Origin of the sequence: Pseudomonas sp. ME-P-057, from assembly GCF_030208975.1 — a bacterium.
Taxonomy (GTDB): Bacteria; Pseudomonadota; Gammaproteobacteria; order Pseudomonadales; family Pseudomonadaceae; genus Aquipseudomonas; species Aquipseudomonas lutea.
The window spans coordinates 56979-172321 of the sequence record NZ_JARVSX010000001.1; the positions used below are offsets into that span (position 1 = coordinate 56979).

General features: G+C 58.0%; 107 protein-coding genes (2 of these 107 cut by a window edge). 64 read left to right on the forward strand and 43 right to left on the reverse strand.

The window, feature by feature from the left end; translation table 11 throughout:
* From QRN48_RS00260 to QRN48_RS00270, 3 genes are all read right to left on the reverse strand, one after another.
* Window positions 1-78 carry the 5' portion of a SulP family inorganic anion transporter gene (locus QRN48_RS00260; protein ID WP_285348260.1) on the reverse strand. Its footprint begins 1452 nt before the window's first position, so the window shows 78 of its 1530 coding nt (coding positions 1-78); its start codon is at window positions 76-78; its stop codon lies off the left edge, out of view.
* Window positions 79-209: 131 nt separating this feature from the next.
* Complete coding sequence (locus QRN48_RS00265) at window positions 210-875, reverse strand: carbonic anhydrase (RefSeq protein ID WP_420806914.1); 666 nt, start codon at window positions 873-875, stop codon at window positions 210-212.
* Between the two features lie 303 nt (window positions 876-1178).
* Window positions 1179-2237, reverse strand: a complete 1059-nt coding sequence (locus QRN48_RS00270) for a PA0069 family radical SAM protein (protein ID WP_285348262.1) — start codon at window positions 2235-2237, stop codon at window positions 1179-1181.
* Between the two features lie 193 nt (window positions 2238-2430).
* Here QRN48_RS00270 and QRN48_RS00275 point away from each other — a divergent pair, with 193 nt between their 5' ends.
* The 3 genes from QRN48_RS00275 (at window position 2431) to QRN48_RS00285 (ending at window position 4914) form a co-directional block, all read left to right on the forward strand.
* Complete coding sequence (locus tag QRN48_RS00275) at window positions 2431-3084, forward strand: dual specificity protein phosphatase family protein (RefSeq protein WP_285348264.1); 654 nt, start codon at window positions 2431-2433, stop codon at window positions 3082-3084.
* Window positions 3085-3276: 192 nt separating this feature from the next.
* Complete coding sequence (locus QRN48_RS00280; RefSeq protein ID WP_285348266.1) at window positions 3277-4599, forward strand: phosphoinositide-specific phospholipase C-related protein; 1323 nt, start codon at window positions 3277-3279, stop codon at window positions 4597-4599.
* Window positions 4600-4638: 39 nt separating this feature from the next.
* Window positions 4639-4914: a hypothetical protein gene (locus tag QRN48_RS00285; RefSeq protein ID WP_285348268.1), complete on the forward strand. Its 276-nt coding sequence runs from the start codon at window positions 4639-4641 to the stop codon at window positions 4912-4914.
* 52 nt (window positions 4915-4966) lie between these two features.
* Here the strand turns inward: QRN48_RS00285 and QRN48_RS00290 are convergent, their stop codons facing one another.
* Together QRN48_RS00290 and prlC are read right to left on the reverse strand one after the other, a co-directional pair.
* On the reverse strand, window positions 4967-5254 hold the full coding sequence (locus QRN48_RS00290; RefSeq protein WP_037017037.1) for a YheV family putative zinc ribbon protein: 288 nt from the start codon (window positions 5252-5254) through the stop codon (window positions 4967-4969).
* A complete protein-coding gene (prlC, locus tag QRN48_RS00295) occupies window positions 5251-7302 on the reverse strand; it encodes an oligopeptidase A (RefSeq protein WP_037017032.1) in 2052 nt (683 codons plus the stop codon). The genes QRN48_RS00290 and prlC overlap by 4 nt, the downstream gene beginning before the upstream one ends.
* A gap of 90 nt (window positions 7303-7392) precedes the next feature.
* Between prlC and QRN48_RS00300 the strand changes: the two genes are divergently transcribed.
* The gene (locus QRN48_RS00300) at window positions 7393-7941 is read left to right on the forward strand and encodes a gamma carbonic anhydrase family protein (RefSeq protein WP_285348270.1); all 549 of its coding nucleotides are present in this window, start codon (window positions 7393-7395) and stop codon (window positions 7939-7941) included.
* 8 nt (window positions 7942-7949) lie between these two features.
* A complete protein-coding gene (locus QRN48_RS00305; RefSeq protein ID WP_285348271.1) occupies window positions 7950-8600 on the forward strand; it encodes an HAD family hydrolase in 651 nt (216 codons plus the stop codon).
* Between the two features lie 150 nt (window positions 8601-8750).
* Here QRN48_RS00305 and QRN48_RS00310 read toward each other — a convergent pair whose 3' ends face one another.
* The gene (locus QRN48_RS00310) at window positions 8751-9818 is read right to left on the reverse strand and encodes an aminopeptidase (RefSeq protein WP_285348273.1); all 1068 of its coding nucleotides are present in this window, start codon (window positions 9816-9818) and stop codon (window positions 8751-8753) included.
* A 105-nt stretch (window positions 9819-9923) separates the two neighbouring features.
* On the opposite strand from QRN48_RS00310, the gene QRN48_RS00315 reads away from it, so the two are divergent.
* The gene (locus tag QRN48_RS00315) at window positions 9924-10340 is read left to right on the forward strand and encodes a PA0061/PA0062 family lipoprotein (protein ID WP_052075343.1); all 417 of its coding nucleotides are present in this window, start codon (window positions 9924-9926) and stop codon (window positions 10338-10340) included.
* 63 nt (window positions 10341-10403) lie between these two features.
* Here the strand turns inward: QRN48_RS00315 and QRN48_RS00320 are convergent, their stop codons facing one another.
* Complete coding sequence (locus QRN48_RS00320; RefSeq protein WP_037017025.1) at window positions 10404-10637, reverse strand: DUF1161 domain-containing protein; 234 nt, start codon at window positions 10635-10637, stop codon at window positions 10404-10406.
* A 133-nt stretch (window positions 10638-10770) separates the two neighbouring features.
* Window positions 10771-11202 (reverse strand): OsmC family protein, encoded by a 432-nt coding sequence (locus tag QRN48_RS00325; RefSeq protein ID WP_285348275.1) that lies wholly within the window; start codon window positions 11200-11202, stop codon window positions 10771-10773.
* 284 nt (window positions 11203-11486) lie between these two features.
* Between QRN48_RS00325 and QRN48_RS00330 the strand changes: the two genes are divergently transcribed.
* Complete coding sequence (locus QRN48_RS00330) at window positions 11487-12488, forward strand: LLM class flavin-dependent oxidoreductase (protein ID WP_285348276.1); 1002 nt, start codon at window positions 11487-11489, stop codon at window positions 12486-12488.
* A gap of 80 nt (window positions 12489-12568) precedes the next feature.
* Here the strand turns inward: QRN48_RS00330 and QRN48_RS00335 are convergent, their stop codons facing one another.
* A complete protein-coding gene (locus QRN48_RS00335; RefSeq protein WP_037017012.1) occupies window positions 12569-12793 on the reverse strand; it encodes a DUF1161 domain-containing protein in 225 nt (74 codons plus the stop codon).
* Between the two features lie 158 nt (window positions 12794-12951).
* Window positions 12952-13167, reverse strand: a complete 216-nt coding sequence (locus tag QRN48_RS00340) for a dodecin (protein ID WP_037017010.1) — start codon at window positions 13165-13167, stop codon at window positions 12952-12954.
* Between the two features lie 179 nt (window positions 13168-13346).
* Between QRN48_RS00340 and QRN48_RS00345 the strand changes: the two genes are divergently transcribed.
* Window positions 13347-13670 carry an ElaB/YgaM/YqjD family protein gene (locus QRN48_RS00345; RefSeq protein WP_037017008.1) on the forward strand — a complete coding sequence of 108 codons (324 nt, stop codon included), beginning with the start codon at window positions 13347-13349 and terminating at the stop codon, window positions 13668-13670.
* Here QRN48_RS00345 and QRN48_RS00350 read toward each other — a convergent pair whose 3' ends face one another.
* Window positions 13671-14570: a LysR family transcriptional regulator gene (locus QRN48_RS00350; RefSeq protein WP_285348278.1), complete on the reverse strand. Its 900-nt coding sequence runs from the start codon at window positions 14568-14570 to the stop codon at window positions 13671-13673.
* A gap of 119 nt (window positions 14571-14689) precedes the next feature.
* Here QRN48_RS00350 and trpB point away from each other — a divergent pair, with 119 nt between their 5' ends.
* From trpB to QRN48_RS00370, 4 genes are all read left to right on the forward strand, one after another.
* On the forward strand, window positions 14690-15916 hold the full coding sequence (gene trpB / locus QRN48_RS00355) for a tryptophan synthase subunit beta (protein WP_037017006.1): 1227 nt from the start codon (window positions 14690-14692) through the stop codon (window positions 15914-15916).
* Window positions 15916-16776: a tryptophan synthase subunit alpha gene (gene trpA / locus QRN48_RS00360; protein ID WP_191944240.1), complete on the forward strand. Its 861-nt coding sequence runs from the start codon at window positions 15916-15918 to the stop codon at window positions 16774-16776. Before trpB ends, trpA begins: the two co-directional genes overlap by 1 nt.
* A gap of 76 nt (window positions 16777-16852) precedes the next feature.
* On the forward strand, window positions 16853-17368 hold the full coding sequence (locus QRN48_RS00365; protein WP_285348281.1) for an anti-virulence regulator CigR family protein: 516 nt from the start codon (window positions 16853-16855) through the stop codon (window positions 17366-17368).
* Window positions 17369-17669: 301 nt separating this feature from the next.
* On the forward strand, window positions 17670-19004 hold the full coding sequence (locus QRN48_RS00370; protein ID WP_285348283.1) for an IS110 family RNA-guided transposase: 1335 nt from the start codon (window positions 17670-17672) through the stop codon (window positions 19002-19004).
* 146 nt (window positions 19005-19150) lie between these two features.
* On the opposite strand, the gene QRN48_RS00375 is transcribed toward QRN48_RS00370, so the two are convergent.
* Window positions 19151-20101, reverse strand: a complete 951-nt coding sequence (locus QRN48_RS00375; RefSeq protein ID WP_285348285.1) for a choline sulfate utilization transcriptional regulator — start codon at window positions 20099-20101, stop codon at window positions 19151-19153.
* Between the two features lie 114 nt (window positions 20102-20215).
* On the opposite strand from QRN48_RS00375, the gene betC reads away from it, so the two are divergent.
* Both betC and choX read left to right on the forward strand, forming a co-directional pair.
* Window positions 20216-21721 (forward strand): choline-sulfatase, encoded by a 1506-nt coding sequence (gene betC, locus QRN48_RS00380; protein WP_285348286.1) that lies wholly within the window; start codon window positions 20216-20218, stop codon window positions 21719-21721.
* A 37-nt stretch (window positions 21722-21758) separates the two neighbouring features.
* Entirely contained in the window at window positions 21759-22685 is a 927-nt protein-coding gene (gene choX, locus QRN48_RS00385) for a choline ABC transporter substrate-binding protein (RefSeq protein WP_285348287.1), read from the forward strand.
* A 168-nt stretch (window positions 22686-22853) separates the two neighbouring features.
* Here choX and aroE read toward each other — a convergent pair whose 3' ends face one another.
* Complete coding sequence (aroE, locus tag QRN48_RS00390) at window positions 22854-23684, reverse strand: shikimate dehydrogenase (protein ID WP_285348289.1); 831 nt, start codon at window positions 23682-23684, stop codon at window positions 22854-22856.
* The gene (gene hemF, locus QRN48_RS00395; RefSeq protein WP_037016991.1) at window positions 23684-24604 is read right to left on the reverse strand and encodes an oxygen-dependent coproporphyrinogen oxidase; all 921 of its coding nucleotides are present in this window, start codon (window positions 24602-24604) and stop codon (window positions 23684-23686) included. The genes aroE and hemF overlap by 1 nt, the downstream gene beginning before the upstream one ends.
* Window positions 24605-24830: 226 nt before the next feature.
* Between hemF and QRN48_RS00400 the strand changes: the two genes are divergently transcribed.
* Window positions 24831-25808: an NADPH:quinone reductase gene (locus tag QRN48_RS00400; protein WP_285348292.1), complete on the forward strand. Its 978-nt coding sequence runs from the start codon at window positions 24831-24833 to the stop codon at window positions 25806-25808.
* Window positions 25809-25945: 137 nt separating this feature from the next.
* Here the strand turns inward: QRN48_RS00400 and tsaC are convergent, their stop codons facing one another.
* The 3 genes from tsaC to QRN48_RS00415 all read right to left on the reverse strand — a co-directional run bounded on the left by tsaC (window position 25946) and on the right by QRN48_RS00415 (window position 28805).
* Window positions 25946-26503: an L-threonylcarbamoyladenylate synthase type 1 TsaC gene (gene tsaC / locus QRN48_RS00405; RefSeq protein WP_037016986.1), complete on the reverse strand. Its 558-nt coding sequence runs from the start codon at window positions 26501-26503 to the stop codon at window positions 25946-25948.
* A gap of 39 nt (window positions 26504-26542) precedes the next feature.
* Window positions 26543-27655 carry a DNA-processing protein DprA gene (dprA, locus tag QRN48_RS00410; protein ID WP_037016983.1) on the reverse strand — a complete coding sequence of 371 codons (1113 nt, stop codon included), beginning with the start codon at window positions 27653-27655 and terminating at the stop codon, window positions 26543-26545.
* A gap of 124 nt (window positions 27656-27779) precedes the next feature.
* On the reverse strand, window positions 27780-28805 hold the full coding sequence (locus QRN48_RS00415) for a LysM peptidoglycan-binding domain-containing protein (protein ID WP_285348295.1): 1026 nt from the start codon (window positions 28803-28805) through the stop codon (window positions 27780-27782).
* 141 nt (window positions 28806-28946) lie between these two features.
* Here QRN48_RS00415 and def point away from each other — a divergent pair, with 141 nt between their 5' ends.
* From def to trkA, 4 genes are all read left to right on the forward strand, one after another.
* Entirely contained in the window at window positions 28947-29453 is a 507-nt protein-coding gene (gene def, locus QRN48_RS00420; RefSeq protein ID WP_285348296.1) for a peptide deformylase, read from the forward strand.
* A gap of 130 nt (window positions 29454-29583) precedes the next feature.
* On the forward strand, window positions 29584-30543 hold the full coding sequence (gene fmt / locus QRN48_RS00425; RefSeq protein WP_285348298.1) for a methionyl-tRNA formyltransferase: 960 nt from the start codon (window positions 29584-29586) through the stop codon (window positions 30541-30543).
* Entirely contained in the window at window positions 30540-31862 is a 1323-nt protein-coding gene (rsmB, locus tag QRN48_RS00430; RefSeq protein WP_191944229.1) for a 16S rRNA (cytosine(967)-C(5))-methyltransferase RsmB, read from the forward strand. The genes fmt and rsmB overlap by 4 nt, the downstream gene beginning before the upstream one ends.
* A gap of 23 nt (window positions 31863-31885) precedes the next feature.
* Window positions 31886-33259, forward strand: a complete 1374-nt coding sequence (gene trkA / locus QRN48_RS00435) for a Trk system potassium transporter TrkA (protein WP_037016970.1) — start codon at window positions 31886-31888, stop codon at window positions 33257-33259.
* Between the two features lie 159 nt (window positions 33260-33418).
* On the opposite strand, the gene QRN48_RS00440 is transcribed toward trkA, so the two are convergent.
* Together QRN48_RS00440 and QRN48_RS00445 are read right to left on the reverse strand one after the other, a co-directional pair.
* Window positions 33419-34306: a lysophospholipid acyltransferase gene (locus tag QRN48_RS00440; RefSeq protein ID WP_191944228.1), complete on the reverse strand. Its 888-nt coding sequence runs from the start codon at window positions 34304-34306 to the stop codon at window positions 33419-33421.
* 75 nt (window positions 34307-34381) lie between these two features.
* The gene (locus tag QRN48_RS00445; RefSeq protein WP_191944296.1) at window positions 34382-34936 is read right to left on the reverse strand and encodes a DNA-3-methyladenine glycosylase I; all 555 of its coding nucleotides are present in this window, start codon (window positions 34934-34936) and stop codon (window positions 34382-34384) included.
* Between the two features lie 82 nt (window positions 34937-35018).
* Between QRN48_RS00445 and glyQ the strand changes: the two genes are divergently transcribed.
* The 4 genes from glyQ to QRN48_RS00465 are packed head-to-tail and all read left to right on the forward strand — an operon-like array spanning window position 35019 to window position 39414.
* A complete protein-coding gene (glyQ, locus tag QRN48_RS00450) occupies window positions 35019-35966 on the forward strand; it encodes a glycine--tRNA ligase subunit alpha (protein WP_037016961.1) in 948 nt (315 codons plus the stop codon).
* A complete protein-coding gene (gene glyS, locus QRN48_RS00455; protein ID WP_037016959.1) occupies window positions 35963-38017 on the forward strand; it encodes a glycine--tRNA ligase subunit beta in 2055 nt (684 codons plus the stop codon). Before glyQ ends, glyS begins: the two co-directional genes overlap by 4 nt.
* An 11-nt stretch (window positions 38018-38028) precedes the next feature.
* Window positions 38029-38586: a D-glycero-beta-D-manno-heptose 1,7-bisphosphate 7-phosphatase gene (gmhB, locus tag QRN48_RS00460; RefSeq protein ID WP_152597704.1), complete on the forward strand. Its 558-nt coding sequence runs from the start codon at window positions 38029-38031 to the stop codon at window positions 38584-38586.
* Between the two features lie 57 nt (window positions 38587-38643).
* Window positions 38644-39414, forward strand: a complete 771-nt coding sequence (locus QRN48_RS00465; RefSeq protein ID WP_037016956.1) for a lysophospholipid acyltransferase family protein — start codon at window positions 38644-38646, stop codon at window positions 39412-39414.
* A 182-nt stretch (window positions 39415-39596) separates the two neighbouring features.
* Here the strand turns inward: QRN48_RS00465 and QRN48_RS00470 are convergent, their stop codons facing one another.
* Window positions 39597-40784, reverse strand: a complete 1188-nt coding sequence (locus QRN48_RS00470; RefSeq protein WP_285348306.1) for an MFS transporter — start codon at window positions 40782-40784, stop codon at window positions 39597-39599.
* Window positions 40785-41122: 338 nt separating this feature from the next.
* On the opposite strand from QRN48_RS00470, the gene QRN48_RS00475 reads away from it, so the two are divergent.
* Both QRN48_RS00475 and QRN48_RS00480 read left to right on the forward strand, forming a co-directional pair.
* A complete protein-coding gene (locus tag QRN48_RS00475) occupies window positions 41123-42238 on the forward strand; it encodes an acyltransferase family protein (RefSeq protein WP_285348308.1) in 1116 nt (371 codons plus the stop codon).
* A gap of 60 nt (window positions 42239-42298) precedes the next feature.
* Entirely contained in the window at window positions 42299-43447 is a 1149-nt protein-coding gene (locus QRN48_RS00480; RefSeq protein WP_285348310.1) for an acyltransferase family protein, read from the forward strand.
* Between the two features lie 65 nt (window positions 43448-43512).
* Here the strand turns inward: QRN48_RS00480 and gyrB are convergent, their stop codons facing one another.
* Genes gyrB through dnaA form a run of 4 tightly spaced genes read right to left on the reverse strand, consistent with a single transcriptional unit; the run spans window position 43513 to window position 49726 of the window.
* Window positions 43513-45930, reverse strand: coding sequence for a DNA topoisomerase (ATP-hydrolyzing) subunit B (gene gyrB / locus QRN48_RS00485; protein ID WP_037016953.1), 2418 nt, complete (start codon window positions 45928-45930; stop codon window positions 43513-43515).
* A 4-nt stretch (window positions 45931-45934) separates the two neighbouring features.
* A complete protein-coding gene (recF, locus tag QRN48_RS00490) occupies window positions 45935-47038 on the reverse strand; it encodes a DNA replication/repair protein RecF (protein ID WP_285348313.1) in 1104 nt (367 codons plus the stop codon).
* 13 nt (window positions 47039-47051) lie between these two features.
* Complete coding sequence (gene dnaN, locus QRN48_RS00495; RefSeq protein ID WP_037016947.1) at window positions 47052-48155, reverse strand: DNA polymerase III subunit beta; 1104 nt, start codon at window positions 48153-48155, stop codon at window positions 47052-47054.
* Between the two features lie 35 nt (window positions 48156-48190).
* Window positions 48191-49726, reverse strand: coding sequence for a chromosomal replication initiator protein DnaA (dnaA, locus tag QRN48_RS00500; protein ID WP_191944220.1), 1536 nt, complete (start codon window positions 49724-49726; stop codon window positions 48191-48193).
* A gap of 584 nt (window positions 49727-50310) precedes the next feature.
* On the opposite strand from dnaA, the gene rpmH reads away from it, so the two are divergent.
* The 21 genes from rpmH (at window position 50311) to glmS (ending at window position 70507) form a co-directional block, all read left to right on the forward strand.
* Entirely contained in the window at window positions 50311-50445 is a 135-nt protein-coding gene (gene rpmH, locus QRN48_RS00505; RefSeq protein WP_002551315.1) for a 50S ribosomal protein L34, read from the forward strand.
* 16 nt (window positions 50446-50461) lie between these two features.
* A complete protein-coding gene (gene rnpA / locus QRN48_RS00510; RefSeq protein WP_037017607.1) occupies window positions 50462-50863 on the forward strand; it encodes a ribonuclease P protein component in 402 nt (133 codons plus the stop codon).
* Entirely contained in the window at window positions 50856-51101 is a 246-nt protein-coding gene (gene yidD / locus QRN48_RS00515) for a membrane protein insertion efficiency factor YidD (protein WP_074886126.1), read from the forward strand. Before rnpA ends, yidD begins: the two co-directional genes overlap by 8 nt.
* Before the next feature lie 2 nt (window positions 51102-51103).
* Window positions 51104-52783: a membrane protein insertase YidC gene (yidC, locus tag QRN48_RS00520; RefSeq protein WP_285348322.1), complete on the forward strand. Its 1680-nt coding sequence runs from the start codon at window positions 51104-51106 to the stop codon at window positions 52781-52783.
* A 76-nt stretch (window positions 52784-52859) separates the two neighbouring features.
* On the forward strand, window positions 52860-54230 hold the full coding sequence (mnmE, locus tag QRN48_RS00525; protein ID WP_285348324.1) for a tRNA uridine-5-carboxymethylaminomethyl(34) synthesis GTPase MnmE: 1371 nt from the start codon (window positions 52860-52862) through the stop codon (window positions 54228-54230).
* Window positions 54231-54751: 521 nt separating this feature from the next.
* Window positions 54752-56650, forward strand: coding sequence for a tRNA uridine-5-carboxymethylaminomethyl(34) synthesis enzyme MnmG (gene mnmG / locus QRN48_RS00530; protein ID WP_285348326.1), 1899 nt, complete (start codon window positions 54752-54754; stop codon window positions 56648-56650).
* A gap of 5 nt (window positions 56651-56655) precedes the next feature.
* Complete coding sequence (gene rsmG / locus QRN48_RS00535) at window positions 56656-57291, forward strand: 16S rRNA (guanine(527)-N(7))-methyltransferase RsmG (protein ID WP_152597717.1); 636 nt, start codon at window positions 56656-56658, stop codon at window positions 57289-57291.
* 18 nt (window positions 57292-57309) lie between these two features.
* On the forward strand, window positions 57310-58104 hold the full coding sequence (locus QRN48_RS00540) for a ParA family protein (RefSeq protein ID WP_037016931.1): 795 nt from the start codon (window positions 57310-57312) through the stop codon (window positions 58102-58104).
* A gap of 9 nt (window positions 58105-58113) precedes the next feature.
* Window positions 58114-58986 carry a ParB/RepB/Spo0J family partition protein gene (locus QRN48_RS00545; protein ID WP_037016929.1) on the forward strand — a complete coding sequence of 291 codons (873 nt, stop codon included), beginning with the start codon at window positions 58114-58116 and terminating at the stop codon, window positions 58984-58986.
* A 143-nt stretch (window positions 58987-59129) separates the two neighbouring features.
* Window positions 59130-59540 (forward strand): F0F1 ATP synthase subunit I, encoded by a 411-nt coding sequence (locus tag QRN48_RS00550; protein WP_037016927.1) that lies wholly within the window; start codon window positions 59130-59132, stop codon window positions 59538-59540.
* Between the two features lie 16 nt (window positions 59541-59556).
* Window positions 59557-60426, forward strand: coding sequence for a F0F1 ATP synthase subunit A (gene atpB / locus QRN48_RS00555; RefSeq protein WP_037016925.1), 870 nt, complete (start codon window positions 59557-59559; stop codon window positions 60424-60426).
* 137 nt (window positions 60427-60563) lie between these two features.
* The gene (gene atpE, locus QRN48_RS00560; RefSeq protein ID WP_002555987.1) at window positions 60564-60821 is read left to right on the forward strand and encodes a F0F1 ATP synthase subunit C; all 258 of its coding nucleotides are present in this window, start codon (window positions 60564-60566) and stop codon (window positions 60819-60821) included.
* Window positions 60822-60878: 57 nt separating this feature from the next.
* Window positions 60879-61349: a F0F1 ATP synthase subunit B gene (locus QRN48_RS00565; RefSeq protein ID WP_037016923.1), complete on the forward strand. Its 471-nt coding sequence runs from the start codon at window positions 60879-60881 to the stop codon at window positions 61347-61349.
* Between the two features lie 12 nt (window positions 61350-61361).
* Window positions 61362-61898 (forward strand): F0F1 ATP synthase subunit delta, encoded by a 537-nt coding sequence (locus QRN48_RS00570; protein WP_037016920.1) that lies wholly within the window; start codon window positions 61362-61364, stop codon window positions 61896-61898.
* Between the two features lie 21 nt (window positions 61899-61919).
* The gene (gene atpA, locus QRN48_RS00575) at window positions 61920-63464 is read left to right on the forward strand and encodes a F0F1 ATP synthase subunit alpha (protein ID WP_037016918.1); all 1545 of its coding nucleotides are present in this window, start codon (window positions 61920-61922) and stop codon (window positions 63462-63464) included.
* A gap of 50 nt (window positions 63465-63514) precedes the next feature.
* Window positions 63515-64375, forward strand: a complete 861-nt coding sequence (gene atpG / locus QRN48_RS00580; RefSeq protein WP_037016916.1) for a F0F1 ATP synthase subunit gamma — start codon at window positions 63515-63517, stop codon at window positions 64373-64375.
* A 28-nt stretch (window positions 64376-64403) separates the two neighbouring features.
* A complete protein-coding gene (gene atpD, locus QRN48_RS00585; protein WP_285348336.1) occupies window positions 64404-65780 on the forward strand; it encodes a F0F1 ATP synthase subunit beta in 1377 nt (458 codons plus the stop codon).
* Window positions 65781-65824: 44 nt separating this feature from the next.
* Window positions 65825-66250 carry a F0F1 ATP synthase subunit epsilon gene (locus QRN48_RS00590; protein ID WP_037016911.1) on the forward strand — a complete coding sequence of 142 codons (426 nt, stop codon included), beginning with the start codon at window positions 65825-65827 and terminating at the stop codon, window positions 66248-66250.
* A 113-nt stretch (window positions 66251-66363) separates the two neighbouring features.
* Complete coding sequence (gene glmU / locus QRN48_RS00595) at window positions 66364-67731, forward strand: bifunctional UDP-N-acetylglucosamine diphosphorylase/glucosamine-1-phosphate N-acetyltransferase GlmU (protein WP_285348338.1); 1368 nt, start codon at window positions 66364-66366, stop codon at window positions 67729-67731.
* Window positions 67732-67894: 163 nt separating this feature from the next.
* Window positions 67895-68662 (forward strand): DeoR/GlpR family DNA-binding transcription regulator, encoded by a 768-nt coding sequence (locus QRN48_RS00600; protein ID WP_037016904.1) that lies wholly within the window; start codon window positions 67895-67897, stop codon window positions 68660-68662.
* Window positions 68663-68671: 9 nt separating this feature from the next.
* A complete protein-coding gene (glmS, locus tag QRN48_RS00605; RefSeq protein ID WP_285348339.1) occupies window positions 68672-70507 on the forward strand; it encodes a glutamine--fructose-6-phosphate transaminase (isomerizing) in 1836 nt (611 codons plus the stop codon).
* A 342-nt stretch (window positions 70508-70849) separates the two neighbouring features.
* Here glmS and QRN48_RS00610 read toward each other — a convergent pair whose 3' ends face one another.
* The 5 genes from QRN48_RS00610 to lpdA form a co-directional block, all read right to left on the reverse strand.
* On the reverse strand, window positions 70850-71587 hold the full coding sequence (locus tag QRN48_RS00610; RefSeq protein ID WP_285348341.1) for a substrate-binding periplasmic protein: 738 nt from the start codon (window positions 71585-71587) through the stop codon (window positions 70850-70852).
* Between the two features lie 166 nt (window positions 71588-71753).
* Window positions 71754-73037, reverse strand: a complete 1284-nt coding sequence (locus QRN48_RS00615) for a hypothetical protein (protein ID WP_285348343.1) — start codon at window positions 73035-73037, stop codon at window positions 71754-71756.
* A gap of 11 nt (window positions 73038-73048) precedes the next feature.
* A complete protein-coding gene (locus QRN48_RS00620; RefSeq protein ID WP_285348345.1) occupies window positions 73049-74353 on the reverse strand; it encodes an O-antigen ligase family protein in 1305 nt (434 codons plus the stop codon).
* A 535-nt stretch (window positions 74354-74888) separates the two neighbouring features.
* The gene (locus QRN48_RS00625; RefSeq protein ID WP_285348347.1) at window positions 74889-76508 is read right to left on the reverse strand and encodes a glucan biosynthesis protein D; all 1620 of its coding nucleotides are present in this window, start codon (window positions 76506-76508) and stop codon (window positions 74889-74891) included.
* Between the two features lie 305 nt (window positions 76509-76813).
* On the reverse strand, window positions 76814-78214 hold the full coding sequence (lpdA, locus tag QRN48_RS00630) for a dihydrolipoyl dehydrogenase (protein WP_285348349.1): 1401 nt from the start codon (window positions 78212-78214) through the stop codon (window positions 76814-76816).
* A gap of 378 nt (window positions 78215-78592) precedes the next feature.
* Between lpdA and hflK the strand changes: the two genes are divergently transcribed.
* From hflK to cfaB, 5 genes are all read left to right on the forward strand, one after another.
* A complete protein-coding gene (gene hflK, locus QRN48_RS00635) occupies window positions 78593-80560 on the forward strand; it encodes a protease modulator HflK (protein ID WP_285348351.1) in 1968 nt (655 codons plus the stop codon).
* Window positions 80561-80571: 11 nt separating this feature from the next.
* Entirely contained in the window at window positions 80572-81612 is a 1041-nt protein-coding gene (hflC, locus tag QRN48_RS00640; protein ID WP_285348353.1) for a protease modulator HflC, read from the forward strand.
* Complete coding sequence (locus QRN48_RS00645) at window positions 81609-82676, forward strand: SPFH domain-containing protein (RefSeq protein WP_037016879.1); 1068 nt, start codon at window positions 81609-81611, stop codon at window positions 82674-82676. The genes hflC and QRN48_RS00645 overlap by 4 nt, the downstream gene beginning before the upstream one ends.
* A complete protein-coding gene (locus QRN48_RS00650) occupies window positions 82673-84622 on the forward strand; it encodes a cation-translocating P-type ATPase (protein WP_285348354.1) in 1950 nt (649 codons plus the stop codon). Before QRN48_RS00645 ends, QRN48_RS00650 begins: the two co-directional genes overlap by 4 nt.
* Before the next feature lie 267 nt (window positions 84623-84889).
* Window positions 84890-86074: a C17 cyclopropane fatty acid synthase CfaB gene (gene cfaB, locus QRN48_RS00655; RefSeq protein ID WP_285348355.1), complete on the forward strand. Its 1185-nt coding sequence runs from the start codon at window positions 84890-84892 to the stop codon at window positions 86072-86074.
* A 116-nt stretch (window positions 86075-86190) separates the two neighbouring features.
* Here cfaB and cls read toward each other — a convergent pair whose 3' ends face one another.
* Window positions 86191-87630, reverse strand: a complete 1440-nt coding sequence (cls, locus tag QRN48_RS00660) for a cardiolipin synthase (RefSeq protein ID WP_285348356.1) — start codon at window positions 87628-87630, stop codon at window positions 86191-86193.
* A 175-nt stretch (window positions 87631-87805) separates the two neighbouring features.
* Between cls and QRN48_RS00665 the strand changes: the two genes are divergently transcribed.
* Entirely contained in the window at window positions 87806-88327 is a 522-nt protein-coding gene (locus tag QRN48_RS00665; RefSeq protein WP_285348357.1) for a DUF3617 domain-containing protein, read from the forward strand.
* A 242-nt stretch (window positions 88328-88569) separates the two neighbouring features.
* A complete protein-coding gene (locus QRN48_RS00670; RefSeq protein WP_285348360.1) occupies window positions 88570-89808 on the forward strand; it encodes an N-acetylmuramoyl-L-alanine amidase in 1239 nt (412 codons plus the stop codon).
* A 63-nt stretch (window positions 89809-89871) separates the two neighbouring features.
* Here QRN48_RS00670 and QRN48_RS00675 read toward each other — a convergent pair whose 3' ends face one another.
* The gene (locus QRN48_RS00675) at window positions 89872-90261 is read right to left on the reverse strand and encodes a glutamine synthetase (protein ID WP_497291834.1); all 390 of its coding nucleotides are present in this window, start codon (window positions 90259-90261) and stop codon (window positions 89872-89874) included.
* Window positions 90262-90348: 87 nt separating this feature from the next.
* On the opposite strand from QRN48_RS00675, the gene zigA reads away from it, so the two are divergent.
* Window positions 90349-91551 (forward strand): zinc metallochaperone GTPase ZigA, encoded by a 1203-nt coding sequence (gene zigA, locus QRN48_RS00680; protein WP_191944203.1) that lies wholly within the window; start codon window positions 90349-90351, stop codon window positions 91549-91551.
* A 19-nt stretch (window positions 91552-91570) separates the two neighbouring features.
* On the opposite strand, the gene QRN48_RS00685 is transcribed toward zigA, so the two are convergent.
* Window positions 91571-91942 (reverse strand): hypothetical protein, encoded by a 372-nt coding sequence (locus tag QRN48_RS00685; protein ID WP_037016857.1) that lies wholly within the window; start codon window positions 91940-91942, stop codon window positions 91571-91573.
* 51 nt (window positions 91943-91993) lie between these two features.
* Between QRN48_RS00685 and QRN48_RS00690 the strand changes: the two genes are divergently transcribed.
* On the forward strand, window positions 91994-92956 hold the full coding sequence (locus QRN48_RS00690) for a CobW family GTP-binding protein (RefSeq protein WP_191944294.1): 963 nt from the start codon (window positions 91994-91996) through the stop codon (window positions 92954-92956).
* A gap of 20 nt (window positions 92957-92976) precedes the next feature.
* Here QRN48_RS00690 and QRN48_RS00695 read toward each other — a convergent pair whose 3' ends face one another.
* A complete protein-coding gene (locus tag QRN48_RS00695) occupies window positions 92977-93369 on the reverse strand; it encodes a DUF3301 domain-containing protein (RefSeq protein ID WP_191944202.1) in 393 nt (130 codons plus the stop codon).
* A 134-nt stretch (window positions 93370-93503) separates the two neighbouring features.
* Between QRN48_RS00695 and pdxY the strand changes: the two genes are divergently transcribed.
* Window positions 93504-94370: a pyridoxal kinase PdxY gene (gene pdxY / locus QRN48_RS00700; RefSeq protein WP_285348362.1), complete on the forward strand. Its 867-nt coding sequence runs from the start codon at window positions 93504-93506 to the stop codon at window positions 94368-94370.
* Window positions 94371-94389: 19 nt separating this feature from the next.
* Here pdxY and QRN48_RS00705 read toward each other — a convergent pair whose 3' ends face one another.
* Window positions 94390-94875, reverse strand: a complete 486-nt coding sequence (locus tag QRN48_RS00705; RefSeq protein ID WP_037016851.1) for an acyl-CoA thioesterase — start codon at window positions 94873-94875, stop codon at window positions 94390-94392.
* 304 nt (window positions 94876-95179) lie between these two features.
* Here QRN48_RS00705 and QRN48_RS00710 point away from each other — a divergent pair, with 304 nt between their 5' ends.
* Window positions 95180-96934, forward strand: coding sequence for a cation:proton antiporter (locus QRN48_RS00710; RefSeq protein ID WP_285348365.1), 1755 nt, complete (start codon window positions 95180-95182; stop codon window positions 96932-96934).
* Window positions 96935-96977: 43 nt separating this feature from the next.
* Here the strand turns inward: QRN48_RS00710 and QRN48_RS00715 are convergent, their stop codons facing one another.
* From QRN48_RS00715 to uvrD, 3 genes are all read right to left on the reverse strand, one after another.
* On the reverse strand, window positions 96978-97385 hold the full coding sequence (locus tag QRN48_RS00715) for an SMI1/KNR4 family protein (protein ID WP_191944199.1): 408 nt from the start codon (window positions 97383-97385) through the stop codon (window positions 96978-96980).
* Window positions 97386-97512: 127 nt separating this feature from the next.
* Window positions 97513-98367 (reverse strand): Tim44 domain-containing protein, encoded by an 855-nt coding sequence (locus QRN48_RS00720; RefSeq protein ID WP_037016843.1) that lies wholly within the window; start codon window positions 98365-98367, stop codon window positions 97513-97515.
* A 272-nt stretch (window positions 98368-98639) separates the two neighbouring features.
* A complete protein-coding gene (gene uvrD, locus QRN48_RS00725) occupies window positions 98640-100823 on the reverse strand; it encodes a DNA helicase II (RefSeq protein WP_191944198.1) in 2184 nt (727 codons plus the stop codon).
* A gap of 169 nt (window positions 100824-100992) precedes the next feature.
* Between uvrD and QRN48_RS00730 the strand changes: the two genes are divergently transcribed.
* The 3 genes from QRN48_RS00730 (at window position 100993) to QRN48_RS00740 (ending at window position 104384) form a co-directional block, all read left to right on the forward strand.
* Complete coding sequence (locus tag QRN48_RS00730; RefSeq protein ID WP_285348368.1) at window positions 100993-103059, forward strand: putative bifunctional diguanylate cyclase/phosphodiesterase; 2067 nt, start codon at window positions 100993-100995, stop codon at window positions 103057-103059.
* Window positions 103060-103176: 117 nt separating this feature from the next.
* Complete coding sequence (hexR, locus tag QRN48_RS00735) at window positions 103177-104043, forward strand: transcriptional regulator HexR (RefSeq protein ID WP_037016839.1); 867 nt, start codon at window positions 103177-103179, stop codon at window positions 104041-104043.
* A gap of 110 nt (window positions 104044-104153) precedes the next feature.
* Entirely contained in the window at window positions 104154-104384 is a 231-nt protein-coding gene (locus tag QRN48_RS00740; protein WP_081955424.1) for a PA3496 family putative envelope integrity protein, read from the forward strand.
* Here the strand turns inward: QRN48_RS00740 and QRN48_RS00745 are convergent.
* On the reverse strand, window positions 104338-105288 hold the full coding sequence (locus tag QRN48_RS00745; RefSeq protein ID WP_285348371.1) for a LysR family transcriptional regulator: 951 nt from the start codon (window positions 105286-105288) through the stop codon (window positions 104338-104340). The genes QRN48_RS00740 and QRN48_RS00745 overlap by 47 nt on opposite strands.
* Window positions 105289-105483: 195 nt before the next feature.
* On the opposite strand from QRN48_RS00745, the gene QRN48_RS00750 reads away from it, so the two are divergent.
* Both QRN48_RS00750 and oadA read left to right on the forward strand, forming a co-directional pair.
* Window positions 105484-106899, forward strand: coding sequence for an acetyl-CoA carboxylase biotin carboxylase subunit (locus QRN48_RS00750; protein ID WP_037016831.1), 1416 nt, complete (start codon window positions 105484-105486; stop codon window positions 106897-106899).
* A 102-nt stretch (window positions 106900-107001) separates the two neighbouring features.
* The gene (gene oadA, locus QRN48_RS00755; protein ID WP_191944194.1) at window positions 107002-108810 is read left to right on the forward strand and encodes a sodium-extruding oxaloacetate decarboxylase subunit alpha; all 1809 of its coding nucleotides are present in this window, start codon (window positions 107002-107004) and stop codon (window positions 108808-108810) included.
* Window positions 108811-108933: 123 nt separating this feature from the next.
* On the opposite strand, the gene QRN48_RS00760 is transcribed toward oadA, so the two are convergent.
* The 4 genes from QRN48_RS00760 to QRN48_RS00775 form a co-directional block, all read right to left on the reverse strand.
* Window positions 108934-109521: a hypothetical protein gene (locus tag QRN48_RS00760; RefSeq protein ID WP_191944193.1), complete on the reverse strand. Its 588-nt coding sequence runs from the start codon at window positions 109519-109521 to the stop codon at window positions 108934-108936.
* 105 nt (window positions 109522-109626) lie between these two features.
* Window positions 109627-110310 (reverse strand): GNAT family N-acetyltransferase, encoded by a 684-nt coding sequence (locus QRN48_RS00765; protein WP_285348374.1) that lies wholly within the window; start codon window positions 110308-110310, stop codon window positions 109627-109629.
* Window positions 110311-110327: 17 nt separating this feature from the next.
* A complete protein-coding gene (locus tag QRN48_RS00770) occupies window positions 110328-110774 on the reverse strand; it encodes a GNAT family N-acetyltransferase (RefSeq protein ID WP_191944191.1) in 447 nt (148 codons plus the stop codon).
* Window positions 110767-111408 carry an FMN-binding negative transcriptional regulator gene (locus tag QRN48_RS00775; RefSeq protein ID WP_285348376.1) on the reverse strand — a complete coding sequence of 214 codons (642 nt, stop codon included), beginning with the start codon at window positions 111406-111408 and terminating at the stop codon, window positions 110767-110769. The genes QRN48_RS00770 and QRN48_RS00775 overlap by 8 nt, the downstream gene beginning before the upstream one ends.
* A gap of 88 nt (window positions 111409-111496) precedes the next feature.
* Between QRN48_RS00775 and pdxR the strand changes: the two genes are divergently transcribed.
* Entirely contained in the window at window positions 111497-113053 is a 1557-nt protein-coding gene (pdxR, locus tag QRN48_RS00780; protein WP_285348378.1) for a MocR-like pyridoxine biosynthesis transcription factor PdxR, read from the forward strand.
* Between the two features lie 83 nt (window positions 113054-113136).
* On the forward strand, window positions 113137-114348 hold the full coding sequence (locus QRN48_RS00785) for a YeeE/YedE family protein (protein ID WP_285348379.1): 1212 nt from the start codon (window positions 113137-113139) through the stop codon (window positions 114346-114348).
* A gap of 106 nt (window positions 114349-114454) precedes the next feature.
* On the opposite strand, the gene tkt is transcribed toward QRN48_RS00785, so the two are convergent.
* Window positions 114455-115343: the 3' end of a transketolase gene (gene tkt, locus QRN48_RS00790; protein ID WP_191944187.1), read on the reverse strand. 1223 nt of this gene lie beyond the right edge of the window; 889 of the gene's 2112 nt are visible here — the last part of the coding sequence; its start codon lies beyond the right edge, outside the window; its stop codon occupies window positions 114455-114457.

Genomic DNA, 115343 nt, shown 5'->3' on the forward strand with positions numbered 1-115343 from the left:
CGGCAGGGCCACGAGAAAAACCACCACGGAAGCCAGCAGCTCCCGTGGTAACAACGCTTTCAGATCAGTAGTAGCCATGACGACTCTCCGGAATTCAGACGTGACAACGCCCGGCGGCACGCGCAATACGCGGCCGCTACGAGCTTGTATGAGGGTGGAACCGTCAGGGCCGACGCCGCTGCGCTCAGGCGCAGCGGGTCAGCCAGCGATCAATATCGCCCGCGGGGGATCGACGCCATGGGCACCGGATGGTCGCCATCCAGCGGCAGGAAGCAGTCCTGCTCGGCATCGTATGCGCGGATTTCGCTGGTTTCGATGTCGTAGACCCAGCCATGGATGAACAGCTGACCGCTGGCCAGTTTGGACGCCACGGAAGGGTGTGTGCGCAGATGCTGCAACTGCGCGATGACGTTTTCTTCGGTCAGGACGTGCATGGTTTCATGCTCGCCGGTGCAATTGCAGTTGTCTTGCACCACCGTCTTGGCCACCTCGGCGTGGCGCAGCCAAGCCTTGACCGTCGGCATTTTTTCCAGCGTATCGGGGTTGAGAACAGCGCGCATGGCACCGCAATCGGAGTGGCCACAAACGATGATGTGCTGCACACCCAAGGCGAGGACAGCGTATTCAATAGCCGTCGATACGCCGCCATTCATTGGGCCATAAGGCGGGACGACGTTGCCCACGTTACGGGTGACGAACAGGTCGCCCGGCGAGCTTTGGGTGATGAGTTCCGGGACGATGCGCGAGTCGGCGCAGGTGATGAACATGGCCCGGGGATGTTGGGCGGTGGCGAGTTTCTTGAACAGCTCTTCCTGCTGAGGGAAGACGTCATGGCGGAAATGCTTGAAGCCATCGACGATGTGCTGCAGCGCCATTTCGGCGGTTTCCACCTGAGGCGTTACGCCTGCGGTTGCAGACTTTGGCTGCTTATCCTGGTCACTCATGTTTCATCCTCTCTGACGGATTGAAGTGGACTGTCCGGCGAATCCTGTGGATGACCCACTTTACGGCCTTCGTGCGAAACTTTTCCTACGAGACCAATCGGTCACTTCCGACACACCTTAACGACGCAAACTTAATTGAAACTGAATGCGTGGCTCTAGCTCGCGGGTCTCGCGCGGGATGTTCCGACGGGACCCTTTCAGCGTCGGCTCGATGGCGATGAGACGCCTCGCGAGTCACAGCAGCGACATCTGACCGCCGGGCGGGCAAAAGGCGCTGCAGTCCAGCTGAAAGCTCTCTCTACGGTTCAGACCATACTTCTTGATCGCCAGGCTGTATCGCTGCGCCAGCAACTCCGCAAAGACCCCTTCGCCGCGCATCCGTGAGCCAAAGCGGCTGTCATAGACTTCGCCGCCACGGCTCTGCCGGACAAGGCTCATCACGTGTTCGGCCCTTTGCGGATAATGCGCCTGTAGCCACTCATCGAACAACGGGGCAACTTCCAGAGGTAACCGCAGCATCACGTAGCTTGCACTCAACGCACCCGCGGCCTTGGCCTCGGCCATCAGTTTTTCCAGCTCCATGTCGTTGATCATCGGAATCATCGGTGCAAGCAGGACACCCACAGGCACGCCCGCTCCGCGCAAGACGCTGATCGCCCGCAGTCTGGCCTTTGGCGCGGCAGCGCGAGGTTCGAGGATGCGCTTGAGTTCATCGTCCAGGGTCGTGAGACTGATGAACACCGACACCAGCCTCGACTTAGCGAGCTCCGCCAGCAGGTCAAGATCACGAAGAATCAGCGAGCCTTTGGTGATGATCGTCACTGGATGGCGGTAACGCAGCAACACCTCGAGCGTCGCTCGGCTGAGCGCGTACTCGCGCTCTATGGGCTGATACGGATCGGTATTCGCACCCAGCGTGATGGGCGCCACGCTATACCCGGGCTTGGATAACTGTTGCTCCAACAAGGCTGCCGCATTGGTTTTCGCGATCAGCTTTGTCTCGAAGTCCAACCCTGGCGACATGTCCCAATACGCATGGCTTGGCCGGGCGTAACAATAGATACAGCCATGCTCGCAGCCTCGGTAGGGATTGATCGAGCGATCAAAGGGGATGTCGGGCGAGGAATTGCGCGCGATGATGCTTCTGGCGGTCTCCAGCGTAACGGTCGTGCCTTGAGTCAACGGCGCTTCCTGATACCAGCCGTCGTCTTCAGCCACTGACCGATTGGGTGCGAACCGGTTATGCGGATTGGTCGCGGAGCCACGTCCGCGTGGAGGCAAATGAATAGACATGCTGGCTTCCCGATAACTGTTCATACATACAGTATCGCGAAACGCCGGGTGCCTTCACGCGCAGGCCCGGAAAAACATCCTGGTCCCGATCAACGGCTTTCACCAACTTTTGACGTACGTCTCACAGCGCATTGACTGTGAGGAGACAAAACTCGGCGTGCCGATATTGGCTGGTTTCGACGGTAGTCTCCCCATGCGTCTCCGCCCGTTTGCTGCTCAGTTGTTGGTTCTGCTTACTACGTTGGTGACACCCCTTGCACACGCTGAAGAAGCTGCCCCTGTGCTATCGACGCGTCCTGACCAATGGGCCCAACTGGTCGATCGTCACTACAACCTCTACAGAATCACCCCAACGCTGTACCGAAGCCGTCAGCCCGACGCCGCTGCCCAGCCGCTTTTGCAACAACTGGGCGTGCACACCGTGATCAATTTTCTCAAGGACAGTGACAGCAAATGGCTGTCCGACCCTTCCATCGCCAAGGTGCAGATCCCGTTGCAAGTCGTACACATCGATGACGCAGACGTGATTGAAAGCCTGCGTGCTATCCAGAGCGCGCAAGAAAACGGTCCAGTGTTGATCCATTGCAAGCACGGTTTGGACCGCACCGGGCTGGTGGCGGCGATGTATCGCATCGTCGCTCAAGGCTGGAGCAAACAGGCCGCGCTGGATGAAATGGAGCATGGAGGTTACGGCGACGAAGACAGCCTCAAGCGCGGGATCGACTACATCAACAGAGTTGATGTAGCAGCCTTGAAGTTGGCGATGGACACTGGCGCGTGCAGTACAAGCGTATTTGCCCTTTGTTCTATCAAAGACTGGTCGCACAAGGTTGGGGTTATCTATTAAAAGCATCGGCTTCCAAGTTTCCGATGCCAATCAAATTAACCGCAGAGTTCCAACCACCGCTCGCATCTTGCAACACACCCATTCGGAGAACAGGTGGCGCTGACACAAAACACAACTACTACTAAGCAGGTGCCGAGCTAGGCATGAATGAGCTAACCCCGTACCTGAAACATATCGAAAAGGATTTCGACAATGACTCTGAAATATCCAATGTGCTTGCTGGCGACGCTTTTAAGCGCCACCACACTAAAAGCAAATGCGACAGTGCTCGATTCGCGAGACAAACCATTTAATGAGTACAGTTGGGTCACCACTCACAACTCTTATGAAAAGATCAATCAAAATCTGAAGGAAATGCCAGCGCAACTCAACGATGGCGTGCGCGGGTTTATGCTGGATCTTTACGTCGAGCATGCAAACCCTCGCCCCGAAGCACGTATCAAAGTCTGCCATAAGCAAATTGCCTGCTATGGACCGTTTGCTGCCCAATTGAAAAACGAGTTTTTGCCGTTCTTGCAACGGAATCCAGGCGAAGTGATCACCTTGTTCCTCGAAACCTACGTCGGGCGCGACGATCTTCAGAAAGTTTTCAACACCTTGCCGGAACTGGGGAATGTGTCGTTTGACCCCGCTCATTTCGCGGCTGATCAATGGCCGACGATCAATCAAATGGCGGCCCGTAATAATCGCCTGATCATGTTAGCGGACAAACGCGAGGTTGCCGGCGACTACTGGGTTCGGGGCAAAAAAATCACGGTGCTGTTTGACCAGGACTGGATTGTGCAGAACCACTGGGCGACCTTGGGCAATGCTGCCAGCAGCATAGAGAGCGCGCATAACTGGTCATGCCCCACTCGATGGGGCAATTTACCGCTCAGTACAAAAGCGGTTGCCACATCCACGGGCAAGCAATGGAAACGGCTCTTCCTCATGAACCAGTTTCATCCCGCCACCTCCACCACCCTCGATTCGGCAGCTTACGACAATAATCTCACCTACCTTAAGCGCCGCGAAGACAACTGCGGTGTGAAGCCTAACTACGTGGGTATCAATAACTACAAAAGCGGTGAAACCGAGCGCTACACCAACGCACTGAACAATGGCGGCATCTATTTGCATGAAGGCCCGAATGCGACAAGGGCACAAGATCTCGTTTGCGTAATCCCGGTGCGCCCGGGCGTGGTCAATCTGAGCGCGAATGGCTGTGAAAATGATGAAGCGCGATCAATGTCCCTGTCTGGCGTGGCAAAAGGCACACGCATCCAGTTATATGACAACGCCTCGGGCAACACTCAGGACGACCACATGACCGTCGATATCATGCGAGATATAGGCATCCACGAGCGGGTCGTGCTCCCAAGCTTTGAAGCAGACGTCAGCAACTCTCATTACAGAGCGGTTTACAACCGAAACAATGGACTAAACGGCAAGGTCTCACGAGTTGTCATCGGAAAAACGCCCACGGACTTCTCCGACGCAACTGTGGCGTTCTATGAAGGAAACAACGCCTCCTAGAACCTCGATTGCGTCATTCCCTTCAATTTCCAATACACCATGAAACTGAGCAGCAGATACGGCTGCTCCAACGACGAAATCAAATCTGCAAAAATCATCAAGGCCAAAGCGGGTACGTCCTTCACGCTAACGGGCAGTCCTGAAGGGGGCTACAGTCAAGGCCGAGTGAGCGTGCAGATCATGCGCGATATTACGTCGCCTATCGTTATCCCGACCTTTAACAGCAGCTATTCAAACGCCGATGTTAAGGTCAGGAATTACAAGGAGCCGGTCAGCGGCAAGGTGTCGTTCGCCTATATAAACGGCGCCCCGTAACCACCAAAAAGGGATGCTCGAAGAGCATCCCTTTCTTTCTGCGTCATTCACTTCAGCTCGGATCAATCGGCTTCTTCAACTTGGGATTCGGGAAGAACTGCACGCCCTGCACCTTTGGATCGGCCGGCTTCACAGCAGGTTTGTTTACCCGCGTGCCAAGCTCCTTCGGAATTGACTGCCCCTGTGCATTGAGCGTGTCGGAATAACCGCAGTGCACGCATTCACGGTGCGGCACGTCGTCTTCGTTCCACATCATCAATTTGTCAGGCTCGCTGCACGCCGGGCATACCGCCCCGGCGATGAAGCGTTTTTTGGTAATCAGCTGCGGTGTTTCGGTCATGCTGCGGCATCCTCACTCAAGCCGGAATGGCGCAAGAGTGCGTCAATCGAAGGCTCGCGTCCGCGGAAGTCGACGAACAGCACCATCGGCGCCTGCGAACCACCGCGCGCCAGAATGGCCTCACGGAATGCACGACCCGTCTGCTCGTTGAACACGCCCTCTTCCTCGAACTTCGAGAACGCATCGGCAGACAACACTTCGGCCCACTTGTAGCTGTAATAGCCGGCCGCATAGCCGCCTGCGAAGATGTGCGCGAAGCTGTTCGGGAAGCGGTTGTACGCAGGCGGACGCATCACCGACACCTCGTCACGCACGCCTTCGAGTACTTGCAGCGTGGTGCGGCCGTCGCCATGGGTGGCATGCAGCTCGAAGTCGAACAGCGAAAACTCCAACTGACGAACCATCATCAGGCCGGACTGGAAGTTTTTCGCTGCCAGCATCTTTTCAAGCAAGTCCTGAGGCAGCGGCTCGCCGGTCTCGTAATGGCCGGAAATGAGCGCCAGGCCTTCCGGCTCCCAGCACCAGTTTTCCATGAACTGGCTCGGCAGTTCGACTGCATCCCAGGCCACGCCATTGATGCCCGACGCACCTGCGTGCTCGACGCGGGTGAGCAGGTGATGCAGGCCATGGCCAAATTCGTGGAACAAGGTGGTGACTTCATCGTGGGTCAGCAGCGCAGGCTTGCCGCTGTCCGCAGGTGTGAAGTTACAGACCAGATTGGCCACTGGGCTTTGCAGGGTGCCTTCGGCGGTGCGACGACGATCACGGGCACCGTCCATCCAGGCGCCACCGCGCTTGTTGGCACGTGCATAGAGATCGAAAAAGAAGCGTCCGACGTGCTGGCCGTTTTCCTTGATTTCGAACAAGCGGACGTCCGGGTGCCACGTATCGAAGCCCTTCTGCTCGGCTATTTCGATGCCGTACAGTTTTTGCACGATCGCGAACAGGCCGGTCAGCACTTTGTCGACCGGGAAGTACGCACGCAGCGCCTCTTGGGAAACGCTATAGCGCTGTTCGCGCAGCTTCTCGCCGTAGAAACCGCTGTCCCAGCTTTGCAGGTCCGGGCAGCCTTGTTCGGCGGCATAGGCTTTCAGCTGCTGCAGATCCTGAACAGCAAACGGCTTGCTGCGTTTGGCCAGATCACGCAGGAAGCTGAGAACCTGATCGCTGGACTCGGCCATTTTGGTAGCCAGGCTCAGCTCGGAGAAGCTGGCAAAACCCAGCAGCTTGGCCAGTTCCTGACGTAGATCGAGAATCTGCTCCATGATCGGGCCGTTGTCGTTTTTGCCAGCGTTCGGGCCCTGGTCAGACGCGCGGGTGCAGTACGCGGCATAAACCTCTTCACGCAGCGCGCGGTCTTGCGCATAGGTCATGACGGCGTAGTAGCTCGGGAATTCGAGCGTGATGAGGTAGCCTTCGAGGTCTTTCGCTTGAGCTGCGGCGGCCATTTGCGCCTTGGCCGAATCGGTCAGACCTGCGAGGGCAGCTTCATCAGTGATGTGCTTGCTCCACGCTTGGGTGGCGTCCAACAGCTGGTTGGAGAACTGGCTCCCCAGTTCGGACAATTTGCTCTGTACCTCGGCGTAGCGTTTCTGTTGCTCCGGCGGCAGATCAATGCCTGACAAGCGGAAGTCGCGCAGAGACTGTTCCAGAATGGTCTTCTGGGCAACGTCGAAATGTGCTGCCTCCGGGCTGCTGGCCAAGGCTTCGAAGGCCTGGAACAGCTCACGGTTCTGGCCCATCTCGGTCGAGTACGCGCTTAATGCCGGAAGGCATGATTCATAAGCCTCGCGCAGTTCCGGACTGTTGCACACGGCGTTCAGATGACTCACCGGGCTCCAGGCGGCGCCGAGGCGATCATTGAGTTCGTCCATCGCCAGCACCAGGCCAGCCCATGTAGGCTGCGAACCTTGTTTAGCAAGAATGTCTGCGATCGCAGCGCGGTTGTCGGCGAGAATCTGTTCGATGGCAGGTTTTACATGCTCGGCGCGAATCGCCGAGAAAGGTGGCAGGTCGTAGGATTGCAACAGAGGGTTGTTCGCGCTCACGGTTTGGCACCTTGGCTAAAAGAAACACCCACGCATCTTAATTACAATCGTCGCCGACCGCAGCTATCGGCGCCAGAGAAGGAGGCTATCGTGGCCATTCGAACGTTCCAGAATCACACCCCGGCCCTTGGCGAACGGGTGTTCGTTGACCATTCGGCGGTTGTGATCGGAGATGTGGAAATCGGTGCCGACAGCTCGGTCTGGCCGTTGACAGTTATCCGCGGCGACATGCACCGCATCCGTATCGGCGCGCGCACCAGCGTGCAGGACGGCAGCGTGTTGCACATCACCCACGCCGGGCCGTTCAACCCCGACGGGTTCCCGCTGTTGATCGGCAATGAAGTGACCATCGGTCACAAGGTCATGCTGCACGGCTGCGCGGTCGGCAATCGCATTCTGATCGGCATGGGCACCACGATCATGGACGGCGCAGTGGTGGAGGATGAAGTGATCATTGGCGCAGGAAGCCTGGTACCGCCGGGCAAACGTCTCGAGAGCGGGTTTCTCTATGTCGGACGTCCGGTGAAGCAGGTGCGTCCGCTCACCGAAAAAGAAATAGCGTTTTTCCCCTACAGCGCCACCAATTACGTGAAGTTGAAAGACCAACACCTGGCTGAAGGCTTCGACAAACCCTGCTGAGAGTACCCATGCATTACCAGAATATTTTGCTCGACCTGGACGGTACGCTCACCGATCCACGCGAAGGCATCACCCGTTCCATTCAGTTTGCACTGACCAGGCTGGGCATCGATGAGCCTGATATCGCCCAGCTTGAGCACTTCATCGGGCCGCCGTTGTTGCAACAGTTCATGCGGACTTACGCCTTCGACGAAGCCAAGGCCTGGGAAGCTGTGGGCTTTTACCGCGAGCGCTTCAAGGTGACGGGTCTCTACGAGAATCTGGTGTTCGACGGCATTTTCGAATTGCTGGACACACTCTCGGATCAGGGCCGTACGCTGTTCATCGCCACATCCAAGCCCTGGGTGTTCGCCCATGAGATCGCCCGGCACTTTGATTTCGCGCGCCATTTCAAACTGATCTACGGCAGCGAGCTGGACGGTACCCGCACCGACAAGGTCGAGCTGATCCGGCATTTGTTGGACGAGGAGCAGCTCGATCCTAAGCAAACGCTGATGATCGGCGACCGCAAACATGACTTGATCGGCGGCAAGCGTAACGGTCTGGACGTGGCGGCGGTGGGGTATGGGTTTGGCAGTCGTGACGAGCTTGAGGCCGAGGCGCCGACATATCATTTTGATTCGGTGAGCGCCCTGCATCGGGCATTTCTCGAAAGCTGAGCGCATTCAATCGGGTGAGAAATGATCACATCAGAAGCTATGCATTTCTCCTTGTAGGAGTGCGCTTGCCCGCGAATGCGTTTTTCCATTGACCAACCTCGTAGCCGACATGACGCGTTCGCGGGCAAGCGCGCTCCTACAGCCCCGGGATCACGGAAACTTATTGGCCAGCCGTTGCAACGCTGCTTTGCGCTCTGTCAGGGACAGTCCGCCTAGCTTTTCCACTGCCGAATAGAACGCAGGCCAATTCCCGTTCACCTGCCGGAACAACGCTTCGAACGCCGGAACCCACTGGTCGTACAAACCGATGGGCAGGAGGCGTGCGTTGTTCATCGGCGCGTACACCCAGTTGTCAAAACGCTTGTCACCGCCCCACTGGCTGTCACGCAATTGTCGATAATCGCTACGCAAGCGCTCGAACTCGGCGGCTTTGCGTTGGCGCATGACTTGTGGGCTCAATGGCTGAGCGTACAGCGCCTTCAAACGGCCGCGGGTGTCGAGGGCCAGTTGCATTAATTGGTCACGCCTCTGGGCCTCCGCCGCTCCATCCTGCGCAGGCAGGCCGCGCGCGGCACGCCATTGGCGCGTGCCTTCCTGCTCCACGAAAGAGGCGTAGGACTCATTGAATTCGGTGTCGTCTTTCACGTAAAACCGCTGATGGGCCAATTCGTGAAAGATCAACGTGGCCAGGCGCTCGTCGCCCCAGTTCATCATCGAGCTGATGATCGGGTCATCGAACCAGCCTAACGTCGAGTATGCCTCCACGCCGCTGACATAGACGTCCATGCCCTCGCGTTTCTGCAGGGCCGCGTCCCCTCGTGCGGCGCCCTGGCTGTAATAGCCGCGATAAGCCACGCATCCGGCGATGGGGAAACAATGAGTGACGGGATCAAGAGAGAATTCGCCCGTTGCGAAGACATTCCAGACGACATAGGGCCGGTGGATGTCTGCATACAGGCGGTAACTGCGGTTGTCTGGCAGGTACAAGTGCTCGCTCGCAAACAGCCGTGCCTGCTGTGACCTGAGCAGATGTTCGCGCAGTTGGGGACTGCGCTGGGGGTCGGCAAGGACCTTGGCGACCGGCTCACGAGCCCGCAGCAGGGACAGTTGGCCGCTGGCCAGTTGCGAGTAATAGGACAGACTGGAACAGCCGCCGAGCAGGAGTATCGTCAGCAACGGCAGGCCAAGCGAAAGCCAGTGCTTTTTTAATCGAATCATGCAGCGGCCTTAGCGTCGATATTGAACATCAGCAACGATCAGCGTTATGCCGGACAACCCGCCTCTGACGCAACCACCATCGTTAATCACCCCAAGGAGTTCGTCATGCGCTTGCCACTGTCCCTCGTCGCCCTGGGTTTTCTGGCTGGTTGCGCAGGGCCATTGCCCGCCGTCGATCCCCAGCAAGCCTGGGTCGATCTGCATACATTCACTGGTAAAACGCTGATGGCCGACAAGCTCGATGGGGTGCGTACCTACGACGGTCGCTTTTTTCAGGTAACCCCAGGCAAACACAAGCTCGAAGTGCGTTACGACTATGAGTACGCGCCCGGCGCATTGGGCCTGTCGATGGATATCTACAACGAGCGTACCTGTTACGTGACGATTAATTACGACCATTTTGAGGCGGGTCGCCGTTATCGCCTGGATGTTCGACACATCACCAACAGTATCGACGCGCAGCTGAGAGACGAGCAGCGCAACGTCCTGGCGGAGGAGGGGGAGATCTTCTGCATCCCATGATGCTGACGAAACCTGGGCGCTCGGGTCCCGTCTCATCGGATCACGTTCAGAACGTGCCGCCTGCTACCGATCGTTGTTTTGGTAAATGATTTTCTTCGTGCCGTTTTCGCAGGTGCCTACAACCATATTCTGGTCATGAACGTCCTCGTTGGTCACGACTTCCAACGTGTAAGAGCTGACGTTCTGTGCCTGGATCTTGGCTTCGATTTCGTCCTTGAGCTCCTCGCATGGCTTGGGCGCTGCGAACGCGCTGGAGGTCAACCCGGTGAGAATGAGCAATGCGGCGATACGTTTCATGTTCGACTCCTTCGACACCGTGCGATGCGCATCGGGCCTTTCATGTGACACTCAGGCGGCACTCAGGTTCTGAGCGGGCAAAACGACGATGGCCCGCAATTGCGGGCCATCGAGTGGAACAGCTTTCAAAAAATCAGCTGACCAGCGTGGCATCCAGCGTGATTTTGGCGTTCAGCACTTTCGAAACCGGGCAGCCTTCTTTGGCATCGGTGGTCAGTTTTTCAAACTGTTCCTGAGTGGCCCCGGGAATCTTGGCTTTCAACGTCAGGTGAACTGCAGTGATCGCGAATCCGCCATCGACCTGATCCAGTGTGACGTCAGCGGTAGTGTCAATGCTGTCGGCTTTCAGGTTTGCGTTGCCGAGGATCATCGACAGGGCCATCGAGAAGCAGCCGGCATGTGCCGCGCCGATCAGTTCTTCAGGGTTGGTACCTTTGCCGCCTTCAAAGCGGGCTCTGAAGCCGTAAGGCGCTTCACGCAGCACGCCGGTTTCAGTAGAGATGCTGCCGATACCCGACTTCAGGTCACCTTCCCAGTGGGCGGATGCTTTCTTGACGATGCTCATGGTGTCTCCTCATGAAAAGTGCGATTTCGCTCGCACGCGGACCAAAGTTCTGAGGAGTGTAGGCAAGAGTTAGTTCAACGCCTGTGTCACATGTGCTTTTTTGCCGGGAGGCCCATCGCTAAATCCGACCAAATTAGTAGGAAATTTTACATTGCCCATTGCAACTCAAAAATCCGGCCTTATCCTATGGCTTAACGCAAATATTTAGTCTTAATGCCGGTTTGTCCAGGCGATGCTCCTTCCGGGAATGCGCCGATCAAGCCCAAGAGGATCAACAACGGCCTATGAAACGACTAGCTGATGTGAAGATTTCGACGCTCGATCTGGTGCCCGTCCGCGAAGACCAAGGCCCGGCCCGATCGCTGCGTAACGCTCTGGACCTTGCCCAACATGTCGAGAAATGGGGCTACAACCGTTTCTGGGTCGCTGAGCACCACAATATGGATGGCATCGCCAGTTCGGCAACCTCTGTGCTGCTGGCATACCTGGCAGGCGGGACATCGACCATTCGCGTGGGATCAGGCGGCATCATGCTGCCCAATCATGCGCCACTGGTGATCGCCGAACAGTTTGGCACCCTGGCGAGCTTGTACCCTGGCCGTATCGATCTGGGCCTTGGCCGCGCGCCGGGTTCTGACCAGATGACCGCACGTGCACTGCGTCGCGAGCGATCAGGCAGCGCAGATGACTTCCCGGATGACGTCACCGAACTGGTCAACTACCTGGGGCCACGTCAGCCTCACCAGCGTGTGATCGCCGTGCCAGGCACCAACACCAACGTGCCGATCTGGCTACTGGGTTCGAGTCTGTTCAGTGCGCAACTGGCCGGTGAGCGCGGCCTGCCGTATGCGTTCGCGTCGCACTTTGCGCCTCGCTTTATGCACGAAGCCATTCGCGTATACCGCAATCACTTCCAGCCTTCTGAGGTACTCGACAAGCCCTACGTGATGCTGGGTGTACCGTTGGCCGCTGCCGACACCGACGAGCAGGCGGAATATCTGGTGACCTCGGTTTACCAGCGCATTCTGAGCCTGATGCGTGGGCAGAGTCTCATGCAGAAACCTCCCGTCGACAGCATGAACGGCCTGTGGTTGCCGCACGAGCGCGACGCAGTCATGGATTTCCTGGGGCTGGCTGTAGTTGGCGGCCCCGAGAAAATCCGCGCGAAACTGGACGTGCTGCTGGAACAGACCGATGCAGACGAGCTGATTTTCACGTGCGACATGTACGAGCACGCTGATCGTCTGCGCTCTTACGAAGTTCTGGCGCAAGCTGCCAGGGGCTAACCCACCCGCGTCAGCTTTTCAGTGCCCCATAAAAAAACCGACGCCAGGTGCGTCGGTTTTTTTATCACCGCATGCTTGCATCAGCCGCGTTTGTACACGATTTCCTTACTGCCGCCTTCGCAGGTGCCAACCACCTTGGCGTCCGCAGCGCTGCCTTTCTCGACAGCTTCCAACGTGTAGTTGGCTACGCCTTTGGCTTGGATCTTGGCGTCGATGTCGGCTTTTACGTCATCGCACGATTTGCCAGCCGCCATAGTGGTGCCGGCAATACTCAACAGGCCAATGGCCAACAGAACTTTTTTCATCGGTATATCCCTCGTCAGGCGCATTTTCTGGAACAACAAGGCCGCTTCAAAAAGCGGCCCGACTACATGAACCTGCGTCATGAACCTGCGTCGATTCACGACTGCGCGGTAGGTATAGCGAAGGTTGTGGCACTCGGCCACTGCAAAAGTTCAGCAGCTCAGCTGTTGTCGATGCGGAAACCCACTTTGAGGGTCACCTGGAAATGGCCGACTTTACCGTCTTCGATATGACCGCGTGTTTCCAGGACTTCGAACCATTCCATGAGCTTTACAGACTTGGCAGCCTGAGCAATTGCATTCTGAATCGCGTCGTCAATGCTCACGGTCGATGAGCCGACCAGCTCCAGCATTTTGTAAGTGTGGTGATCAGTCATGGCAGTTCTCCTGAGGGCCCTTGCTCGGTGGCAGCGCCTAATGGTGTGTTCCCTATCTCTGTGCCGAAAAGCCGGCTAAAAGTTCAGAAGAAACGGCAGTTTGTAAGACGCACTGCACTTTCCGAGAACCTTGTAGTCGGAACAACACACGCCACTCATCACAGCAGGAGAGTCATACCATGGCATTCACGTCATCCCGTAAAGCGTCGTTGCAAAGCATGGAAGCCGAGATCGAGAGTCTGCTCAAGTCGCTGGAAGGCTTGAAGTCCGACGCTTCCGACGAGTCGCGCAAGACCCTGAAAAACCTGAAAGCCAATGCTGAAAGTGCGCTGAGCCACTCGCGCAGCCTGTTGAGCGATGTTTACGAAGACGTCAAGGTTAAAACCCGCGAAACCAGCGTTGCCACTCGTGACTACGCGCAGGAGCACCCTTGGACTACCGCGGGCGTTGCCGTTGGCGCAATCGGCCTGCTGGCTGCCTACCTGCTGTGCAAGCGCGGCTGATCAAGCCCGCCCCGATCGCTCAAGTTCCTGCTTGAGCCATCGAGCCAGGTCCTGAGCACGTCCATCTGCGGCGCGCTTGGGTACCCATAACGCCAGCTGCGCCGGGGTTTCACTGAAGCCCCATGGCGCAGCCAGGCGTCCGGCTTTCAAATCCTCAGCCACTAACGGCTCCGGCGCGATCGCCACCCCCAGGCCTGCAACCGCCGCCTCCAGCAAATAATACAAATGCTCGAAATCCTGACCGTAATTCAGTTCGTGCGGATCGATGCCATTCTCTTTGGCCCACGTTGGCCAGGCCTGTAACCTTGATGTCGTTTGCAACAGCGGCTCGTCAAGCAGCCGTTGCACCGGCGCCCGCCGCAGCTGTTCAAACTGCGCGTAACGCGGGCTCATGACCGGCCCGATGCGCTCCCTGGCGAGCTCAAACACCTGCATGTCCGCCGGCCAGGGCGGCTCGGCAAATATCAGCAGTGCACCGAGCCCGGGCCGTCGGGGATCCAGGTCGCCTTCGCCCGCCGACAGGTGCAGGCGCAGGTCTGGAAGGTCTGCGTTCAAGCGTCCGAGTCTGGGAATGAACCAGCGTGCCAGCAGGCTCCCGGAGCAGCCCAGCACGAAAGGCGCATCTGCGCTGCCATGGCTAAGCTCAGCGCAAACACCCCGCAGGCGATCAAGCGCGTCGGCGCTGACATCGCGCAGCCGTACGCCGGCATCTGTGAGTTTCAGGCCGCGGCCATCCTTGACAAAAAGGGCGACGCCCAGATGTTCTTCGAGGACTTTCAACTGGCGGCTTACAGCACCATGGGTTACGTTCAATTGCTCTGCCGCCAAGCTGACGCTGTTCAGTCGGGCGGTGGCTTCGAAGGCACGTACGGCGTTAAGCGGAGGCAGATCGCGGCTCATGATATGTGTGAGTTTTCCTAACAGGTTGCAGCGATCTTATCGGTTTTAATCTTGCTTGGCGCTGGTTAAAGTGTGATCACTGCCTGACGGCTAACCTAATTCGCATCCCGGAGGTCCCCATGACCCAGACTCAAACTGCATACCGCGAAGGCCCGGATGACCGGGGCATGTTCGGCGCCTTTGGCGGTCGCTACGTTGCCGAAACCCTGATGCCGCTCATTCTCGACCTGAACCGCGAGTACGAAATCGCCAAGAACGATCCTTCGTTCTTGAAGGATCTGGCTTATTTTCAGCGCGATTACGTCGGCCGTCCCAACCCGCTTTACTTCGCCGAGCGCCTGACCGAGTACTGCGGCGGTGCGAAGATTTACCTGAAGCGCGAGGAGCTCAATCACACCGGCGCGCACAAGATCAACAACTGCATCGGCCAGATCCTGCTGGCGCGACGCATGGGCAAAAAACGCATCATCGCCGAGACCGGCGCCGGCATGCACGGTGTTGCAACGGCAACCGTTGCAGCGCGTTTCGGTCTGGAGTGCGTGATTTACATGGGCACTACCGACATCGAACGTCAGCAGGCGAACGTGTTCCGCATGAAGCTACTGGGCGCGACGATCATTCCAGTGGTCGCAGGCACAGGTACGCTGAAAGACGCGATGAACGAGGCGCTGCGTGACTGGGTGACGAATGTCGACAGCACGTTTTACCTGATCGGCACCGTCGCAGGCCCGCACCCATATCCAGCGATGGTCCGCGATTTTCAATCGGTCATCGGTAAGGAGACCCGCGTGCAGATGCAGGAGCAGGAAGGTCGCCTGCCGGACAGCCTGGTGGCATGCATCGGTGGTGGCTCCAACGCGATGGGCTTGTTCCATCCGTTCCTGGACGACACTTCGGTGCGCATCATTGGCGTGGAAGCGGCCGGCCACGGCATCGAAACCGGCAAGCACGCTGCCAGCCTGAACGGCGGCGTACCCGGTGTCCTGCACGGCAACCGGACCTTCCTGCTGCAGGACGACGATGGCCAGATCATCGACGCCCATTCGATTTCCGCCGGCCTCGACTATCCAGGCATCGGCCCGGAGCACGCCTGGTTGCATGACATCGGCCGCGTCGAATACACCTCGGTGACGGACGATGAAGCACTGGCGGCTTTCCATAAATGCTGCCGTCTGGAAGGCATCATCCCGGCGCTGGAAACTGCCCACGCGTTGGCCGAGGTCTTCAAACGCGCACCCTCCCTGCCGAAGGATCACCTGATGGTGGTCAACCTGTCCGGTCGTGGCGACAAAGACATGCAAACCGTGATGCACCATCTGGATCTGTCCCAGCAGGAGAAACATTGATGAGCCGTCTGCAAACGCGTTTTGCCGAGCTGAAAGAACAAAACCGCGCAGCGTTGGTGACCTTCATCACTGCGGGCGACCCGGGCTATGACACCTCGCTGGCCATTCTCAAGGGCCTCCCTAAAGCCGGTGCTGATGTCATCGAGCTGGGCATGCCGTTCACTGATCCAATGGCGGACGGCCCGGCCATCCAGCTGGCCAACATCCGCGCGCTGAACGCCAAACAGAACCTGGCAAAGACGCTGCAGATGGTTCGTGAGTTTCGTGAGGAAGACAGCGCAACGCCTCTGGTGCTGATGGGTTACTACAACCCGATTCACAATTACGGGATTGAGCGCTTCATCTCGCAAGCACACGCCTGCGGCGTCGACGGCCTGATCGTGGTGGACTTGCCACCGGAGCACAACGCAGAGCTGTGCGACCCTGCACAAAGTGCCGGGCTGGACTTCATCCGCCTGACCACGCCGACCACCGACGACGTTCGCTTGCCGACCGTGCTCAACGGCAGTTCCGGCTTCGTTTACTACGTGTCGGTAGCGGGTGTAACGGGCGCGGGCTCGGCGACGATTGATCACGTTAAAGACGCCGTGCAACGCCTGCGCCGCCACACCGATCTGCCGATCAGCGTCGGCTTCGGGATTCGCACGGCTGAGCAAGCCGCCGCCATTGCGCGTGTTGCCGATGGCGTGGTTGTCGGCTCGGCATTGATTGACCAGATTGCCAGCGCGACTTCGGCTGAGCAAGCAGTCAGCGGTGTGCTCGGCTTGTGTTCACAGCTTTCTGAAGGTGTACGTAAAGCCCGCGTAGCGGAAGGTAAAGTTCCTGATACAGAGGAATCTCAGGCTCTGGCAGCACACTAAGCCGTACAGCGAAGGGGTTCAGGACCACGTCCTGAACCCCTTTTTGCTGCCCCGTATTTGCTCAGGAGTGCGCCACATGAAGGTCTCGAATCGTTTGATCGCAGGGTTGGGCGTGTTGGTGCTCAGCGCCAGCGCGCTGGTGCAGGCTGCACCGCCGGATCAGCGAGGCGGCGATGACAACGGCCCTGGGCAGCATCAGGATCATGGCCAGCAGGCAGGTCCACAGGGCGCTCACGGCAATGGCAATGGCAATAACAACGGTAATGGCAACGACCATCGCAATGAACCGCGTGCCGACAGCCGCGGCAATAATCAGCGCGGTGGTCGTCCTCCTGCTGATTTCGGCGATGTACGCCGGACCATCAGCGAGCACCGGGAAATCATCGGTCGCGGTCAGCCGCTGCGCCCTGGCGTCCACATCGTCAAGGGCCGCCCGCTGCCCCGCGGTTATGGCCGCCGACTGGACCAACGCTCCCTGCAATACCTGCCGCAGTACGATGGCTACGAATGGCGCCGCCTTGGTCCGGACGTCGTGCTGATTGCGATCGGCAGCGGGATCGTCTACGAAATCCTGGATGGCGTGCTGAACTAACGGGTTTTCGAAATGGCATCCACTCAGGTGATGTGGGGTGGACGCTAATCCTGTAGGAGATCCCCCGTCGTCCAGACGCCGCGCTGTCGCGCAGCAAACGGGGGATGCGTCTAGCTTTGTCAGGGCGCGCGGGGCAGAGACCGTAGCCCGCACTGGTGTGCTAGCACCCGAGTAGGAGAGTGGTCCGCACGGTATCGGCGTGGAGTCATTGTCGGCACAGCATGCTGTGACCACGTATGAGAGAGTGAATCCTTTCGCCACCGTGTACCCCGCGCGCCCTTCAATCCTGCGAGGAATTGTCATGGCGCGCAAGAACCACCAGCAACCTTTACGCGTTGTTCACGATCACTGTGCCGGCATCGACATTGGCAGTCGCGAGCATTGGGTCGGTGTAGACCCTGATCGATGCGATAACCCAGTGCGCCGTTTTTCTACCTTCACCGATGATTTGCTGGGTTTAGCCGACTGGCTTGAATCGCTGGAGATCAACGTGGTTGCGATGGAAGCGACCGGGGTTTACTGGATTCCCCTGTTTGAAATTCTCGATGCGCGCGGCTTCGACGTCTACCTGGTCAACTCACGCGCGACTCGCCAGATAACAGGCCGCAAGTCGGACGTGCTGGATTGCCAATGGATTTGGCAACTCATGAGCTACGGCCTTCTGCGGGGTGCGTTTCGGCCCTCGGACGCCACCTGTTCCATGCGTTCGATAGTGCGTCAGCGCGCCAACAAGGTCCGTGATCAGGCTCAGGCGCTTAATCGTATGCAGAAAGCGTTGAGCCAGATGAATATCCAGCTGGCCAATGTCATCAGCAACATTGCGGGTGTGACGGGAATGAAGATCCTGCGGGCCATCATCGAGGGGGAACGCGACCCTCGAAAGCTGGCCGCTTATCGGGATCGGCGTATCAAGGCTGATCACGAAACGATTGAGCGCAGCTTGCGGGGCAACTGGCGCCAGGAGCACCTGCATGCCTTGGCCCAGGAAGTCGCTTGCCATGATTTTCTGGAAGGCCAGATCGCCGAGTGTGATCAGGCGATCATGCAGGCGCTTGAACAACTGCCAATGCTTAACGATGCGCCTCAACCCTCGACCAAAGTGCTGCGAAGCCCACATCGTTGCGCCCTGGAACAGGCGGCTTTGCATCAAGCGCTCTGGAAGATCATGGGCGTTGATCTGACCGCCATCCCGACCCTGGGCGTGGATACGGTGTTGGTACTGTCCAGCGAAATAGGCCCGGACCTGACACGGTTTCCGACATCGGAACACTTTTGCTCATGGCTGGGCCTTGCGCCCCCTACGCGTATATCCGGCGGCAAAGCGCTACCGGGAAGTGGCCCCAAAGTCCTGAACCGGGCAGCGCAGGCATTGAAACAAGCCGCTTCAAATGCGCGCAACGACAAAAGCTTCATCGGTGCCAGCCACCGCTCACGCCTGGCGAGGATGGACACCAGTTGTGCGATCAAAGCCACCGCTCACCAGCTGGCCCGTCTGATCTATGCGATGTTGACCAAGGGCCAACCTTACGTTGAACAGGGGATAGAGGCATTTGAAGCCAAAAGCCAACAAAAGCAAGTGCGGGCTTTGCTGCGCAAAGCCCAAAAGCTGGGGCTGCAGTTGGTGAAAGCTGCTTAGATTTATCTAGGAGAAGCAACGGGTTATTTTATGTTTGATGAGAGAGCGCGCTTGCCCGCGAAATGCGATTGTCCCAACACAGAAACGTTAGCTGGCACACCGCTTCGCGGGCAAGCACGCCCCTACAACGGTGCGCGTGCCAAGCTCTAAACCGCAATCGACGGCAGCGCCTTGCCCTTCAGCAAATCCCCGCTCACCGCCTGCTCACTTCTCAACCAGTCCACAAATCGCTGCACGATCTGCACCCGCCTTTTGCGTTGTGGCAGCACTATGTAATAACCGTATCCTGAGACGGCGCTGGCTTCGATCGGGCGACACAACAAACCTTGCTCCAGCAAATCGTCCACCAGGTGTCGCCAGCCGATAGCCACGCCCTGGCCGCCGATTGCCGCCTGAATCAATAGCGTGTAGTTGTCGAATCGCAGCTGCCCTGGCGCAGGTGCCTGCGCAATATTCAGAGCGCGGAACACCCCACTCCAGTCAAACCAGTTGTTGCTGCCTTCGCCACGAAGATGCAGCAGCGCAAATTCTTTCAGCGCCACAGTGGGCAACGGTAAGTCGCGGCCTTTCAGCAATTGCGGACTGCAGACCGGGAACACTTCCTCGCTGAACAGCCAATGGCTTTCGCCCTGCTTGAAACGCCCGTCGCCGAACAACACGGCCACATCGATATCTGCACGCAACATGCTGTGACTGCGCTCGCTGGTAACCAGGCTGACGTCGACGTCGGGGTTGTCCTCATGGAAACGATGCAGACGCGGCATCAGCCAATAGGCAGCGAAGGCGAAGTCAGTTGCGACTTGCAGCACCTCATGCTGATGCTGATCGGTGATTGCGTTGAGACCAGCGTCCATCGACTCCAGCCCGGTCTGTACGTAACTGAACAGGATGAGCCCCGCTTCGGTCAGCTCAATGCCGCGGTAGACTCGATCAAAGAGCCGGGTCGCCAGTTGTTCTTCCAGACGCTTGATTTGCTGGCTGATAGCCGGCTGAGTGGTGCCGAGCTCTATGGCCGCAGCGGTGAAACTGCGCAACCGTGCGGCGGCTTCAAAGCCGCGAAGCAAATCCAGCGATATGACACCAAGAGATTCAAACATAAGCTGCACTTATCCTAGCCATTGCCCCTCATGGGCTTTACCTAGGGCAGCTTGGGCACCATCCTCGGTCGAAGCACTTTCGCATAAATAATGACTATGGGATGCCGCGAATACATGAAGCGCAAAAACATTCTTTTTATCATGGCCGATCAGATGGCCGCGCCCATGTTGCCGATGTACGCCTCTTCTCCCGTCAAGATGCCGCATTTGAGTCGCCTCGCCGCTGAAGGCGTGGTATTCGACGCCGCCTACTGCAACAGTCCCCTGTGCGCGCCGTCGCGTTTCACGCTGGTCAGCGGTCAGCTGCCGAGCAAGATCGGCGCCTACGACAACGCCGCAGACTTTCCGGCTGACGTCCCAACCTACGCCCACTACCTGCGCCGTCTCGGCTACCGCACGGCGCTGTCCGGCAAGATGCATTTCTGTGGCCCCGATCAACTGCACGGCTACGAAGAGCGCCTGACCAGCGACATCTATCCAGCCGATTACGGTTGGGCCGTGAACTGGGACGAACCGGATGTGCGCCCCACGTGGTACCACAACATGTCATCGGTGCTGCAAGCCGGGCCTTGCGTACGCACCAACCAACTGGATTTCGATGAAGAAGTGGTCTTCAAGGCCCAGCAGTATCTGTTCGATCATGTGCGGGAGGAGGGCGATCAGCCGTTTTGCCTGACCGTATCGATGACTCATCCGCACGACCCGTACACCATTCCCAAGTCCTATTGGAATCTGTACGGCGATGACGACATCCCGATGCCCCACGCGCCGTTGGCCCAGTCCGAACTGGACCCGCATTCCCAGCGACTGCTGAAGGTGTATGACCTCTGGGACAAGCCACTGCCGGCGAACAAGATTCGCGACGCGCGACGCGCCTATTTCGGCGCGTGCAGCTACATTGATGACAACGTCGGCAAACTGCTCCAGACACTGGAGGACACAGGGCTGGCAGAGGACACCATCATCGTGTTCTCCGGCGATCATGGCGACATGCTCGGGGAGCGCGGGCTCTGGTACAAAATGCACTGGTTTGAGATGTCGGCGCGGGTACCGCTGCTGGTGTACGCTCCGGGCCAGTTCAAAGCCCGCCGTGTAAAGGATGCGGTGTCTACCGCCGACTTGCTGCCGACCTTCGTCGCCTTGGCGCAGGGGCAGCTTGATGCCGGTTTACCGCTGGACGGCCGCTCACTCTTGCCGCATCTGCGGGGCGAGGGCGGTCACGACGAAGTGTTCGGCGAGTACATGGCGGAAGGCACCAACAGTCCACTGATGATGATTCGGCGCGGCGCGTACAAATTCATTTATTCGGAGCGGGACCCATGTCTGCTCTATGACCTGCACAACGATCCGAAAGAGCAGGAGGAGCTGAGTCAATCCCTCGCTCATCAGGACCTGTTTACTGCGTTCCTGGCCGAAGCCAGGGCCAAATGGGACATTCCGGCGATACACCACCAGGTGCTCGCCAGCCAGCGTCGTCGGCGTTTCGTCGCCGAGTCGCTGGCCATCGGCAAGCTGAAGAGTTGGGATCACCAGCCGCTGGTTGACGCCAGTCAGCAATACATGCGCAACCACATTGATCTGGACGATCTGGAGCGCAAGGCCCGTTATCCACAACCTTGACCCTGCCAACACCTAGAAAACCAAAAAGGGGCACACCATGAATAAGCTGTTCACAACGCTGGCGGTTGGGGTCTTGAGTATGAGCAGCGTGGCGGCCTTCGCCGCTGACGCTAGCTGTAACACGGTGCGGATGGCCGACCCGGGCTGGAGCGATATCGCCGCCACCAACGCTACCGCAGGTTTTTTGCTGGACAGTCTGGGCTACAAAGCCAAGATCGACACCTTGGCGGTGCCGATCGCCTACGGCGGCCTTAAAGACGGGCAACTCGACGTTTTTCTGGGCAACTGGATGCCAGCGCAACAGGGTTTCTACGACAAGTTCATCGCCACCGGCGACGTTACCCAATACGCGAAGAACCTCGAAGGCACCGAATTCACCCTTGCCGTTCCGGATTACGTTTACGACGCCGGTGTGCATAACTTTGCCGATCTTCAGAAATTCGCCGACAAGTTTCACAAGAAGATTTACGGCATCGGTTCGGGCGCACCGGCCAATGCCTCTATTCAGGAGATCATCAAAAAGAATGAGTTTGATCTGGGCGACTGGAAGCTGGTCGAGTCCAGTGAGCAGGCAATGCTGGCTGAAGTGCAGCGCAACGTGAAGAAGAAGGAGTTCGTCGTGTTCCTCGGCTGGACCCCGCACCCCATGAACGTGCAGATCAAGGGCATGCACTACTTGAAGGGCGGTGAGAAGTACTTCGGGGACACTGGCAGTGTTTACACCGTGACGCGCAAAGGCTATGCCGACGCTTGTCCGAATGTGGCCAAGCTGCTCTCCAACCTGATGTTCACTCAGGAAATGGAAAACTCGGTCATGCAGACCGTCGTGGATCAAAAGGTCAGCAACACCCAGGCGGTCAAGACTTGGCTGAAGGCTAACCCTGCGGTTCTGGACAAATGGCTGGACGGCGTGAAGACCGTTGACGACAAAGATGCGCTGCCGGCGGTGAAGGCCAAGTTGTAAGCACAGACGAGAAGTATCGCGAGCAAGCTCACTCTTACAGGGCCCATATCAGCGTGTGGGAGCGAGCTCGCTCGCGAGAAGTCGGTACATTCGCTAGATGTTCAGCGGTTGGAATGGCGTCTTCGCGGGCAAGCTCGCTCCCACAGGGGGATAAGTATGCAGAGAGCCTTATCCGTTCTGAGCCATCAACCGCCGCAGTTCCGCCAACACGGGCGCTGATTCCGGCCGCACGCCGCGCCACAGATAAAACGCCTCGGCTGCCTGCTCGACCAACATCCCCAATCCATCAACCGCCTGACCGGCGTCGTGCTGCACAGCCCAACGGCAGAACGCGGTTGGCTCCTTGCTGTACATCATGTCGTAGCAGAAGGTTTCACCGGGCTTAATCAGGCCAGGCGCAATAGGCGGCACTTCGCCGGAAAGGCTCGCCGACGTCGCGTTGATAATGAGGTCCACCGGCTTTTCGAGCCAGTCATAGCCGGCGGGCAACACCGGGCCAATGTCAGCGAATTCCTGGGCCAGCTTTTCAGCCTTTTCAACCGTGCGATTGGCAACCACCAGCACGTAGGGATCTTCCGCCAGTAGGGGTTCAAGCGCACCGCGCACCGCACCGCCAGCCCCCAGCACCAGAATGCGTCTGTCCTTGAGCGTGACGCCATGATTGACCTTAAGGTCCCGTACCAGGCCTGCGCCGTCAGTGTTGTCGCCCAGCAAGCTGCCATCTGCTTGCACGGCCAGGGTATTGACCGCCCCCGCACGACGGCCGCGCTCGGTCAACTGATCGGCCAGCCGGTACGCTTGTTCCTTGAAGGGCACAGTGACGTTGGCGCCACGGCCTGTCTCGAAAAACGCCTTGGCGAAGGCAGTGAAGCCGTCCAGCGGCGCCAGCGATGTCTGGTAATCCAGCGACTGCCCCGTCTGCTCGGCGAACAGGCGATGGATCAATGGCGATTTGCTGTGCGCGATGGGGTTGCCGAAAACGACGTATTGATCAGTCATCACTGCCCGGCCTCGGCGAGCCAGTCGCGATCCTGGAGGAAGTACTCCGTCAGGCGCGCTTCCTCGCTGCCCGGCTCGGCTTTCCAGTCGTAGCCCCAGCGCACTTGCGGCGGAAGCGACATCAGAATTGATTCAGTGCGGCCACCCGATTGCAGCCCGAACAACGTGCCTCGGTCGTACACCAGATTGAATTCAACATAACGGCCGCGCCGGAATTCCTGAAATTCACGCTGTTGCGGGGTGTAGGGCGTGTCTTTGCGGCGCTGAACGATAGGCAGGTACGCCTCGACGAACGCATCGCCGATGGCACGGATGAAGGCAAAGCTGGTGTCGAAATCCCACTCATTGAGGTCATCGAAAAACAGCCCACCCACGCCGCGCGGTTCATTGCGATGCTTGATGTGGAAGTAGCGGTCGCACCATGCCTTGTAGCGCGGATACACATCCGCCCCAAAAGGCGCGCAAGCCTGCTCGGCGACGCGATGCCAATGGATGCAGTCTTCCTCCACACCGTAGTAGGGCGTCAGATCGAAGCCGCCGCCGAACCACCAGACCGGTTCTTCGCCTTCTTTTTCGGCGATAAAGAAACGCACGTTGGCGTGAGCGGTCGGCACATGCGGGTTGTGCGGATGCATCACCAGCGAGACGCCCAGCGCCTCAAATCCCCGCCCCGCCAGTTCCGGACGATGGGCGCTGGCGGAGGGAGGCAGGCCGGCACCGAAGACGTGGGAAAAGTTGACCCCGCCCTTTTCAAGGATGTGGCCGTTCTCGATCACCCGAGTCCGTCCGCCACCACCCGCAGGTCGCTCCCAGGCGTCTTCGACGAAACGTGCGCTGCCATCTTCGGTTTCCAGCGCGGCGCAGATCCGGTCTTGAAGATCGAGCAAGTAGGCTTTGACGGCATCGGTGCGAAAAGACATGGCGGTACCTGAGTTGACTGAGACGTGCGTGGCAAGCGGGCACTGAGCGATCGCGACGATCAAGCCGTCACCCTCGCAGAGCAAACCCGACTGCGAAATCCGGGCGGTAGCATATCACCGGCATGGCGGATGCCGCAGTTGACGCAGCGCGAGCGAAGGAGTCCGATAGACCCCTTTGGCATCGACAGTGATCCCCTGCAGTTCCGATCAACGACGGAGTAAGCAAATGGCAAAACGTATCCAGTTCGACCAATACGGCGGCCCGGAAGTGCTCAACTATGTTGACTTCGAGCCCCCTGCGCCAGGCCCCAAAGACGTGCGCGTGCGTAACAAGGCGATTGGCGTGAATTTCATCGAGACTTACTTTCGCAGCGGACTCTATCCGGCGCCCTCGTTCCCGTCGGGGCTAGGCAACGAAGGCGCCGGCGTTGTGGAAGCGGTGGGCAGCGAAGTGACTCACGTCAAAGTTGGCGACCGCGTGGTCTATGGCACCGGCCCCTTGGGTGCGTATGCAGATGTCCATGTAACGCCGGGGGCGAACGTAGCCAAGCTGCCTGACGACATCAGCTTCGAGCAGGGCGCCGCCGTCATGCTCAAGGGTTTGACCGTCCAGTACCTGTTTCGCCAGACCTACGAAATTCGTCCCGAAGAAACCATCCTGTTTCATGCCGCTGCCGGTGGCGTCGGTTCGATCGCCTGCCAGTGGGCTAGCGCGCTGGGCGTGAAACTCATCGGTACGGTGAGCTCGGCCGAAAAGGCCGCGCATGCCAAAGCGCTGGGTGCGTGGGAAGTAATCGATTACAGCAAGGAGGATGTCGTTCAGCGCGTGAAGGAATTGACGAACGGCAAGAAGGTGCCAGTGGTCTACGACGGCGTAGGCAAAGACACTTGGGAGACGTCACTTGATTGCCTGGAGTTGCGAGGCCTATTGGTCAGCTTCGGCAACGCATCTGGAGCCGTAACCGGCGTGAACCTCGGGGTCCTCGCCCAAAAAGGCTCGCTCTACGTCACCCGTCCGACGCTGGGGTCATACGCAAACGGGCCGCAAGCCCTGCAGGCAATGGCGGATGAAGTGTTCGAGATGGTGGCCAGCGGGAAGGTCAAAGTCGACAACATCCAGCAGTTCGCGCTCAAGGATGCAGCGCTGGCGCACACCGAATTGGCCGGGCGCAGAACGATGGGGTCGATCATTCTGGTGCCTTGATTCCGCCTTTCTCTTTGTAGGAGCGCGCTTGCCCGCGAAGGCGGTGTGTCAGTCACTTAATGCTTACCAGACATATCGCTTTCGCGGGCAAGCGCGCTCCTACAGAGGTTGCGGCGTAGCGCTAGACCGGGCAGACGTTATCCAGCCCGTACCACCTCAGCCGTCACCAGATCCCTGATGACACTTGGGTTGCGGCGACCGCCCAGACTGCCGCCCAGCACCATGTCCAACTGCTCGTGAAAATACTGCTCGACCCGCAGCCGCGAACGCGCCGCGGGTCGGCCTGCCGGGTTTGCGGAAGTCGACACCAGCGGACCGGTCAACGCGCAAAGATCGCGAACGGTCGGATGATCGCTAACGCGCAGAGCAACGGTGTCGTGCTGCCCGGTTATCCACTGAGGCAATAACCCTTGATGGGGCACCAGCCAGGTGTTCGGCCCGGGCCATGTGCTGGCCATTCGATCAATCCAAAGCTCGGGGAAGTCTTCGAAGAGGAAGTCGAACTGACGGATGTTATCGGCAATCAGGATCAAGCCTTTTTCCACAGGCCGTGCCTTGATCGCCAGCAGGCGATAAACCGCCTCCGCGTCCCAAGGGTCACAGCCCAAACCCCACACGGCTTCGGTTGGGTAGGCAATCACCGCTCCGGCTCGAATCTCTCGTGCGGCTTGCTGCACTCGCCAACTGCTGACCATCGCTTGTTCTCCCAAATTACGCTGGCGGGCAGTTTAACCTCAGCGTGCCCGGGCAAACCATCTTCCGGCTTCACAGGCCACGCTGCTGTCGAGCTCAAGTTCAGTCAAGGCGGCCAGCACTTTAGGCAAGGGCCAACCGCTGTTATGGGCCAGTGCTTCGCCCGTTTGAGGCGCGGCGTGCAGTAGCGCCAAAAGCGGATGCAGTGCCGCCTGAGGCTGTGCGGCTGTGACATCAGCTGGACCGACATTCTTCCATCCTTGCAGCGCTTCAAGAATGTGATCAATGGTCTCCACGAGCACAGCGCCCTCGCGAATGAGCTGATGACAACCCCTGGCGCCTGGATGATGGATCGAACCGGGTATGGCGTAGACCTCGCGACCCTGCTCGGCGGCAAGACGCGCCGTGATAAGCGACCCGCTGGCCACGCTGGCCTCGACCACCAACACCCCAAGGGACAAGCCGCTGATGATTCGGTTGCGCCGAGGGAAGTTGCTGGCATGAGGTGCGGCGTCCAGCGGCAGCTCGGAAATGACAGCGCCTCCATTGGCCACCATGTTCGCCGCAAGCTGACGATGCCGCTGTGGATAAAGTTTTTCGATCCCGGTGCCGAGCACACCGATCGTCCCGCCTTTTACGTCCAAAGCGCCCTGATGCGCCGCGCCGTCAATGCCAAGCGCCAGCCCGCTGGTTATGACAAATCCTGCCCCGGCCAAACTGCGCGCGAAGGCTGCGGCGGTGTCCAGTCCTGGCCTTGAGGCCCGTCTGCTGCCGACCATTCCCAGCTGCGGACGGTCAAGCAATGAGCGGTCGCCGGCGATGAACAGCATAGGCGGCGGATCAGGAATTTCAGCCAGCAGCGCAGGGTAGTCCGGGTCGTCCCACATCAGTAAATGCTGGCCGGAACGCTCTAACCAGGCCAATGCAACGCTTGCGCCGTCGCGCACCTCCGCGCTGCGGCGAGCATCCGCACAGGCCGCTGGCAGGCGTAATGATCGCCACGCCGAAGCGGGCGCACTCAGTGCAGCAGAAGCGCTGCCGAAGGCATCAATGAGGGTGTGAAAACGTTTTGGGCCTATCTCTGGAAGCCGGTGCAAGCGCAAGCGGGCTTCCAGTTCGGCAGGTGACTGACCGGACTTTTCGAACAACGGCATGCGATCTTCCTTGATCCATGGTTCACCTCAAACGGTGCACCAACCTGTGGATAACTCTGTTAACAACAATTTGATAAGTGAAGCACGCCGGTGGAGAAAAGTGATTTACACCTGATACATAGCATTACGGGTTACGTACTTTGTCCTGAACCGCCAAAGATCGGGAGGCGTGCAATACCATCGCGTAGCTCAGTCGCTCGTAGGTACGGAAGACCATCAACAGCCCGGATCGCTCGTCGGGAATTTTGACCTGGTCACCACTGACCCGGTCACGGACCGTCTCGCCAGTCTTGTAAATGGCCAGCACGTTTCCTTCGGCCAGGCCATCCAGACGACCTCGATCAAGGGTCACTACGTCAAACTCGCCAATCTGAGTCACACCCCTGGGCACGTCGATGATGGTGCCATCCACTGCCTGCTGCGGTTCGCTGGGTACAAATGTCGAATTGATTCCGCGCTCTTCACTGACGAAAAGGCGGTCGCCCAGACGCACTTCCTGAGTCGAGCGCTGCATCTGCAGCGTCGCAACGTCGCCTTCACTGGCTACGATCTCCCCGCTGCCGATGTCATCGGCATTGATCCCCAGCACCACACCTGTCACTGGATCGACGTACGTCTTGCCCTTGCGATAGATGCCATACGCAACGTGCGTCGGCTCAAAGCGGCCTCGCGCATAGATGCGATCGCCGGCACCACTGAGCACTCGTTCGCCATTGCCCGCCACCACATAGGGGGCGACCTCAAATTGATGGGCGTTGTCGATGATCCTGTTATTCAGCAGGAACGCATTGATTGCACCCAGCGGAATCGTGGGAATCGCCTCTGCAATCGGCGTGCTGCGCACCCTCGGGGACAATTTGATAGTGCCTCGAGACTCGCCACGGTTGACCGTGATTCGCGGCTGACCGTTGACATAGGTGAGCGTTAGCGTGTCCCCGGGGTAGATCAGATCAGGGTCGTGAACCTGTGGATTGGCGCGCCACAGTTGCGGCCACTTCCACGGCTGGTTCAGAAATTTTCCGGATATGTCCCAAAGCGTGTCACCGGCGACAACGGTGTAACTCTCTGGATGGCCATCCCTGAGCTGTACTTGCGCCTGGACAAGGCCTGTCGCGGCCAACAGCAGCAGGGCGAGTAGTGATTTCCTCATGCAGTGAATCCCTTTATCATGTGGCTTCGCGTGAAACGCCGAGTCTTGCAAGACTTCCGCTTTTACAAGGGCTGCGCGCTTGTGACGTCCCAAGCCTAGCAGCCGATTTTGACTTTACCCTACAGTGCATCCCTTACGTATATGGCCATACTAAACATCCTCGAATTTCCCGATTCGCGCCTGCGCACCATCGCCAAGCCGGTGGCTGAAGTGGACGACGGCATTCGCCAGTTGGTCGACGACATGTTTGAAACCATGTACGAAGCGCCTGGCATCGGTCTGGCCGCGACGCAGGTTAACGTACACAAGCGCGTGGTAGTGATGGATCTCTCCGAAGATCGCAGCGAGCCCCGGGTGTTCATCAACCCCGAGATCGAGCCGCTCACCGACGAGATGGATCAGTACCAGGAAGGTTGTCTGTCTGTTCCAGGTTTTTACGAAAACGTGGATCGCCCGCAACGCGTCAAGGTCAAGGCGCTGGGTCGTGATGGCCAGCCCTACGAAATGGTCGCCGAGGGCCTGCTCGCCGTGTGCATTCAGCATGAGTGCGACCACCTGAACGGCAAGCTTTTCGTCGACTACCTGTCCAACCTCAAGCGCGACCGGATCAAGAAAAAGCTGGAAAAACTTCACAAGCAAAACGCCTGATCCAGCCATCTCCTTTCTGCTGCAGGAGCGCATTAGCCTGCAATAGGGCGCCAGCCGATAGTGTCGTTGCCGCCCCTTGGCGCTATTCAGCCAAATGCCCCCTGCCGCCATATCCTTCAAAGAGAAGCCCATGACTGAGCCAATGCGCATCGTGTTCGCCGGCACCCCTGAATTCGCCGCCGAGCACCTGAAAGCCCTGCTCGACAGTCCCTATGACGTCATTGCGGTCTACACCCAGCCAGATCGCCCTGCCGGTCGTGGTCAGAAGCTGATGCCAAGCCCGGTCAAGCAGCTTGCCCTCCAACACGATATTCCAGTCCTGCAGCCGCCTACATTGCGCGCGCCCGACGCTCAGGCCGAGTTGGCCGCACTGAAGCCTGATCTGCTGGTGGTGGTCGCTTACGGTCTGATCCTGCCGCAAGCAGTGCTGGATATTCCACGCTTGGGCTGCATCAACAGTCACGCATCACTTCTGCCACGCTGGCGGGGTGCCGCGCCCATTCAACGCGCAGTGCAAGCTGGCGATGCGCAAAGCGGCGTGACTGTGATGCGTATGGAAGCGGGCCTGGACACGGGCCCGATGCTGCTCAAGGTAACGACACCGATCACGGCCGACGACACCGGCGGCACACTGCATGACCGCCTTGCTGCTCTGGGCCCGACGGCGGTGATTCAAGCCATCGCAGGACTGGCTGAAGGCACGCTGGTCGGCGAGGTGCAGGACGACAGTCTCGCAACGTATGCGCACAAACTGAATAAAGACGAAGCACGCATCGACTGGGCCCGCCCGGCCGTCGAGCTGGAGCGGCTGGTGCGCGCCTTCAATCCCTGGCCAATCTGCCACACAACACTTAATGGCCAAGCGCTCAAGGTTCTGGAAGCGCGGATCGCGGAGGGAGCGGACACACCCGGCACCGTTCTTGAAGCCAGCAAAGCAGGTCTATTGGTTGCGTGTGCGGACGGCGCCCTGCTTCTTACTCGCGTGCAGTTACCGGGCGGCAAACCCCTGGGCTTCGCTGACCTGTTCAACAGTCGCCGGGAGAAATTCTCCGCCGGCACTGTGCTCGGCTTGACGGTAGATGCGCAATGAACCCGCGTCTGGCTGCTGCCAAGGCCCTCGCAGCCGTATTGAGCGGTAAAGCGTCCCTGAACAGCTCGTTGCCAACGCAGCTGGACAAGGTTGAGGACCGCGACCGGGGGCTGACCCAGGATCTGGCATTTGGCACCGCGCGCTGGGAGCCAAGGCTGTCCGCGTTGGCAGCCAAACTGCTGCAGAAACCCTTCAAAACCGCTGACAACGATGTTCAGGCTTTACTACTGGTGGGCCTGTATCAGCTCTTTTACTCTCGCGTACCGGCCCACGCCGCCATCGGCGAAACCGTGGGCTGTGCTGACAAACTGAAAAAACCCTGGGCGAAAGCATTGCTCAACGCCGTGTTACGTCGGGCCCAACGTGAGGGCGAGGCTTTGCTGGTGGAGCTGGAGCACGATCCAGTAGTGCGCACTGCCCACCCGCGCTGGCTGCAAAAAGCATTGAAAGCTGCGTGGCCTGAGCAATGGGAAGCCATTTGTGCGGCCAACAACGCTCACCCACCCATGATTTTGCGGGTCAACCGCCGGCACAAAACGCGCGAGGAGTACCTCCGGCTGCTGGTGGACGCAGGCATCGGCGCGACGCCCTGCACGTTCAGCCAAGACGGGATCGTACTGGCTGAACCGAGCGATGTGCGCTCACTGCCGGGCTTTGCCGACGGTTGGATCAGTGTTCAGGACGAGGCCGCCCAACTGGCCGCCGACCTGCTGGAGCTGGGCCCGGGTCAGCGTGTGCTTGACGCCTGCTGCGCGCCGGGTGGCAAAACCTGCCATCTGCTGGAAGTGCAATCCGGCTTGGCCGGGGTCGTCGCGGTGGACTTGGAAGCCAAGCGCATGGTGCGGGTCAGAGAAAACCTTGACCGTCTGGGCCTCAGTGCCGAACTCATCGCCGCCGATGCCCGCGCCACGGATCAATGGTGGGACGGCAAGCCCTTCCAGCGCATTCTGCTCGATGCGCCTTGTTCGGCAACCGGCGTTATTCGCCGCCACCCTGACATCAAGCTGACCCGTCAGGCGGATGACATTGCCGCACTCGCCACCCTGCAGGGCGAATTGCTGGATGCGCTTTGGTCAACGCTGGAGGTCGGCGGCATCTTGCTGTACGCGACATGCTCGACCCTGCCGACCGAAAACACCGAAGTCATCGCTGCATTCCTGACACGCACGCCGGGCGCGCGGGAACTGGACATTGCCGGACAACAAGGCAATCCGCCTCCAGGCCTGAAACAACCTCATGGCCGACAACTGCTGGCGCAAGAGGGCGGGCATGACGGCTTTTATTACGCCAAACTGATCAAGATCGCTGCGGTCGCCTGATCATCAATTCAAGGAGAGACTGATTGAAGATCATCATTCTCGGCGCAGGGCAGGTCGGCGGTACGCTGGCCGAGCACCTGGCCAGCGAAGCCAACGACATTACTGTCGTTGATACCGATCAGGACCGTCTACGTGCATTGGGCGATCGCCTTGATATCCGCACCGTGCATGGTCGTGGCTCGTTCCCGACCGTGCTGCGTCAGGCCGGCGCGGACGACGCGGACATGCTGGTGGCCGTCACCAGCAGCGACGAAACCAACATGGTTGCCTGCCAGGTCGCGTACACGCTGTTTCAAACCCCGACCAAGATCGCGCGCGTTCGCGAGTCCGCTTATCTCACCCGCTCCGGCTTGTTCGCCAACGCCGCCATCCCGGTGGACGTGCTAATCAGCCCTGAACAAGTCGTGACCCATTACATCAAGCGGCTCATCGAATACCCGAGCGCGCTGCAAGTTATCGATTTCGCGGGCGGAAAGGTCCAGATGGTGGCGGTCAAGGCGTACTACGGCGGTCCCCTTGTAGGGCAGCAACTGCGCCAACTGCGTACACACATGCCGAATGTCGACACTCGTGTCGCTGCTATTTTCCGCCGTGATCGTCCGATCATTCCTCAGGGCGATACGGTGATAGAAGCAGACGACGAGGTCTTCTTCATCGCTGCCAAGGCCGATATTCGCGCCGTGATGGGCGAAATGCGTCGGCTGGACGAAAGCTACAAGCGCATCGTGATTGCAGGCGGCGGGCAAATCGGTGAGCGGTTGGCGGAAGCCATTGAGAACCGCTACCAGGTCAAGATCATCGAGATGAATCCCGCACGATGCCGACACCTTTCCGACACGCTGAACAACACGGTCATTCTTCAGGGGAGCTCGTCCGATCGAGACCTGCTCATGGAAGAAAACATCGATAACGCAGACCTTTTCCTCGCACTGACCAACGATGATGAAGCGAACATCATGTCCTCGTTGCTGGCTAAACGGCTGGGCGCGAAGAAAGTCATGACCCTCATCAATAACCCTGCTTATGTCGACCTGGTGCAGGGCGGGGAAATCGATGTTGCGGTCAGCCCTCAACTCGCGACTATCGGGACGTTACTGGCGCACGTGAGGCGCGGCGACATTGTCAGTGTGCACTCATTGCGGCGGGGCGCGGCCGAGGCCATCGAAATTGTCGCCCATGGCGATGCGAAGTCCAGCAAGGTGATTGGCAAGGCGATCATGCACATCAACCTTCCGCCCGGCACGACCATCGGTGCGATTACACGCGCTGACCAGGTGCTCATCGCCCATGACAGCACGGTGATCGAATCCGGTGACCATGTGATCATGTTCCTTGTGGATAAGAAGTACATCCGGGACGTGGAAAGGCTGTTTCAGGTGGGCTTGAGCTTTTTCTGATTCGAACCAGGCGCGCTGACTGGAGGAGCGCGCTTGCTCGCGAGGGGTTTCCCTGGAATGGATGTGGTGACCGCCACATCGCATTCGCGGCCAAGCGCGCGCCTACAAGTGCTTCAACGTATCGGGCAGTGGTGGAAGAGGCTGGCATTGCGCCGGTCATCAATACCAGCGCTTTTCGCCTTCGGGGCGTTTTTTGAAGCGCTTCATGGTCCACATGTACTGGCTTGGGTAGGCCCGCACGTACCTCTCGACTACTTTGCTCATGGCCGCCGCCGACGTTTCAGTGTCGGTGCTGTACATGTCATCGGGCGCCGCTTCGAGCACCACTTTGTAACCCGAGCCATCCTCCAGGCGCATCGCGTGAAGAAACACGCCTACCGCTTTGCCACCTGCCAGCATGTTCGGCACAAACTTACTGGTGAGCGCCATCGTTCCGCAAAACGGGACGAAAATGCCGGCTGACTCGGCAGGCTCAGGATCTGCAGGGATGCCAACCGAGCCACCTTTGCGCACCTCCTTGATCACACTGAGAATGCCTTCCTTGGTAGAAGCCGCCACGCGATTACCCAATTGCACGCGCTGTTTGCGCAGCAGGTCATCCACGGCCTTCAGTTTGGGCGGCCGGTAAAAAATGATCGGTTTGCACTGACTGCAGTAAAAGTGGTTGAGCACTTCCCAGTTGCCCAGATGACTAGTGATACCCACAACGCCCTTGCCCGATGCCAGCGCGTCCTTAAGTACCTGGAGCCCTTCGACCTCACGCACCAGGTTGATCGACTTCTGCGCCGGCCAGATCCAGGCGCAAGCGCTCTCGGTCAGCGTCTTGCCTATGTCCATCAAACTGCGGCCGACCAACGCTTCAAGCTCGGGCGGACTCAGCTCGGGAAAGCATTTGGAAAGGTTTATCCGCGCAACATCGCGAGAGCGATTGGGCAATTTCCACATCAGCCAGCCGATACAGGTGCCGACCCATTGGACCGCGCGCCATGGCAACAAGGCAAACAGCCGCAATGCCCCAACCATCAAGGCGCCTTTGAACTTATCCACAGATCACTCCCGAATACATGAGGCGGTCATTGTAACCACCGCGCGAATCAATCGCCCGCTCATCCTGCTTTATGGTCAGGCACCGGCCAGTTCCGCATACCGGTCGCAATCCACTGTGTGGTCCATGACCATCCCTGTCGCCTGCATATAGGCATAACAGATGGTCGGACCTACGAAAGTGAATCCGGCTTTTTTAAGCGCTTTACTCATGGCTTCGGCTTCCGGCGTGATAGCCGGGACTTCACTACGGTCCTTGAAATGGTTGATCTTCGGACTGCCGCCAACAAAAGACCAAAGGAGGGCAACCGGATCATCCAGCCGGAGCCAGGCCTGGGCGTTCTTGCGGGCGGCATTGAGCTTGAGACGATTACGCACGATGCCCGGCTCCAGCATCAGCGCCTCTATCTGCGCATCGGTCATCGCGGCAATGCGCTGGACGTCGAACCCGAACATCACTTCGCGGTAGCGCTCGCGCTTTTTGAGGATGGTGATCCATGACAGTCCAGCCTGGAACCCTTCGAGCAACAAGAACTCGAACAGCATCTGCGCATCGCGCAACGGCACACCCCACTCTTGATCGTGGTAGTCCATGTAAAGCGGGTCTTCGTTGCACCAAAAGCAGCGTGGCATAGGGCTCCCAAGGGTGGAGGCGCGGCCGAATCGGGTATACTCCCGCTCTTTAAATCGCAGCCCCCCAGTACAGGTGAATTTCGTGAGCCAGCCTACGCCAGCCGTGCGTACCTTCCAAGACTTGATCCTCGCCCTCCAGCAATACTGGGCTGAGCAAGGTTGTGTGGTACTTCAGCCCTACGATATGGAAGTGGGCGCCGGCACTTTCCACACCGCAACGTTTCTGCGCGCCATCGGCCCGGAAACCTGGAACGCCGCCTACGTACAACCGAGCCGTCGTCCTACCGATGGCCGTTATGGCGAGAACCCGAATCGCCTGCAGCACTATTACCAGTTTCAGGTCGTACTCAAGCCCAACCCGGACAACTTCCAGGAGCTGTACCTCGGCTCGCTGAAGCATGTCGGCCTGGATCCGCTGGTGCACGACGTTCGCTTTGTCGAAGATAACTGGGAATCACCCACCCTCGGCGCCTGGGGCCTGGGCTGGGAGATCTGGTTGAACGGCATGGAAGTGTCGCAATTCACTTATTTCCAGCAAGTTGGCGGCATCGAGTGCTATCCCGTAACGGGCGAGATTACTTATGGCCTAGAGCGTCTGGCGATGTACCTACAGGGCGTTGAGTCAGTCTATGACCTGGTCTGGACCGACGGGCCATTCGGCAAAGTGACCTACGGCGATGTCTTCCATCAGAACGAAGTCGAGCAATCGACGTACAACTTCGAGCACGCCAATGTTGACAAGCTGTTTGAGCTGTTCGACTTCTACGAGAGCGAAGCCGTACGGCTGATTGAAGTCGAGCTGCCACTGCCGAGCTACGAGATGGTCCTCAAGGCCTCCCACACGTTTAACCTGCTGGATGCCCGTCGCGCGATTTCCGTGACTGCGCGTCAACAATACATTCTGCGCGTCCGTACCCTCGCTCGCTCCGTGGCCCAGGCGTACCTGACGGCCCGGGCCAAGTTGGGCTTCCCGATGGCTGCGCCTGATATCCGTGATGAAGTGTTGGCCAAGCTGGAGGCAGCGCAATGAGTGCTCAAGATTTTCTGGTCGAGCTGGGCACCGAAGAACTGCCACCCAAAGCACTGAATACTTTGGCCGATGCGTTCATGGCCGGTATCGAAAAGGGCCTGCAGGCTGCAGGTCTGACCTACAGCGCCAAACAGGTTTACGCAGCGCCACGTCGACTGGCCGTGCTGATTACCCAGCTCGCCACCGAGCAGCCTGACCGCAGCGTTAACCTGGACGGGCCACCCCGCCAGGCAGCGTTCGACGCAGAGGGCAATCCCACCCAGGCCGCATTGGGCTTCGCCAAGAAGTGCGGCGTCGATCTGAGCGAAATCGATCAAAGCGGTCCGAAGCTGCGTTACAGCCAGAGCATTCCGGGCAAACCAACGCTGAGCCTGTTGCCAACCATCGTCGAGGATTCTCTCAACGACTTGCCAATCCCCAAGCGCATGCGCTGGGGCGCGCGCAAGGAAGAGTTCGTACGGCCGACTCAATGGCTGGTGATGCTGTTTGGCGATCAGGTCGTTGACTGCACCATCCTCGCTCAGACCTCCGGCCGGGAATCGCGTGGCCATCGCTTCCATCATCCGGAAAGTGTGCGCATTACCTCGCCAGCCAACTACGCCAGCGATCTGCGCGCCGCTCACGTGCTTGCAGATTTCAACGAGCGTCGCCAGCTCATCAGCAAGCGTGTTGAAGAGCTCGCCGCTCAGCATGAGGGCACCGCCATTGTGCCGCCGGCATTGCTGGATGAGGTGACCGCGCTGGTCGAATGGCCAGTGCCGCTGGTGTGCTCGTTCGAGGAGCGCTTCCTAGAGGTGCCACAGGAAGCCCTTATCATCACGATGCAGGACAACCAGAAGTATTTCTGCCTGCTCAATGCCGAGGGCAAGCTGCTACCGCGTTTTATCACTGTCGCGAACATCGACAGCAAGGACGCATCGCAGATTGTCCTGGGTAATGAGAAAGTTGTGCGCCCGCGCCTGACCGACGCCGAGTTCTTCTTCAAGCAGGACAAGAAGCAGAAGCTTGAGACCTTCAATCAGCGCCTGCAGAACGTTGTCTTCCAGGCCCAGTTGGGCACGGTTTTCGACAAGGCTGAGCGGGTATCCAAGCTGGCTGCATTCATTGCCCCACGCATTGGTGGCGATGCTCAGCGCGCCGCACGTGCGGGTCTGCTGTCCAAGTGCGACCTGGCCACAGAAATGGTTGGCGAATTCCCGGAAATGCAGGGCGTGGCCGGCTACTACTATGCCTTGGCTGATGGTGAGCCCGAAGACGTCGCGTTGGCGTTGAATGAGCAATACATGCCACGTGGTGCTGGCGCTGAACTGCCAGGTACGCTGACTGGCGCAGCTGTGGCCATCGCCGACAAGCTCGACACCCTCGTCGGGATTTTCGGCATCGGCATGCTCCCGACCGGCAGCAAGGACCCATACGCATTGCGCCGCGCGGCGCTCGGCATCCTGCGCATTCTGATCGAGAAAAAGCTGGACCTGGACTTGGTCAAAACCGTGCAATTCGCGGTCGCTCAGTTCGGTGTGAAGATCAAACCGGCCGGCCTGCCGGAACAGGTTCTTGAATTCATCTTCGACCGCCTGCGCGCTCGCTATGAAGACGAGGGCGTCGACGTTTCGGTTTACCTTTCGGTTCGCGCCTTGCAGCCGGCTTCCGCCCTGGACTTCGATCAGCGTGTTCAGGCTGTGCAGGCATTCCGCAAGCTGCCCGAGGCTGCAGCACTGGCCGCAGTCAACAAGCGTGTGTCGAACCTGCTCAGCAAGGCGGACGGCAACATCGCTCACACGGTAGAGCCGAAGTATTTCGATAACGCCAACGAGTTTTCGCTGTACTCGGCGATTCAGCAGGCAGATCAGGCCGTAGCGCCCATGTCCGCCAGCCGCCAGTACAACGAGGCGCTGACGCGTCTTGCCGCACTTCGTGAACCTGTCGATGCATTTTTCGAAGCGGTAATGGTGAACGCAGAAGACGCCAGTGTGCGGGCCAATCGTTACGCCTTGCTCGCCCGTCTGCGCAATCTGTTCCTTGGCGTTGCCGACATCTCCTTGTTGAGCTGATTGCGAGGGATATGCCAGTGAAGTTGCTGATTCTCGATCGGGACGGGGTGATCAACCAGGACTCCGATGCTTACATCAAGTCGGTGGAGGAGTGGGTTCCGATTCCTGGTTCGGTCGAGGCCATCGCGCAACTGAGCAAGGCCGGCTGGACGGTGGCGGTGGCCACTAACCAGTCCGGCATTGCTCGCGGCTACTACGATCTCGCGACACTTGATGCCATGCATGCGCGCTTGCGTGAACTCGTGGCACAGAACGGAGGCGAGGTCGGACTGGTTGTCTATTGCCCCCACGGCCCGGACGCTGGCTGCGATTGCCGTAAGCCAAAACCTGGCATGCTCAAGACAATCGCCCGCCATTACGCCGTCGATTTAGCCGGCGTTTGGTTTGTGGGTGACAGTAAGGGTGACCTGGACGCGGCAGCTGCCGTCGATTCACAACCTGTATTGGTTATGACAGGCAAAGGTCAGAAGACGCGAAGCGGGCCATTACCCGCCGGCACGTTGATTTTTGAAGATCTGGCGGCGGTCGCCGCAGAACTTATTCACAACAGCGAACTGTTGGAAGGCTGAGGCCTGTCCAGCAGACCGCTTAATTCGGGCTATCGCCCCGTAACGGTATAAGCAGCTATGTCGATTGTGCAGGCCATCAGGATCTTCTTCTTTTACCTGCTGCTGGGCACCAGCGCCCTGCTGTGGTGTTCGCTCAGTTTCTTTATTGCGCCTTTCCTGCCATTTCGCGCTCGTTATCGCTTTATCAACGTCTACTGGTGTCGCTGTGCACTGTGGCTGACGCGCGTGTTGCTCAACATCAAAGTCAACATCACCGGCCAGGAAAACATTCCCGAGACGCCATGCGTCATCGTCTCCAATCATCAAAGTACCTGGGAGACGTTTTTTCTATCGGCGCACTTTCAACCTTTGAGCCAGGTACTCAAGCGCGAGCTGCTGTACGTGCCTTTCTTTGGCTGGGCCATGGCGATGCTCCGTCCAATCGCGATCGATCGTAATAATCCCAAAGCGGCGCTCAAGGTCGTCGCAAAGAAAGGCGACGAATTGCTCAAGGATCGCGTTTGGGTGCTCATCTTCCCTGAGGGCACGCGGGTACCTTACGGCCAGATCGGAAAGTTCTCACGCAGCGGTTCGGCACTGGCGGTTAATGCAGATCTCCCCGTCTTGCCCATCTCACACAACGCCGGCCGGTATTGGCCCAAAGAGGGCTGGGGGAAGAAGCCTGGGACTATTGAGGTCGTCATTGGCAAGCCGATGTATGCCGAGGGCACTGGCCCTCGCGCAATCGCTGCGCTGAACGATCGCGTGTCGGCCTGGAACGAGCAAACGCAGCGCGATTTGGGATCACCTGCGGTGCCTGCCCCCCTACCGGAAAAATCCGCCGTCTGAATTTGTGGATAACCTGTGCACTAAATGTCGCAAAATCTCGGAATTACACTGCTAACTCATTAATTCTAATGCTTATTTCTCGCAGTGCTTACGGCGACAAAACCGTGCATAAGTTTTTCTTAGCCTTTGTCGATTGCTTGAAAAGGCCGGTCTTGAGCCTGCGCAGCCAAGACCGTGTGTGATCAAGCGGTCTTAGCCGACGCTGTACTGTAACGCGTGCATAGCGTCCCCATACCGACTAACGCAATCCCGCCGCACGCCGCTGCGACAAATCCCATGGCAGGTGAAACGCTGTCGATCGCAAAACCCACAATCGGGGCCGACAGCGTCTGGCCTATGCGGTAGGCCGAATCATGCAAGCCCATCACTTCTCCTCTGACGCTTGAAGGCGCCAGCTTTGCAACCGCTTCCGAACCTGCAGCCAGCGTCGGAGTGCACAGCAGGTTGGTGGGTAGCAGCGCGAGCATAAGCCACCACCAGACGTCATCAAAAAAGACTACGGGTAGCAGCAACACGCTCATCGCCAGAGCGAGCTTCATTTGCGACCAAGACCTGTGGACAACCCCGTGGACATACCCGCCCACGATGGATGCAATGGACATGGCAGCGATGACATAACCGGTAAAGGCAAGTTGATCGCTGGCACGCAACACGGCAATGAGTGCCAACTCTGTGCCGTACAGCACGAATAAAGCACCCGCACTGACAAACATGACGGCTAATAAACGGCCGCTCATCCATGTGCGAAGTTTGGGTCGGACGCGATCTGGATTCGCCGCGACTTCATCCAGATTTCGGGTAGGCCAGTTCAATACATACAGTACGACGTAGGAGAGTGCGCGCCAAAGGCCTATGCCCGCCAGAGTGGCAGTCGCCGAATAGGTGGTGATCAACAGGATGCCGCTGGCGGGCCCGATCACGAATGAGAGTTCCATGAGCATCATGTTCAGCGAATACGCGGGACGGCGCTGATCTTCCGGAACCAGACTGGCCACGAACTGCCGCGCAAGCGATCCTGTCGGCACGGTAAAAAGACCGGCTATAAAAGCCAAGAGGACATAGAGCCAATAGCTCACCATAGGGAGCAGTATCCACGCGAGCGTCGACAGCGTCCCGCACACAGCCACCACCGGGCGTAAGCCATGACGGTCGATCATCCGGCCGAGCAGGGGAGAGCCCACCGCGAAACCCAAGGCAGTCGCCGTCCCCACCACGCCCGCATCAAAATAACTGCCGCCCATTTCGTTGAGCACATGCAGGCTCAGCGTGAGCCCCATGATGGTCAGCGGCAGACCCGCGACGAACATGAATAACGTGGCAGGCAGCACTCGAGGGATTGCCAGGACTTTTTGGTATTTGCGAATCGACATATGACTGAAGCTCCTTGGTCTTTCACTGTCCTGATGTTGCGGTGCAATTGACGGGTACTTCGGCTCATGTTGGCGTGGCTCGCTAACAGAAACTCAAAACCCTGTCCCGCGTATCAAAAACTATCGTTCAGGATTCCGGGCCAAAATATTGGCTGACAGGGCGTGCAGGTTATCCACAGCACGATTAGGGAAGGCAATTAGACGCGCAGAATTCCCAGTGTATTGTTCATGCTCAACACCATTTACAACCCTCTCGATATCGCGCGTCCCCGACGGCGTAAGTGTCACAGCGGTGAATGGATCGAATCGGTACGACCCTGATCGCGCGCGGAGGCAGTATGAATACGTTGGGTGACCTGGCGTCCAGACGGGACAACAACTTTAACCTCATCAGGATAATCGCCGCAGCAGCGGTACTGATTTCTCATAGCTATCCTCTTGCGCTCGGCCATGATGCGGTCGAACCACTCTCTGACCTGATCGGCCTTTCCCTCGGTGAGGTGGCGGTAATCACGTTCTTTTGCGTCTCCGGCTTTTTTATCTCGCTTAGCCGCGATCGCGCAGGCGGCACGATCAACTTCTTCACCGCTCGATTTCTGCGCATCTATCCGGGACTGGCATTAGTACTGCTGGTCAGTGTGTTTCTGATCGGACCTTTGTTTACGACACTGAGTACGTCGGAATATTTCCGCTCAGGTGAAACATACGGTTATCTCACCCACAACCTAATGCTGTTCAACATGAAGTACCGGCTGCCTGGCGTGTTTGAGATGAACCCTTGGCCAGGTATAAATGGGTCACTCTGGACGCTTTTCTTTGAGGTCGCCTTTTACATTCTGGTCGGCGCGCTGGGTGCATTCTCTGTCTGCAGCGAGCGACGCAGATTCTCCGGGTTTCTTGTTTTATACGCCGCGCTGTACATCACGTTCAAAGGGCTGAGATTGAACAGTGCGCTGTTCAACAACTTCTACGGCACCGAAGCTTTTTTCATGTGGAGCTTGCCATTTGTTCTGGGCATGTCCTTCTACCAATATCGTCAGCATATCCGCCATCGTTTATTCGGCCTCCTGCCTTTCGCTGTTTTGGCGGCCTGCACATGGCGCACCCCGTTTTTCTTCGAGTGCGGGGTGCTGGCGTGGACATATCTGATTTTGTACCTGGGGTTCGCTTCCCAGCCTGTGATCGCCCGTTACAGACACCTGGGCGATTACTCCTACGGTGTTTATATCTATGCCTTTCCGGTCCAGGAAATCCTTGCCCTCCTTTTCAAAGGCATCAGCCCTGTCAGCATGATGCTGCTCGGTTTCCCGGTTGTATTACTGGCAGCCGTATTCTCTTGGCACTTTATCGAGAAGCCCGCCATGGCAAGGCGCGGCAGCGTTGCCGACTTTATCAGCAGTCGTCTGGACACAATGAAAAGGCCTCGGGCCACAGTTGGGAAAGGTAAAGCATGATCGCCCAAGCCCGAAGTTCGGGCTGAACGCGTTTGGCATGTATTCAACAGGGAGTTCGCGATGAAAAGATTTCAAGTGCTGGACGGGTTCAGGGGTATCTGCGCACTGAGCGTTGCGGTCTATCACGTCCACGTTCCACAGAGCTTCGGCGAATGGGCATTCTTCAGAAACGCGCATTATCTGGTGAGCTTTTTCTTTGTCCTGAGTGGCTTCGTCATGGCCCATACCTACCGCCAGAGGCTTGGCACGAAAGGTCAGTTCAGGCAGTTCTTCATCACTCGCACCTTCCGACTCTATCCATTGCACGTCTTTGTGCTCCTGTTCGCCATCGCACTGGAGATCGTGAAGCTGAGCGCAGAGCGTGCCGGTATAGCCTTCAATCAGCCGAGTTTCACCGGGCAGCGCGCCCCTCAGGAGATCATTCCCAACCTGCTGCTCCTCCAATCCTGGTGGCCAGGATTCAATCCCCAGTCGTTCAACTTTCCGGCGTGGAGCATCAGCGTCGAGTACTACATTTACATGATTTTTGCGGGGATACTCCTGTGTACCCCGCGAGTCGCCAGTCTGATATTCCTGATCATCTCAGCGATGGCTGCCGCGTGTTTGTCGCTCGGACTTGCTCACTTAATGGAGCCGGCATTACAGGGGCTGTCTTGTTTCTTCGCAGGGGTTATGACCTATAAGCTTTATACGGTTATCCACAAGAAGGCCCTCTCGCCGTGGCTGCTCACCTTCCTGGAAGTGATCGGGATTTGGATGACGCTGAGCTTGCTGGTGAGCGAGATCGGTCAAAAGCAGCTTATTTTGATGGTGGTCTTCTGCGCGCTGATATTGGTCTTTTCTTTCGAGGGAGGGGTTGTCTCGACCCTGCTTAAAGCTCAACCATTTGAGAGGCTGGGTGCGCTGTCCTACTCGATCTACATGGTCCATGCGATGGTTTTGTTCGCTGTCACCTTAGGGTTGATCTTGGTGGGGAAGGTCACTGGTTACACCGTCGTCACTTACGATGCCGCAGCCCCTGGTCCAATGCTTTCCTTCCAGAACGCAGTCGCTGACAACCTCCTGCTCATCGGTCTGCTAATCATAATTGTGCGTATATCTGCGATCAGCCATCAATGCATCGAACTCCGCGGTATTGAGTGGGGCAAACGGTTGAGCAGGAGAGGGCTGATTACATCGCCAACCAGTCAAATCAAAACGGTAAGCTGAACATCTCAAACAAAAAAGCCCCAACGATTCGCATCGTTGGGGCTTTTTTTATTTACGGGTGAACCTTAGAAATCGAGGTTCGACACTGCAAGTGCGTTGGCTTCGATGAAGTCGCGGCGCGGCTCTACTGCATCACCCATCAGGGTGTTGAAGATCTGATCAGCACCGATAGCGTCTTCGATCGTGACTTTGAGCATGCGACGCACGCTTGGGTCCATTGTGGTTTCCCACAACTGATCGGGGTTCATCTCACCAAGACCTTTATAGCGCTGAATCGTGTGACGTTTGGTGCTTTCCGCCATCAACCAAGCCAACGCTTCCTTGAACTCCGTGACCGATTTCTTGCGTTCGCCGCGTTGTACGTAGGCGCCTTCTTCGAGCAAGGTACTGATTTGAGCGCCCAGTGCGGTGACCGTTTTGTAGTCATTGCTGCCGAAAAAGTCGCGGTTGAAGGTTACGTAATTAGACAAACCATGGGAGATCAGCTCGACCTCAGGCAGCCACACGTTACGCTCGCGGTCTTCCCGCAAACTGGCCTTGTAAACCAAACCGGACTTTTCACCGACGCGCAGGCGTTCATCAAATTTTGCCAGCCACTCTTGCATGGCAGCATGGTCCGACAGCTGCTCCATTGGTACAGCCGGCAGATACACAAAGTGCTCGGTCAGCTCCTGCGGGTAAAGACGGGACAGACGTTTGAGGGTCTTCATGACCATACGGAAGTCGTGTACCAGTTTCTCCAACGCTGCGCCGGAAATACCAGGCGCCGATTCGCTCAAGTGCAGGCTGGCATCTTCAAGTGCGGACTGGGTCATGTACTCTTCCATGGCCTCGTCGTCCTTGATGTACTGCTCTTGCTTACCTTTCTTGACCTTGTACAACGGTGGCTGAGCGATATAGATGTAGCCACGCTCCACCAGCTCGGGGAGCTGACGGAAGAAGAATGTCAGAAGCAAGGTTCGGATGTGCGAACCGTCAACGTCCGCATCGGTCATGATGATGATGTTGTGGTAGCGCAGCTTGGCGATGTTGTACTCGTCACGGCCGATACCGCAGCCCAGCGCGGTGATCAATGTTCCCACTTCTTGGGAAGAGATCATTTTGTCGAAACGCGCCTTCTCTACGTTCAGGATCTTGCCCTTGAGCGGGAGGATGGCCTGAGTTTTACGGTTACGTCCTTGCTTGGCGGAGCCGCCAGCAGAGTCACCTTCTACCAGGTACAGCTCGGAAAGGGCAGGGTCTTTTTCTTGGCAGTCAGCCAGTTTGCCAGGCAGGCCTGCAATATCGAGCGCCCCCTTACGACGGGTCATCTCACGCGCTTTTCGTGCAGCTTCCCGAGCACGTGCCGCATCGATCATCTTGCCGACGACGGCTTTCGCTTCATTCGGGTTCTCAAGCAGGAAGTCAGAGAAATACTTGCCCATCTCCTGCTCAACCGCTGTCTTCACCTCTGACGAAACCAGTTTGTCTTTTGTCTGCGAGCTGAACTTCGGATCAGGGACTTTAACGGAGATGATCGCGGTGAGGCCTTCGCGTGCATCGTCACCTGTGGTGGCGACTTTGTGCTTCTTCGCCAGACCTTCCTGCTCAATGTAGTTATTCAGGTTACGGGTCAGGGCTGAGCGGAAGCCGACAAGGTGGGTGCCACCGTCACGCTGCGGAATGTTGTTCGTGAAGCACAAGAGGTTCTCGTTGAAGCTGTCATTCCACTGCAATGCAATCTCAACGCCGATGCCATCTTCACGCTGGATGTTGAAGTGGAAGACCTGGTTGACGGGCGTCTTATTGGTATTCAAGTATTCGACGAACGCCCGCAGTCCACCTTCATACTTGAACAACTCCTCCTTGCCGCTGCGCTCGTCTTTCAGAACGATACCCACGCCGGAGTTCAGGAAGGAGAGTTCACGGATCCGCTTCGCCAGGATGTCCCAGCTGAAGTGAATATTCTTGAAGGTCTCAGAGGACGGCTTGAAATGGATCTCTGTACCCGTGGTTTCACTCTCGCCAACGATTTGCATCGGCTCTTGTGGCACGCCGTGGACATACGTCTGCTCCCAGACCTTTCCACTGCGGCGAACAGTCAGGTTTAAAACCTCGGACAATGCGTTCACGACTGAAACGCCTACACCATGCAGACCGCCGGATACCTTGTATGAGTTATCGTCAAACTTACCGCCAGCGTGCAATACGGTCATGATGACCTCGGCTGCGGAGACGCCTTCTTCTTTATGGACATCGACAGGGATGCCACGTCCATTGTCGCGAACAGTGATCGATTCATCCGGGTGAATGATGATGCTGATGTCGTCGCAGTGACCTGCCAACGCCTCGTCGATCGAGTTGTCCACTACCTCAAACACCATGTGGTGGAGGCCGCTGCCGTCATCTGTGTCGCCGATATACATACCAGGACGTTTGCGTACGGCATCAAGCCCTTTCAGCACTTTGATGCTGGTCGAGTCGTACGTTTGGTTTTCGCTCATGCCTTCACTCCCGGTGGTCGTGGGTCTGGGTGATATTGCCATGTTCCACGTGGAACACAGCAACTGGCGTTTCCGCCAGCCAGCCTTCCCGCAACAATTCATGATCTACGCAGGTTATGAATACCTGGCAGCGTAATTCTTCCAGCAGCCGACAAAGCGCGCCGCGGTGGTTCTCATCGAGCTCCGATGGAAGGTCGTCGACGAGATAAATACATTGGCCACGACGGGCCGTGCTTACTAAATGTCCCTGAGCAATCCGCATGGCGCAGACCACCAGCTTCTGCTGCCCACGAGAAAGGATGTCCGCCGCATTATGCCCGCCGAGCCGCAGACGTAAATCTGCACGTTGGGGCCCTGCTTGCGTATGACCCATCTGCTGATCGCGATAGAGCGAGGATGCGAGTACGTCGCTCAGGTTCTTTTCTTTGTCCCATCCTCGATAGTAACTAAGTGTCAGCCCATCGATCTGAACAAGCTCACGCAGGGTTTGCTCAAATACCGGCTTCAATGCCTTGATATAAGCGCGCCGATACTCGTCGATTTCATCACTAGCCAGGCACAACTCACGGTCCCAGGCGGCCTGCGAAGCGGCGTCAAGTGTACCATGGCGAAGCCACGAGTTCCGCTGCCTCAGGGCCTTCTGGAGCCGTTGCCACGTAGCCATAAATCGAGGTTCCACGTGGAACACTCCCCAGTCCAGGAACTGACGGCGGATCTTGGGAGCACCTTCCAAAAGCCTAAAGCTATCCGGATTAATTAGCTGCAGGGGCAAAGTCTCAGCGAGCTGCGCCGCGCTCTTCGCATTTTGGCCATCGATGCGAATTTGAAAATCACCCTGACGCTCGCGGGATACGCCGAGGCTGCTATACCCACCTTCGGCGAGTTCGACCTGTCCAAATACCGTACAGGCAGGCTGCTCATATTGGATGACTGGCTGTAACCGAGCACTGCGGAATGAGCGCGCCAGGCCGAGGAGATAGATGGCTTCAAGAACACTGGTTTTCCCACTGCCGTTGGCGCCGTAGAGGATGTTGATGCGAGGGGAGGGAGAGAACGTCACCGGGTGCAGATTGCGCACCCCGGTGACCGAGACGCGGCTAAGAGACATTGATCAACTGCTGTTACAGACGCATCGGCATGACGACATAAGCCGAGTCGTCATTACCAGATTCCTGCACCAATGCGCTGCTGTTGGAATCCGAGAGGATCAGACGAACTTGTTCGGTCGTCATGACACCCAATACATCAAGCAAGTAGCTTACGTTGAAACCTATCTCTAGCGAGCTACCGTTGTAATCAACGCTTATCTCTTCTTCGGCTTCCTCCTGCTCCGGGTTGTTCGCCTGAATTTTCAACTGACCGTTAGCCAACTGAAGACGAATACCCCGGTACTTTTCATTGGAGAGAATCGCGGTACGGCTAAACGCTTCTCGCAATGCCTGACGATCACCCACCACCAGCTTGTCCCCACCTTTAGGCAGCACTCGCTCGTAGTCCGGGAATTTACCGTCGACCAGTTTGGAAGTGAACGTGAACTCGCCTGTTGTCGCCCTGATGTGATGCTGGCCGAGCACGATGCTGACCAAGCCATCCTGCTCTGTTAGCAGGCGTGCAAGCTCCAGGATGCCCTTACGAGGAACGATGACTTGATGGCGGTCAGCCTGCTCAATGTCCGCTGCCATGGAGCACATGGCTAGCCGGTGGCCATCTGTTGCCACAGCTCGCAGAATGCCTGACTGGACCTCGATCAACATACCGTTGAGATAGTAACGAACGTCTTGCTGAGCCATCGCAAAGCTGGTGCGTTCAATCAGACGGCGCAGCTTGCTTTGAATAAGGCTGAAAGTGAGAGAGCCCGGGCCTTCTTCAACAGTCGGGAAATCGTTCGCAGGCAGCGTTGACAGTGTGAAGCGACTGCGGCCAGCCTTCACGATCAGTTTTTGTTCATCCAACTTGATGTCGATAAGAGCGTCGTTAGGAAGGCTCTTGCAGATGTCCATCAGCTTTCTGGCGGGCACTGTGATCTCACCTGGCTCCGCAGGCTCCTCCAGCTGGACGCGACCAACCAGCTCAACTTCCAGATCGGTGCCCGTCAGTGACAACTGCTGGCCTTCTACAACCAAGAGTACGTTCGACAGAACCGGCAAGGTCTGACGGCGTTCGACAACGCCGGCGACCAGTTGCAGGGGTTTCAACAGGGCTTCGCGTTGAATGGTGAAATGCATGGTCTAGTCCCTTGCCTTGATAAGCTGCGACGGCATCATGTTGTTAACGTACGCAGCAAGTTCTTGTAGTCCTCGCGGATGTCCGCATCGGATTCTTTCAATTCGTTAATCTTGCGGCACGCATGTAACACCGTGGTGTGATCTCGGCCGCCAAACACATCACCGATTTCCGGAAGGCTGTGGTTGGTCAGTTCCTTGGACAATGCCATCGCCACCTGGCGCGGTCGCGCGACGGACCTGGAACGACGCTTGGACAGCAGGTCGGAGATTTTGATTTTGTAGTATTCGGCAACGGTCCGCTGGATGTTATCCACACTTACCAGCTTGTCTTGCAGGGCGAGCAAGTCCTTCAACGATTCGCGGATCAATTCAATCGTGATGTCGCGGCCCATGAAGTGCGAATGGGCGATGACGCGCTTCAGCGCACCCTCAAGCTCACGCACGTTGGAACGGATACGCTGGGCAATGAAGAACGCAGCGTCGTGAGGGAGATCGACTTTCGCCTGATCCGCCTTCTTCATCAAAATAGCGACCCGTGTTTCCAGCTCTGGTGGCTCAACGGCTACTGTCAGCCCCCAACCGAAACGTGACTTGAGACGCTCTTCAAGCCCTTCGATCTCTTTAGGATAACGGTCACTGGTGAGAATAACCTGCTGACCACCCTCAAGAAGGGCGTTGAAGGTGTGGAAAAACTCCTCCTGGGAACGCTCCTTGCGCGCAAAGAATTGAATGTCATCGATCAGGAGCGCGTCAACGGAGCGATAGAAGCGCTTGAACTCATTAATGGCGTTGAGTTGGAGCGCCTTGACCATATCCGCCACAAACCGCTCGGAGTGCAAATAAACCACCTTGGCGTTCGGGTTTTTCTTGAGCAGATGGTTACCCACAGCATGCATCAGGTGAGTTTTACCCAGGCCCACACCGCCATAAAGAAAGAGGGGGTTATAGCCATGCTTGGGATTATCCGCTACCTGCCAGGCGGCCGCTCGTGCCAGCTGGTTGGACTTGCCTTCGACAAAGTTTTCGAATGTGAAGGTCCTGTTGAGATAGCTGGTGTGCTTGAGCGCGCCCTCAACCTGAACGTTACGCTGCTCGGCGCGAGCTGGAGCTTGCTGGGAACTGGCACCCGCCATCGGATCGAAGCTAGCCCGAGAGGGTTCGTCTTCAACATTCAACGAGGTTTGGATCATAGGAGCAGAAGTTGAAACGGGCTGCGGTGCGCGCGGGGGAACGGGCGCTTCGCTGGTGGCCGCTATCTCGGCAGCTTGAGACGCGGCGGCAGCCGCAGCCAGCGGTGCATTCGGCGCGGCACGTGGGGCCGAGCTACGTTTGCTTCCTATTAATAAGGACAGGGATGGCGCGATTCCTTGACCGTGCTCGCTGAGTAACTCGAGCAGCCGACCCAAGTACTTCTCATTGACCCAGTCCAGTACAAATCGATTGGGCGCATACACGCGCAGTTCATCGCCTTCGGCTTCAACCTGCAACGGACGGATCCAGGTGTTGAATTGCTGGGCAGGCAGCTCATCGCGCAAAAGCTCAACGCATTGCTGCCAAAGTTCCACTGACACAAATATCCCCTAGATTCTGAAGCCGGTGAGGCAAAAACAAGCCGCCATTGTAACCACCCGAAGCTGACTTATCCACATGAAGGTGGGGCACTAATGCATGAAATCCCGGTGTGGGTGCTTAAAACGACGCCTCTCGGTGGATAGATAAGCTCTGTGGATAACATGACGTCAGCCCATTGCATAACACAGGGTTGAAGGCTGTGGATAAGGCCCCTGTGGATAACCTGCCGAGTTGCACACAGCTTGTAATCAGCCGCCGCACAGCCGGGGCACTGCTTTTGGACAGACTTTCATTCCTCTGTACACAAGGAAAAACGTGGCCCTCAGAGCTTTATCCACAGATCCTATCGCCCTAAGCTTTTATAAGCTTTACAAAAAAGCTTTAAATACCTTCCTTCTTTATTTCTATATTTGGGTTCGAAGCATGCACCGGCTGATCGGTCGCTGTCGATGAATGCACAGCAGGAACTAAATGCAAGAAACGTTGGTTGGAAATTGACCTGCGAGCCCGCTTTCTCTAGAATCCCCGGTCTCTTAAAACGGGGGCCATTCCGGCCCGTTGTGGACGAACCAGGTAACACGCCATGAAACGTACTTTCCAACCCAGCACTATCAAGCGCGCTCGCACCCACGGTTTCCGTGCTCGTATGGCCACCAAAAACGGTCGCGCAGTCCTGTCGCGTCGTCGCGCCAAAGGCCGTAAGCGTCTGGCAGTTTGATTAATCGGCACAGGTGGTGAGTCAGGACTTCAGTCGGGAAAAGCGTTTGCTGACCCCCCGGCATTTCAAGGCAGTCTTTGACTCCCCCACCGGCAAGGTTCCGGGGAAAAATCTCCTGCTCCTTGTGCGCAACAACGATCTTGATCATCCCCGTCTCGGGCTGGTGATCGGGAAGAAGAGTGTGAAGCTCTCCGTTGAGCGCAACCGCTTGAAACGCCTGATGCGTGAGTCGTTTCGCCTTCACCAGGACACCCTGGTCGGATGGGATATCGTCGTCGTCGCGCGCAAAGGCTTGGGTGACATTGAAAACCCCGAATTGATTCAGCATTTCGGCAAGCTCTGGAAACGTCTGGCGCGCAGCCGGCCCGATCCCGAACTTAAAACCGAAACTGCGGGGGTAGACAGTCCTGATGCGTAAACTGGCGCTCGTTCCGATCCAGTTTTACCGCTATGCCATCAGTCCCCTGATGGCCAGTCACTGTCGTTTCTACCCCAGTTGCTCCTGCTACGCGTACGAGGCCATTGAAAATTATGGTCTGGTGCGTGGTGGCTGGCTGACCTTACGTCGCTTAGGTCGGTGTCATCCGTGGAATCCCGGTGGTTATGACCCGGTTCCACCTGCTCCCACCTCCCGTTCCTCTTCGATGGCCGAGTAATCATGGATATTAAACGCACGATCCTGATCGTCGCCCTGGCAATCGTGACCTATGTCGGTGTCCTGAAATGGAACCAGGACTACGGTCAGGCTGCCTTGCCGACTCAGAATGTTGCTGCCACCACCAATACATCCGCTATTCCTGATGCTCCGCAAGGTTCAGCGACTGCCAATGCAGACGTCCCTAGCGCTACAGGCGAAGTCGCTGCGCCCGCGGAAATCCCCGTGGCCACCAGCAAAGATCTGATCCAGGTGAAGACTGACGTCCTCAATCTGGAAATTGATCCGGTAGGCGGCGATGTGGTGCAGCTTCGTTTGCCGCTGTATCCACGCCGTCAGGACCATCCCGAAATTCCTTTCCAGCTGTTCGATAACGGCGGCGAGCGGATTTTCCTTGCTCAGAGCGGTCTGACTGGCACAAACGGTCCCGACGCTCGAGCCACTGGTCGTCCGGTTTATTCGGCTACGCAGAAAAGTTTTCAGCTGGCCGACGGCCAGAATGATCTGGTCGTCGACCTGAAGTTCAGCGATGGTGGCGTTAATTACATCAAGCGCTTTACGTTCAAACGTGGCCTGTATGACCTGACCGTTTCCTACGTGATTGACAACCAGAGCGCGCAGCAGTGGAACGGTAGCCTGTTCGCACAGTTGAAACGCGATGCGAGCGCCGATCCATCCTCGACTACGGCGACAGGGACAGCCACCTACCTGGGCGCTGCCATGTGGACGCCTTCGGAACCCTACAAAAAGGTTTCCATGAAGGACATCGACAAAGGATCGGTGAAAGACACTGTTCAGGGCGGGTGGGTTGCCTGGTTGCAACATTACTTCGTGACCGCCTGGATTCCGAACAAGGCTGACAGCAACACCGTTACCACTCGTAAAGACAGCGCTGGCAATTACATCATCGGTTTCACTGGGCCGGCATTGACTGTCGCACCTGGCGCGAAAGCTGAAACGACCGCTACGCTTTACGCTGGCCCGAAGAGCCAGGCAGTCCTGAAGGAGTTATCCCCAGGTCTGGAACTGACAGTGGATTACGGCATTCTGTGGTTCATCGCCCAACCCATTTTCTGGCTGTTGCAACATATTCACAGCCTTGTGGGTAACTGGGGTTGGTCGATCATTTTCCTGACGATGCTAATCAAAGGGCTTTTCTTCCCGCTGTCGGCCGCCAGTTATAAATCCATGGCCAGAATGCGTGCAGTTGCGCCTCGACTCGCCGCGTTGAAAGAACAGCATGGCGATGATCGTCAGAAGCTGTCTCAATCAATGATGGAGCTGTACAAGAAAGAAAAGATCAACCCGCTGGGTGGATGCTTGCCGATTCTGGTGCAGATGCCGGTGTTCCTTTCCCTGTACTGGGTACTGCTGGAAAGCGTCGAGATGCGCCAGGCGCCTTGGCTCCTGTGGATAACCGACCTGTCGATCAAAGACCCGTTCTTCATCCTGCCGATCATCATGGGCGCCACCATGTTCATCCAGCAGCGTCTGAACCCGACACCTCCGGACCCGATGCAGGCGAAGGTCATGAAGTTGATGCCAATCATCTTTACGTTCTTCTTCCTGTGGTTCCCTGCCGGTCTGGTGCTGTACTGGGTTGTGAACAACACCCTGTCCATTACTCAACAGTGGTACATCACCCGCAGCATCGAAGCGAAAGCCAAGAAAGCTGAAGCCTGATCTACCCTGTTAACAAGTTCTTCAAACGCCCCCTCGTGGGGCGTTTTGCTATCCGTCAGTTCTTCAGGAGTCGGCCATGAATGTCCTTTTTGAAACCATTGCGGCCATCGCGACGGCTCCCGGCCGAGGAGGTGTCGGTATCATTCGAGTTTCCGGCCCCCACGCTGGCAAATGTGCCGAGGCAATTCTCGGCAAACTGCCTCAACCTCGTTATGCGCATTACGGCGCTTTCAAAGGGGTAAATGGCGCGGTAATCGACGAAGGCATTGGTCTCTACTTTTCTGGTCCTCATTCGTTTACCGGGGAGGATGTGCTCGAGCTTCAAGGGCATGGCGGGCCTATTGTTCTGGACATGTTGCTTGAGCGTTGCGTGCAGCTGGGATGCCGCCTGGCGCGCCCGGGCGAGTTCAGCGAACGCGCGTTTCTCAATGACAAGCTTGACTTGGCCCAGGCAGAGGCAATCGCTGACCTCATTGAGGCGAGCTCTGCACAAGCGGCGCGCAACGCGCTGAGATCACTGCAGGGTGCTTTTTCTCAGCGAGTCCATGAGCTCACGGAAAAGCTGATCAGCCTGAGAATTTATGTCGAAGCGGCGATTGATTTTCCTGAAGAGGAAATCGACTTCCTCGCAGACGGCCATGTGCTGACAATGCTGGATAGCGTGAGGGCGCAGTTATCCACAGTATTGCGGGAAGCTAACCAGGGTGCCCTCCTCAGAGACGGCATGAATGTGGTCATTGCCGGCAGGCCTAACGCCGGTAAGTCGAGCCTGCTGAACGCCCTTGCCGGTAAAGAGGCGGCGATCGTGACGGAAATCGCAGGTACCACCCGGGATGTCCTGCGCGAACATATCCACATTGATGGTATGCCGCTCCATGTGGTCGATACTGCGGGACTTCGTAATACAGACGATCAAGTCGAAAAAATTGGTGTCCAGCGTGCGCTCCAGGCAATAGGCCAGGCTGACAGAATTTTGCTGGTGGTGGATGCAACGGCGCCGGAAGCGGACGATCCGTTTGCACTCTGGCCCGAGTTTCTCGACATGCGACCTGACCCCGCCAACGTTACCCTGATTCGCAACAAGGTCGACCTGAGCGATGAAGCTGTGCAGCTGTCCACCAGCGTCGATGGGCATGTGACGATCAGCCTTAGTGCCAAAGCCGGTGGTGAAGGCGTTGAGCTTCTGCGCGAGCATCTGAAGGCCTGCATGGGATATCAGCAAGCGGCTGAAGGAAGCTTCAGCGCAAGGCGGCGCCACCTCGAGGCGCTGCACAAAGCAAGCGCCTCCCTCGAGCATGGTCGCTCTCAGCTGACCTTGGCGGGGGCTGGGGAGTTGCTTGCCGAAGATCTGCGCCAAGCGCAGCAGTCTTTAGGCGAAATCACGGGTTCGTTCACCTCAGACGATTTATTGGGACGGATATTTTCCAGCTTCTGCATAGGCAAGTAACGCATCGCTCTCCAAAAGGCAGGCTAATCAGGTTGGTCTGCCCCCTCCCCAATCTACCTTTTGCGACTGTCCTGTCAGCTCATGGCAATGGGTGTGGCTGATCTCGCGCCAAATTTGGCCTCAGCACGAATTCACGTAACATGAGCCCTGTGCATAAGCGGGCCTAAGGTCAGTTGATAAATGGGCTTTCAGCATGAGGATAAACACACCTGTGGACAAGTAGGCTTTTAATCCACAGGCTTAAATAGGTTATCCAATGGCCTCCGAAGCACATGACCACAGACCTTAAGTATTCTGTACATCACGGCTTATAAGGCCTGTGTCGATCTATCCACAGAAAAGGTGCCCAGTAGAAATAAACATAAAAACAAAGATTTTATAAATTTCTTTCTTTTTAATTTCTATAACGCGCCTTTATCCACATCTGGTTAAATTTTGCGCATCAGGTTCCTTAGGCTGGGGTAAGTGCCTATACTTGCCGCCCAATCCTATTCCCCCAATCAACAGGCACGAGGTGCGTGGTGGATTTCCCTTCCCGTTTTCAAGTGATCGTCATCGGCGGCGGTCATGCCGGTACCGAGGCAGCACTGGCGTCTGCACGTATGGGTGCTACTACCCTGCTGCTTACGCACAACGTGGAAACCCTCGGCCAGATGAGCTGCAACCCGGCCATTGGCGGCATTGGTAAAAGTCACCTGGTCAAAGAGATCGATGCACTTGGCGGTGCCATGGCAACCGCGACCGATAAAAGCGGTATTCAATTTCGCGTGCTGAATGGTCGTAAAGGCCCAGCTGTCAGAGCCACCAGGGCCCAGGCCGACCGTGTGCTTTACAAAGCTGCGGTCAGGGAAATCATCGAAAATCAGCCCAATCTGTGGATATTCCAGCAGGCGTGCGACGATCTGATCGTGGAACAAGACCAGGTGCGCGGTGTAGTCACCCAGATGGGGCTGCGTTTTCTGGCTGATTCCGTTGTTCTCACCACAGGCACGTTTTTGGGTGGACTTATCCACATCGGTCTGCAGAACTATTCGGGCGGTCGAGCAGGTGATCCGCCCTCCATCGCACTGGCACGCAGGCTTCGTGAGCTACCGCTGAGAGTGGGTCGGCTGAAAACAGGCACGCCTCCACGCATTGACGGACGCTCGGTAGATTTCTCGGTGATGACCGAACAACCGGGTGATACACCGATTCCCGTCATGTCGTTCATGGGGTCCAAGGCACAACACCCTAGCCAGGTCAGCTGCTGGATTACCCACACGAATGCCCGCACGCACGAAATTATCGCGGCGAATCTGGATCGGTCGCCAATGTACTCGGCTGCTGGAGAAATCGAAGGAGTGGGGCCTCGGTACTGCCCATCGATCGAGGACAAGATCCATCGCTTCGCCGACAAGGAAAGCCATCAGGTGTTTATCGAACCGGAAGGTTTGACGACTCATGAGCTTTATCCCAACGGTATATCGACTTCGCTGCCGTTCGACGTACAGCTGCAGATCGTTCGTTCCATCCGCGGTATGGAAAACGCACACATCGTTAGGCCGGGCTATGCCATCGAATATGACTATTTCGATCCGCGAGACTTGAAATACAGTCTCGAAACCAAGGTGATTGCGGGATTGTTTTTCGCAGGGCAGATCAACGGCACGACCGGCTACGAAGAAGCCGGCGCACAAGGTTTGCTCGCCGGCGCCAACGCAGCCCTCAGGGCGCAAGGCAAGGACAGCTGGTGCCCGCGTCGCGATGAGGCTTACATTGGCGTGCTGGTAGATGACCTGATTACGCTCGGTACCCAGGAGCCCTACAGGATGTTTACCTCGCGCGCCGAATACCGCCTGATTTTGCGCGAGGACAACGCGGACCTGCGGTTGACCGAGCAGGGCCGGGCGCTCGGCTTGGTGGACGACACCCGCTGGGCGGCATTCTGCGCCAAGCGCGAGGGCATTGAGCTGGAAGAACAGCGTCTGAAGTCGACCTGGGTCCGGCCGGGTACCGAGCAGGGCGACGCGGTCTCGGCGCACTTCGGTACACCGCTGACCCACGAATACAATCTGCTGAATCTGCTAAGCCGCCCGGAAGTCGACTACGCCAGTCTGGTTGCGCTGACCGGTCATGGTGCGTCGGACCCGCAGGTAGCTGAACAGATCGAAATCAGGACCAAATACGCCGGTTACATTAACCGTCAGCAAGACGAGATCGCTCGTCTGCGTGGCAGCGAAAACACACGGCTTCCTGCAGATATCGACTACACCGGTATTTCCGGTCTTTCCAAAGAGATCCAGAGCAAGCTGGGGATAACTCGACCGGAAACGCTTGGTCAGGCCTCGCGAATTCCGGGGGTGACGCCAGCAGCAATTTCTCTTTTGCTGATTCATTTGAAAAAACGCGGCGCGGGCCGCCAGTTGGAGCAGAGCGCTTGAGTTCGATGGTCACCCCGCAGCATGCCGAAGAATTGACTGTGGGTGCTCGAGAGCTCGGCGTCGACTTGAGCGAGAGCCAACACAGCCAGCTACTGGCATACCTGGCCCTGTTGATCAAATGGAACAAAGCCTACAACCTGACGGCTGTTCGGAACCCTGATGAGATGGTGTCTCGTCATCTGCTGGACAGCTTGAGTGTGGTGCGTTTCGTCGAGGGTGAGCGTCAGCTGGATGTTGGCAGCGGCGGTGGGATGCCCGGCATCCCGCTGGCCATTCTGTTTCCCGACATGAAAATCACAGTATTGGACAGCAACGGCAAGAAGACCCGTTTTCTGACTCAGGTCAAACTCGAACTCGCGCTCTCCAATCTCGAAGTTATCCACAGCCGAGCCGAAGCATTCCAGCCCATGCTGCCATTCAACGGCATCATCTCTCGCGCCTTCAGCAGTCTCGAAGACTTTACCCAGTGGACGCGGCACATGGGCGACAGTGATACCCGCTGGCTGGCAATGAAGGGTCTGCATCCAGCGGAGGAGCTGGTAGCATTACCCGCAGATTTTAGTCTGGAAAGCGCGCAAGCCTTGGCCGTACCCGGTTGCCAAGGTCAACGGCATCTGCTGATACTGCGCCGCACGGCATGACAGGGAACACACGCAATAATGGCTAAGGTATTCGCGATAGCGAACCAAAAAGGGGGCGTGGGTAAAACCACTACCTGCATTAATCTCGCAGCTTCGCTGGTGGCTACCAAGCGACGAGTGCTTTTGATTGACCTGGATCCGCAAGGCAACGCCACGATGGGCAGTGGTGTGGATAAGCATGGGCTCGAGCATTCTGTTTATGATTTGCTCATCGGTGAATGCGATCTGAATCAAGCCATGCACTTTTCAGAGCACGGCGGATATCAGTTACTGCCCGCGAACCGCGACCTGACCGCCGCTGAGGTGGTTCTGCTGGAAATGCAGATGAAGGAGTCACGTCTGCGGTCGGCATTGGCGCCCATACGCGAGAATTACGACTACATCCTCATCGACTGCCCGCCGTCGCTTTCGATGTTGACGCTCAACGCTCTGGTTGCAGCCGATGGCGTGATTATCCCCATGCAGTGTGAGTATTTTGCGCTCGAAGGTCTGAGCGACCTTGTGGATAACATCAAGCGCATCGGTGAATTGCTCAATCCGCAACTCAAGATCGAAGGTCTGCTGCGAACCATGTACGACCCGCGGCTTAGCCTGATCAACGATGTTTCTGCACAGCTCAAAGAGCACTTTGGCGACCAGCTGTACGACACGGTCATTCCACGCAACATTCGACTGGCCGAGGCGCCCAGCTTTGGCATGCCGGCATTGGCGTACGACAAAACCTCTCGCGGCGCGCTGGCTTACCTGGCGCTTGCGGGCGAGATGGTCCGTCGCCAACGTCGTGGCAGCCGCACCGCTGCTCAGCCCACTTAAGGAAATTCCATGGCCGTCAAGAAACGTGGACTCGGACGTGGGCTGGACGCACTGCTGAGCAGCCCAACCGTAAGCGCGTTGGAAGATCAGGCCGTGAAGGCCGATCAGCGCGAGTTGCAACACATCCCGCTGGACCTTATTCAGCGTGGCAAATATCAGCCTCGCCGGGACATGGACCCACAGGCGCTGGAGGAACTCGCGAATTCGATCAAGGCGCAAGGTGTCATGCAGCCGATCGTGGTCCGTCCGATAGCGGACAACCGCTTTGAGATTATTGCCGGTGAACGCCGCTGGCGCGCCAGCCAGCAAGCCGGTATCGAAACCATTCCCGCCATGGTGCGGGATGTTCCGGATGAAGCCGCCATTGCAATGGCGCTTATAGAGAACATTCAGCGCGAAGACTTAAATCCGATCGAGGAAGCGATTGCCCTGCAGCGTCTGCAGCAGGAATTTCAGCTGACCCAACAGCAAGTGGCCGAAGCGGTGGGCAAATCGCGAGTCAGCGTGGCCAATCTGTTGCGTCTGATCGCATTGCCGGAAGCAATCAAGACCATGCTCTCCCATGGGGATCTGGAAATGGGGCATGCACGTGCGCTGCTGGGATTGCCTGAAGATCAACAGGTTGAGGGGGCGCGACATGTTGTCGCACGCGGCTTGACCGTGCGCCAGACTGAGGCGCTGGTTCGCCAGTGGTTGAGCGGCAAACAGGAGGCTGCGGAGCCTGTAAAGGCCGATCCCGATATCACCCGCCTGGAGCAGCGACTGGCCGAGCGGCTGGGCTCTGCGGTGCAAATCCGCCATGGACAGAAGGGTAAAGGCCAATTGGTTATCCGTTACAATTCACTGGACGAGCTTCAAGGTGTGCTCGCTCACATTCGCTGATACAAATGATGCGTAGCGTGTAGTCGGAAATCACTACCCGGCAGTTGAATAGGGGCTGAACCGCCCCTATACTCTGCGCGCATTTTGTCGGCACAATTTATGCCAAGTTGTTGATTTTAGCGGCCGGCATAAGAGGAGCCCATGTGACGGAGACACGCACGCCAAACCGCTTGCCCTTCCATCGCCTGGCTGTTTTCCCGATCTTGATGGCTCAGCTGGTTGTCCTTATTGGGGCAGCACTGGCGCTTTGGCAGTGGCAGAGTGTCGTAGCAGGGTATTCGGGGCTTTGCGGAGGCCTGATAGCCTGGCTGCCGAATGTATATTTTGCTCATAAGGCTTTTCGGTATTCCGGAGCCAGAGCAGCGCAGGCCATTGTTCGGTCGTTCTACGCCGGCGAGGCAGGCAAACTGATTTTTACGGCAGTGCTTTTTGCACTGACGTTTGCAGGGGTAAAACCGCTGGCTCCGCTTGCGGTTTTTGGCGTATTCATACTGACCCAACTGGTTAGTTGGTTTGCACCCCTGCTACTGAGAACAAGACTTTCGAGACCTTAGGGCGTTTGAGGCAACCATGGCAGAGCAAACAGCTTCGGGCTATATCCAGCACCACTTGCAGAACCTGACCTTTGGTCATTTGCCTGACGGCAGTTGGGGCTTCGCGCATTCCGCAGCGCAAGCAAAAGAAATGGGCTTTTGGGCTTTCCACGTGGATACCCTTGGCTGGTCGGTCGCGCTAGGTCTGATTTTCGTGCTGATCTTCCGTATGGCCGCAAAAAAAGCGACTTCCGGTCAACCCGGTGCGCTGCAGAACTTCGTTGAAGTGCTTGTCGAGTTCGTTGACGGCAGCGTTCGGGACAGTTTCCACGGCCGCAGCGCTGTCATCGCGCCACTGGCGTTGACCATTTTCGCCTGGGTGTTCCTCATGAACGCCGTCGACTTGATTCCAGTCGACTGGATCCCGCAACTGGCGATCATGGTCACCGGCGACCATCACATTCCATTCCGTGCCGTATCGACAACAGATCCCAATGCAACACTGGGTATGGCCCTGTCTGTCTTCGCCCTGATCATTTTCTACAGCATCAAGATCAAAGGTATCGGCGGCTTTATCGGAGAGTTGACCCTGCATCCGTTCGGCAGCAAGAACATTTTCGTTCAGGCTCTGTTGATTCCGGTGAACTTCCTGCTTGAATTCGTGACTTTGGTGGCCAAACCGATTTCCCTGGCACTGCGTCTGTTCGGCAACATGTATGCGGGTGAACTGGTGTTCATTCTGATCGCGGTCATGTTCGGTAGCGGCCTGCTCTGGCTGAGCGGCCTTGGCGTGGTCCTGCAATGGGCGTGGGCTGTCTTCCACATCCTGATCATCACCCTGCAAGCGTTCATCTTCATGATGCTGACCATCGTCTACCTGTCGATGGCTCACGAAGATAACCATTAAGACTCGCCTGGCGAGTCTGATGATCCCCTCGCTCCGGTGGGGGGGTGCCCGCGAGGGCCTGATGTAAGAAACGATTTTGTTTTACCGCTTTAATCTAAGAAAACCTAACCAATACGACGTAAAAGTCGGGAGGAAAGATGGAAACTGTAGTTGGTCTAACTGCTATCGCTGTTGCACTGCTGATCGGCCTGGGCGCACTGGGTACTGCAATCGGCTTCGGTCTGCTGGGCGGTAAATTCCTGGAAGGCGCTGCGCGTCAACCAGAAATGGTTCCAATGCTGCAAGTTAAGATGTTCATCGTGGCTGGTCTGCTCGACGCCGTGACCATGATCGGTGTTGGTATCGCTCTGTTCTTCACTTTTGCGAACCCCTTCGTTGGTCAACTCGCTGGCTAATCACTCGAATTGTCGAGTTGATTGGTGTGATGGACAACGAACGAGCGAGGTGTTGGCGTGAACATTAATGCAACCCTGATTGGCCAGTCCGTTGCGTTCTTCATTTTTGTGCTGTTCTGCATGAAGTTCGTGTGGCCTCCGGTCATCGCGGCTTTGCACGAACGTCAGAAGAAGATTGCGGATGGACTGGACGCTGCTACACGAGCAGCTCGCGACCTGGAGCTGGCCCAAGATAAAGTGGGTCAGCAACTGCGCGAAGCTAAAGCTCAGGCAGCTGAGATCATTGAGCAAGCCAAGAAACGCGGTACCCAGATTGTCGACGAAGCCCGGGAACAGGCTCGCGTCGAAGCTGACCGCATCAAGGCTCAGGCTCAGGCCGAGATCGAACAGGAACTGAACGGCGTCAAAGACGCGCTGCGCGCCCAGCTGGGTAGCCTGGCAGTCAACGGCGCAGAGAAGATCCTGGGTGCCACAATCGATCGAAACGCGCACGCGGAGCTGGTTAACAAACTGGCTGCTGAAATTTAAGCGAGGGCGATCATGGCAGAACTGACCACGTTGGCCCGACCTTACGCTAAGGCAGCCTTCGAGCATGCACAGGCGCACCAGCAACTGGCCAATTGGTCAGCCATGCTCGGCCTGGCTGCTGCAGTGTCGCAAGACGACACGATGCAGCGCATGCTCAAGGCCCCGCGACTGACGAGCGCAGACAAGGCCGCCACTTTTATTGAAGTGTGCGGCGACAAGTTCGATGCCAAGGCACAGAATTTCATTCACGTCGTTGCCGAAAACGACCGTCTTCAGCTTTTGCCGGAGATCTCCGAACTGTTCGAGCTGTACAAGGCCGAGCAGGAAAAATCGGTAGACGTGGATGTGACCAGTGCTTTTGCATTGAACCAAGAACAGCAAGACAAACTCGCCAAGGTTCTCAGTGCACGGCTCGGCCGGGAAGTGCGCCTGCACGCTGCGGAGGATGCCGCCCTGATAGGTGGTGTCATCATCCGCGCCGGCGACCTGGTTATCGATGGCTCAGTTCGCGGCAAACTCGCGCAACTAGCCGAAGCATTGAAATCTTGAGTTTGAAGGGGCAGCAGAGCAATGCAGCAACTCAATCCTTCCGAAATAAGTGAAATCATCAAGGGCCGTATCGAGAAACTCGATGTGGCCTCCCAAGCCCGAAACGAAGGCACTGTCGTCAGCGTGTCTGACGGTATCGTGCGGATTCACGGTCTCGCCGACGCGATGTACGGCGAAATGATCGAGTTCCCGGGCGGCGTTTACGGTATGGCACTGAACCTGGAGCAAGACTCCGTGGGTGCTGTCGTACTGGGCGCTTACACCTCTCTGGCTGAAGGCATGAGTGCCAAGTGCACCGGCCGCATCCTGGAAGTTCCTGTTGGTAAGGAATTGCTGGGTCGCGTAGTCGACGCTTTGGGTAACCCTGTCGACGGCAAAGGTCCACTGAACAACACCGAGACCGACGCGGTCGAGAAAGTTGCTCCAGGCGTGATCTGGCGTAAGTCGGTAGACCAGCCTTTGCAGACTGGCTACAAGGCAGTTGATGCCATGATTCCTGTCGGCCGTGGCCAGCGTGAGCTGATCATCGGCGACCGTCAGATCGGTAAAACCGCTCTGGCCATCGACGCGATCATCAATCAGAAGAACAGCGGCATTTTTTGCGTCTACGTGGCAATCGGTCAGAAACAATCGACCATCGCCAACGTTGTACGCAAACTGGAAGAACACGGTGCTCTGGCCAATACGATCGTCGTAGCCGCCAGCGCTTCCGAGTCTCCTGCGCTGCAATTCCTGGCACCGTACTCCGGCTGCACAATGGGCGAGTACTTCCGCGACCGCGGCGAAGACGCATTGATCGTTTACGATGATCTGTCCAAGCAAGCTGTGGCCTACCGTCAGATTTCCTTGCTGCTGCGCCGTCCACCAGGACGTGAAGCGTACCCAGGCGACGTGTTCTATCTCCACTCCCGTCTGTTGGAGCGCGCCTCCCGCGTTTCGGAAGAATGGGTCGAGAAGTTCACCAACGGCGCAGTGACTGGCAAGACCGGTTCGCTGACCGCACTGCCGCTCATCGAAACACAGGCTGGCGACGTTTCTGCGTTCGTTCCGACCAACGTGATCTCCATCACTGACGGTCAGATCTTCCTGGAATCAGCCATGTTCAACTCCGGCATTCGCCCGGCAGTGAACGCCGGTGTTTCGGTATCCCGTGTGGGTGGTGCCGCTCAGACCAAGATCATCAAGAAGCTGTCCGGTGGTATCCGTACCGCGCTGGCTCAGTACCGTGAACTGGCAGCATTTGCCCAGTTCGCATCTGACCTGGACGAGGCAACTCGCAAGCAACTTGAGCATGGTCAGCGCGTCACCGAGCTGATGAAGCAGAAGCAATATGCGCCAATGTCGATTGCTGACATGTCGCTGTCGCTGTATGCCGCTGAGCGTGGGTTCCTGACTGACGTCGAAATCGCCAAGGTTGGCAGCTTTGAACAAGCGCTGATTGCTTACTTCAACCGAGATCACGCCGATTTGATGGCGAAGATCAACGTGAAGGGTGACTTCAATGACGAGATCGACTCTGGCCTGAAAGCCGGTATCGAGAAGTTCAAGGCCACCCAAACCTGGTAAGCCGCAGCGGGAGCCGCGAGGCTCCCGCTTGCTAACCTGATAGGTGTTACATGGCAGGCGCAAAAGAGATTCGCAGCAAGATTGCGAGCATCAAAAGCACGCAAAAGATCACCAGCGCCATGGAAAAAGTGGCGGTCAGCAAAATGCGCAAGGCTCAAATGCGTATGGCTGCTAGCCGTCCTTACGCGGAGCGCATCCGCCAGGTGATTGGTCATCTTGCCAACGCTAACCCGGAATATCGTCATCCCTTCATGATCGAACGCGAAGTAAAGCGCGTCGGTTACGTGGTGGTGAGCAGTGACCGTGGTCTGTGTGGTGGCTTGAATACCAACCTGTTCAAGGCCTTGGTCAAGGACATGGCGAAGAACCGTGAAAACGGCGTAGAGATCGATCTGTGCGTGGTCGGCAGCAAAGGTGCGGCGTTTTTCCGCAACTTCGGCGGTAACGTTGTCGCTGCGATCAGCCACTTGGGCGAAGAGCCATCGATCAACGATTTGATCGGCAGCGTCAAGGTGATGCTGGATGCCTACCTGGAGGGTCGTATTGATCGCCTGTCCGTGGTGTCCAACAAGTTCATCAACACCATGACTCAGCAGCCAACGGTCGAACAGTTGATTCCGTTGGTCGCCACCCAGGATCAAGAACTCAAACACCACTGGGATTATCTGTACGAGCCCGACGCCAAAGAGCTGCTTGATGGCTTGATGGTCCGTTACGTGGAGTCGCAGGTCTATCAGGCGGTGGTCGAGAACAACGCAGCTGAGCAAGCTGCGCGGATGATCGCGATGAAGAACGCCACTGACAACGCCGGTGACCTGATCAGCGATTTGCAGCTGATCTACAACAAGGCGCGTCAGGCAGCGATCACCCAAGAGATCTCGGAAATCGTCGGCGGCGCTGCCGCGGTTTAACGGTTCAAATATTCAGAGGATCCAGCTAATGAGTAGCGGACGTATCGTTCAAATCATCGGCGCCGTGATCGACGTGGAATTTCCACGCGACAGCGTACCGAGCATCTACAACGCGCTGAAAGTTCAAGGCGCGGAAACTACTTTGGAAGTTCAGCAGCAGCTGGGCGACGGCGTAGTTCGTACCATTGCGATGGGCTCCACCGAAGGCTTGAAGCGCGGTCTGGACGTAATCGACAGTGGCGCAGCCATTTCCGTACCGGTCGGTAAAGCGACTCTGGGCCGGATCATGGACGTACTGGGTAATCCGATCGACGAAGCGGGCCCGATCGAAACCGAAGAGCGCTGGGGCATCCACCGTGCTGCACCTTCGTTCGCTGATCAGGCTGGCGGCAACGACCTCCTGGAAACCGGCATCAAGGTTATCGACCTGGTTTGCCCGTTTGCCAAGGGCGGTAAAGTCGGTCTGTTCGGTGGTGCCGGTGTCGGCAAGACCGTAAACATGATGGAACTGATCCGTAACATCGCCATTGAGCACAGCGGTTATTCCGTGTTTGCTGGTGTGGGCGAGCGTACTCGTGAGGGTAACGACTTTTACCACGAGATGAAGGACTCCAACGTTCTGGACAAAGTAGCGTTGGTCTACGGTCAGATGAACGAGCCGCCGGGAAACCGTCTGCGCGTCGCGCTGACTGGCCTGACCATGGCTGAGAAGTTCCGTGACGAAGGTAACGACGTTCTGTTGTTTGTTGACAACATCTACCGTTACACACTGGCCGGTACTGAAGTATCCGCACTGCTGGGCCGTATGCCTTCTGCAGTAGGCTATCAGCCGACGCTGGCTGAAGAGATGGGCGTGCTGCAAGAGCGCATCACTTCGACCAAGGAAGGCTCGATCACTTCGATCCAGGCGGTATACGTACCGGCGGATGACTTGACCGACCCATCGCCAGCTACAACGTTTGCCCACTTGGACGCTACGGTCGTTCTGTCCCGTGATATCGCTTCCCTGGGTATCTACCCAGCGGTAGATCCACTGGATTCGACTTCGCGCCAGCTGGACCCGAACGTTATCGGTCAGGACCACTACGACACCGCTCGCGGCGTTCAGTACGTTCTGCAGCGCTACAAAGAGCTGAAAGACATCATCGCGATCCTGGGTATGGACGAGCTGTCGGAAACCGACAAGCAGTTGGTATCCCGCGCTCGTAAGATTCAGCGCTTCCTGTCGCAGCCGTTCTTCGTGGCTGAAGTCTTCACCGGTGCCTCGGGTAAATACGTTTCCCTGAAAGACACCATTGCTGGCTTCAAAGGCATCCTCGCCGGTGACTACGACCATTTTCCAGAACAGGCTTTCTACATGGTCGGCGGCATCGAAGAAGCGATCGAGAAAGCCAAGAAACTGTAATCCAGGCGCCCGGTAACGGGCGCTAATCAGGTTGAGGCATGCAAATGGCTATGACAGTCCATTGCGATATCGTCAGCGCGGAAGGAGAGATTTTCTCCGGTCTGGTCGAGATGGTGATTGCACACGGTAACCTGGGTGATATCGGTATCGCTCCAGGCCACGCACCGTTGATCACCGATCTGAAGCCGGGTCCGATCCGTCTGATCAAGCAGGGTGGCGAAGCCGAGGTGTTTTACATCTCCGGTGGCTTCCTTGAGGTTCAACCGAACATGGTCAAAGTGCTTGCCGATACAGTGCAACGCGCAGCCGACCTGGATGAAGCCTCAGCTCAGGAAGCCGTCAAGGCAGCCGAGCGCGCTCTGAATGAAAAAGGCGCGGATTTCGATTACGGATCTGCTGCTGCACGTCTGGCGGAGGCCGCAGCCCAGCTGCGCACCGTTCAGCAAATTCGCAAAAAGTTTGGCGGTTAAGCCGGCAGATTTTCATGCGCGATTGAGTAAAAGGGTAGCCTCGGCTACCCTTTTTCTTTTTTCGGCTCAGAGTCTCAGCCGGTAAATGCGCCTAGTTCGTCTGGAATCCTTTCATGTCTCTCGATGTCGTCATTCTTGCCGCGGGTCAGGGCACCCGTATGCGTTCGGCTCTCCCCAAGGTCTTACACCCTGTGGCGGGCAATTCGATGCTTGGCCATGTTATCCACAGCGCGCGCCAGCTTTCCCCTGACAGCATTCATGTGGTTATCGGGCATGGTGGAGAGCAGGTACGAAAGCAACTGGCTAGCAACGACCTGAACTTCGTCGTACAGGATAAACAGCTGGGAACAGGCCACGCGGTCGCCCAGGCCTTGCCGGTGCTGAACGCTGAAACCGTATTGATTCTTTACGGCGATGTCCCGCTCATCAAAGTCGAGACACTGAACCGGCTGCTTACGCTTGTAAACGATCAGCAGTTGGGCCTGCTGACCGTTACGCTGGATAACCCTACCGGCTATGGCCGCATCGTTCGGGATAATCAGCAGCGGGTGTGCGCCATCGTCGAGCACAAAGATGCGACTGAAACGCAGAAGGCTATCAAAGAGGGGAACACCGGCATTTTGGCAGTGCCCGGCAGACGCTTGGCCGACTGGCTGGGTCGACTTTCCAACAGCAATGCGCAGGGCGAGTATTACCTGACTGACGTCATTGCCATGGCCGTCGGCGATGGTTTAGTGGTCGCAACTGCCCAGCCTGAAGACGCCATGGAAGTGCAGGGCGCCAATGACCGTAAGCAGCTGGCAGAGCTCGAACGCCATTACCAGCAGGGCGAGGCGCGGAGACTCATGGCATTGGGCGTCACATTGCGCGATCCGGCGCGCTTCGACGTTCGAGGAGACGTCACGGTGGGTCAAGATGTGGTGATCGACGTCAATGTCATCCTTGAAGGGCGGGTCATCATCGAAGACGACGTCTCGATCGGGCCAAATTGTGTGATCAAGGACAGCACCCTGCGCAGGGGAGCGGTTATTAAGGCAAACAGTCATATTGATGGTGCGGTCATCGGCGAAGGCGCGGACGCAGGTCCGTTCGCTCGCTTGCGTCCAGGCAGCGTGCTAGATGCCCGAGCCCATGTGGGTAACTTCGTTGAGCTGAAGAACGCTCATCTAGGGGAGGGCGCAAAGGCCGGCCATCTGACGTACCTGGGCGATGCTGTTATAGGCGCGCGGACCAATATTGGTGCCGGCACCATCACGTGCAACTACGACGGTGCAAACAAGCACCAGACCGTGATGGGTGAAGACGTGTTCATAGGCTCGAACAACTCGCTGGTTGCGCCTGTGACTATCGCGACGGGCGCCAGTACTGGCGCGGGTTCCACCATCAATCAAGACGTGTCCGCTGAGCAGCTTGCAGTTGCACGCGCGCGCCAGCGCAATATCGAAGGCTGGAAGCGGCCTGTCAAAATCAAAAAAGACTGAAGTTATCCACAGGAGCCTGCTGCCGTGCCAATGACAGCGGGCTTTGAACTGCGTCGCCGATTTTTCAGGCCTTCCATGAAATTGCGCCTGCCCCCCTTGACGTAGATCTTTCGATAGGCTTTCATTGCTTTCGCTAACTTACGAACCGAAAGTTAAGACTGCCATGTCGAAACGTAATACGCCTCAACGCCGCCACAACATTCTTGCCCTGCTCAATGAGAAGGGTGAAGTGAGCGTGGACGAGTTGGCCAAGCGCTTTGAGACTTCCGAGGTGACGGTCCGTAAAGATCTGGCTGCGCTCGAAAGCAATGGGTTGCTGCTACGTCGTTACGGCGGTGCCATCCCGATGCCCCAGGAATTGATTGGCGAACCAGGCCAGCCTGTTTCCAGATTCAAACAAGCCATTGCTCGAGCTGCTGTTGCCCGCATCCGGGAACACGCACGGATCATCATCGACAGCGGCAGTACAACCGCTGCGATGATTCCGGAGTTGGGTTTGCAGCCGGGTCTCGTTGTGATGACCAATTCCCTGCACGTCGCCAATGCGCTGGGCGAACTGGAGCACGAGCCTGTATTGCTCATGACCGGCGGGACGTGGGACCCGCATTCCGAGTCTTTCCAGGGCCAGGTCGCCGAACAGGTGCTGCGATCCTACGATTTCGATCAGCTTTTCATCGGCGCGGACGGGATTGACCTGACGCGAGGTACCACCACGTTCAACGAGTTGCTGGGCCTCAGCCGGGTCATGGCTGAAGTCGCGCGCGAAGTGATCGTGATGGTTGAGTCCGACAAAGTCGGTCGAAAGATTCCTAATCTGGAGCTGCCCTGGAGCAGCTTTCATACCCTTATTACCGATGACCGCCTGCCTCAAGAGGCGCGCGAGCAAATTCAGGCCCGTGGCGTAACCTTGATTTGCGCTGCTGTTTCCTAGGAGAAGACCATGTGTGGAATTGTCGGCGCTGTTGCTGAACGCAATGTGACGCCCATCTTGCTTGAAGGCCTCAAGCGCCTTGAATACCGGGGCTATGACAGCGCTGGCGTAGCGTTATTCAACAATGATGGCGTGCTTGAGCGGCGGCGTCGTGTCGGTAAGGTCAACGAACTGGAACAGGCGCTTGCCGGCGAACCCGTTACAGGGCGTCTGGGGATTGCTCACACTCGATGGGCAACGCACGGCGCGCCACTTGAACGCAACGCTCACCCGCACTTTTCCAATGACCAACTGGCAGTGGTGCACAACGGCATCATTGAAAATCATGAGCCGCTTCGCGCTCGACTAAAAGCGTTGGGTTACGTATTCGCCTCCGATACCGATACCGAGGTGATCGTCCACTTGCTGCATCACAAGCTGCAAGAGATCCCTGACCTCGCCGCTGCCTTGAAGGCCACGGTCAAGGAGCTGCACGGCGCCTATGGCCTGGCCGTTATCAGCGCCAAACAACCGGACCGTTTGATTGCCGCGCGCAGTGGTAGCCCGCTCGTTGTAGGTCTGGGCCTGGGGGAAAACTTTCTGGCGTCCGACCAGTTGGCATTGCGCCAAGTGACCGATCGCTTCATGTACCTCGAAGAGGGCGACATTGCCGAGATCCGTCGCGACAGCGTGCAGATATGGGATGCGTCCGGCCTGCCCGTCGAGCGTGAAACCGTTCAATACCATGAAGGTGCCGAAGCAGCGGATAAAGGCGAGTACCGTCACTTCATGCTCAAGGAAATTCACGAGCAGCCAAAGGTAGTTCAGCGCACGCTGGAGGGACGTCTCGGACAGCAGCAGGTGCTGGTTCAAGCGTTCGGGCCGCAAGCCGCGGAGCTGTTCGCCAAGGTACGGAACGTGCAGATCGTCGCTTGCGGGACCAGTTATCACGCCGGCATGGTTGCCCGTTACTGGCTCGAAGGCCTGGCCGGCATCCCTTGCCAGGTTGAAGTCGCCAGCGAATTTCGTTACCGCAAGGTCGTCGTGCAGCCGGACACGCTATTCGTTTCCATCTCACAGTCAGGCGAGACTGCCGACACCCTTGCCGCCCTGCGCAATGCCAAGGACTTGGGCTTTCTCGCCAGCCTGGCCATCTGCAACGTGGGCATCAGCTCCCTCGTACGGGAATCCGATTTGACCCTGCTTACTCAGGCCGGCCCGGAAATCGGCGTCGCCTCCACCAAAGCGTTTACCACCCAGCTGGTGGGACTCATGTTGTTGACGCTCTCGCTCGGTCAGGTCAAAGGGACGCTGGAAGCCGGCGTGGAAGCGCAGTTGGTGGAAGAGCTGCGCCGTCTGCCGACCCGCCTGGGCGAGGCGTTGGCCATGGACAGCACGGTCGAGAAAATTGCCGAGCTGTTCGCCGAGAAGAACCACACCCTGTTTCTGGGCCGTGGCGCGCAATTCCCGGTGGCCATGGAAGGGGCGCTCAAGCTTAAAGAGATTTCCTATATCCATGCCGAAGCCTATCCGGCAGGCGAGCTGAAACACGGCCCGTTGGCGTTGGTGGACAGTGACATGCCTGTCGTCACCGTCGCGCCGAACAACGAGCTGCTGGAGAAGCTCAAGTCCAACCTGCAGGAAGTGCGCGCACGCGGCGGAGAGCTGATCGTATTTGCTGATGAACAAGCCGGGCTGGTAAACGGGGAAGGTACCCATGTTGTTTCCATGCCGCACATCATCGACGCTCTGACGCCGATTTTGTACACCATCCCCCTGCAGTTGCTCTCCTACTACGTAGCAGTGCTGAAGGGCACGGATGTGGACCAGCCGCGCAACTTGGCAAAATCAGTCACTGTTGAATAAGTTATCCACAGAGACGGTACGCCGGCTTATATTTGCAGCGACTAACGCTTCAAGCCATTCGTCATTTGCTGATCCGAAAATAAGCACGGATACAGCTGTGGATAAGATCGCCGATGTGAGGAAGCCAAGTCGGCTTGGCTTCCTTCACAGTCATCCAGTTATCCACAGTAGTCGGCGCTTTTGATTGTTTCGCCTCCATTGCGATCACAACATTAAGGGATAGCAGGATCTAGTCGACTTACCCACAGCTTCGATGTGCAGTGGCATCCGACGAGGACTTCCACGCAGCCCGCAATCTGTGGATAAACCGATCACATCCTATTTGCGCCTGGGTTGATACGTTCAAGGCGCATCCTGTGTGCCTGGCAAGTATCTACGCCGGATCTGCTCCAACTCACCGGTCTTTTGCATGCTGTCGATTGCGCTGTTTATCTGCGGTAGCCACGAGGCATGTTGTGGTTGAAGCTTGAACACCAGCATCGCTTCGCTGAGTCGCGCGCCTCGTGTGAACAGCGAGGGATCAAGCTTTTCGCTTGAAATCAACTCATCGAAGATGTCGTCGACCATGGCGATGGCGTCCACGCGTCCGCTTTGCAGCAGCTTGATCAGCGCCTCGTCCTGGGAGGTTTCCAGTCGGCTCATGCGACGTTTGTCGATAGCCGGGTCCAGTGCCCAATAGTTATAGCCTCGTACCATGCCGATGGTGAGGTGATCCATTTGCCCAATGGATTGACCGCGAGCGGGGTGATCAGCCAGAAAGTACAAGTGCTCTTTGACGGTGGAATAAGGTTTCGAGAAAACGAAGCGGCGCCGTTCTGCGGCATTGTTCCAGATCAGCGCGTCTGCGAAGTTGATGTCGATCTCGCTCTTTTGCAACATCGATTGCAAGCGGTTGACGGGGTAGGTGACAAAGGTTACCTCCAGATTGGCTAGCGCCATCACCCGTCTCGCGATGTCGATGGATACCCCGATCAGGTGACCGTCCTTGTCCTCATAGGCATAGGGCTTCCATTGAGCCCCGGCTGCGATGTAAGGCCCCGCCATGGCTGGCGTCATGAGCAGCACCAGCAGACTACCCACCAGCAATCTCCCTCGAAGCCCCATGTATTCCCCCGGCATCTCCGCTGCCCAAGGCCGTAGCGTAGCAGCAAGAGATGTCGGAGAAATGTCGTAATGCCACTATTTGCAGCTGAATGCACAGACGCTTTTCAGAACGGCAGGCGGGTGCGGCATTCGTTACGGTGTATCAGGCATCAGGACTGAGGCGGATGATCTTGGGAAACCCCGTCAACTTTACCGGCGTTGAGCAATGATCATCCTTGCAGACCCATTGCTGCCGGGCGTTCGCCATCCCTTTGTCGGGGTCCAAGGTATCGAGCACACGAACGTTCTGGTTTTGCATGGCGGAGGCACTGATGCTGACTTCCCGCTGGCGACCGCTGGCCCATGCGACCATTATTCGCTCGCGCCCGGCACTGAACGCCAGTTGATAGATGCCGTCATTCTGGAGGCTGTTGGTGGGCTCGTAATGGAAGTCGCGGAGATACGGGCTGATGGCCTTGAGCACCGCGTAGGCAGGCTTCGGGCCGAGGGCAGAGTCGAGCAGGCCGAAGTTGTGTTCCTGTTCACTGCGGTCATCACCATCATTGATCAAGTCGTACCACCACATGCCCTTGACGTTGGGCAGGGTTCGAATGAGGAAATACGCCCGGGACAGATAAGCAGCCTGGCGCTCCTGACTGATCCCGCAATTGCCTTCATGACTTGGCCAACTCATCTCCGTCAGGTAAAGGGGCACAGGCCTGCCAGCCTTGAGGGTGATCTTGCGGTCGAGGTCACGCATCCAGCCTATCCAGCTCTCCGGCGTGTTGCGATCACTGCCGTAGCAATGCACATAGGGGTGCAGGGATAACCCATCGGCGTACTTCATCACGCCGGCAGCGATGATGCGGTCAACGAACCCACTCGTGATACCCAATGTCGTCACTGCACCGGCGAGTATCACTGCCTGGGGGTTATTCTTGCGAATGACTGGCGCCACGTCTCGGACCAACGAGGCGTAGTCGTTGCTCAAACGCGCATCGCCGGGACCTTCGATGTCCCATTCATTCCAGACCTCGTAAAATTTCACGGGGTTGCCCAGCTGGCGGGTGATGTAGTCGACGTACTTCAGATACGGAATCCTGACCTCGGGCTTGCGCGGTTTGGCGTTGCCTTGAAACGACGTGCCGTAGCCGAGAATCACCATCGGGGCAAGATCCAGCGCCCTGGCGGTGCTCAGCCACGCCCGCCACGGCGCGACGATCTGCAACTGGCCCGCTGTGGGTTCGGCGGTGGACCAAAACGCATCGTCACGAACCGACGTCACGCCGGCCGCGCTCGCCATTTGAAGGCTGCGCAGCGGTTGCCCGGTGTTGTTCATTGAGTGCGTTGCGACTCCCACAATGAAGGGGGCGTCCGCGTCCGCATTGGCATTGGCAGTCGCCAGGGCAGCCAAGAGTGCCAGGGTACCCAGCGTGCGAAGGCTCATGAGTGATCCGTTCAACTCAGCCCCGGCAGGCCGTTCCAGGCGGGCAACTCATGGGGCTTTGGGGAAGGCGATCTGATCCTCGACTTCATAGCCAATGCATGCCCGATCGCCATCCCCATGAACATGTTGGCAAGCGTGACTTCCAGGGTGTCAGTGGTCCAGCTCACAATGCAAATGCAGAAGCTCGTCACCAGCATGGCTCGCCCGTATTGGCTGACGCTGTCTGCGAGTACGAAAAACAGCGGGATATGCAGGGTATACAAGAACAGCCCCGCAAGACCCAGCATTGCCCAGAGATAAACCACCGTGCTGTCCGAGACCATGAAGATACCGGCGCCGGGTACCGGAAAGGCCGCAACGGCGCTGCCGACCAGCCCGAAGCCCACGCCGGAGAGCGTGCGCTGGTCATCCATCAGCGTCCGAATGACGTTAGGCCAGGTGTTGATCAATCGGTCATAGATTGATGCCAGAGAACCGGTGGGCGAGATTCTGGAGGCATCGAAGTCGGTCATCATTCCCACGAAAGGCAAGGACATCCCCAGCACCACGGCGACAAGAATGGTAGCGCGAGCCGTCCAGCGGTAGCGCAAGATCAGCAGCAGGCCGGTACCGCCGATGAACGCCAATGCGGGCGCCTTGCTGGTCGTCAATATCACACCGGCCAGGCCAACCACGCACACCATCAGGCCAAGCAACCTGGAGCGCAGTGTTGCCATCAGGTAAAGGCTGAAAATCGAAATGATGATAGCCAGCGAACTGGAGATCCGTGCGAAGCCGGCCGGGCGGTCGAGGTCTTCCGCCACCCATGCGGTGTTGGCCGTCAACTCCGTGCCGCCAACGGTATAGCTGTAGCCTTTCCACGGCAGGCTGATGTATCTGTCGAGCGCGATACCGCCTAGCGAGGCAACCAGGCAAAAGACGACAGCCCACATAAACAAGCGCTTGTGGCGAATGATCTGGTCACCGCAGGCGAGCCCGAACAGCAGCGGGCTAATGCCGTACAGCGCGAATGCGAAGTTTCCTGCCTGAGCGCCGTTCAGTGCCGCCCATCCCGCTGACAGAAGCAGCAACAGCAAGCTCAGCCAGACGCCCGGGCCCGCTTTGAAGGTGCGCAGTTCCAGCGCGAAGAACAACAGGCAGGCTACCTTCGGGCCATAGAGCAGCACGGAAATCCCGGCCTGATCGAGATAAAAGCGTAAAGCACCGTTGAACGACTCAGCGATCATCAAGCTGATCGCGACCAGCACCACTGCCGTGGATTTATCAAACGAGAGTAAAGACGGTTTTTCTACGTATACGGGGGAAGTCGACATCATGTGCAGCCCCTCGGGAGCATTTAAACGTGTAATAAGCACCAGCGTGCGAAGCGAATGGCCGGGCGCGCAAGTGTTTGCCCAGCCGAGGCGGCAATAGCCGAAAACGGCCTGCGATCGCGATGATTGTGATGTCGCTGCAGGGCAGGAGAAGGGACGTAATAAGCTTCTGCGAGCGGCGAGACAGGGATATATCAGCGTTAGATGGACGTACTGTCAATCAAATAGTCAAAATTATGGACATATTAAAAACCAACCAAACGGCGCTTATCGTAACTATCTGATTTATAAGAGGGATATAAAATTGACGCTGGTTATGAGCACCGAAATATGGGGTTTATTACAGCGCTCTATGACTCAATATCGTTACACGTTGGTTCTGCAGCAGTGGCAAACGCTGCTGACGCGCGTGCCTTTGCAGATTGAAACGGGCACAGCATTTGAGAGCTTGCGGGCGAAGTCAGCCGCTGGATATCCAACGGCTGACAGGGTAGTTCGCCTCTACTTACGGATTGGCTCCGTCAATGGCAGAACGTTCTCAGGTGTAGCGACGCTTGTCAGGGGCAGGGGGGAAATACTGGTACAGCCACGTTTCACTCAACGTGCGATCGCCGGTCTTGATGAACATGCGCATTTCCACCGGGTCCATCGAGTCGCTGGTGGGGTACCAGTCAAACGTGACACGGAAGCCCTTGATGTCAGGCAGTACAAGCACATTGAAATCCTGAATCTTGCCATGCGACACCGTGACCACGGGTTCAATGCCGGAACCTTCGGGCAAACGGTCCAAGCCGCCTCCGTTGAAGTCCACTGCAAAACGTCGCGCCCACACGTCAGGATAATGCTCGCCTGGCGCCCAACCTTCGATGAAGCCTCCCATGCCTGAACGGGTTGCATGCACTTGCGCCAGCGGTGTGCTGACAGGTGGGAGCGGGCTCCAGTAGAGCTTGTAGCCGTAGTTCATGGACATGCCGGCCTTGACCGGCACCTTTGGGTTCCAGAACGCAACGATGTTATCCAGGGTTTCGCCTGTGGTAGGCAATTCCAGGAGATCGATAGAGCCCTCGCCCCACGCCGTGGTGGGCTCGACCCAGAGACTCGGTCGGCGGTGATACCAGTCGACAGTGTCCTGATAGGTTTTGAAGTCGTGGTCGGTTTGCACCAGGCCGAACCCTTTAGGGTCCTTGTCGGCGAAGGCGTTGAACTGGATCTTGGCCGGGTTGTTGAGCGGACGGCAGATCCATTCACCATTGCCGCGCCACATGGCCAGCCGGTCGGAGTCATGAATTTCCGGGTGAAGGGTGTCGCACATGCGGCGTTCGTGCGTGCCGCAGCTGAACATGCTGGTCATGGTGGCGATGCCCAACTGCTCGATGTCGGCCCGCGCGTTGATGTGCGCGTCGATGTCCATCACCACCCGGTCGGCCTGGCAATCGATGTCGAAGCGGTAAGCGCCCGTCGCACTTGGGGAATCCAGCAGCGCATAGACCACAAAGCGCGTGGCATCTTTGGTGGGTTTCTCGAACCAGAATTTCGTGAAATCCGGGAATTCTTCCGGGCTATGGGCGTAGGTATCAATGGCCAGGCCCCGCGCAGAGAGGCCGTATTGCTTGTTGCTGTCGATCGCTCGGAAATAGCTGGCGCCAAGGAACGAAAGAATGTCATTGATGGCAATCTCCGGGGCCTTGAACAGCTTGAACCCGGCGAACCCCAGATCGCCTTTTAGCTGACTCTTATCGATACGACTGGCTTCGTAATTGAACAGCTCGGGACGGAAATGCACTTCCCGCGCCTGCTGGGTCGCCGGGTCAACGCTATACATACGAACCGGCGTCTTGAAACCGGCACCGACGTGGAAGAAATGCACATCGAGCTGACCTTTCACGTCATTCCATAATGAATGACCAGCGTCGTACTTGATCGCGTTGAACTGCTGCGGCGTCATGTTCGCCAGAGTGGGTGGCAGGTTTTGCTTGGTGCTAACGTAGGGCTTGCCAGCCATCTGTTTGGCGGTGTCCTGCAAGGCCTTGAAATCGAAATGTTCGATGTCGCCATCTGCCGCCGCAGCCAGTGCGCGTGCCGCATAAAGACCCGTGGCCGGCAGCGCGCTATAGGCTGCCACGGCCATGGAAGCTTTCAAGAGATTCCTGCGATTCATAAGGTGAAGCCTCTGAAGATGCTGTGCCTTCCTGCACAAAAAAGTGCGCTTTCCCAATCCTTGCCGAACGCAAATTACCAACAAACAGATAACAATCCGGGCATGTTGTTCGCGCAGAGGGAAAAAAATCGTTTCAGGGCACGACCGGTTTCACTCCAGAGTGATGCTCGGCACGGCTGATTCTCTCGGCAATCCCGGCGTTTCAGCGCGTAAATTCCCCACCAAGCCGGGCCCATCCAAAGTGCGTTTTGCCTCAATGGAGCCTGCTGTGGCGGGAAACTTATCACCGGTCTACCAGGCAGGCTTCAAGCTTGCGTCGTATGTCCCCCAACGGCCATTGCCGCCTGACGCAACGCTTCAGAGCGCGTTGGATGGGGATGGCAGGTCAATGCCACGTCTTGAGCAGAGGCGGCGAATTCCATCGCTACGCAATACTCCGCGATCATCTCGCTGACGCTTGGGCCGACCAGGTGAACGCCGAGGATTTCATCAGTGCGCTCATCCGCCAGTACTTTCGCGAAGCCATCGGTTTCATGGTTGACCTTGGCGCGACTGTTGGCGCTGAAGGGGAATTTGCCCACCTTGTAAGCACGCCCTTCCTGCTTGAGCTGTTCTTCCGTTTTACCGACGCTGGCCAGTTCGGGCTGGGTGTAGATGACGTTAGGGATGAGGTTGTAGTTGAGCTCGCTCTTTTTGCCGACAATGCGCTCCACGCAAACGCCTGCCTCATCTTCCGCCTTGTGCGCCAGCATCGGACCAGACGTGACGTCGCCGATGACCCAGATGCCCTCGGCTGCCGTGCGGTGTCCCTTATTGGGCAGAACGCCGCGCTTGTCCAGCTCCAGTCCTACGGTTTCCAGACCCAGCCCTTTGGTCACCGGACGTCGTCCGATGGATACCAGTACATAGTCCGCTTCAATGAACTCGGCGTCTCCACCGGCCGCCGGTTCGACAGTCAGCGTCACGCCGGTGTCGGTTGGAAGGGCAGACGTTACCTTCGACCCGAGTCTGAACTGCATGCCCTGACGCGACAGCGAGCGGTGCAATGTTTTGCCCGCCTCCAGGTCCGTTCCGTGGGCGACGTGATCGAGAAACTCGACCACCGTCACCTGCGCCCCCAGTCGGCGCCACACCGAACCGAGCTCAAGGCCAATCACGCCTGCGCCAATCACCACCAGATGCCTGGGCACTTCGCTCAGCGACAACGCGCCGGTGGAATCCAGAATGCGTGTGTTGTCGATGGTCACGCCGGGCAGGGGGGTTGGTTCGGAGCCGGTGGCAATGATGATATCCCTCGCGCTCAGCTCGGTTTCGACGCCCGCGGCATCTGTGACGATAACCTTGCCAGGCCCGGCGAGGCGGCCCCAGCCTTTGATCCACTCGGCCTTGTACTTACGGAAAAGGAACTCGATGCCTTTGGTAAGGCCGGTCACGCTTTCGGCTTTTTGCGCCATCATTTGGGCCAGGTTCAGCGTCGGATTCACCTCAATGCCGAGCTTCTTGAATGCCTCCCCGGTGGCCGCTTCATACAGCTCCGAGGCATGAAGCAGCGACTTGGAGGGAATGCAGCCCACGTTCAGACACGTGCCGCCAAGAGTCCCGCGGCCTTCAATGCACGCGACTTTCAAACCCCTCTGGCCGGCGTGAATCGCCGCGTTGTAGCCGCCGGGGCCGCCGCCGATGATGACAACGTCGTAGTGATTCATGAATCTGCTCCTCAAGGACAGTCGAGTGGTGGAGGGAAGCGTAGACGTGTCTCGGCAGAGATCGCAGGCTGCACCGTTTACGCTTAGATGATGGGCATAATATTTAAGGGTCGCTCCGTCCAAAGTCAAGCGCAAGAACCGGCGTACGTATCGTCAACACGCTGCAGAAGCAATTGAGAGAGAGGCCCAAGCTCCTCCACCTGTCGCTTGGCTGTCTGACCACGCATCCGCAGGCCCACACACAAATAATCGGACGGAAATTTCACGACTTCTGTTATATCGTAACGCCCTGTGTCAATGCGGCGTGCCTGCGCAAGGCGGGGCTGGCCTGTGACGGGAACAGCGGCCGGTAAGACGTTAAACAGTTTTGGAGTAGCAATGCGGGTTGATCTGGACGATGAGGGCGTTACGCCGGCGAGCCTGCCACGGTTTCAGCGGGCGGTTATTCAGTCGCGGCGTCTCTCACGGCTGACATATCTGACAGGAGCGGCAGGCGTAATCGGCTTGGTGGTATCGCTTTTTGTCGACCTCTTTTCGCCAAATTCACTGTGGACGGCTGTGTTGACCAACAGCGCTGCGAGCCTGCTGGTGCTCGCCGCGGCGCTACAGTCTGCGCAGGTGGTCAGCCAGTGGCGCGCGAGGGTAATCGCTCCGCCCGTGCCAGTGCGTGACGACGGTGACGCGGTGGTTAATGGTGACGAGCAAGGCTGGTACGACCGCCTGCTCGGGCGAATCGGCGGGGCCGGTACGTCGATGGTCGGCCAGGTGGGCTTGCCGGTGTTCTGGCTCGCTGGCTGGGCATTGCTGTCACTGATCAGCATCGGGCTGATCTGGAACCTCACCTTGGCGGGGAGCAACGTTGGTCTGCTCGGAAACGTGACCGGTGGCCTGCTGCTGTTGATTTGTTTTGCGCTCTTGGTGCTGGAGCGGCAGCTGGCTAACGAGACAGAGGCGAGTTGGCCGGAAGCTGTGCAACTGGCGCAGCTCACCCGGGTGGCAATCGGGACGCTCTTGGTCGCAGCGTTCTGCCTGTTCTTTTCTTCGTTTGACCGGGTATGGCCTGCACGATTGGCGGTGCTGATCGGACTCCTGCCCGGTCTGGTTGCGGCCGAGTTGGTCATCCGGGCTTTACTGTCCATTTTCAGCCCGCGCAACGAGCAACTTGAGCCACGCTTGATCGCAAGCAGTTTCGTTGCCGGGTTGTTGCGCTGGCCGCCGCGCCCGTTGCTGGCGCTGCAAACCGAATTGCACAACCGTTTTGGAATCGACCTGCGACAGATCTGGGCGTTTACCTACATGCGCCGAGCTTTCCTGCCGGTGCTGGCGGTCATACTCGGCCTTGGGTGGCTGCTGAGCGGGGTCCATGAGATTCCCATGCAGGGCCGCGGCATCTATGAGCGCTTTGGCAAGCCAGTCGAAATCCTGCAACCAGGCTTGCACGCCGGTTTGCCTTGGCCGTTCGGCACGGTGCTGGCGGTTGAAAATGGCGTGGTCCATGAACTCGCCACCAGCGTCTCCGAGGGTGCTGCTGCCGAGCAGACGCTTGACCCCGCCGAAGGTCCGCCGCCCGCCGTCGCCAACCGGTTGTGGGATGCCACTCACATCAACGACAAGTCACAGGTGATCGCGAGCGGCTCCGGCGACAAACAGAGCTTTCAGATCGTCAACATGGACGTTCGCTTCGTATACCGCATCGGCTTGACGGACGAGGCCGCGTTGGCCGCGACCTACAACAGCGCCGACATTCCCAGCCTGATTCGCAGCACCGCCAGCCGGATACTGGTACACGATTTTGCCTCTCGTACCCTTGATGAGCTGCTCGGTGAGCAGCGCAATGATCTTGCCGCTGATATTGGCGATGCTGTTCAGCGCGACCTGAAAAAACTCAACAGTGGCGTGGAAATTCTGGCCACTGTGGTGGAGTCGATTCACCCACCGGCAGGCGCGGCCAATGCTTACCACGCGGTACAGGCTGCTCAGATCAGTGCTCAGGCGTTGATCGCCCGTGAACGTGGCGCGGCGGCTGATCAGGCCAATCTGGCGCAGTTGCATGCCAGCATGGCCGGTGATCAGGCAGCGGCTAATTCCCGTGAGGTGATGGCCACTGCCCAGGGAGCGGATTTGCGGTTTGGCGCAGAGCAACAGGCTTATGCCAAAGCCGGTCAGGCGTTCCTGCTTGAGCAGTACCTCAGTCAACTGACCGCCGGGCTGCTGCACGCCAAGCTGCTGGTGCTGGATCATCGGCTCGGCGGCACCAGCGCGCCAACGATCGACCTGCGTTCCTTTACCCTCCCGGTCGACCCCGCAACGTCGTCCCAGTCAGCTGAACAGCCCTCGGCTGAATAAGGAGTCGTCCATTGAGTCTGTTTCATTCTCACGATCACCATGATCATTCCGGCCATGACCACGCAGGCCACGGCCACGCTGGCCACCATCACGGGCATCACCACGGCGATACCTCGGCGCCGGCAGGTTTCCCATGGCGTCGCGCCGGATTGGCGGCGGTGCTGATTGCTTTCGCGGTAGCAGCGGCGAGCCTGGTGCAGGTGCGTTCGGGTGAAGCCACTGTCATCACCCGTTTCGGTAACCCGGCCAGGGTGTTGCTCGACCCGGGCCTGAGCTGGCGCTGGCCCGCGCCGTTTGAAGGGGCGATTCCCGTCGACCTGCGCTTGCGGACCACTTCAAGTGGTTTGCAGGATGTCGGCACGCGCGATGGCCTGCGCATCATCGTTCAGGCGTACGTCGCCTGGCAGGTGCAGGGCGATCCTGACAACGTAAAGCGTTTCATGCGCGCCGTGCAGAACCAGCCGGACGAAGCGGCCAGGCAGATCAGAACATTTGTCGGTTCAGCACTGGAAACCACTGCTGCGAGCTTTGACCTGTCCAGCTTGATCAATACCGATGCGAATCAAGTGCGCATTGCCGATTTCGAAAACCAGCTGCGCCAGCAGATCGACAAACAGTTGCTGACGACTTACGGGGTCCGTGTCCTGCAAGTCGGTGTCGAACGCCTTACGCTGCCGTCGGTGACACTCAACGCGACGGTCGACCGCATGCGTGCCGAGCGCGAGACCATTGCCACCGAGCGTACGGCGATTGGCAAGCGGGAGGCAGCGCAGATTCGCTCGGCTGCGGAACGGGACGCGCGGATTGTCGAAGCCGACGCGACGGTGAAGGCGGCAGATATTGAGGCGCAGTCACGCGTTCAGGCCGCGCAGATATATGGCCGCGCCTACGCCGGTTCGCCGCAGCTGTACAACTTGCTGCGTTCGCTGGATACCCTCGGCACAGTGGTCGGGCCAAGCACCAAGCTCATTTTGCGCACCGATGCCGCCCCATTCCGCGTGCTGGTGGACGGGCCGCCAACACTGGACAGCAAGGCTGGAACGCAGCCATGACCGAGCATGACTCGGCGCCGGTCGAGCGGCCCGTTATCCAGAGTCCGTGGCTGCAGGCCAGTCGGCTGGCGTTTCTGGGGCTGTACGCCGTCACCTTGCTAGCGGCCGTGGGCTGGGCCGTCTCAAATGTCCGGGAGATCAATCCACAAGACCGCGCCGTGGTGTTTCGCTTCGGTGAACTGGATCGTGTGCAAAACGCCGGCTTGCTGCTGGCCTGGCCGCAACCGTTCGAGCAGGTGGTGCTGCTGCCTTCCGCCGATCGCGTAATTGAGCGCCACGTCGAAACCTTGTTGCGCTCGCCCACGGCGTTGGCCGCCGATAAGGTCACCAGCTTCGCAACACCGATGAGTGATGCGCTCGCTGGCTCCGGGTACCTGTTGACCGGCGATGCCGGTGTCGTGCAGCTCGATGTCACTGCCTATTACAAAGTGACGGACCCACGGGCCTTCGTGTTGCAAGGTGAGCACGTGCTGCCAGCCTTGGACCGTCTGGTTAACCGCAGCGCCGTAAGCCTCACTGCAGCCCGGGACCTGGATACCATTTTGGTCGCGCGTCCGGAGCTGATGGGCTCTGACAGCCAGTCGGCCGAGCGTCGTGAGCGTCTGCGCGGCGACTTGGTACAGGGTATCAATACACGGCTCGCCGAGTTGACGGCCACGCAGGTTGGTTTGGGGGTGGAGGTCGTCAGGGTCGACGTCCAATCGAGTCTACCGGCCGCTGCGGTCAATGCTTTCAATGCAGTGCTAACAGCCAGTCAGCAAGCCGATCAAGCCGTGGCGAATGCCCGCACTGACGCGGAAAAGCTCAACCAGACCGCTAACCAGCAAGCCGACAGAGTGCTCCAGGTAGCTCATGCCCAGGCATCCGAGCGGTTGGCCAAGGCGCAGACAGATACCGCTGCCGTGACAGGCCTGGCCCAATCCATCCAGAACAAAAGCGACCCCGGTCTCCTGCTGCGGATTTACCGCGAGCGCGTTCCGGTCATCCTCAAACAAGCAGGGTCGGTGACCACCGTCGACCCACGCGATGATTCCCGCCTGATCATTCAGGGAGCTGACAAATGAGTGGCGAAGCCGCGCACAACCATTCCCACGATCACGCCGCGCCTGTCGTACCGGGCAGCATGCTGACGGGCCGAGAGCAGCGCAGCGCTGCCCGTCAGTTGACCCTGGCAATGCTTGCCTTGGGGTTGCTGGCACTAGGTTTGGTCTGGCGATTCTTCGCGCCCGGGCAGGTAGGCGTCAGCCAATTGTTATTGGGCGCAGCTTCTCTTCTGGTGGCGATCCCGGTAGTCAGCGCGGGATGGCACAGCCTGCGCTACCCTAGCTTGCATGGCATCACCGATCAGCTGATTGCTTTGGCTATGCTGGGCGCCTGGGCAACGGGAGATTTGATGACCGCTGCACTACTGCCGATCATTATGATCTTCGGCCACGTGTTGGAGGAGCGCAGTGTCATCGGCTCTCAAGAGGCCATTCAGGCGCTGGGTCGTCTCACTCGCAGCCATGCGCGGCGGATCGACGAGGATGGATCAATCCGCGAAGTCGATAACGGCACGCTGGTGGCCGGTGATCGGGTTGAAGTCCGGGCTGGCGACCGTGTGCCGGCTGACGGACGAGTAATCTCCGGGCAGGCCAGTCTCGACACGGCGCCGATCACCGGAGAGTCAGTACCGCTGGAAGCGCGCGCCGGAATGGAAGTCTTCGGCGGTGCGATTAACCTTGATGGCTTGCTGCGCATCGAGGTGACACGTGTCGGTGACGAGTCGACGCTGGGCAAAGTCATCGCCCTGATGCAAAGCGCTGAACGCTCAAAACCGCCGATCACGCGCCTGCTCGAACGATACGCGGGCAGCTACATGGTACTGGTGCTGCTGATCGCGGCGGTGACATGGTTCATCACCAACAATGCCCAAGCGATGCTGGCTGTTCTGGTCGCCGCGTGCCCCTGCGCACTGGTGTTGTCTGCGCCGGCCACGGCCATCGCAGGCATTGCCGTCGCCGCCCGTCACGGGATTCTGATTCGCAGTTCTGCATTCCTCGAAGAACTGGCGGACCTTACCTCGCTGGTTGTCGACAAGACGGGGACGCTGACGTACGGCAGTCTGCGTTTACAGTCGGTGCAGGCAGAAGAGGGCGTGCACGATGAGGTGCTCGCGTTGGCGGCAAGTCTGGGCTCAGCCAGCAGTCATCCGGTGAGTCGCGCGTTGGCGAATCTGGTGGAGAAGGATCACCTGCTGGCGCTGGATGACATTCGCGAGCGCCAGGGCCTGGGTGTTGTCGCGCAAACGGCGCGGGGTGAAGCGGCGTTGGGTCGCCCCGAACTGTTCGCGCAGTTGGGCATTGTGACCTCACCGGTTCCGGATCACGACGGCCCCATTGCAGGCCTTGCCGTTAATGGCCATTTCATCGCCTGGCTGCTTCTGGCTGACAGCCTCAAACCGGAGGCCCGTCAAGCGCTGAGCGAGTTACGCGAGCTGGGCATGGGGCGACAATTGTTGCTGACGGGAGACCGCCAAAGCGTAGCGGATAGCCTGGGCAAGGAGGTGGGCATCAGCGACATTCACGCTCAGGCCTTGCCGGAAGACAAACTCAACCGGGTCATGAGCGAAATCAAAAAAGGCTTTCGTCCGATGGTCGTCGGGGACGGCATCAACGATTCTCTGGCACTCAAAGCCGGGGTGGTCGGTGTTGCGATGGGGGCGGGCGGAGCCGACATCGCCTTGGCCTCTGCTGACATCGTGCTGATTGGCAGCGACTTGCGCCGCCTGGGCACCTGCGTGCGACTGAGCCGACAGTGCCGGCACACGTTGCAGGTCAATGTCATCATCGGGTTGGGCTGGACGCTGGCCATTGTCGCAATGGCGGCGTTCGGCGTTCTGGGCGCAGCAGGAGCGATGATTGCCGCGGTGCTGCATAACCTCAGTACACTCCTTGTGCTCGGTAACGCGGGCCGGCTGCTTCGCTTTCATGAGCCCATCGCGAAATTTCATAGTGCTTTAAAGCCCTGATAATCCGAAGATTTCGCTGAAACTACCGCTTTAGAGCGCTTCGCTAAGTATTAAAATTTGCTTGAGCTTTGTAGATCTCTGTTACAAATTATATTCAGTCTTGTCAGGGTGCTCCATTTGCAGGCGTCACGTTGGCTCGAATTCTGGGGCACAGGGTAGTACCCGTTGTAGATTCGTCGCTGTCCATCATGCTGAATGCCTGAGACTCCCGAGTTGGAGTCGGTTATGGACTGCCCTTTTCCTGTAGCTGGATAAGGGGGATTTCATATGCTTGCGCAACTTCCACCGGCGTTAAAAAACCTGCATTTGCCGCTTCGTCTGCGTCTGTGGGACGGCAACGAGCTTGAGTTGGGCAGTGACCCCTCCGTTACGATTCTGGTGAAAGACCCATCGTTGGTCTCCGACTTCACCCATCCAAGCCTGGACTTGCTGGGCAGTGCTTTTGTGGAGGGTCGACTTGAGCTGGAGGGTTCTATCAGCGAGGTGGTACGCGTCTGCGATGAACTGACAAAAGCGCTCGGCGATGAGGATGACAATAATCCTCCAGCGCGGACTGAACACGATAAGGCCACCGACGCTGCGTCGATCTCCTACCACTACGACCTTTCCAATGACTTCTACCAGCTGTGGCTGGACCGGGACATGGTCTATTCCTGCGCCTATTTCAAGACTGGCACTGAAACACTGGATCAAGCGCAACAAGACAAGTTTCACCACCTGTGCCGCAAGTTGCGTCTGAAACCGGGTGAGTACCTCTTGGATGTGGGCTGCGGCTGGGGAGGCCTGGCACGCTTCGCAGCTCGCGAATACGGGGTCAGGGTCTTTGGCATCACCTTGAGTCGCGAGCAACTCGCGCTGGCGCAGGAGCGAGTCCGTGCCGAGGGTCTGCAGGACAGGGTCGACCTGCAACTGCTGGACTACCGCGACCTGCCCAAGGATGGCCGTTTCGATAAGGTCGTCAGCGTTGGCATGTTTGAGCACGTCGGCCATGCCAACCTGGAGCTGTATGCCAAATGCCTGTTCGACGCGGTGAAGGAGGGTGGCCTGGTGATGAACCACGGCATTACCGCCAAGCACACCGATGGTCGCCCCGTCGGGCGAGGCGCTGGTGATTTCATCGACCGTTACGTGTTTCCCAATGGAGAGCTCCCGCACCTGTCGATGATCAGCGGATTCGTCAGCGAAGCGGGTTTGGAAGTGGTCGATGTCGAAAGTCTTCGTCTGCACTACGCGAAGACTCTGGAGCACTGGAGCGCTCGCCTGGAGGAGAAACTCGACATCGCGGCTGCGATGGTGCCGGAGCAGGCGCTACGGATATTCAGGCTTTATCTGGCGGGGTGCGCTTATGCGTTTTCCAAGGGCTGGATCAATCTTCACCAGATCCTGGCGGTCAAGCCGCGTGCCGACGGCAGCCATGATTTGCCCATGACGCGCGACGACTTATACCTGTAAGCAACTGAGCCTCGTGCGCGGGAGGCTTGGCACGGGGCTCATTTGGCATTCGTCCCAAGCCAACCCAGCGATGCTCTGGGGGTGAGAATGGCCACGCGATCCTGTCGACGGGATATTCACAGGATGGGCGAAATCAGCCTCGCCACTCTCATGCCCAGTTGCTGAAGGTGATGGGTCTCTTTGCTTTCTTCGCTGGAAATCTCGTGGGACAAGGCGAAGTCATCAATCAGCATGTTCTCGACCTCACGCGCGAAGTCCTCATCCACGGTGAGGAGCATGAGTTCGAAGTTGAGCCGAAACGAGCGATTGTCCAGGTTCGCACTGCCGATAGCCGAGATCGCACTGTCGACCAGCACAACCTTTTGGTGAAGAAACCCGGGCTTGTAGCGAAAGATACGAACCCCTGCACGCACTGCTTCAAACGCGAACAGGCTCGAGGCGGCATACACCGTGTAGTGATCAGGCCGCGATGGCAGCAGCAGACGCACGTCTACGCCCCGTAATACGGCCAGACGCAACGCGGCTGAGACGGCTTCATCGGGGATGAAATACGGTGTGGTGATCCACACGCGTTCGGTCGCTGCGTGGATGGCCTCAACGAAAAACAGAGAGCAGGTTTCCTGCGCATCGGCAGGGCCGCTTGCGAGCAGTTGGCAGAGAACCCCGTCTTCCGGGTAGCTGTCCGGCAAGATCAGCGGCGGCAGTTCTCGGGTTGCCCAAAACCAGTCTTCGGCGAATGACTCTTGCAGGCACGCCACAACGGGGCCGACGACAGCCACGTGAGTATCACGCCAAGGTGCGAGCGGTGGCTTGAGTCCGAGGTATTCGTCGCCGACATTGTGCCCTCCGACGAAGCCCTTCATTCCGTCTACCACTACGATCTTGCGGTGGTTGCGGAAGTTGATCTGAAAGCGAGTCAGCCAGCCGCCTCTGGTGGCGAATGCTTTGATCCGGACGCCACCGGCGCGTAGCTCATCGATGTAACGCGCCGGCAGTGCATGGCTCCCGATTCGATCATAGAGCACATAAATCGCGACGCCCGCTGCTGCACGTTCGAGTAACAACGCCTGCAGGCGACGTCCCAAGTCATCGTCATGAATGATGAAAAACTGAACGAAGACGACCTGGCGTGCGCTCTTTATGGCCTCGAAGATCGCGCTGAACGTTTCGTCACCATTGATCAGCAGCTTGACTTCATTGTTTGCCAGACAGGGCATTCGCCCCAACTTCGGCATCGCGCGCAGTGAGCGATAGGCATCCGATCTTCGAGCGGCTACGGCCTCTTCAATCCAGGGCTTCCAGTTGAAATCGGCGATCGCCGTGCGCATTTCGGTGTTCGCCTGACGTCGCGCCTTGATGTAGGCGTCGAACGTGCTTCTGCCGAACACCAAGTAAGGAATCAGCGCGACATAAGGGATAAAAATGAGCGGCATTGCCCAGGCAATCGAGCCCTGAGCCGTTCGAACGGTGAGTAAGGCGTGGATTGCTGCGACAATGCCCAACAGGTGCGTGAAACCGATCAAATAGCCAAAGAAATACGGGCTGTGGTAATCCATGCGCAACCTTGTGCCAGACGCGTGATGAGTGTCTAACAGACCACACCGCACCGAGATTGTCGCTATTTTATTGAGGCTGCAACTGGCTACCGTATCCACCGTCTAATCGTCATTACATTAAGAGCCGCAAGGGCTTCGTCCAATCTTCCCTAGAAACTCACAAGGAACCCGATCCATGAAAAAGCGCGTACTTGCGTTGATGGTTTGTCTGACTGCTCCCCTCGCTCAGGCGCAAGTCCTGCAACCGGGTCTGTGGGAATTGAGCTCCAGCAACATGCAGGTGGACGGACAGCAGATGCCTGATCTGCAGGTGATGCTTTCCCAGTTGCAAATGATGGCGCCGCAGCAACGAGCGGCCATGGAACAAATGCTGGAAAAACAAGGCGTCACTCTGGGCGGAAAAGGCGTGCGTATTTGCCTGACGCAAGAGCAGGTCAAGAATGAGCAAATCCCGCTCACCGACCCTAAGTCCGGCTGTACCCAGCAAGTCACTGACCGCACCGGCAACACCTGGAAATTCAAATTTAGCTGCCCGCGAGCTCAGGGCACAGGCACCGCCCAGTTCCTGAGTGACCGGGAGTTTAATACGCATGTGATTGGGTCCTTCAACGCAACGGGCCAGCAGCAAAATGGCAGCATGGACACCCGTGCGGTATGGCTTGGCCAGCAATGCGGAACGGTCAAACCGAGAACCTGACCGTATCTGCACGACCTCCACGCCTCGTTCCTCGGGGCGTTCTTTTTTGTCCTCCATCACCTGTGTTCCACGTGGAACACCTTCGTGTTACCTATGAGGTGAACGGGTTTAGTCATTGATCCCGCTGGCTAAAGCCGCTTCCGAACTTATAGAAAGCTTCATCTTCAGCCGACATCCCGCCTGTTACATTATAACCAACTGCCCTCTTCGAGCCGGGATGCTCTTTTCCATCGGAACGTGCCATGCACCGACGTCAAATGCTGCTAAATATGATTTTGGCCAGCGCCGCTTTTGCGCTTCCGTTTTCTGTGAATGCAACTCAAATCCGTAACGCACGCCTGTGGCGCTCCGATAGCAAGCTAAGACTTGTGTTCGATCTAAGCGGCCCGGTGCAGTACAAGACTTTTACGCTCAGCGCGCCTGAGCGAATCATCATCGACGTCAGCGGCGCGCATCTTGAAGGCGACTTCAGTCAGTTGGCGCTGGAAAATACGCCCATAAAATCCATCCGCTCCGGGCATTTTGGGGACAGTGGTACACGTATCGTTCTGGACCTGACGTCGCCTGTGCAGCTCAACAGTTTCTTGTTGGGGCCAGAAGGTTCGCAAGGCAACCGGCTCGTTCTGGATCTGGGCCACGATGCGCTTGCTCGCGCTCCAGTACAGCTAGCCGCAGTGGCACCGCTGGTTAAGGAGCCGCAGGGGCCACTCGCGGCGAGGGACCGCTCAAAGCGCGACATCATGGTGGTTGTAGACGCAGGCCATGGCGGCAAGGATCCGGGGGCTGTCGGCTCCAGAGGTGAGCGTGAGAAAGACGTCGTGCTGTCCATCGCGCAGTTGCTGGCCAAGCGCCTGAAGCGCGAAAAAGGTTTCGATGTGCGTTTGGTCCGTAACGATGACTTCTTCGTGCCACTGCGCAAGCGCGTTGATATTGCGCGTAAATACAACGCGGACATGTTCATCTCGGTCCATGCCGATGCGGCGCCCCGGCTTACCGCCTCCGGTGCATCCGTGTTTGCGTTGTCGGAAAACGGCGCTACCTCTGCGACAGCCCGTTTCATGGCCCAGCGCGAGAACGGCGCTGACCTGATCGGAGCCACCAGCCTGCTTAATCTGAAGGACAAAGATCCAATGCTGGCCGGGGTGATTCTCTACATGTCGATGAACGCGACCATTGCGGCAAGTCTTGAGTTGGGCCACACCGTATTGGGGAGTCTGGAGGGCGTTACCACGCTGCATCAAAAGCGCGTGGAACAGGCCGGCTTCGCGGTTCTGAAGTCCCCCGACGTGCCGTCGATTCTGGTCGAGACCGGCTTCATCTCCAACAGCCGCGACAGCCAGCGTCTGGTCACCGCACGACATCAACAAGCCGTAGCGGACGGGTTATTCGACGGGATGAAGCGTTACTTTGAACGTAATCCTCCCGCAGGGTCCTACGTCGCATGGCAACAAAAGCAGAGGGCGGACGAGGCGGCAGTTTGATGCTGATGCAGTCTGGCAGGCAGCCTGGCAAATGAGGTCGCCTGCCAAACTCATCACCCACCCTTAATGGCAGCCCGTTACGCGGTCGCACGTGATTCTGGTTTTGTCTCCGCTCGAGCTGGACACTCGGCTAATCGTAGTCCAGCCCACTTTCTGCACGTACCCCACCCATGCCTCACCGTCAGACGCCAGCCCGGTAAAAAACGTCAGCGATCCGTAACGGCTGTTGGTCTGCGCCCACGTGCGTCGCTGGATGCTTTCGTAACCGCGCACATACATCGTTTTCCCTGCAGACGCCACGCTGTAGCGGTTTCCCTGCACATCGACGCAGGTCAACAGCGTTGCACTGCGTGTGCATTGGGCTCTGTCCAGCCTGGGCGATGGCGGCATGGCAAACACCGGTGCGCTCATTAGCAGTAAACACACAGGCCAGAAACGAAATAACCGAGCCATCTGCGGCCTCAAAAAAGATTAGCGTAAGTGCATCGTTATACTATAACGTAAAGATTCATCGCAGTTGCATACCCTTTGTGAGACCTCATGAACCGTCTTCCCGTTACCGTCCTGTCCGGCTTTCTTGGCGCAGGCAAGAGCACGCTGTTGAACCACATTCTGCGCAATCGTGAGGATCTTCGGGTTGCCGTTATCGTCAATGACATGAGTGACATCAATATTGACGGCGGCGAGGTGCAGCGGGATGTCAGCCTCAATCGCGCAGAGGAAAAGCTTGTTGAGATGAGCAATGGCTGCATCTGCTGCACCTTGCGCGAAGACCTGCTGGAGGAGGTGAGCCGACTTGCCCATGAGGGCAGATTCGACTATTTGCTGATCGAGTCCACCGGCATCTCCGAGCCCCTTCCAGTGGCCGAAACATTCACCTTTTGCGATGAGCAGGGCCGAAGCCTGAGCGATGTAGCGCGTCTGGATACTATGGTCACGGTGGTTGATGGCCTGAACTTCCTGCAGGATTTCAACGCGGCAGAAAACCTGAGTACCCGTGGCCAGACGTTGGGCGAGGATGATGATCGCGCCATTACTGACCTGCTGATCGAACAGATCGAGTTTGCCGACGTCATCCTCATCAGCAAGATCGACCTGATCAGCTCAGCCGATCGGCAAGAGCTCATGGCCATTTTGCGCCGCCTCAATAGCGAGGCAGACATTCTGCCGATGGTCATGGGTGCCGTCCCGTTGGGCAAAATCATCGACACCGGCCGTTTTGATTTCGAGCGAGCAGCTCAGGCGCCAGGCTGGCTCAAGGAGCTACGCGGCGAGCACACACCAGAAAGCGAAGAGTACGGGATCGCATCAAGGACTTATCGAGCGCGTCGGCCCTTCCACCCGCAACGCTTTTTCGACCTGCTGAACGCACCATGGGAAAACGGACGACTGTTACGCTCCAAAGGCTCGTTCTGGCTCGCGAACAAGCATGAGGATGCCGGTAGCTGGTCCCAGGCCGGCGGCTTGATGCGGCACGGGTTTGCCGGCCGCTGGTGGCGGTTCGTGCCCAAGGCACAGTGGCCGGCTGACGACGAAGACATCCGGGCGATCATGAAGAGTTGGGACGGCGAAACAGGCGATTGCCGGCAGGAGTTGGTGTTCATCGGTCAGAACATCGACTTTGCCCGACTGGCCGCCGCACTGGATGATTGTCTGCTCACCGACGCCGAGCTGGCACTTGGCGTCGCAGGCTGGCGCTCAATGCCAGATCCGTTCGGCGACTGGTACCACGACGCGGCATAGCAGGGCGGGTTAGCTGAGGTCAGTGCGCCTTCCAGACGCCTTTGCTTTGCTGCTCGCAGAACGGCTTGAGAAACGCTGCATCGCTGGCCACGCCGTAATAGTGAATGTTTTGCCGATAAGGCATATTGGCGACCTGCGCATTGCTGCATTCACCAAATGAGCCGGCTGGGCATTGTTCCGAGTAGGTGACGTCGGTTTTCTGATCCTTGAGCTGGGGTTTGCAAAAGCCATCGTGGAACAAGTCTGGGGGAATATTGATATTTTCCTGGCAGACTTTGACGTCCACTCGCTCGCCCTGGCTATGCACGACGCACGATTCGGCCCAGGCGCCGGTGGCCGTCAGTGTCGAAAGCAACCATGCCAGCCGCATGGGCAGCCAGTTTGCGCGCATCCTCTATCTCCGTCAGCGCTCATCTCGGGAGCGATGTTAAACATGGCCAACCTGCTGCAGAACATCCCCACTCATGTCATCGCCGGCCCGCTGGGCGCTGGCAAGACAAGCCTGATCAGGCATCTTTTGAGGCACAAGCCCAGGCACGAGCGCTGGGCTGTCCTGATCAATGAGTTCGGCCAGATTGGCCTGGATGCTGCGCTGTTGACGACCGCCGAAGATGGTATCGCACTTGGGGAAGTGGCTGGCGGCTGTCTGTGCTGCGTCAACGGTGTACCGTTCCAGGTGGGTCTCGGACGTCTGTTGCGCAAGAGCAGACCTGATCGCCTGCTCATTGAGCCCTCCGGGCTAGGGCATCCGCTTCAGTTGATCAAGCAGTTGCACGCTGCGCCCTGGGCCGGTGTTCTGGCGGTTCAATCCAGTGTCATGGTGCTGGATGCCCAGGCGCTGACCAGCGGCACGGTGCTGCCCGACACCCAGCAGGAAGCATTGATGCACGCAGGCCTGCTGCTGCTGAACAAGTCCGCCGGGCTAAATGGTGCAGAGCGGCGGGCAGTCACCGCCGCGCTACCTGACTGCGCGTTGCACTGGACCGACCACGGTGTTTTGCCTCTGGATTTATTGCCAGGGATCAACGTTCAGGCCCAGATGGGCGCAGACGATCCTGCACTACCCAATTCTCTGGCAGCAATGCCCGGAGCATGGCCCGACGCGATGGCGCCGGTCTGCTTGATCCAGCAGCAGGCCGAAGGCTGGAGCATAGGCTGGCGCTGGCACCCTGAGCGCGTATTTGATGCCTCACAGGTACATGCCTGGTTACGGTCTTTGGGCTGGCGGCGTGCAAAAATGGTTATCCACAGCGAACGGGGATGGGTCTCAAGCAACGCTCTGAGTGGAGACGATTTAAGCTGGACGCCTAGCGAGTGGCGCAAAGACTCACGTCTTGAGCTGATCTTCGACTGTCCTCAGGATGAGGCGGCGTTGCAGCGGGCGATGGCGGCCTGCATGGTGTAAAACGGGTTATCCACAGCTGTTCACTGCTTCCACTTATTGTGCTCCTGCCGCCACTGGCTCAGCTGAATGATCTCGGCGGTTGGCTTGCGGTCCTTGATTTCGAACGGGTAGGGCGCCAGTTCGATCTGCGCCGCATGGGCACCGAACATAGTGATCGTGCCCGGATGACGATGCTCGCCAGTCACGGTGAACTCGAAGTTGTAGACCCGCGCCAAACGCTTGCGGCCCTCGTTGTCTCGCTTGAAGGTCACTCGCTTCAGCGCCACGTTGCCATCGAGCAACTCGAGGTCAAGCTTGGCACAATGCTGCTTGACCCTTTCGAGCGCCCGCTCCCGCAGGCCGTGGGCGTGCCACAGCCAAGCGGCGCCGCTCGCCAACAGCATCAGCACGAAAATGTTGCCCAGTGTCAGCATGGAAATGAGACTCCAACAGAATGCCTGCAGCTTAACTGCGTCGAGTGACAGACAGCCATAGCCCGAAAGTTTAATTTCGCTTCACTTCGACCGGCATCGCCACTACTGTGCTTTCCCGGTCTCAGGAACCTGTCATGAAACGTTCGCCCCATCTACTCGCCATCCAGTCGCATGTCGTATTTGGTCACGCGGGGAACAGCGCAGCCGTGTTCCCTATGCAGCGTATCGGCATTAATGTCTGGCCGTTGAATACCGTTCAGTTCTCCAACCACACGCAGTATGGCCAGTGGGCGGGCGAAGTGCTGGCGCCGCAGCAAATCCCGGCGTTGGTCCAAGGCATTGCCGCGATTGGCGAACTGGGCAATTGCGACGCGGTGTTGTCCGGGTACCTGGGGAGCGCCGCGCAGGGGCGAGCGATTTTAACCGCCGTTGCGCAAATCAAACGCGCCAACCCTCGCGCGCTGTACCTGTGTGACCCGGTGATGGGGCACCCGGAAAAGGGCTGCATCGTGCCGCAGGAGGTCAGCGATTTCCTGCTTGATGAAGCCGCGGCGGTTGCTGATTTCCTCTGCCCTAACCAGCTTGAGCTGGACAGCTTCTCGGGTCGCCAACCCGACTCGCTGGCTGACTGCCTCGGCATGGCGCGTGCGCTACTTGCCCGAGGCCCCAAGGCGGTTGTGGTCAAGCACTTGGCTTACCCGGGCAAGCCTGCGGACGGCTTTGAAATGCTGCTGGTCACTGCAGACGAGAGCTGGCACCTGCGCCGGCCGCTTCTGGCATTTCCGCGACAGCCGGTTGGGGTGGGCGATTTAACTTCGGGCTTGTTCCTATCCAGAGTTCTGCTGGGTGACGACCTGCGCAGCGCGTTTGAATTTGCAGCCTCGGCGGTGCACGAGGTGTTGCTGGAAACCCAGGCCTGCGGCAGCTACGAGCTGGAGCTGGTGCGCGCGCAGGACCGAATCGCCCATCCGCGCGTCAGGTTCGAGGCGGTCCGGCTGTAAGCCGAAACCCGGCGCTGAGTTAAACCGGCTCATCCTTGATTTCACGATAACGCTTCTCCAGTTCCTGACGGATCTGGCGGCGTTGTTGTGCCTGCACGTAACGACGCTTGTCTTCGCTGTTGGTGGGCGACAATGGCGGTACGCTGGCCGGTTTGCGCTGGTCATCCACCGCCACCATGGTGAAAAAGCAGCTGTTGGTATGACGAACCGAGCGCTCGCGGATGTTTTCAGTCACGACCTTAATGCCCACTTCCATGGACGTGTTGCCGGTGTAGTTGACCGATGCCAGAAAGGTCACAAGCTCGCCGACATGAATAGGCTCACGGAAAATCACCTGGTCTACGGACAGCGTTACCACATAGCGGCCTGCATACCGGCTCGCACATGCGTAGGCAACTTCGTCTAGGTACTTCAGCAGCGTCCCGCCGTGAACGTTGCCAGAGAAGTTGGCCATGTCCGGGGTCATCAATACAGTCATCGACAGCTGGGCGTTTCCGGGTTCCATAGCGTGCTCACGGTTCAAAAGGTCAGAAGGCACCTTGCTCAGGTGCTCGAATGCAGATTGGCAGCAAATCCATCCATACCGGGACGCCGACGACTGCTCTGCCGTCACGCCCGTTCCCATCTGTTTCCATATATTGCACCGGCTTTATCCGGTTTTGTGCGGTGTTAACCTGCGAAAGCCCCCGGATGGGCTAAATCCTGCGTACCAGTCAGATTTTTCGAGCCTTGTTGGCGATATTTCGTACGGCATTTGTATCGATTGACGGGTACGCGCATTGAATCGCTTGTCAGCAGGAGCCGCGCGTATGCATGCCATCAGCTTCATTCAGGATCTGGCTGTGATCATGCTCGTGGCCGGCGTTGTAACGGTAGTGTTTCATCGACTCAAGCAGCCCGTGGTTCTCGGCTACATCGTTGCTGGCTTCATCATCGGCCCGCATACCCCGCCATTCGGCCTCATTCACGATGAGCAAACCATCAAGACCCTCGCCGAACTGGGCGTGATTTTTTTGATGTTTTGCCTGGGCCTGGAATTCAGCCTTCGCAAGCTGTTCAAGGTGGGGGCAACGGCGTTCATCGCCGCGTTTCTCGAAATCACCCTGATGATCTGGATCGGCTACGAAATCGGGCAGTTCTTCGGTTGGAACACTATGGACTCGCTGTTCCTCGGCGCTATTCTGGCCATTTCGTCCACTACTATCATCGTTAAGGCCCTGAATGACCTGAAGATGAAAAACCAGCGTTTTGCTCAGTTGATCTTCGGGGTGCTGATTGTCGAAGACATTCTGGGGATCGGGATCATCGCGCTGCTGTCGGGTATCGCCGTGAGTGGCTCAGTCAGCTCCGGAGAGGTGTTTTCCACCGTCGGCAAACTGTCGTTGTTCATGATCGTCGCGCTGGTTATCGGCATTCTGGTCGTCCCGCGCCTGCTGGCATACGTCGCAAAATTTGAAAGCAACGAAATGCTATTGGTCACGGTACTGGGTCTGTGTTTCGGGTTTTGTCTGCTGGTGGTGAAGCTTGAGTACAGCATGGTGCTGGGCGCTTTTCTGATCGGGGCGATCATGGCTGAGTCCAGGCAGCTGGCGAAGATTGAGCATCTCGTCGAGCCCATCCGTGACATGTTCAGTGCGATCTTCTTTGTTGCGATTGGCTTGATGATCGATCCGAAAATCCTGCTGGATTACGCGTGGCCCATCGCGGTGATCACCGTCGCGGTGGTGATGGGGAAGATGATCTCCTGCGGCCTCGGTGCTTTCATTGCGGGAAACGACGGCAAAACATCGTTAAGGGTAGGCATGGGTCTGTCGCAGATCGGCGAATTCTCTTTCATCATCGCAGCGCTGGGGATGACGCTGCAGGTCACGAGCGACTTTCTCTACCCCGTTGCGGTGGCGGTGTCCGCGATCACGACATTACTCACGCCTTACCTCATCCGCGCCGCGGATCCTCTGTCGCACACGCTGGGCGCCGTCGTTCCCGAAAGGTTGGCCCGGGTTTTCGGTATGTATGGAGAATGGTTGCGCAGTATTCAGCCTCGAGGGGAAGGCGCGCTGTTGGCAGCGATGGTCCGAAAAATCCTGCTGCAGGTCGGCATCAATCTGGCATTGGTTATCGCGATATTTTTTACCGGGGCGTTCTTCGCCGAGCGCATCGGCGTTTACTTCAGCGATTGGGTGAGTGATGTCGGTCAGCAAAAGGCCTGGATCTGGGGCGCGTCTTTGCTGCTGTCACTTCCGTTTCTGATCGCTGCCTATCGGAAGCTCAAAGCGCTTTCGATGCTTCTGGCAGAGCTGAGCGTGAAGCCGGAAATGGCTGGCAGGCACACAGCACGTGTCCGCCGGGTGATCGCTGAAGTGATCCCCTTGCTTTCATTGATGGTGATTTTCCTGCTGATCGCACTGCTGTCATCCAGCATGCTGCCGACGCGCGAGTGGCTAGTGCTGATCGTCATCGTGGCGACCATCGTATCCGCCGTATTGTGGCGCTGGTTTATTCGGGTTCACACGCGAATGCAGGTCGCGTTACTGGAAACCCTGGGCAATCACCCGGAGCCTTGAGGCGCGAGCCCCAAGTCCGATATTCGGGACAGCAGGTCGCGTTTCAGCTTTCCAGCCAGACGTCCCGCGCCCAGTGCCAGACAGATTCCCAACTGTCTTCGGTGACGATTTCTTCCTCGCCCGACCACAGCACCACGGTGCCGTCTTCTTCGACGCAGTAGTAATCCTCACCGTCCTGGCACAGCGGGATCAATTCACGGGGAACGCCGATGTCCCAAGCAGTTGCTGCCACTTCCGGGAGATAGGTGTGTGAGCCTGGATCGGTCACGGTGACCGGTTCAAGGCTGCCGTAGACCACATCGCTGACGGTCAGCAAGAACTCCTTGAAGACAAACGGGATGTTGATGAACAGCTGCTCTTCAATCTCGACCAGTTGGTCTTCGTCAGGCAGCTCGAGCGGGACAGGAACCGGTTCATTGGCTTCACGGAGTTGTTCGATGACTTCTTCCACGACGTGGATCCTCTAACGATTTGCGCGGGTTATACAGCAGCTTAAAGACAACGCCAAATTAACTCGGCTTCTATAAAAACAGAACCCCGGAACAAGTCCGGGGTTCATTTGCAGCTGCTCAGTGGTATCAGCCGTTTTGGCGGATACCTGCAACCAGCCAAGGCTGGTTGTCGCCCTGGGCGCGTTCCATGTTCCAGCTTTCGCTGAACACTTCGCCCTGGTCGAAGCGCGATGTTTTCGACACACCGGCAAAGGTCAGCGTGGCGATGGTTTTGTCGGCGCGATCATCCAGACCGTCGAGCTGCACAGTGAGGTTGTCGATGTAGGTCGACTGGAAGCCTTCACCCAGATCTGCACGCTCTTTTTTCAGGAACTGCAGCATCTGTGGGGTCACGAACTCGGAGATCTTGTCCATCTCGTTCGCGTCCCAGTGCTGTTGCAACGACTGGAAGTGGCTGCGCGCCGCCTCAAGAAAGCGTTCTTCATTGAACCAGGCCGGAGCGTTGATTACCGGACGGGCTGTTGCTGCAGATGCAGAGCCGCCAAACATCGAGTTCTGTGCAGGTTGTGGTTGTTCAAAGGCTTCACGCTGGAACGGAGCGCCAGCAGGGGCCATTTGTGGTTGCTGTTTACGTCGACGTGCCGCGATGAAGCGGAAGATCACGAACGCAATGATCGCCATGATCAGGATGTCGAAGAACTGCATGCCCTCAAAGCCACCGCCCATGAACATGGAGGCCAGGAGGCCACCGGCGGCGAGACCGGCCAATGGGCCCAGCCATTTGGAAGCACCGCCCGCAGCAGGCGCGGGACGGCCGGCGGCGTTGGGTGCTGCGGCAGGAGCAGAAGGAGCTGTTTGGCGCGCCTGGTGACTTGGCGCCGAGCCCATGCTCTTGCCACCACCGAAGCGCGCAGCATTGACATCGAGGCTCATGGTGAGCCCGATGATCATTGCCAAAGCGATGCTAAGAAAACGTTGCATAAGGGAATTCCCGTTTGTGGATTGCACGCGCGCCATGTTGCACAGGACAAGTGGGTATGACCAGCAGCCATATGTTTCCGGCTTTTGCGTGGAGCTTCATCATGCCCATCCGACTTGGGTCGTAGGCAGGTGGAGAAAGTTCTGTAGGAAGGATGGGGGGCGGTTGTGGGAATGCAAGAGCAGCACCGAGGCGACGTCCCGACGGACGCACCCGAATCGAGGCAGCTGTGCCAGAGACTTCCCTGATCCCGGCACGCTGTATCAAAGGCCGATCAGACGGGCTCCAGCTTTGCGTACCCCAGCATTAACCACTTGCTGCCTTCAGAAAAGTTTACCTGCACCCGCGCCTGCGCCCCGGAACCTTCGAAGTTCAGGATAACGCCCTCACCGAACACAGCGTGCTGCACGTGCTGACCGAGCGAGAACTGGCTCTGCGGGATGTTTTCGCCGTCGAACAAGCGACTCGGAGCCATCGTCTTCGAGCCGCCGAACGGACGCGTCACGCTGTTGGACAGCCGCACTTCCTGGATAAGGTTGGGCGGCACCTCGCGCACGAAACGCGAAACCTTGTTGTAGGTTTCGCTTCCATACAGGCGTCGGGTCTCCGCGTAAGTCATTACCAGGTGCTGCATGGCCCGGGTAATACCCACATATGCAAGACGGCGTTCCTCTTCAAGGCGACCAGGTTCTTCCAGGCTCATCTTGTGCGGAAACAGGCCTTCTTCCATGCCGACCAGGAACACATATGGAAACTCCAGGCCTTTGGCGCTGTGGAGCGTCATCAACTGGATGCTGTCTTCGTGCTCATCGGCCTGGGTGTCACCGGCCTCCAGTGAAGCGTGACCCAGGAAGGCTGCCAGGGGCGTCAGGTCTTCCTCTTCTTCACTGTTCTCGAATGCGCGCGCAGCGCTGACCAGTTCCTCAAGGTTTTCCACCCGGGCCTGGCCTTTCTCGCCTTTCTCTTCCTTGTGATAGGTGATCAGGCCGGACTGTTCGATGACCGTCTGGGTCATCAAGTGCAGTGGCATGTCAGCAGCTTTGGCGGCGAGATTTTCAATGAGCTCGATAAAGGCGCCCAGTGCGCCTGCTGCGCGACCGGCCAAGCCTTTATTGGCGACGAGCAAACGCATCGCCTCCCACATCGACACGTGGGAGTGACGCGCATGCTCGCGAATCGCTTCGACGGTTTTTTCGCCGATTCCGCGGGGCGGCACGTTGATCACCCGCTCCAGCGCTGAATCATTACCGCGGCCGTCCAGCAAGCGCAGATACGCCATGGCGTTTTTGATCTCGGCGCGCTCGAAGAACCGTTGGCCGCCGTAAATACGGTATGGAATGCGCTCGCGCAGCAACGCCTCTTCGAGCACTCGCGACTGGGCGTTGGAGCGATAGAGAATGGCGATGTCGCTGCGCGCGAGGCCGGTCTTGATCGCGCTTTCGATGGTCTCGACCACGTAACGCGCTTCATCATGTTCGTTGAAAGCGGCATAAAGGCTGATCAGCTCACCGTCGCCGACGTCCGTCCACAACTCTTTGCCCAATCGGCCGCTGTTGTTGACGATCAGACCGTTGGCCGCCTTCAGGATGCTCGCAGTGGAGCGATAATTCTGCTCCAGGCGAATGGTCTCGGTGTCGGGAAAGTCATCGGAATACTGGTGAATATTCTCGATTTTTGCGCCGCGCCAACCGTAGATGGACTGATCGTCATCGCCGACGACCATCAGGCTGTCGCCGCCCTGAGCGAGCAAACGCAGCCAGGCATACTGAACGGCGTTGGTGTCCTGAAATTCGTCCACCAGGACGTGACGGAAACGCCGCTGATAATGCGCAAGCAGACCAGGGTTGTCGCGCCACAGGTCGAGCGCACGCAGCAGCAGCTCCGAGAAGTCGATTACGCCGGCCCGCTGACAGGCAGCCTCGTAAGCCTCGTACACCGACTTCATGGTGGCCAGGAACAGATCGCCGCCCGCCTGAATATGTTTTGGCCGCAGCCCTTCATCTTTCTGGCCGTTGATAAACCACTGTGCCTGCCGTGCCGGCCAGCGTTGCTCATCCAGATTCAGCTCGCGCATGACCCGTTTGACCAGACGCTGCTGGTCGTCGCTGTCGAGGATCTGGAAGCTCTGGCTCAGACCCGCTTCTTGCCAGTGAGCCCGCAGCAGGCGATGGGCCAGGCCGTGAAACGTGCCGACCCACATGCCGGCCGGGTTGATGCCCATCAGCTGTTCGATGCGATGGCGCATCTCGGCAGCGGCCTTGTTGGTGAACGTCACCGACAGAATCGAATGCGGCGAGGCGTTCTCGACCTGAATCAACCAGGCGATACGGTGCACCAGCACACGGGTTTTGCCGGAACCAGCGCCGGCCAGGACCAACTGACGACCCACGGAGGCAGCTACAGCCTGGCGTTGGGCATCGTTGAGGGAGTTAAGCAGAAGAGAGAGATCATCGCGCATCGAGGCATTCTAGGGTGCTGTGAGGGCGTGGGCAAACCCTAACGCTGGCCGGTCATGCTGTTGAGCGTTGTATCGGCCCGTACGCCGATTTCAAGGATGACTGTTTGGTCTCGCCGCTCCCTTGTGTATCCTCCGCGAACGTTCAAGGCCACCAATTATAAGAATCGCCATGACCCCCAGCTCCGAAGCCCCGGCAGACTCCCTGGCGACACGACGTGTCATCAGCAGGCAGTTTGCAACCCAGCTTGCCGTCGAGCGCACCCGTCTTCTCTATCAAGGCTCATTGCTGCCGACGCTTTTCATGTTCATCAACGGTTTGCTCTGCGCGTGGTTGCTCTGGAGTCCGGAGCGATATGTGTTGGTTGCCGTGTGGCTGGGATGGCTGTCGGTCCTGGTGTCCTTGCGCGTGCTTCAGGTTGCGGCATTCAGGTCGGCGTCGCTTGAGCGACGCTCGCAGCCGCTCTGGAATCGAATGTTTCTGGCTGGCGCCTGTGTAAGTGGCTTCACGCTGTCCACTGCTGCGCTCGTGTTGGTGCCAGCGCCAAGCCTGGCTCAGCAAGCGTGGTTGTTCGGCCTGCTCGGCGCAGCCACGCTGTCGGCCAGCGTGGCCTACGCGGTGAGCATCCCCGCATTCCTGACCTTCACGTTGCCCTGCCTGCTGCCGCCCATTGTTTATCTGTTCCTGGCAGGCGACCCACACCTTCACGGATGGGGATGGCTGGGATTGATCCTGTTATTGGCGCTGATTGTCGTGGCCGGTCAGGTCAATCGATTGATCGAGCGTGGTTTGATCCGCCGATTCCAGAACGTCGCCCTGATCGAGCACCTTCAGCAGGCCCAGGCCAGAAGTGACGAGCTCAACCGTGAGCTGACGCGCCAATATGAAGAGCGCACGCGCTACCTGACTCATTACGACGAGCTGACGGGCCTGGCCAACCGGGCACTGTTTAACGAACGATTGCGTGAGGCCAATCAGCGGGCACGTCAGGGTGGGCGCACATTGGCCCTGCTGCATATCAACCTGGATCGGTTCAAGTTGCTCAACGCCAGCCTGGGTCACGACATCGCCGACCAATTGCTGCGCCTCGTCGCCCGTCGGCTGAATGCCCAAGTGGCAGGGGCCGATACGGTGGCGCGCTTGTCCGCAGACGAGTTCGCCGTGCTCTTCGACAGCCACGGCAACCTGACCACCCTGGCGCGTATTACGACGCGTCTGCTCGCCAAGCTGCGCTCGCCGGTATCGGTCTCGGGCCATGAACTGGTCGTTAGCGCCTCCATAGGGATCGCTTTGCTGCCGGGTTCCGCCCGGGACATATCCGCGCTGGTCAGCCAGGCACACATGGCAATGCAGCACGCCAAGCATCTGGGTGGCGATAACTTTCAGTTTTTCAGCGACAGCCTTGAGGCCCACACCCCCGGTCGGCTGGAGCTGGAAATTCAACTGCGCCGAGCGATTGCAGAAGGGCAACTGGAGGTTTTTTACCAGCCCAAGCTGGAGCTCCACAGCGGACGCCTGAACTCAGCGGAAGCGCTGGTGCGGTGGCGTCACCCAGAGCGTGGTCTGATCTCTCCCGGGGAGTTCATCGGCTTGGCCGAAGAGACCGGGTTGATCGCCAATATTGGAGAGTTTGTGCTGCGAAATGCCTGTCATCAGGCCTGCGAATGGCAGCGTAAAGGGTTCGCTGCCATCAGGGTGTCGGTCAACCTGTCGGTGCATCAGATGCGCCAGGGCAAGTTAGTCAGTCTGGTGCGGCAGGTGCTCGAAGAAACAGGGCTTGCGCCCGAATACCTCGAGCTTGAGTTGACCGAGAGTCAGCTGCTTGAAAGTGTCGAGCACATCATCACCACGTTTCAGCAGTTGCGTGCCCTCGGCGTGAAGTTGGCCATCGACGACTTCGGCACCGGTTATTCCTCGTTGAGTTATCTGAAACGTTTCCCGGTGCACTACGTGAAGATCGACCAGGCCTTTATCCGCGGTTTGAATGAGGGTGCCGAAGACGCAGCCATTACGAAGGCGATTATTGCGATGGCCCACAGTCTGGACCTCAAGGTGGTGGCCGAAGGTGTGGAGGACTGCGAGCAACTGGAATTCTTGCGGACCCACGGTTGCGATGAAGTACAAGGCTACTTGATCAGTCGGCCGGTGGAGGCGGACGTCATGGGTGAAATCCTGCGCAGTCGGCTGACTGAAGCCTGGAGTCCCGTACGAAAAGCCCTACACTATAAAGCGACCTGACCCTCAACCAGGATCGGCCAACCTCGGCGAGATCGTTTAGCTGTGCGGTTTGCAGGTCATGTAGTATAACTACAAGAAAGCTACAGCCCGGCCCATCCTTCACTTGAGTCCTGCCCTTTGAATCTGTTGCAGCACATCGCCCAGTCACGCCATCTCTTGCGCAAGTCGGAGTTGAAAGTAGCCGACCACGTGCTGCTCGATCCGGCGGCCGTGATGCACAGCTCCATGGCCGATCTGGCCCATGCAGTCGGCATCAGCGAGCCGACCATCGTGCGTTTTTGCCGTGCTATTGGCTGTACCGGTTTTCAGGACCTGAAGCTCAAGCTTGCGCAGAGCCTTGCCGCTGGTGCCAGCTTCGGCCAGTTCGCCATTCACGAAGACGACTCGGTCGCTGATTACAGCCTGAAGATTTTCGATACCACTCTGCACACGCTGATGGAAGTACGCGAGAAGCTCGACCCTCATGCGCTGCAGGCGGCGGTGACGGTAATGGCAGCCGCACACAGGGTCGAGTTCTACGGGTTCGGGGCCTCTGGCGCGGTCGCCGCAGACGCTCAGCACAAGTTCTTTCGGTTACTCCTGACGGCAGCGTCCTACTCTGATCCGCACATGCAGGCAATGTCGGCGGTCACGCTCAAGCCCACAGACGTTGCTGTGTGCATCTCGCAATCCGGGCGCTCGAAAGACCTGCTGATCACCGCCAATCTGGTGCGTGAAAGCGGCGCCAATCTGATCACTCTGTGCCCTAGCCAGACGCCCCTGGCCGAGTTGTCCACGGTCAACCTCGCGATTGACGTGCACGAAGACACCGAAATCTACACGCCTCTCACCTCGCGAATCGCGCATCTGGTGGTCATTGATGTCCTGGCGATGGGCGTGGCAATGGCGCGCGGGCCTAGCCTGGTCAATCACCTGAAAAGCGTGAAGCGCAGCTTGCGCAGCCTGCGGTTGTCGCCCAAGTCGATCAAGTCGTCCGAGGACTGAGTCAACGCCTGCCCAGCGTTGAAACATTCACCAAGCTGTAACGCTTCCGACGCCTGATCGTCACCGCTCGACGCCACTCTGTACTCCCGCACACGAATGGGAGACAGGATATGCCTCGGCACTACGATGACTCGCACCAGCACAGTACCTCCAGCAGCAAGACTCGCCGCCAGCAGGAAGACCAGCGCCGCATGGCGTTTCGGCGTGCAATCGAGAGCCACTCCGAAGAGCGCCGTTTGAACCAGGAACTCTCCGACTACCTGGATGGCGCGTCTGCTCATTTCTGGCAGGGCGTTAGCGCTTCGGAAGGTGGCCATCAAAGCGCGCGACCAGCTCGCTGATCTGCGTACGCTCGGTCCGGATGAAATCCAGGAACGCATGAGCGACCGGCGACAGACGTTTATCCCGGGCTTGTACGACGCACCAACTTCGATACAGCGGTAATTCGGCCACTGGCAGCTCGATCAGCATGCCGGTGGCCAATTCCAGGCTCAGCGCATGACGTGTCAGTAGCGCAACGCCCAGCCCCGCCACCACGCATTCACGCTGCGCCTCGGCCGACGACACCTCCAGGGTGTGCTCGAAATGAATGCGCTTTTCCTTGAAGTACTCCTCGCACGCTTTCCGTGTGCCCGAGCCCTGTTCGCGTACCACCAATGTTGCCGCCTCAAGGTCCTTCAGCGAGAGACCCGGCGACAAGGTGAGCGGATGATCAGGACGAGCCACGGCGACAATGGGGTTGTTCAGAAAGGGCAAGAATTCCAGTCCCATGTCCTGGGGGACCATCGACATCACCACTAGATCATCACGGTTGTCCGAGAGGCGCCGTATCACTTGAGCCCGGTTGACGACGGTAAGCTTGAGCATCACCTCCGGGAATCTGCGCTTGAATGCTGCGAACAGGTGGGGAACGAAGTACTTGGCACTGGATTCGATCGCCAGCTTAAGTTGCCCCTGCAGCGAGCCCTGCATGTCCGACAGTTGCATGTCGAGATTTTCCAGCCGGCCGAAGATGTCCCGGCTGGCCAGTTGCAGTGCCTCTGCCGCTTGTGTGAGATAGAGCTTCTTCCCCACGTACTCAAATAGCGGCTGGCCCACGCATTCCTCAAGCTGGCGAATCTGTAGGCTCACAGCCGGCTGTGTCAGCGACATCTCTTCGGCGGCCCGGCTGTACGAGCGTAGGTCGCACACCTCGTTGAAAATGCGCAGCTGGCGCAATGTCATGCGCATCAATGACTTACGCATATTTTTCCCATTCTCGGCAGAGCAATACTCGCAACTATAAGGTTTTACTTATGGTTCACCCAATTTTTACTCACTTTTGTTAATTGCTGATCCGTCATAGGGTGGCTTCACCCGCATTGCAATACGCGGTAACGGAATGTCATGCGGCATGGGCCAGACCTCTGGTCCATCCGCTAATCGGTCGAGGAAATTCCAGTGATAAAAAAAATCCTGATCGCAAACCGGGGGGAAATCGCGGTCCGAATCGTGCGCGCCTGCGCCGAGATGGGCATCCGCTCAGTGGCGATCTACTCGGAAGCCGACCGGCATGCGCTCCACGTGAAGCGCGCGGACGAAGCCTATGGCATCGGCTCGGAGCCGCTTGAAGGCTATTTGAACCCGCGCAAGTTGGTGAACCTCGCGGTAGAAACCGGCTGCGATGCTTTGCACCCTGGCTATGGATTCTTATCGGAGAACGCAGAGCTGGCAGAAATCTGCGCAGAGCGAGGGATTAAATTCATCGGCCCGTCCGCTGAAGTCATCCGGCGCATGGGGGATAAAACCGAAGCCCGCCGCAGCATGATCAAGGCTGGCGTCCCGGTCACCCCGGGCACTGAAGGTAACGTCGCAGACATCGCTGAAGCGTTGATTGAAGGTGACCGCATCGGTTATCCGGTCATGCTCAAGGCCACCTCGGGTGGGGGCGGTCGTGGCATTCGTCGCTGCAACAGTCGGGAAGAACTCGAGCAGGCATTTCCGCGGGTTATTTCCGAGGCCACCAAGGCGTTTGGCAAGGCCGAAGTCTTTCTCGAAAAGTGCATCGTCAACCCCAAGCACATCGAGGCGCAGATTCTCGGCGACAGCTTTGGCAACGTCGTGCATCTGTTTGAGCGCGACTGTTCCATCCAACGCCGCAACCAGAAGCTCATCGAAATCGCCCCCAGCCCTCAACTGACACCCGAGCAACGTGCCTACATCGGCGATCTGTCCGTGCGTGCAGCCAAGGCGGTGGGCTACGAGAACGCCGGCACCGTGGAGTTTCTGCTCGCCGAGGGCGAGGTGTACTTCATGGAGATGAATACCCGGGTTCAGGTCGAGCACACGATCACTGAGGAAATCACCGGGATCGACATTGTGCGCGAGCAGATTCGGATCGCCTCCGGGCTGCCGCTGTCGGTCAAACAGGAAGACATCATCCATCGCGGCTTCGCGTTGCAGTTCCGGATCAACGCAGAGGACCCGAAAAACGGTTTTCTGCCGAGCTTCGGCAAAATCACCCGGTACTACGCGCCGGGCGGCCCTGGTGTGCGAACGGATACGGCTATCTATACCGGCTACACCATTCCACCGTATTACGACTCGATGTGCCTGAAGCTGATTGTCTGGGCGCTGACCTGGGAGGAAGCGATGGACCGTGGCCTGCGGGCGCTCGATGACATGCGTTTGCAGGGCGTTAAGACCACGGCCGCGTACTACCAGGAGATCCTGCGCAACCCGGAATTCCGCAGCGGGCAATTCAATACCAGCTTTGTTGAAAGCCACCCCGAGCTGACTAATTACTCGATCAAGCGCAAGCCTGAAGAGCTCGCCCTGGCCATCGCCGCCGCCATTGCCGCCCATGCGGGCTTATGAACACGTTAGCTGCAAGCGACAAGTGGCAAGCTGCAAGGAAGAGCGCGATCGGCTTTTGCTTAAGGCTTGCAGCTTGGCGCTTGCAGCTCTGAGGAGATAAAAATGACCAAGAAGATCCATGTCACCGACACCATTCTGCGCGACGCCCATCAGTCCCTGCTGGCGACCCGTATGCGCACCGAGGACATGCTGCCGATCTGCGACAAGCTCGACAAGGTCGGCTATTGGTCGCTGGAAGTGTGGGGTGGTGCAACGTTCGATGCCTGCGTGCGCTTCCTGAAAGAAGATCCATGGGAGCGCCTGCGTCAGTTGCGCGCTGCGCTGCCCAATACGCGGTTGCAAATGCTGCTTCGCGGTCAGAATCTGTTGGGGTATCGCCATTACAGCGACGACGTCGTCAAGGCATTCGTCGCCAAGGCTGCAGTGAACGGGATTGACGTTTTCCGCATTTTCGACGCGATGAACGACGTGCGAAATCTGCGCGTTGCGGTTGAGGCAGTGAAGGCTTCCGGCAAACACGCGCAGGGCACCATTGCCTATACCACCAGCCCGGTGCACACCATCGGCGCGTTTGTGGCGCAGGCCAAGGAGATGGAGGCGATGGGCTGTGATTCTGTCGCGATCAAAGACATGGCGGGTCTGCTGACCCCGTATGCGACGGGTGAGCTGGTCAAGGCACTGAAGGCCGAGCAATCGCTGCCGGTGTTCATTCACTCTCACGACACCGCAGGCCTGGCCGCGATGTGCCAGCTCAAGGCAGTGGAAAACGGTGCGGATCATATTGATACCGCCATCTCCAGTTTTGCCTGGGGCACCAGTCACCCGGGCACCGAATCCATGGTGGCGGCGCTCAAAGGGAGCGAGTTCGACACCGGCCTGGATCTGGAACTGCTGCAGGAAATCGGCTTGTACTTCTACGCCGTGCGAAAGAAGTATCACCAGTTCGAGAGCGAATTCACTGCGGTCGACACCAGGGTGCAAGTCAACCAGGTGCCGGGAGGCATGATTTCCAACCTCGCCAACCAGCTCAAAGAGCAGGGCGCATTGAACCGCATGGCTGAAGTGCTGGCGGAAATTCCACGTGTGCGCAAAGACCTGGGTTACCCGCCCCTGGTGACCCCGACTTCGCAGATCGTCGGTACCCAGGCGTTTTTCAACGTGCTGGCAGGAGAACGTTATAAAACCATCACCAATGAAGTGAAGCTTTATCTCACCGGAGGGTATGGCAAGGCGCCGGGGCAAGTGGACGAGACGCTGCGTCGGCAGGCCATCGGCAATGAAGAGCTGATCGATGTGCGCCCTGCCGATCTGCTCAAGCCGGAGATGACTAAGCTGCGCGGCGAGATCGGTGCATTGGCCGCCACCGAAGAAGACGTGCTGACGTATGCCATGTTCCCGGATATCGGGCGCAAGTTTCTCGAAGAACGCGCCGCAGGCACCCTGGCCCCAGAGCCGTTGCTGCCCATCCCCGAGCCGGGCGCGGTGACCAAGGCGGGCGGCGAGGGCGTACCGACTGAGTTCGTGATCGACGTCCACGGCGAAAGCTACCGCGTCGACATCACCGGTGTGGGCGTCAAAGCCGAGGGCAAGCGTCACTTTTATCTGTCCATCGACGGCATGCCGGAAGAAGTGGTGTTCGAGCCGCTCAACGAATTCGTCGGCACGGGCATCGGCAAGCGTGCTCAAGCCAGCAAACCGGGGCATGTGAGCACGACCATGCCAGGCAATATTGTTGACGTGCTGGTGAAAGAAGGCGACAGCGTGCGTGCGGGACAGGCTGTGCTGATTACCGAAGCGATGAAGATGGAAACCGAAGTGCAGGCAGCGGTTGCCGGCAAGGTTGTGGCGATTCATGTGGCCAAGGGTGATCGCGTGAACCCGGGCGAAATTTTGGTCGAGATTGAAGGCTGACCTTTCGCTGAAGAACAACAGCCTGCCGCGCACAGACGCGACAGGCTGAACAGTTACCTCTGGGGGAGCTCTCGTGGCTCCTCTTTTTTTTGCTTTGTATCTACTCTGGGTTACCAGCGGCAGTCATTTTTTATAGCTTTTCTGAAAGGCATGCAGGATGTCTTTGAACGTAGCCTTGCCTCTGCCGATCAAGATCATTTTCTCTTCCTGCATGTAGCTGAGCTTGACGTAGAGCAAGGTGCCCTTGGCCTTTTCCGCAGAAGTCAGGCCGTCGAAGGCTTTCTGGAGTGTGGCGAGCTGATCAGGCGCGCCGATAAGTGTTGACCAATCCGGTGCGGGGATCAATTTGCCCAAAAAGTCGGCGACGCTTGAAAGCAGCTCGTTGGCGGGAAATACCCCCGAGAATCGGGCTTTTGGTGTGTATGGGCTGATGCCCATGTAGAGGTGCGGGAGGCTTTTGATCGTCGATTCGACACCGCGCGTTTGGTGGTTTAGCAGGAATTCAATGACCTGCACCGCCGTGCCGACAATCGCCAACGACTGCACGCCGACCGCATTATCGGCGAAAAGATAGTGACCGTTGGAACCGGCGACGGCTTTCTTGAGCAATCCTCGATCAACGATCACGCTTCCGTATTTACCGCTGCTAAGGACGGGAGCCGGTACGCGCCATGGGTTTTCAGGGGTTTTCTGGGCATTAAGGGTTTGCATGTCGTCTTCCTTGAATGGTTAGGGTGTCCACTTCCTGTGAACACGCTTGACGATAGCCTGAGCTTTTTGTGCCTGTGAGAGTCACGCAGCGTTTTCGGACGTTTCCTACTCAGTCAGGGGCTGGCCACGCAGCTCTTCCAGCTTCCTCACCTGCTGGCCGTTGTCGAAGTTATCCACACCCAGCCATGCGTCGAATGCCCGCTCCACCTCTGGCCACTCGCTGTCGATGATTGAATACCACGCGGTGTTTCGGTTCTGTCCCTTGGAGACTGCATGCTGGCGGAACGCCCCCTCGAACGTGAAGCCGAAGCGCTCTGCCGCGCGCTTGGAGCGGGCGTTGTCGGCGTTGCACTTCCACTCCAGCCGGCGATTGCCCAGCGCAAAGGATTCCCTGGCCAACAGATAAACCGCCTCCGTCGCTTTGGGCGTGCGTTGCATGGAAGCTCCAAAGGTTACATGACCAATCTCAATGCGGCCTGCGCTCGGGACAATGGACATCAGGGCAAGAAAGCCGTCGATGTTGCCCGTCTGTTGATCGACGACGGTATAGAACCAAGGGTCTACCGAGCCTTCCAACCCTGCGAGATAGTCATCGAATGCGTTGCGCTCAGGAAACGGCCCTACGAACAAGTAATCCCACAGCCTGGGGTCAGCTGTCGGACCTTCCAGTGTTTCCCATAACCCATCGCCATGGCGGGCGGCGCTCAGTTTTTCCAGGCGAACAAAGCGCCCTTGCAGCGTGCGAGTGTCAGGCAGTTTGGCGGATTGCCAATGGTTGAGGTCCGACATGTCGAGAATTCCTGGTGCTACAGCGGTTTGCGAAATTGGATGAAGCCCGGGCGCTCAGCGATACGCTCATAGAGCTGAATGGCGGTGGCGTTGGTTTCGTGGGTGAGCCAGTGAACCTTGTCGGCACCGTCCCGCTTGGCCGTTGCGTACACGTACTCGATCAGCCTGCGGCCGACGCCCGTGCCGCGCTGGTCCGGCGCGACCAGCAGATCCTGTAAGTAGCACGCATTGCTGATGCTCCAGTTTGAACGGTGATAGATGAAATGCACCATGCCCACCGCTTTGCCGTCCTGCCAGGCAAGAGCAGCATGGGTGGGTTCGTTGCCATCCAGAAAGCGCTGCCAGGTAGTCTGGCTGACCGTCTCCGGCAGCGTCGTTTTGTAGAAGCTCAGGTAGGCCGTCCACAAGGGCAGCCAGACGTCGTGATCATCAGCGGTTATAGGGCGGATATCGAGGTCAGACACGCGGCGTTCCTTGGCTCATCAATTGAGCGATGTGTTGATCGGAGGGGGTTGGGCTCTGCGCCAGCCCTTTGCTGACGCCGGCAATGTCTTCGGCGCTGCGGTTCTGGTTGAGCTTGCGCTTGCCTTCCAGCCGGGCAATGGGGAGTGCGAAGCCGACAATTCCGTTGAGCATCTTTTCGATGTAATCAGCGGGCGCGTCACTGACGGCCCATGGCTCGGCGCGGCTGGCTTCATGTTTTTCGGTGAGCCCGCTGACAATTCGCAACAACCGCTCGTGATCGGTGAACACTTCAGCCTGACCATAGGCGTGCACCGCCAGGTAATTCCAGGTCGGCACCACTTTGCCGTGCTCGGCTTTGGCCGGGTAGAACGAAGGGCTGATATACGCATCGGCGCCGCTGAAGATCACCATAACCTCAGTGCCTTCCTGCACATCCCGCCACTGAGGGTTGGCCTTTGCGAAGTGCCCATACAACGTTCCGTTATCCCCCTCATCAGGACGCAGAAGCAAAGGCAAATGGCTGGCTTGCAACCCTTGCGACCCTGAAGTCACGACCAGGGCCAGCCGCGAGCCTTCTATCTGGGCGTGCAGAACGGGCAATTCGTTTTCTTTGAAATGAGCAGGTAGGTACATAAGCTTTTCCTTGGCGGCTGGCTCAATACTAGGCACGCTATTGGTCAGATAAAAGGACCATTACCCGTCCATTAAGTAGGACCAATTAATGCCAACGCCCGCTCTTTCCCTTGCGTTCGACTTCGCCGGTATTCAACTCGACCCCAGGCAGGGCTTGAGCCGCCAGCTGTATCAGCAACTGCGCCAGCGGGTGCTGGATGGCAGGCTGGACAGCGGCATGCGCCTGCCTGCCAGTCGTGATCTGGCGTCGGCGCTGGGTATATCGCGCAATAGCGTCATGCGCGCCTACGATCAGTTACTCGCCGAGGGGTTCATTGAGGGCCGAGTCGGTGATGGCACGTATGTGGCGCAACTTCACAAGGGTGCGAAGGATGGAAAGATTCTATCCACACAGTTGTCCACAGGGTTAACCACAAGCTTACACACAGGTTTATCCACAATCAGACCGTTTTCAGCGGCCGATTCGGATAATGCATTTATCCACAAGCCCGGAATTGAGCGGCTGAATCTCCACCATCTAAGCGCGGTGAAAACGGGCGCTCCAAGGGCGTTTCGTGTTGGATTGCCGGCCGTTGATTTATTCCCGTTTGCGGTGTGGGGCAAGCTGCAAGCGGCTTTTTGGCGCCGGCCTGATCTTCATCGATTAGGTTACGGAGACCCTGCAGGAGAGAGGTCTTTACGGGAGCTGATTGCGGTTTATCTCAAAACCTCTCGCGGGTTGCACTGCTCGGCTGAGCAAATAGTGATCACCAGCGGCGCGCAGCAGGCGATTACCCTTTGTGCACAGCTGCTGTTGACGCCGGGCGATGCGGTGGCAGTTGAAAATCCGGGGTATCGCGCTGCGGGCCATGCGTTTGGTATAGCGGGCGCCACGTTGCGTGGAGTCTCCGTCGATAATGAAGGCATGTGCTGCCGGGAGCTTGATGGCACCAATTGCACGCTTGCTTACGTCACGCCTTCGCACCAATACCCGACGGGGGTCACGATGAGCCTGAGCCGCCGTCTGGAATTACTGGCATGGGCGGCGCGCACGGGTGGCTGGATCGTTGAGGATGACTATGACGGAGAATACCGTTACAGCGGCGCGCCACTTGCACCCTTGGCCGCTCTCGATAAGCATGGGCGTGTTCTTTATGTGGGCACCTTCGGCAAGGTCGCATTCCCTGCGTTACGTCTGGGCTACCTGGTGCTCCCGCGGGAGCTGGTCGAGCCTTTTAGCCGGCGCCGTGCGGTCGATATGCGGCATTCAGAGGTTGCCACACAGGCGGTCATGGCTGAGTTCATCGCGGCCGGACACTTTCAGCGGCATATTCGCCGTATGCGCCGCGCTTCGCTCAGCAGGCGCAATGCGCTGCTCGCCGCCTGGCCAAGCGATCTTGCGGGATGCGGCCAGATGCCGATTCCCGTCGCGGGGCTGCACGTTGCGGTAAAGGTGGACAGCGTAGCGCGGGAGCGACACCTAATAACGCTCGCGGAAAGTGTGGACGTCGAGATCAACCCACTCAGCGATTACTGGTTGCCCGACTCTGCTATGCCTATGGATCAGAGAGCGGGCCTGGTGCTTGGGTTTGCGGCGGTACCGGAGCCAGATATCGCATCAGCGTTAATGCGACTGCGTGGGGTATGGCCAACGGGATCGCGATGAGGCACGGGAAGATAGATGGCACGTTATCAGGCTGGCACCGGCGTATAATCGCCCGCATTGCAATCCTTCTTCCGAGATACCTCATGAGCCTTCCTCTATCCCTGGCGCCGCAGCGCAAGCTGGGCGCGCCGTTGATCGCCTTCTTTTTGTTGGTGGTTGGTGCACTGTTTCTACAATCCGCCGTGGGCGGCAGGCAAGTGTTGTTGCTGATCGTAGGCGCAGCGCTGGGTCTGACGCTTTACCACGCTGCCTTTGGTTTCACGTCCGCATGGCGGGTGTTTATCAATGAGCGCCGCGGCGCCGGTTTGCGCGCGCAGATGGTGATGCTGGCGATTGCGGTCGTATTGTTCTTCCCCGCGCTGGGTGCGGGCACCTTGTTTGGAACGCCGGTGACCGGTCTGGTCGCCCCGGCGGGAGTGTCTGTTGTCTTCGGCGCGTTCATCTTCGGCATCGGCATGCAAATGGGTGGCGGCTGCGCATCCGGCACGCTGTTTACCGTCGGTGGGGGAAACGCGCGGATGCTCGTGACCTTGCTGTTCTTCATCATCGGTTCGCTGATCGCGACTCACCACGTCGACTGGTGGTTCTCGTTGCCATCGTTTCCGGCGACGTCCATCGTGAAAAGCTTTGGGGTAATCCCCGCATTGCTTATCAGCCTGGCGCTGTTTGCAACTATCGCCTGGGTCACCGTCAGGCTTGAAAAGCGTCGGCATGGCGATCTGGAAGCTGCTGTCACGAGCGAACACGTTGGTGTGCGGCGCTTTTTCCGAGGTCCGTGGCCTCTGGTGTGGGGAGCCGTGGCACTCGCGCTGCTCAACTACGCCACGTTGGCGCTGGCCGGTCGGCCATGGGGTATTACCGCAGCGTTCGCACTCTGGGGTGCAAAAGTGGCCGGTGGTCTGGGTGTTGATGTGGCGAGTTGGCCGTTCTGGCAGATGCCGGCGAACGCCAAGGCATTGGCAGCGCCAGTCTGGGAAGACATCACCACGGTCATGGACATCGGCATCATGCTGGGTGCCGCATTGGCAGCAGGCCTTGCAGGACGATTCGCCCCAAGTTTGAAAATACCGACGCGCTCGCTGGCCGCCGCTGTCATTGGCGGTTTGTTGCTGGGTTACGGTTCGCGGCTGGCGTACGGCTGTAACATCGGCGCCTACTTCAGCGGTATTGCCTCGGGTAGCGTGCATGGATGGTTGTGGCTGATCGCTGCCTTTGCCGGCAACGCGGTGGGTGTGCGCATCCGCCCGTTCTTCTTCGAAGGCGAGCGGCGCCCCACTGTTTTGACAGGGTGCTGATCAAACCAGCAGCAGAGATGAAGCCGCGCTTGCTTGCGGCGCTGAGCGTCTGGTCATTTTCAGGCCAGACACTCCTTGCCCCCAAGCAAGCGCATCGGCGCTGCGTTTAACCGGCCAGTTGCTCTTTCGCCACTTTGGCGATGTTCTGCGCAGTAAAACCGTACTTCGCTTGCAGCTTGTCGATCGGAGCGGATGCCCCGAAGGTGTTCATCACGACTTTGGCGCCGGTCTGACCGACATAGCGATCCCAGCCCACAGGGCCTGCTTGCTCTACCACTACTCGTGCGGTGACAGAAGGTGGCAGCACGCTGTCACGATAGGCCTTGTCCTGATCTTCAAACAGCTCCCAGCTCGGCATGGACACGACCCGTGCGGCAATGCCCTGCGCCTTGAGCGTCTCGAATGCTTCGACGGTCATGCCGACTTCGCTGCCGGTAGCAATCAGGATAACGTCCACCTTCCCGGCGACCGCATCGGCAAGCACATAAGCGCCCTTGGTAAGGCCCTCGGCGCTGGCGTATTTCGAGCGATCGAGCGTTGGCAATGGCTGACGCGACAGCACCAGACAGGAAGGTCTGCTGGTCTGGGCCAGTGCGACTTTCCAGGCCTGCGCCGTTTCATTGGCATCACCCGGACGGATTGTCAGCACACCTGGAGTAGCCCGCAGTTGGGTCAACTGCTCAATGGGCTGGTGCGTCGGACCGTCTTCTCCCACGCCGATGGAGTCATGGGTGAAGACAAACACTACCGGCAATTCCATGATCGACGCCAAACGAATGGGCGGCTTCATGTAGTCGCTGAACACCAGAAACGTCGAGGTGTAGGGGCGGATATAGGACAGCGCCAAGCCGTTTGCGATGGAGCCCATGGCATGTTCGCGAATACCGAAATGCAGGTTACGCCCGCCGTAATTGCCTGCTTCGAAGCTGCCCGCTCCATCAAACGTCAGGTTCGTCTTGGTCGAGGGCGAAAGGTCCGCCGAGCCGCCGATAAGC

Coding starts and splice junctions, on each gene's coding strand:
- QRN48_RS00265 (WP_420806914.1), bottom strand. CDS start 875: ATGGCGCTGCAGCACATCGTCGATGGCTTCAAGCATTTCCGCCATGAC.
- QRN48_RS00270 (WP_285348262.1), bottom strand. CDS start 2,237: ATGTCTATTCATTTGCCTCCACGCGGACGTGGCTCCGCGACCAATCCG.
- QRN48_RS00275 (WP_285348264.1), top strand. CDS start 2,431: ATGCGTCTCCGCCCGTTTGCTGCTCAGTTGTTGGTTCTGCTTACTACG.
- QRN48_RS00280 (WP_285348266.1), top strand. CDS start 3,277: ATGACTCTGAAATATCCAATGTGCTTGCTGGCGACGCTTTTAAGCGCC.
- QRN48_RS00285 (WP_285348268.1), top strand. CDS start 4,639: ATGAAACTGAGCAGCAGATACGGCTGCTCCAACGACGAAATCAAATCT.
- QRN48_RS00290 (WP_037017037.1), bottom strand. CDS start 5,254: ATGACCGAAACACCGCAGCTGATTACCAAAAAACGCTTCATCGCCGGG.
- QRN48_RS00305 (WP_285348271.1), top strand. CDS start 7,950: ATGCATTACCAGAATATTTTGCTCGACCTGGACGGTACGCTCACCGAT.
- QRN48_RS00310 (WP_285348273.1), bottom strand. CDS start 9,818: ATGATTCGATTAAAAAAGCACTGGCTTTCGCTTGGCCTGCCGTTGCTG.
- QRN48_RS00315 (WP_052075343.1), top strand. CDS start 9,924: ATGCGCTTGCCACTGTCCCTCGTCGCCCTGGGTTTTCTGGCTGGTTGC.
- QRN48_RS00320 (WP_037017025.1), bottom strand. CDS start 10,637: ATGAAACGTATCGCCGCATTGCTCATTCTCACCGGGTTGACCTCCAGC.
- QRN48_RS00325 (WP_285348275.1), bottom strand. CDS start 11,202: ATGAGCATCGTCAAGAAAGCATCCGCCCACTGGGAAGGTGACCTGAAG.
- QRN48_RS00330 (WP_285348276.1), top strand. CDS start 11,487: ATGAAACGACTAGCTGATGTGAAGATTTCGACGCTCGATCTGGTGCCC.
- QRN48_RS00335 (WP_037017012.1), bottom strand. CDS start 12,793: ATGAAAAAAGTTCTGTTGGCCATTGGCCTGTTGAGTATTGCCGGCACC.
- QRN48_RS00340 (WP_037017010.1), bottom strand. CDS start 13,167: ATGACTGATCACCACACTTACAAAATGCTGGAGCTGGTCGGCTCATCG.
- QRN48_RS00345 (WP_037017008.1), top strand. CDS start 13,347: ATGGCATTCACGTCATCCCGTAAAGCGTCGTTGCAAAGCATGGAAGCC.
- QRN48_RS00350 (WP_285348278.1), bottom strand. CDS start 14,570: ATGAGCCGCGATCTGCCTCCGCTTAACGCCGTACGTGCCTTCGAAGCC.
- trpB (WP_037017006.1), top strand. CDS start 14,690: ATGACCCAGACTCAAACTGCATACCGCGAAGGCCCGGATGACCGGGGC.
- trpA (WP_191944240.1), top strand. CDS start 15,916: ATGAGCCGTCTGCAAACGCGTTTTGCCGAGCTGAAAGAACAAAACCGC.
- QRN48_RS00365 (WP_285348281.1), top strand. CDS start 16,853: ATGAAGGTCTCGAATCGTTTGATCGCAGGGTTGGGCGTGTTGGTGCTC.
- QRN48_RS00370 (WP_285348283.1), top strand. CDS start 17,670: ATGGCGCGCAAGAACCACCAGCAACCTTTACGCGTTGTTCACGATCAC.
- QRN48_RS00375 (WP_285348285.1), bottom strand. CDS start 20,101: ATGTTTGAATCTCTTGGTGTCATATCGCTGGATTTGCTTCGCGGCTTT.
- betC (WP_285348286.1), top strand. CDS start 20,216: ATGAAGCGCAAAAACATTCTTTTTATCATGGCCGATCAGATGGCCGCG.
- choX (WP_285348287.1), top strand. CDS start 21,759: ATGAATAAGCTGTTCACAACGCTGGCGGTTGGGGTCTTGAGTATGAGC.
- aroE (WP_285348289.1), bottom strand. CDS start 23,684: ATGACTGATCAATACGTCGTTTTCGGCAACCCCATCGCGCACAGCAAA.
- hemF (WP_037016991.1), bottom strand. CDS start 24,604: ATGTCTTTTCGCACCGATGCCGTCAAAGCCTACTTGCTCGATCTTCAA.
- QRN48_RS00400 (WP_285348292.1), top strand. CDS start 24,831: ATGGCAAAACGTATCCAGTTCGACCAATACGGCGGCCCGGAAGTGCTC.
- tsaC (WP_037016986.1), bottom strand. CDS start 26,503: ATGGTCAGCAGTTGGCGAGTGCAGCAAGCCGCACGAGAGATTCGAGCC.
- dprA (WP_037016983.1), bottom strand. CDS start 27,655: ATGCCGTTGTTCGAAAAGTCCGGTCAGTCACCTGCCGAACTGGAAGCC.
- QRN48_RS00415 (WP_285348295.1), bottom strand. CDS start 28,805: ATGAGGAAATCACTACTCGCCCTGCTGCTGTTGGCCGCGACAGGCCTT.
- def (WP_285348296.1), top strand. CDS start 28,947: ATGGCCATACTAAACATCCTCGAATTTCCCGATTCGCGCCTGCGCACC.
- fmt (WP_285348298.1), top strand. CDS start 29,584: ATGACTGAGCCAATGCGCATCGTGTTCGCCGGCACCCCTGAATTCGCC.
- rsmB (WP_191944229.1), top strand. CDS start 30,540: ATGAACCCGCGTCTGGCTGCTGCCAAGGCCCTCGCAGCCGTATTGAGC.
- QRN48_RS00445 (WP_191944296.1), bottom strand. CDS start 34,936: ATGCCACGCTGCTTTTGGTGCAACGAAGACCCGCTTTACATGGACTAC.
- glyS (WP_037016959.1), top strand. CDS start 35,963: ATGAGTGCTCAAGATTTTCTGGTCGAGCTGGGCACCGAAGAACTGCCA.
- gmhB (WP_152597704.1), top strand. CDS start 38,029: ATGCCAGTGAAGTTGCTGATTCTCGATCGGGACGGGGTGATCAACCAG.
- QRN48_RS00465 (WP_037016956.1), top strand. CDS start 38,644: ATGTCGATTGTGCAGGCCATCAGGATCTTCTTCTTTTACCTGCTGCTG.
- QRN48_RS00470 (WP_285348306.1), bottom strand. CDS start 40,784: ATGTCGATTCGCAAATACCAAAAAGTCCTGGCAATCCCTCGAGTGCTG.
- QRN48_RS00475 (WP_285348308.1), top strand. CDS start 41,123: ATGAATACGTTGGGTGACCTGGCGTCCAGACGGGACAACAACTTTAAC.
- QRN48_RS00480 (WP_285348310.1), top strand. CDS start 42,299: ATGAAAAGATTTCAAGTGCTGGACGGGTTCAGGGGTATCTGCGCACTG.
- gyrB (WP_037016953.1), bottom strand. CDS start 45,930: ATGAGCGAAAACCAAACGTACGACTCGACCAGCATCAAAGTGCTGAAA.
- recF (WP_285348313.1), bottom strand. CDS start 47,038: ATGTCTCTTAGCCGCGTCTCGGTCACCGGGGTGCGCAATCTGCACCCG.
- dnaN (WP_037016947.1), bottom strand. CDS start 48,155: ATGCATTTCACCATTCAACGCGAAGCCCTGTTGAAACCCCTGCAACTG.
- rpmH (WP_002551315.1), top strand. CDS start 50,311: ATGAAACGTACTTTCCAACCCAGCACTATCAAGCGCGCTCGCACCCAC.
- yidD (WP_074886126.1), top strand. CDS start 50,856: ATGCGTAAACTGGCGCTCGTTCCGATCCAGTTTTACCGCTATGCCATC.
- yidC (WP_285348322.1), top strand. CDS start 51,104: ATGGATATTAAACGCACGATCCTGATCGTCGCCCTGGCAATCGTGACC.
- mnmE (WP_285348324.1), top strand. CDS start 52,860: ATGAATGTCCTTTTTGAAACCATTGCGGCCATCGCGACGGCTCCCGGC.
- rsmG (WP_152597717.1), top strand. CDS start 56,656: ATGGTCACCCCGCAGCATGCCGAAGAATTGACTGTGGGTGCTCGAGAG.
- QRN48_RS00540 (WP_037016931.1), top strand. CDS start 57,310: ATGGCTAAGGTATTCGCGATAGCGAACCAAAAAGGGGGCGTGGGTAAA.
- QRN48_RS00545 (WP_037016929.1), top strand. CDS start 58,114: ATGGCCGTCAAGAAACGTGGACTCGGACGTGGGCTGGACGCACTGCTG.
- atpB (WP_037016925.1), top strand. CDS start 59,557: ATGGCAGAGCAAACAGCTTCGGGCTATATCCAGCACCACTTGCAGAAC.
- atpE (WP_002555987.1), top strand. CDS start 60,564: ATGGAAACTGTAGTTGGTCTAACTGCTATCGCTGTTGCACTGCTGATC.
- QRN48_RS00570 (WP_037016920.1), top strand. CDS start 61,362: ATGGCAGAACTGACCACGTTGGCCCGACCTTACGCTAAGGCAGCCTTC.
- atpA (WP_037016918.1), top strand. CDS start 61,920: ATGCAGCAACTCAATCCTTCCGAAATAAGTGAAATCATCAAGGGCCGT.
- atpG (WP_037016916.1), top strand. CDS start 63,515: ATGGCAGGCGCAAAAGAGATTCGCAGCAAGATTGCGAGCATCAAAAGC.
- atpD (WP_285348336.1), top strand. CDS start 64,404: ATGAGTAGCGGACGTATCGTTCAAATCATCGGCGCCGTGATCGACGTG.
- QRN48_RS00590 (WP_037016911.1), top strand. CDS start 65,825: ATGGCTATGACAGTCCATTGCGATATCGTCAGCGCGGAAGGAGAGATT.
- glmU (WP_285348338.1), top strand. CDS start 66,364: ATGTCTCTCGATGTCGTCATTCTTGCCGCGGGTCAGGGCACCCGTATG.
- QRN48_RS00600 (WP_037016904.1), top strand. CDS start 67,895: ATGTCGAAACGTAATACGCCTCAACGCCGCCACAACATTCTTGCCCTG.
- glmS (WP_285348339.1), top strand. CDS start 68,672: ATGTGTGGAATTGTCGGCGCTGTTGCTGAACGCAATGTGACGCCCATC.
- QRN48_RS00615 (WP_285348343.1), bottom strand. CDS start 73,037: ATGAGCCTTCGCACGCTGGGTACCCTGGCACTCTTGGCTGCCCTGGCG.
- QRN48_RS00620 (WP_285348345.1), bottom strand. CDS start 74,353: ATGATGTCGACTTCCCCCGTATACGTAGAAAAACCGTCTTTACTCTCG.
- QRN48_RS00625 (WP_285348347.1), bottom strand. CDS start 76,508: ATGAATCGCAGGAATCTCTTGAAAGCTTCCATGGCCGTGGCAGCCTAT.
- lpdA (WP_285348349.1), bottom strand. CDS start 78,214: ATGAATCACTACGACGTTGTCATCATCGGCGGCGGCCCCGGCGGCTAC.
- hflK (WP_285348351.1), top strand. CDS start 78,593: ATGCGGGTTGATCTGGACGATGAGGGCGTTACGCCGGCGAGCCTGCCA.
- QRN48_RS00645 (WP_037016879.1), top strand. CDS start 81,609: ATGACCGAGCATGACTCGGCGCCGGTCGAGCGGCCCGTTATCCAGAGT.
- QRN48_RS00650 (WP_285348354.1), top strand. CDS start 82,673: ATGAGTGGCGAAGCCGCGCACAACCATTCCCACGATCACGCCGCGCCT.
- cfaB (WP_285348355.1), top strand. CDS start 84,890: ATGCTTGCGCAACTTCCACCGGCGTTAAAAAACCTGCATTTGCCGCTT.
- cls (WP_285348356.1), bottom strand. CDS start 87,630: ATGGATTACCACAGCCCGTATTTCTTTGGCTATTTGATCGGTTTCACG.
- QRN48_RS00665 (WP_285348357.1), top strand. CDS start 87,806: ATGAAAAAGCGCGTACTTGCGTTGATGGTTTGTCTGACTGCTCCCCTC.
- QRN48_RS00670 (WP_285348360.1), top strand. CDS start 88,570: ATGCACCGACGTCAAATGCTGCTAAATATGATTTTGGCCAGCGCCGCT.
- QRN48_RS00675 (WP_497291834.1), bottom strand. CDS start 90,261: ATGGCTCGGTTATTTCGTTTCTGGCCTGTGTGTTTACTGCTAATGAGC.
- zigA (WP_191944203.1), top strand. CDS start 90,349: ATGAACCGTCTTCCCGTTACCGTCCTGTCCGGCTTTCTTGGCGCAGGC.
- QRN48_RS00685 (WP_037016857.1), bottom strand. CDS start 91,942: ATGCGCGCAAACTGGCTGCCCATGCGGCTGGCATGGTTGCTTTCGACA.
- QRN48_RS00695 (WP_191944202.1), bottom strand. CDS start 93,369: ATGCTGACACTGGGCAACATTTTCGTGCTGATGCTGTTGGCGAGCGGC.
- pdxY (WP_285348362.1), top strand. CDS start 93,504: ATGAAACGTTCGCCCCATCTACTCGCCATCCAGTCGCATGTCGTATTT.
- QRN48_RS00705 (WP_037016851.1), bottom strand. CDS start 94,875: ATGGAACCCGGAAACGCCCAGCTGTCGATGACTGTATTGATGACCCCG.
- QRN48_RS00710 (WP_285348365.1), top strand. CDS start 95,180: ATGCATGCCATCAGCTTCATTCAGGATCTGGCTGTGATCATGCTCGTG.
- QRN48_RS00720 (WP_037016843.1), bottom strand. CDS start 98,367: ATGCAACGTTTTCTTAGCATCGCTTTGGCAATGATCATCGGGCTCACC.
- uvrD (WP_191944198.1), bottom strand. CDS start 100,823: ATGCGCGATGATCTCTCTCTTCTGCTTAACTCCCTCAACGATGCCCAA.
- QRN48_RS00730 (WP_285348368.1), top strand. CDS start 100,993: ATGACCCCCAGCTCCGAAGCCCCGGCAGACTCCCTGGCGACACGACGT.
- QRN48_RS00740 (WP_081955424.1), top strand. CDS start 104,154: ATGCCTCGGCACTACGATGACTCGCACCAGCACAGTACCTCCAGCAGC.
- QRN48_RS00745 (WP_285348371.1), bottom strand. CDS start 105,288: ATGCGTAAGTCATTGATGCGCATGACATTGCGCCAGCTGCGCATTTTC.
- oadA (WP_191944194.1), top strand. CDS start 107,002: ATGACCAAGAAGATCCATGTCACCGACACCATTCTGCGCGACGCCCAT.
- QRN48_RS00760 (WP_191944193.1), bottom strand. CDS start 109,521: ATGCAAACCCTTAATGCCCAGAAAACCCCTGAAAACCCATGGCGCGTA.
- QRN48_RS00765 (WP_285348374.1), bottom strand. CDS start 110,310: ATGTCGGACCTCAACCATTGGCAATCCGCCAAACTGCCTGACACTCGC.
- QRN48_RS00775 (WP_285348376.1), bottom strand. CDS start 111,408: ATGTACCTACCTGCTCATTTCAAAGAAAACGAATTGCCCGTTCTGCAC.
- pdxR (WP_285348378.1), top strand. CDS start 111,497: ATGCCAACGCCCGCTCTTTCCCTTGCGTTCGACTTCGCCGGTATTCAA.
- QRN48_RS00785 (WP_285348379.1), top strand. CDS start 113,137: ATGAGCCTTCCTCTATCCCTGGCGCCGCAGCGCAAGCTGGGCGCGCCG.